Here is a 114,165-nt window from a genome sequence, read left to right as displayed (position 1 = left end):
GCACCCAGCGGGCGGCGCTGCGTCACCAAAAAGCAGAAGTCCTCGGCGGAGCCGGTAACGCGCTGGGCGGCATCCGTCGGCCCCCACGACCAGGTGTCGCCTTCGGGCCCGCGCAGCTCGACACGGAACGGCTCGACCGGCGGGGTCAGATCATTGACGAAAAAGGCGTAGTCGCGCGCGCGCACACCGATGTGCGCGATCGATCGCAGCCGCGCGGTGGCGACCCGCTCGGCGCCGAGGGCGTCGGCGACGTCGAGGCCGTGCGCCCACGTCTCCATCAACCGGGCCGTCGCCATCGACGCCGCGCTCATCGGCGGCCCGAACCACGGCAGTTTGCGTCCGTCGGGCACGGCCAGCAGGGCGTCGTGCAGCCGCGTGCGGGTGGTGCGCCAATCGGCGAGCAGGTCCGCCGGCGGCACGGCCGCCAGCTCCTCGGCGCCCGCGTCGACGAATCCGGTCGGATCGGCCTGGGCGGCCTGCAGCGCCTGGGCAAACCCTGCCTCGTCGGTGACCGCGGTCAAAGCCACCCGGTCCGTCCACAGCAGGTGCCCGATCTGGTGGGCGATGGTCCAGCCGGGCGCGGGAGTCGGAACCGCCCAGCGGTCCGCCGCAAGCGGCGCCACCAACGCGTCGAGGTCGTCGCTTTCGGCACGCAGGTCGGCCACCATCGGTGCGGCGGCGGAAATCACATATGCACCTTAGCGATTGCCCGCGGGCCGGCCGCGGCGGCCGAGAATCGCGTGGACCGCCAACCCGATCAGGTACAGCACCGAGCCGAACAGCACGAACACCGGCGCGCGCCCGTCGTCGGGAATCAGGGCCGCCGCCACGGTGATCGAGACGATGAACGCGACCCAGAACAGCGCGTCCTGGACCGCGAACACGTGGCCGCGCAACGCGTCGTCGACATCCATCTGCATCGCCGAGTCGGCGCAGAGCTTGACCATCTGGCCGGCCACCCCGAGCAGGAAGCCACACGCGACCATCACCGGAATCCGCAGCCCGGCCCCGGGAACCTGGACGATCGCGGCCACCAGCAGCGCGCCGTTTGCCGTGGCGTAGCGCCCCCAGCGGCGCACCGCCGACGGCGTCAGCACGTTGGACAGGAAAGCCCCGAGACCCGAAACGCCGAAGAACACCAAGGCGATTCCCAGCCCTCCCCCGCCGGACTCGGGCAGGTGGTGCACCAGGACCAGCATCACCAACGAGTTGATCCCGACCACCATCCGATGCGCGGCCAGCCCGGACAAGGTGGCGGCGACCGTCGGGCGCTGGGCTACCGTGCGCGCGCCGTGCAGCCAGCCGGTGATCACCGCGTAGACGGCCGATCCGTGGATGGCGCGCTTGGTGTCGTCCGGCCCCAACGCACCGGGGCGAAACCGCAGCGCCAGCACCAGCGCGAGCGCCACCGGTATGGCGGTCAGGAAGATGATCGCCGAGGCGCCCTCGTCGCCGGCGCCGACCAGGATGCGCGGCACCAGCATGAAATTGGCGCCGACGAACGCCGCGGCGGCGCCGCACGCGGTGGCCACCGAGTTCATCGTCACGACCTGCTCGCGCGGCACCACATGCGGCAGTGCGGCCGAGAGGCCCGATCCGACAAACCGGGCCAGGCCGTTCGCGAACAGCGCGGCGATCAACAGGGGTATGTCGCCGGCGCCGACGGCCAGGATGGTGCCGATACCGGCGATGAAAATCAGGCGGCCGACGTTGGCGCCGACGAGCACCAGCCGCCGATCCCAGCGGTCCATCAACGCGCCGGCGAACGGTCCCAACAGGGAGTACGGCAAGAACAGCACCGCAAACGCCCGCGCGATGGCCATCGGATCCGCGGCGCGATCCGGGTTGAACAGCAGCGCGCCGGCCAGCCCCGCCTGGAAAAGGCCATCTCCGAATTGACTCGCCATGCGCACCTGCAGCAGTTGCCAGAAATCCGGCAAGCCGCGCACCGACCGCCACAACTCGACCGGTGCGCGGGATTGCATCCGGGCTGGAATCACAGGACCGACTTCCACGATTGGGGTGGGCACGATCGCCGCGGGTCGGCGCGCTGCACCAACAGTACAAATATTCGCCGCCCACGCTCGATTGACCCGGCTGACGAGGCGAAGGTGCGATGATGGTTTGGTGCCGCCACCCGAAGATCCAGAGGACTACATCGCACCCGCTGCACAGCGGGTGCGCGCCGGCACGCTGCTGCTTGCCAACACTGATCTTCTCGAACCGACCTTCCGGCGCAGCGTCATCTACATCGTGGAGCACAACGACGGCGGCACATTGGGTGTCGTGCTCAACCGGTCCAGCGAAACGGCGGTGTACAACGTGTTGCCGCAGTGGGCCAAGGTGTCGGCCAAACCCAAGACCATGTTCATCGGCGGACCCGTCAAGCGCGACGCGGCCCTGTGCCTTGCGGCGCTGCGGGTCGGCGCCGATCCCCAAGGCGTGCCTGGACTGCGGCACGTGGACGGCCGGATCGTGATGGTCGACCTGGACGCCGAGCCCGACCTGATCGCCCCGCTGGTCGAGGGGGTGCGGATCTTCGCCGGATATTCCGGCTGGACCATCGGCCAGCTCGAGGGCGAGATCGAGCGCGACGACTGGATTGTCTTGTCCGCGTTGCCATCTGATGTGCTGACCGGACCGAGGTCCGATCTGTGGGGGCAGGTGCTGCGCCGGCAGCCGCTGCCGCTTTCGCTGCTCGCGACCCACCCCATCGACATCAGCCGCAACTAGGGCCGCTCCCCCGATCCCGGGGTATCACGCGAAAGCCCTGGGCTCACAGTCGATAGCGACGGCGCACCCGGACTAGTGGCAGGACTGCGTGCAGGCCGCGCAACTTCCGGCGCATGCGGGTGCCGCGGCTTCCTGCCGGATCGCGAAGCGGGCGCTTTGCCAGGACCCCGTGGCCAGCGTCCCCAGGGCACCGGCGACGCAGACGATCAGCACGACCAAAGCGGTGTCGGGGGAGGCGGCCAGGGCCACCACCCCGCCGGCGGCCAGCATCACTGCGGCGGCCAGCTGGGTCGGCGCCATGGCGCGCAGCGCCAGCTGAGTGGAGTCGACGGCCTGGCCTTGGGACAGCGACCACGTCCCGAACCCGGCGGAGGCGACCGCCGCACACATGCACACCACGCCCGCGATCAGCATGGCCTCACAATACGAGGCCGTCCTCGGCCCCCGAGTCAGCGCCCCTGCAGGAAGGCGAAGTTCGGCAGCGGCGGCAGCCCGGGCACCATCGTCAACAGGTTGGGCACGGGCCGCGGCGCCATCTGGTTGGGCGTGACCGGCTGCGCGGGAAGCCCGACGGGCGCGGCGGGGACGGTCTGTGCGGGGACGCCGAGGGGAGCCACCGGCTGCGCGGGGACGGCGACCGGCGCCGTCTGCGCGGGAACGGCGACGGGCGCAGCGGGGGCCGCCGGTGCCGGGAGACCCACGGGTGACGCACCGGGTCCCAGCTGGGCCGGGGCGGGGGACGCGGCCGCGGGGGCGGTCACCCGGAAGCCGTTGACGATCGCATCCGTGGCCGGCGCATCCGAGACCGCCACCGAACGATCGGTGGTCACCGACAGCGTCACCAGGTACTTGTCGCGCCCGGACGTCGCGATGACGTGGCGGTGCGACGTGTTGAGCATCATGTCGCCGTCGCGGTAGGTGCCCTCGATGACCGAGGAGGGAAAGCCGCCGAAGTCGGCCATCGTGGCGTTAGTGGTCTGCCAGGCGGGCAACTGCTGGCTGTCGACGAAGCCGTGGGTGATGGCCTCTTTCGGGTCGAAGTTACCGACCAGCTTGTACACCACCACCTGCGCGTTTGACGTGTAGATGGAGGCTCCGCGCCGGTCGGCGATCACCGCGAACGCGTCGGGCACGTTGGGATCGGGCACCTGGGTCCACCGCGGGGGCACCGGCAGCGTGATGTCGAGCGCCTTGAATCCCTGCGGCTTCTGCGCCTCGAGCTTGACGCCCTTGGACTGCAGGTAGTCGCGCACAGTGCCAGAGACGGCGGGTGCGACGGCGGCGGGCGCGACGGCGGCGGGCGCGGGCGCGGGCGCCGCAGGGGTGGGCGCGGCGGGCGCCACTGCAGCTGGATTCGGCGCCACAAACGGGTTGGCGGTCGGGGGAGTGGCCAGCACCCTGTTCGTGGGGAGCTGCCCGGGGGCCGCGGCGACGTTCTGCGGCGCCGTGGCCGGGACGGCGGGGGCGGGTGCCGGCGCGGGCGGCGCGGGATCGGCCGATGCGGTGGCGCCCGCGAACGCCGTGACACCGATCGCGCCGGCGGCCAGACCCCCTGCGAATACCCGCAACGTACGGGCGATCTGAATCATCTGCGTCGATCCTTCCCACTGCCACGGGCCTGCGCGCCCGTCTTAGAGGCTGACTGTAACCAGTGGTCAGGCGCGTGGGCGGCCCCGAAACCGAGCTGGGATGAAGCCCTGATCGGTGCGCAACGGAACCGAGACCAACCTGTGGCCGACGGGCGCACGGAGCGGGCCCTTATACCCTGTTCGGGTGACCCGACCCCCGACCACCGGGGCTGGGAGCGGCCCCGGCGCCGCCCAGCCCGACCCCGATGCGCCGCCACACCGCTACACCGCGGCGCTGGCGGGCCGCATCGAAAGCGCGTGGCAGGAGAAGTGGGCGAGGCTCGGGACGTTCCACGTGGCCAACCCGGTCGGCGATCTGGCCCCGACCGATGGCGAGCCGTTGCCCGCCGACAAATTGTTCGTGCAGGACATGTTCCCCTATCCTTCGGGCGACGGACTGCACGTCGGGCACCCGCTCGGTTACATCGCCACCGACGTCTACGCCCGCTATTTCCGGATGACGGGCCGTAATGTCCTGCACGCGTTGGGCTTCGATGCCTTCGGTCTGCCCGCCGAACAATACGCCGTGCAAACCGGCACGCACCCGCGCGTCAAGACCGAGGCCAACATCGTCAACTTCCGGCGCCAGCTGGGCCGGCTGGGCCTGGGCCACGACAGCCGGCGCAGCTTCTCGACCACCGACGCCGAGTTCTACAAGTGGACGCAGTGGATCTTCCTGCAGATCTACAACGCCTGGTTCGACCCCGCGGTCAACAAGGCGCGGCCGATCGCCGAACTGATCGCCGAGTTCGATTCCGGCGCGCGCCGTCTCGGCGACGGCCGGGACTGGGCGACGCTGGCGGCGGGGGAGCGGGCCGACGTGATCGACGGCCACCGACTGGTCTACCGGGCCGACTCCATGGTGAATTGGTGCCCGGGCCTGGGCACCGTGCTGGCCAACGAGGAGGTCACCGCCGACGGGCGCAGCGACCGGGGAAACTTCCCGGTGTTCCGGAAACGGCTGCGGCAGTGGATGATGCGCATCACCGCCTACGCCGACCGGCTGCTGGACGACCTCGAGGTCCTGGATTGGCCCGATCAGGTAAAGACCATGCAGCGCAACTGGATTGGTCGCTCGACCGGCGCACAGGCGCTGTTTGCGGCGACCGCGGGCGACGGCGCAGCGGTCGACATCGAGGTGTTCACCACCCGGCCCGACACCTTGTTCGGCGCCACGTATCTGGTGCTGGCCCCCGAGCATGACCTGGTCGACGGCCTGGTCGCCGCCGCCTGGCCCGGCGGCACGGACGCCCGTTGGACGTACGGCTCCGCCGCCCCGGCCGAGGCCGTCGCCGCCTACCGCCGCGCCGTCGGCGCGAAGTCGGACCTCGAACGCCAGGAGAGCAAAGAGAAGACGGGCGTGTTCCTGGGCAGCTACGCCACCAACCCGGCCAACGGCAAGCCGGTGCCGATCTTCGTCGCCGACTACGTGCTGGCCGGCTACGGCACCGGCGCGATCATGGCGGTCCCGGGCCACGACCAGCGCGACTGGGACTTCGCCCACGCGTTGGGGCTGCCGATCGTGGAAGTGATTGCCGGTGGCGACCTTTCGCAGGCCGCGCACACCGGCGACGGTGCGCTGGTCAACTCCGGCTACCTCGACGGCCTGGACGTGGCGGCGGCCAAGGAAGCGATCACCGACCGCCTGGAGGCCGAGGGCCGGGGGCGCGTGCGCGTCGAATTCAAGCTGCACGACTGGCTTTTCGCGCGACAGCGGTACTGGGGTGAGCCGTTTCCGATCGTCTACGACAGCGACGGCCGCGCGCACGCGCTTGACGAGGCCGCGCTGCCCGTCGAGTTGCCCGACGTGCCGGACTATGCGCCGGTGTCGTTCGACCCCGACGACGCGGGCAGCGAACCATCGCCGCCGCTGGCCAAGGCCACCGACTGGGTGCACGTGGAGCTGGATCTCGGCGACGGCCTGAAGGCTTACACCCGCGACACCAACGTGATGCCGCAATGGGCCGGCAGCTCTTGGTACGAGCTGCGCTATACCGACCCACACAACCGAGAGCGGTTCTGCGCCAAGGAAAACGAGGCCTACTGGATGGGCCCGCGACCGGACGAGCACGGCCCGGCGGACCCGGGCGGGGTCGACCTGTATGTCGGCGGCGCCGAACACGCGGTGCTGCACCTGCTGTACGCGAGGTTTTGGCACAAGGTGCTCTACGACCTGGGCCACGTCAGCTCGCGCGAGCCGTTCCGGCGGCTGGTCAACCAGGGCTATATCCAGGCGTTCGCCTACACCGATGCGCGCGGGTCCTACGTGCCGGCCGAGCAGGTAGTCGAACGCGACGGCGGCTTCTACTACCCGGGGCCCGACGGGGAGATCGAGGTCTTCCAGGAGTTCGGGAAAATCGGTAAGAGCCTGAAGAATTCGATATCGCCCGACGAAATCTGCGACGAGTACGGCGCGGACACGCTGCGGGTGTACGAGATGTCGATGGGCCCGCTGGAAGCGTCCCGGCCCTGGGCCACCAAGGACGTCGTTGGCGCGCACCGGTTTTTGCAGCGGGTGTGGCGGCTGGTGATCGACGAGCAGACCGACGCGACCCGGGTACCCGATGAAACCGGCCAGGAACAGCTGGACACCGCGACCCTGCGGGCGCTACACCGCACCATTGCGGGAGTCTCCGACGACTATGCGGCGTTGCGCAACAACACCGCGGCGGCCAAGCTGATCGAGTACACCAACCACCTCACCAAGGCGCACCGCGACGCGGTGCCCCGCGCGGCGGTCGAGCCGCTGGTGCTCATGCTGGCGCCGCTGGCCCCGCATATGGCCGAAGAGCTGTGGTCGCGGTTGGGCCACGCCACCCCGCTGGCGCACGGGCCCTTCCCGCAGGCGGATCCGGCCCACCTTGTCGAAGACTCAATGGAGTATCCGGTGCAGGTGAACGGCAAGGTGCGGGGCCGAGTGGTGGTGCCCGCCGACACCGACGACGACGCGCTGAAAGCCGCGGCCCTGGGTGACGAAAAGGTCCAGGCGTTCCTGGCCGGCGCCACCCCGCGCAAAGTGATCGTCGTACCCGGCCGGCTGGTCAACCTGGTCGTCTAGCGGACGCGCGCGTCATCGCCGTCCGGGGCGAAGCACCACCTCGTGCACATGACCGTCGCGCGGCGTGGCCACCGCATAGGCGACAGCGGCCGCGACCGTTTCCGGCCGCAGGAAGTTCGCGGCGTCGTACTGGCCGCCTTCGAACGCGACGAGTTCGCGTTGCATCGCGGTGTCGGTCCGGCCGGGATAGATCGTCGTCACGCGCACGCTCGGCTCGTCGTCGCGCAGCGAGTCCGCGAAGGCCCGCACCGCGAACTTGCTCGCGGAATAGGACGCCATGCCCGGTGAAACCTTGCGCCCCGAACCGGAGTTGATGAACACCACCTGGCCGCGGGCCTGCCGCAATGCCGGCAACAGCGCCAACGTAAGCTCCACAGCCCCAAAGACATTCACCGCGAACGTGGCCCGCCACTCGTCGACGTCGGACTCGGCGACATGGCCCGCGAAGAACGCCCCCGCGTTGTGCACCAGCACGTCGAGTTCGTCCACGATTTCGCAGCTGGCCTCGATCTCACCGGGATCGGTCAGCTCCAGCGGAAAGGTGGTGGCGCCGAGCCGCTGGGCGACGGCGTCGAGTCGATCCGAGGGCCGCCCCGCCAACAGCAGGGTATGCGTTGCCGAGAGCGCTTCGGCGATCGCGGAACCGATACCGCCGCTCGCTCCGGTGATCAGTGCGGTGGGCATGACCACAGCTTACGGAAGTCTACGGAAAACGGCAGATAGCTTGTGGCTAAGGCGCTTTCACGCCTGCTTCCGGGCCGCGGGCTCCCCCGTGGGGCCCGACTCGCCGCAGCCAAGTCGTTGCAGCGGCGCCAGCGCCTGCGTCAGGGTGTCCAGGTCGGACGCGGGGAGCTGACCGAGCATCGCGGCCAGGGCCGCGTGCCGATTGGCCAGCGACTCGGCGTGAACCGCCCGTCCGCGCGGCGTGATGTCGACCAGCACCGCGCGCAGATCCGACGGGTCGCGCGAGCGCTTCACCAGCCCGATCTTCTCCAGCCGGCGGATCGCTACGGTCGTCGTCGGGGTCCGCACCCGTTCGTGCGCGGCCAGATCGGTCATCCGGATGGGACCCTGATCGAGCAAGGTGACCAGGATCGACAGCTGCGCCAGCGTTAGCTCGCCGGCCACCGCCCCACTGGGGTCGCCGCGGCGCAGAATCGAAAACAGCTTGGACAGCGCGCGGTGCAGGCCTTCCGCAAGCTCGGCCACCTCGGGCGCGGTGGATTCGCTGTCCGCCATAAGTCGGCAGTCTAACCCGATATGGGTAGGTAACAAGGGAGCTACCCTAACTAAGTGGCGATCGCAAGCGCGGCGTTGCCGGGCGCTGCGGGTCGCCACCATCGAACGCAAGTGGCGATCGCAAGCGCGGCGTTGCCGGGCGCTGCGGGTCGCCACCATCGAACCCAAGTGGCGATCGCAAGCGCGGCGTTGCCGGGCGCTGCGGGTCGCCACCATCGAACGCAGTAAGAACCGTTCAGAGCACCTGGGACAAAAACCGCTGCAGCCGCTCGGTCCGAGCGGCCTCGAATATCTGCTCGGGAGGCCCGGATTCCACCACCTTGCCGTGGTCCATGAACACGACGGTGTCGGAGGCCGAGCGGGCAAAACCCATCTCGTGCGTGACGACGATCATCGTCATGCCGTCCGCGCCGAGGTCGGCGATCAATTGCAGGATGCCCTTGACCATTTCGGGATCCAGCGCCGAGGTCGCCTCGTCGAAGAACATCACCTGCGGGGCCATCGCCAGGGCACGGGCGATGGCTACCCGCTGCTGTTGGCCACCGGACAGCGTGCCGGGACGGGCACCGGCCTTGTGTTTCAAACCAACTCGGTCCAGCTGGGTCAGCGCGAGCTCGCGGGCCGCGTCCGCCGACAGCCGACGCAGCTTGCGCGGTGCCAGTGCGACATTGTCCAGCACGCTGCGATGGGGGAACAGGTTGAACTGCTGGAACACCATTCCGATGCGCTGGCGAAGTTGGTCGGGATCGTCGCGCAATACCGACCGGCCGTCCAGCAGGATGTCGCCACTGTCGGGCTCGTACAGTCGGTTCAGGGTGCGCAGCAGCGTCGACTTACCAGAGCCGGACGGTCCGACCACGGCCACTGTGCTGCCGGCCGCGGCCTCCAGGTCGACGCCGCGGAGCACCGCCGTACCGCCGAGGGTTTGATGAATTGCCTTGGCTTGCAAGGATACTGATGGACGCTGGGGGACGGCGGCGGTCACGTCATCTCCTGGCCGAACGTCGTGCCCAGCGCGTCGAGATCCTCTTTGGGCTCAACCGGCGCGCGGCCGCGGCGAAGCCGCGCGTCGATGTAGTTCACCAGATGCGTCAACGGGACGGTCAGCATCAAGTAGAAGACGCCGGCGGCCACCAACGGCGACAGGTTGCCGGTCTGCGCGTTGAGGTCTCGGCCCACCTGAAACAGCTCGCGCTGCTGGGCGATCAGCCCCAGGAAGTACACCAACGCCGAGGCCTTCAACAGCGCGATGAATTGATTCACCAACGCGGGCAACACCCGGCGAACGCCCTGGGGCACGACCACCAGACGCATCGCTTCGGGATAGCTGAACCCAAGGGCGCGGGAGGCTTCCAGCTGGCCGCTGTCCACGCTCTGGATTCCCGCGCGGAGAATTTCGCCGATGTAGGCGGCGGCCATCAATCCCAGGGCCGCAATGCCCAGCGGGTAGGGGTTGCCGTTGGTCAGGCCGCCGACCAACGGGCCGACGCCCAGCCCGATGATGAGGATGATCACCACCTCGGGCAGGCCGCGGAAGACATCGGTGTACACCCGGGCCGGCCAGCGCAGCCAGCGCGACCGCGAAATGCCCGCGATGGCCAGCACCATGCCGAGCGCCAGGCCGATGACGGCCGCGCTGCCGGTCAGGATCAGCGTGTTGGGCAACCCGGTGGTGAACAGCGTGGGGATGGCCTGGCGGTACATGTCCCAGTCGAAAAAGGAATCACGCAACTGCGCCAGCGTCGATCTCGGCGCGGCGGGGCCGACCGGCTTGTGGTGTTGGCGCGCAGCGATCTTGGCGAAGTCCGGCAGCGTTGGAACGGGCGCGGCCCGCGACCCCGGCTTCCATCCCGGCGGCAGCGACCGCGGCACCCACTGGGAGTACAGCGCCGCCCACGTGCCGTCGGCGATGACCGCGTCCAGCCCGGCGTTCAGGGCGTCGACCAGCGGCTGGTTGTCCTGCGCGACGGCGAAGGCCACGAATTCGCCCGCGCTGAACGTGTTCGCGACGACCACGGCCGGGTCGCCCGGTCGCATGGCGTTGGCCGCCTGACCCGCCGGGGCCACCCACGCGTCGATCTGGCGGGTTTTGAGGCTGGCGTACACGGTGGCGAAGTCGGGATATTTGACCGGTTGCAGGTGCAGGGTCTCGACGACGTACGACTCCTCCACGGTGCCCTGGACCACGCCGATGCGCTGGCCGGCGGCGAGCTCGCGAAAGTTGTGGATCGCCGAGCCCGGCGGCACGACGAGCGAGTAGTAGCCGAAGTCATAGCCGTTGGTGAACGCGACCGTGTGCCGGCGCGCGTCGGTCGCCTTCACCGACGCCGAGCCGACGTCGAAGCGCCGCGACGCCACCTGGGCGAGCAGCCCGGAGAAGTCGGTGCCGACGAAGCGGACCTGCAGGCCCAGCTTGTCGGCGATGGCGCGCAACAACTGGTTGTCGAAGCCGCTGAACTTGCCGGTGGGGTTGATGCATACGTTGGGTGGGGCGTCGGACAGGGTGCCGACGGTCAAGACGCCCGGCATCCCCAGCCCCAGGGCGCCGGGGTCAATCGCGCTCAGCGGCTCGACGGTGGGTGTGGTGTGCCGGTCGTCCTGGCCAACCCCGCTGTCTGCGGTCAGGCCGCTCGGCAGCGCGTAGGCGCTGTCCAATCCGGCTGGGGCGCATTGGTTCCGGTCGGCGCGCGCCGGCGCGGCCGGCGACGCGGACGCCGCGGCGCACGCCACGAGCACGGCCGCGGTCAGCCCGAGCAGTCGTCCGCGGCGCTGGGCGCGCCGGACCAGATGCCAACCCATCGCCGCCACCGTATCGACCGAGCGGCGGCCCGGCCGGTTCAGCGCCGCTTCACAGGGCGACCGACGGCTCGTCGCGGATCGCATCCGCTTCGGCGACTACCCGGAGCGGGCCCGAAACGACCTGGCCGATGTCGTCGGGCGCGGCGAACACTCGGCGCCGAAACAGTTCGGCCAGCATGGTCTGGGCCATGAGGTGGGACCGGCCGACGCACGCGGCCCGCGCGGCCTCGGGGTCGCGCCGGTGGATCGCGGCGGTTTCGTCTTCGTAGAACGGCAGGATGTCCTCGCGGCTGCCCTGGTAGGTCGTCCAGAACACCCGGGGGATGAGGTTTTGCGAAGCGCGAATCGTGGCGTGCAGCCGCGGTCCCGCGTACTCGTCGTTGATCGTGCGCCGATAGTCGCCGGCTATTTCCGAAAAGGCGCGAGACTCCTTCGCGGCGCGCAACGACCGCATGAGCGCGTCGAGCTGTCCCAGGATCCGCGGCGTGGGATTGCTGGCCGCGCGCGCCGAGGCGATGCCGTTGAGCAGGCCGTCGACCTCGTGATGTTCTAGGACGGTGTCCTCGTCGAATCGTTCGACAAACGCGCCGCGGTGGTAGCGCGTCGACACGATCCCGTCGTGTTCGAGTTGGACGAGCGCCTCTTGGATCGGGACGCGGCTAACCCCGAGGCCAACGGCGATCTCGTTGCGGTCCACGCGGTCACCGCTGCGCAATTTCCCCGTCAGCACCAGGTTGAGAATGTGCGATACAACCTGGTCTTTTTCTTTGACCCCGTATTTCTTCGGCATCCGTTTCTTGAGTGCCTTTCAAACGGTAGGGCAAATCCGGCGGTGAGAGTTTCTCACGAGTTGGCGCGCGCGTTGCCGTGTTTGGCGCATGAATCGCGGGGAATCGCGCGGAAAGGTGGGCCGGAGGGGTCAGCCGCTATCGCGCCACTTGCACAGCGCCTCGGCGTCGCTCAGGTCGTAGTCCGGACCGTCGCAACCGACGGTCAACAGCGTGACACCGAGGTTCACGAGGGTTTCGGCGTTGGCGATCAGGGCACCGTCGTTCTTGACCGCCGCCGAGCATTCGATGCCGGCCCGGTCGCGGCCGACGTCGGCGCAGTGCCGGTCCAGGACGGCCGACTTCGCAGGGAACTCGTCGGCGGAGGTGAAGCTGTGCCAGATGTCGGCGTGCTCGGCGACCAGCCGCAGGGTCTTGCGTTCGCCGCCGCCACCGATCAGGACGGGGATCTGGCGGGTGGGCGCCGGGTTGAGCTTGGCCAGCCGCGCCTTGATGCGCGGCAGCGCGGCCGCCAGGTCGTCGAGGCGGCTGCCGACGGTGCCGAATTCGTAGCCGTACTCGTCGTAATCCTTGTACTTCCAGCCCGATCCGATGCCCAGCACCAGCCGGCCGCCGGAGATGTGGTCGACGGTACGGGCCATGTCGGCGAGCAGCTCCGGGTTGCGGTAGGAGTTGCACGTCACCAGCGCGCCGATCTCGATGCGCGACGTCTGCTCGGCCCAGGCCCCGAGCATGGTCCAGCATTCGAAATGCGCGCCGTCGGGATCGCCGTAGAGCGGGAAGAAGTGATCCCAATTGAAGGTGATGTCGACGCCGATGTCCTCACAGCGGCGAACCGCGTCGCGAATCTGGCTGTACTGCGGGGCGTGCTGCGGCTGCAGTTGGACGCCGATCCGAATGGGGTGAGTCATAGGCCCACCGTAGGCCCCGTCAGCCCGCCGGTGCCGCCTCGACCTGCGTGCGCACCACGCACTGCGTCCCGGTGTAGACGGTCGGCATGCATTTCATGCAGTGGATGCACCGGCCCTCGGTCGCGGCGCCTTCCTGAAAACGGTTGACCAGGTTGGGTTCTCGCAGCAACGCACGGGCCATCGCGACGAACTCGAAACCCTCGCCGAGCGCGGTTTCGACAGTGTCGAGGCGGTTCAGCCCGCCGAGCACCATCAGCGGCAGCGACAGGGCCGCGCGGAACTGGCGGGCAAGCGGCAAAAAGAAGGCCTCCTCGAAGGGATAGGCGCGGAACATCCGCCGCCCGAGAACACGCAGACCGAGGCCCACCAGCCGGGGCTGGGAGGCGATGAATTCGTCGAGGGGGACGTCGCCGCGGAAGTAGTACATCGGGTTGAGCAGCGAGCTGCCTCCGGTGAGCTGCAGCCCGTCGAGGTGGCCGTCGGACTCGAGCAGGCGCGCGGTGGGCAGGCTGTCGGTCAACCAGAAGCCGCCGCGCACGCCGTCGTCCATGTTGAACTTCGCTGTGACGGCGGCGGATTGACCGACGGTAAGCCGCACCCGTTCGGCGACGCGGCGGGCCAGTTCGGCGCGGCGCGCGGTGTCGCCGCCGTAGCGGTCGGTGCGCTTGTTCAGGTTCGGGCTGAAGAACGAGCTGAGCAGGTAGCCGTGGCCCATGTGGATTTCGACCGCGTCGAAGCCCGCCTCCACTGCGTTCGCGGCCGCGGCGCCGAAGGCGTCGACCACCCCGTCGAGTTGGTCGGTGGTGGCGCCGCGGACCAGCCCCATGGCCGGTGGGCTGAGCCGCGTCGACGGCGCCAGCGTGGGCGTCTTGGTCGACAGCGTGTTGGCGACCAGGCCCGCGTGCCCGATCTGCGCGCAGACCAGGGCGCCCTCGGCGTGGACGGCGTCGGTCAGGCGGCGCAACTGCGGGATGCGATCGCGGTCCAGCACGATGGTGTCGCGGTGCACGCGGCCGCCGGGGGAGATGGCGCAGTAGGCGACCGTGGTCATGGCCGCCCCGCCCCGCGCGACCTCGGTGTGGAAGTCGACGAGGGCATCGGTGACCTGCCCGCGGGGCATCACGCCCTCGAAGGTCGCCGCCTTGACGAAGCGGTTCTTCAGCGTCAGTGGACCCAGCCGCGCCGGCGTGAAAGCCTGTTTCGATACCATTGGCATCGAAATATAGCACCAAAGGAGGCGGGCCAGTGCAGATCGCGGTGACGGGTGGAACGGGCTACCTGGGCGCGCATACGGTGCGGGCGTTGCTGGGCGCGGGTCATCGGGTGCGGCTGCTGGTGGCCCCGGACGATCCCGGCTCCGTGATCGAGCGGCTAAAGGCGCTCGGGCCCGCGACGGTGCTCGTCGGCGACGTACGCGCCGCCCCGACCATCGAGGCGCTCCTCGACGGCGCCGACGCCGTCGTGCACGCGGCCGGCATCGTCGGCACCGATGAGCGCCGGGCGCAGGCCATGTGGGACGTCAATGCCTATGCGACGGAGGCGATTCTGGCCTGCGCGGCCGCCTCCCGGCTCGACCCGATCGTCTTGGTCAGCAGCTACAGCGCGCTGTTCCCGCCGCCGAACGGGATCATTTCACCCGACTCCCCGACGGCGTCCGGGCGCAGCGCGTACGCGAAGACCAAGGGCTACGCGGATCGCGTCGCCCGCCGGCTGCAGGCGGACGGTGCGCCCGTCGTGGTGACGTATCCGTCCAGCGTCGTGGGGCCGGCGTTCGGCACCGCGGCGGGCGTCACCGAGCGGGGGTGGGCGCCGATCGTCCGGTGGGCGGCGGCTCCCAGCGTGCGCGGCGGCATGCAGATGGTCGACGTGCGCGACGTGGCCGAGGTGCACGCGCGCATCATGGTGGCCGGTCGCGGCCCGCGCCGCTACGTGTGCGGCGGGGTGTTGCTGACCTTTGACGAGATGATCGACGCGCTCGAGGACGGCTTGGGGCGGCGGATACGGCGCGTCCCGCTGTCGCCGAAAGCGTTGCGCGCCATGGGCCGTCTCGCCGATGTTGCCGGCCGCTACGTTCCGCTCGGCGATGGGCTCAGTTACGAGGCGGCCATGCTGCTCACCGCCGCCACACCGACCGACGACAGCAACACGTTGCGCGATCTCGGAATGACCTGGCGGTGCCCGAAAGCCGCGATCGCCGAGTCACTGCGGGTGGGACGCGGCGATGGCGGCGGTCAACAATTGAGCGATCCGGCTCTGTAGCTTCTCGGAGTGGTCCTCGACGGCGACGGTCGTGACGAACAACGCGGCACCCGCCGCCATCGCCAGGGTCGCCCGGGCGTCGGCGTCGGCACGCCGTCGCTGGGCGGCCGTCGTCGCGTGCACGTCCTCGGCGAAAAGCCGTACCGCCGGCCCGCTGAACCTCGCCCACAAATCCCTGCGGAGGTTGTCGTTTTCACGCAGGGCCAGCAGCAACCCCGGTACCGCGGCCCGCACGTCGGGCCTGCTGAACAGTTCGTGGCTGCCCCGCACCACCCATTCGATCCAGCCCGCCAAGTCGGTGCCGAAAAACGGTGCCAGGTCCGGGGTTTCGCCGAGGATCGCAGCGAGTACCAGCTCCGCCTTCGACGACCAGCGCCGGTTCAGGCTGGAGCGGCCGACCCCCGCCCGCGCGGCGACGAGCCGCATGCTCAGCTCGTCCCAGCCGGACTCGGCCAGCAGCTCGCGGGTCACCGACAGCACCCGCTCGTCGATCGAGGTGTCGCGCGGGCGTCCGGCGGGCCTGGCGCGGCGATCGGCAGCGGTCATGGTGCTCAGCGCGCGTCGAGTACCCCGCGCAGCAGGTCGATCAGCGCGAGGGGCTGGTCGCTCTGCACGGAATGCCCCGAGTTCTCGACGACGTGCGCGGCGCGGAAATCGCTTGCGCGCCGGGCGAGTTCGTCGGCGTCCTCGTCGGTGACGAAGCCCGACGAGCCACCGCGGATGAGTGTGATGGGCGCGGTCAGCCTGTCCACGTCGTCCCACAGTCCGGCGAAGTCCGGGAATTTGCGGATGGCGTCGTAGCGCCATGTCCAGTTGCCGTTGTCCAGCCGGCGGGAATTGTGAAAGACCCCGCGGCGCAGTGCCTTCGGCTCGCGGTGGGGCGCGGCGGCGATGGTGAGGTCCACCATGGCCTGGAAGCTGGGGAACTCCCGCTCGCCGTGCATCAGCGCCACGGTGCCCTGCTGGTCCTTGGTCAGCTCGGAATGCCGTTGCAGCGCCGAGGGGGTGACGTCGATGAGGACGAGTTCGCGCACCAGCTCTGGGGCCACGGCGGCCAGCCGGATGGCGGTCAACCCGCCCAGGGACATGCCCACGACGAGGTCGGCGTCGGGCGCCAGGTCGCGCAGTGCGGGCGCCAGCGCGTCGGCGTTGTGGTGGGGCGAGTAGTCACCGTCTTCGCGCCAGCCAGAATGTCCGTGGCCGGGCAGGTCTACGGCCAGCGCGGGCTGACCGAGGCCCACGAGGACGGTGTCCCAGGTATGGGCGTTCTGGCCGCCGCCGTGGAAGAACACGATCCGCGGGGCGGTGCGGCCCCAGCGCAGGGCGCTGATCGCGGCCTCCCCGGCGCCCCGGTCCACCCGCTCGACGTCCGGCAGGGGTCCCGCGACGCCGGCCTGCTCGGCGTTCTCGGATAACAGCGCGAATTCCGATAGTTCGGTCAGGCCGTCCTCAGATATCTCGGTCACGATCTTCGACACTAGAACACCCCTACAAGACGTAGCGACGCCGAATGCACTGGAACCGCTCCCACATCGCGGCGGTGCGCTCTTCGGGGCTGACCGTGGCGGTGTCGGGGGGCAGTACCCCGGGCAGGTCGTCATGCTTGACGACTCTCGTGTTCAGGACGGCGGGCTCGCCTTCGAGCATGTGCCGGTAGGTCAGGTTCCCGCGGGTGAAGCCCTGGGTGTCGAGCCAGTTGTGCACGTTCGGATCACGGTGCGCCATGACGAGCCGCACCCGCCCGTCGCGGTCGGTCTTGGTGCGGCTCGGCGTGTAGCTCACCGGGCGGTACAGGTAGTCCATGCTGTTGAAGAAGATGCCCATGTTGGTGAACATCCACAGCCCGTCGTGGGCGTCGAACTCCACGATCAACGCCTCGTCGGGCCGCAGTTCCCAGTACATGTTGGCCGCGGCGCGGCCGCGCTTGCCGTCGGCGTCGGTCGCGGCGGCGCTCGGGAAGGTGTTCGGGTGGTCGGCGTCGACGCCCCCGTAGGTGAACGGGAACTCGGGCCAGTCCGACATCAGACCGGTGACGAAGTCGCCGGCCCAGCCCATCGCCTCGACCATGGCGGCAGGGGTGGGAAGAGGCTTGGGGGAGGCCATGTCGGTTCGCTCGATCCGCATTTGCGCGGGCACTTCGTCCCACCGGTCAAACCCCTGGCGGATGAACAACTTGCGTGACTCGGCGGTGGTGGGCAGCCAGTTGGGGCCGCGTTCGGGGCCGCCGATGTAGATTTCGAACGTCCCGTCGTCGTCGTCGACGAGTTGGTGTCCGAGCAGGTTGGCCTGCGGTGTGTCACCGAACGGCTCGTGCAGCACACCGGGGCCGGGGACGCGGGCGCCCTGGACGGTGACGTTGAAGAATCGGGCGCTGCCGCGGTTGCCGGTCAGCCGGTAGGTCGACTGCCCGTCGATCCACGCCTGCTGGTAGGTGAAGTCGGCGCAGTCTCCACCGAGCTTGCGGGTGGGCCCGCAGAAGGTGTGCAGTGCCGGGTAGCGGGTGGCGCGGGTCTCCAGCGCCAAATCGAAGGCCTGGCCGAGGTTTTGGGTGAGGAAGCGGAAAGCGTCGGCGCGCTGCACGCCCGATGCGGCGTTGGCCTCCTTGAAGACCTGTTCGCCGGCTCGCCGCAGCTGCTCGCAAAATTCGTTCCACGCCGATTGCAGGCCCGCGTCGTCGGTGCCGTCGCCGAAAGCCATTGTCATACGCCCAGTCTGGTCAGCATTGCCCCGACGGCGTCACACGCGCGCCGGGCGGATTGCAGGCGGCCCTCGGCGTCGATCCGGGGACCGATGAGTTCGAGGTCGAAGCCGTGCGCGTAGCCGCCGGCGAGGGCCTGCGTGACGAACGCCTCGACCGGGATGACGCCGTCGCCGGGCACCGCGCGGCCCGGCAGGGCCCGGTCGCCGAGGACGTAGTCGCTCAACTGGATGAGCGCGGTGCGGGGCAGGGCGCGTTGCACCATCGACTCGAAATCGCCTTCGGCCCAGCAGTGGAACACGTCGATGCAGACGTCCAGCCCGCACATCTCGGCCAGGGTTACGGTGTCGCGCAGCGTGTGGGCGAGGTGCATGTCGGCGTAGAGGCTGGACGCGTTCTCGACCGCCAGCGCCACCCCCGTCTGCCGGGCCCGCTCCACGCAGGGGGTGACCATGGCGCGGAATCGGTCGGCGGCGCTCTCCCAGCTCATGTCGCCGCGGCCGCCGGTGAGCAGGTAGACGGTGCGCGCGCCTACGCCGGCCGCGCCGTCGATCACGCGGCACAGCGCGTCGCGCGCGGCGCGGGGGTCGGTGGACAACCGGCCGTCGGCGAACAGGTGGTAGACCGCTTCTACGGTGTAGCCGCTGCGCCCCAAGAACGTCGGGAACTCGGGGTCGAGGAGCTGACTGTCCAGGATGCTCAGCCGCGATACGCCGAGCGCCGCCCAGTGTTCCCGCAGCGCGGCCGGCGAGTCGCCGTAGAAGGTGACGTTGTGCACCGACAACCGGTTGTGAGCCACGTCAGCCCCGATTTTCGATCGGGACATCGAATCGCTCACGGAACGGCCGGAATTCGGCGTGCAGGGCGTCGAGGTCTTCGCCGATGTCGATCAGCAGTTGGGTGGAATAGTGGAACTTGCCGTAGCGGTCGCCGCGGTTGTCGGCGAGGTAGGCGCGCATGGCCGACTCGGCCTCCGGCGTGACCGAGCGGCCGGCGAACGTGTAGTAGCGCCGCACCGTCGCCACCTGGTCGGCGATGAAGTCGGTGTAGCGGACGTGCAGGATGCGTGGGTCGTCGACCAGGGGATTGCTCATGGTGTTGGCGACGCCGGCACGCGTGAGCTCCAAATGCATCTTCGCCAAGGCGTGGAGGTCGACGGGACCGACCATGCCTTCGGCGATGTCGGCCATCATCATGGTGCGCGACGCGGCGACCTGCACCGGGTCGCGGTGCAGCCAGACCAGCGAGGCGTCGGGGTAGGCGTCGAACATCTCCTTGAGCCGGAAGCCGTGAAACCCCTTCAGCGCCCAGTACTTTCGCGGCCGGTTGTACTGCAACTGCTGCAGCATGGCCTTGTGCAGCCGGTATTGCGCGGCCGCGTCGGTCGCCAGGCCGCCGACCAGCGACTGCATCGGCACCCGCCACCAGGCCGTCGGCGTCATGACCCGGAAGTCGAACGCCCAGGTGCGTTCGTCCTCGGGCAGCCCCTCGCCGAGCATGTCGTTGTAGGGGTGGCTGTGCAGCCACTTGGGCATCTTGGCGTTGATCTCGCGCCAGTCCGCGTCGGCCCGCTCACGCCGGTCGTCGTCGGGCGTGGCGAGGCCCGGCGGCGGCGAGGGATACATCACCTCCCAGAAGCGCAGCGCCCGCGCGTGCGGATCCACCGACATCAGCGCGTGCATGAGCGTTGTGCCCGAACGGGGTTCGCCGGTGACGAACATCGGCGCGTCGACGACTTCGTCGCCGATCGGATACCGGCTGCGGTCCTCGATGAACTCCAGGCGCGAGGTCAAAAGCCACCGGCACACCCGCGCGGCCTGCTCGTTGCCGTCGCTGTCCATGCCCAGGCCGTTGAGGTGCTCGACGGCGACGGCGAACCGCTGCGGAAAGGTGGGATCGCCGTAGTCGCGCAGCCCGGTCTCGGTCTCGGCGGCGCGCAGCAACTCGGCCGCGTCCAGCTGTGCGCTCACGCCGGCTCCCCGCAGAGCCGCAGCAATTCGTCTTCGGCCGCACGCACATTCGTCGCCGACGCGGCGGCGTAGTCCAGTCCCGCCATCGCGCCGTAATCGAGGATCTTGGGCACGCGCAAGCCCGCGTCGACATAGGTCTTGATGATCTTGGCGACCTCTGTCGGGGTCCCGTGCGGCACGACGGCCAGCAGCATGTCGGGGCGCACGTCGTCCAGGAACGCGATGATGCGTTCGCGGGTGAGCACCGCGGGGTCGATGTCCTGGAACCCGCGCCACCCGTCGCCCATGGGATGCTCAAAACCCAAGCCGCGCAACGTCTCCGCCGACACCTGCAGCAAAAACGCCTTGACCAGCGGCGCCTGCAGGACCTCGGCCAGGGCGTCGTCGTCCTTGCCGAGCAGGCACACCTGGATGAAACACGGTGTGATCGCCAGCGGATCCCGGGCGGCGCGCTCGGCCGAAGCCCTTACGGCGGACAGCATCTCGGCGTAGTGCTCCGGGGACCAGGCCCCGGCGGGCCACCACCCGTCGGCGTGGCGGCCGGCGACGTCGAGCATCCGCGGGCCGCTGGCGCCGATCCAGATTCGCGGCGGGGTTCCCGCGTACGGCTCGGTGTCCAGGCGGGCGTGGTGCAGCGTGTAGAACCGCCCCTCGAAGTCGACGGGTCCGTCGCTTTCCCAGAGCAGCCGGATCACCGCCAGGGCTTCCTCGAATCGGCTGACCGGCCGGGCGAAGTCGAACCCGTAGGGCAGGGTGTTCTCGCTTTCGCCGCTGCCCAGGCCGAGGATGAACCGCCCCTTGGCCAGGTGGCCGATGGTCAGCGCGGTCTGCGCGAGCATGCAGGGATGCCGCCGCACGGTGTCGACGACGGCGCTGACGAGCGGCACCCGCTCGGTGAGGACGGCCGCGGCCGCGGCGACCGCCAGCCCGTCGAGGTGGCGATGCGGCGACGGGGATGCGGTGGCGAGGTCGGTGAACTCGGGAGTCCAGATCGAGTCCGGCCAGAAGCTGACCATGTGATCCGGCAGCCAGATCGAGTGATAGCGCCCGCCGTCGAGTTCTGCCAGCTGCGACAAGTCGAGGGGCAGGGTCGTGCGGAGGAACGCGGCGGGCTGAACTCTCATCAGCTAGCTATGCTAAGCACCTGCACAGCGTTCTGTCGATGAGTTGGCTTCCGCGGGCCGAGAACGGTTAGCCCGAGATGATGAACTCTTCGAGCTGGGTGCGCGCGACGTCGTCGGGCAGCTGCTTCGGCGGGCTCTTCATCAGGTAGGCCGACGCGGGGACGACCGGTCCGCCGATGCCGCGGTCCTTGGCGATCTTCGCGGCGCGCACCGCGTCGATGATGACGCCGGCGGAGTTCGGCGAGTCCCACACCTCGAGCTTGTACTCCAGGTTCAGCGGCACGTCACCGAAGGCGCGGCCCTCCAGCCGGACGTAGGCCCACTTGCGGTCGTCGAGCCAGCCGACGTGGTCGGACGGGCCGATGTGGACGTCTTTGGTCTTGAACTCGCGCTGCAGGTTGGAGGTGACGGCCTGGGTCTTGGAGATCTTCTTCGACTCCAGCCGCTCCCGCTCGAGCATGTTGAGGAAGTCCATGTTGCCGCCGACGTTGAGCTGCATGGTGCGGTCGAGCTGCACGCCGCGGTCCTCGAAGAGCTTCGCCATCACGCGGTGGGTGATGGTGGCGCCGACCTGGCTCTTGATGTCGTCGCCGACGATCGGCACGCCCGCGTCGGCGAACTTCTTGGCCCACACCGGGTCCGAGGCGATGAACACCGGCAGCGCGTTGACGAACGCCACGCCCGCGTCGATCGCGCACTGGGCGTAGAACTTGTCGGCCTCCTCCGAGCCCACCGGCAGGTAGGACACCAGCACGTCGACGTTGTTCTCCCGGAGGACTTTCACCACGTCGACCGGCTCGGCGTCGGACACCTCGATGGTGTCGGCATAGTACTTGCCGATGCCGTCGAGCGTCGGGCCGCGCTGCACGGTCACGTTGGTGGGCGGCACGTCGGCGATCTTGATGGTGTTGTTCTCCGACGCGAAGATCGCCTCCGACAGGTCGAACCCGACCTTCTTGGCGTCCACGTCGAACGCGGCCACGAACTTCACGTCGCGAACGTGGTACTGGCCGAACTTCACGTGCATCAGGCCGGGCACCGTGCTGTTCTCGTCGGCGTCGTAGTAATACTGAACGCCCTGAACCAAGGAGGACGCGCAGTTACCGACGCCGACAATCGCGACTCGTACCTCGGACTGCGCCGCTTCCGCCTGCGGCGGCTGCTGCTCACTCATAGGGCGTTCTCCTAACTCCATAACTTTGTCGGCTGTTCGGATTCGTGCAGGGGATTTAGGTCTGCTCGGTGAGGCCGGGCATCGCGCGCTCCGCGGCGATGAGCTCGTTGAGCCACTTGACCTCGCGCTCGCTGGACTCGAGCCCGAGCTGATGCAGTTGGCGGGTGTAACGGTCGAACGAGCTGCTGGCCCGCGTCACCGCCTCGCGAAGGCCTTCGCGGCGCTCCTCGACCTGACGGCGGCGGCCTTCCAGGATGCGCATCCGCGCCTCGGCCGGCGTGCGGTTGAAGAACGCCAGGTGGACGCCGAACCCGTCGTCGGTGTAGTTGTGCGGGCCGGTGTCGGCGACCAGCTCACCGAAGCGCCGGCGGCCGGCGTCGGTCAGTTGGTAAACCCGCCGGGCCCGCCGCACGGGGGTGCCCGCCGGCGCGGCGTTTTCGGCGAGCAACCCTTCGGCCTGCATCCGGCGCAGGGCCGGGTACAGCGACCCGTACGAAAACGCCCGGAACGCACCCAGCAGGCCGGTCAACCGTTTGCGCAGTTCGTAGCCGTGCATGGGCGATTCGATCAGGAGGCCCAGGATGGCGAGCTCCAGCAATCGATACACCCCCTTGAACTGGCTGGCCACGGCTGCGGATTTGCAGATTAGCGGTTCGACGTCTCGCGTCATCGTATCGTTTCGATATATTCGTCACAACACTACCCGGCGTTGGTGCGCTGTTCGTCACCGCCGCTGCCTGTGAAAACGGGTGCCCAACCAGGCGCTACGGCAGATTGATCCGCTTGATGGTGCCGTCGCCGGCGAAGAGGATGTAGCCGCCACCGTAGTCGCTCGACACATACACCGACAGCGACAGCGCCCCCGGGGCGGTGGGATCGGTCGCGGGATCGATCACCAGGTACATGCCTTTGACCTCGGACGGCTTCATATGCAGGGTCTCGGGGGCGCCGCGCATGATGCCGACGGCGGTCGCGATGTCGAATTTGCCGAGGTCGACCGCGGCGGCGCCGTCGGCGGAGCTCTTGGCCGAACTCGTCGGGTCGTCCCAGCCGCCGCGGTAGGTGTAGGCCAGCACGCGGCGGTCGTCGGACGAGTCGGGCCGGTCGAGCACGGCATAGGCCGGGTAGATCACCAACCGGAATCCGACGGTGTCGCCGAACCTTTTGCGGGTCTGCTCCATCAGCCCGCTGAGCCCGCCGAGCGAATGCAGTTGGGTCGGTGGGGTCAGCACCACCGGGGCGACGCCGTCGGGCTTGGCTCCGGGGTCGGTGGTGAAATCCAGCGGCGAGCGGGTGTTGCCGTAGAGCCCCCAGCCGATACCGACGCCCAGGAGCACCGCCACGAGCAAAGCGGCGACCCTGCCGCGCCACCCGCCCAACTTCGGCAGCCTCGCCGCCCGGGCGGTCGTCGGCAGCGGCGCGAGTTCAGTCTGCAGGTCGTCCACCAACGCCTGCAGATCGCCGAGGGTGACCGCGTTGGTGGCGGCGCTGACGCGTTCCCGGTGTTCTTGCTCGGAGAGCTCACCATCGCTGAGCGCGCCGTCGAGAATCCCGCAGGTGTTTTGGCGGTCGCTGTCCTTGGCGCGGGTCGTTGTCGTCGCCCCGACGCGGCCCCCGATCCGGTGCGGTGTCCCGAGGAATTTCGCCACGCCGATGATCGTAGGGGCGGGCGCGCTCTCGGGCGCGGCGGTTGACGGGTGATCGCCGCGGGGCGCGCCCGCAACGGCCTCGGTTGCGTGTCGTGGATGCCGACAGCCACGTACTCTGGTCAGCGTGCGACTGCAGCGACAAGTGGTGGACTACGCGCTCCGGCGGCGCTCCCTGCTTTCCGAGGTGTACTCGGGCCGCACCGGGGTGTCCGAGGTGTGCGACGCCAACCCGTATCTGCTGCGCGCCGCGAAGTTTCATGGCAAACAGAGCCAGGTGATGTGCCCGATCTGCCGCAAGGAGCAGCTGACCCTGGTGTCGTGGGTGTTCGGCGACCGTCTGGGCGCGGTGTCGGGCTCGGCGCGCACCGCCGAAGAGCTGGTGCTGCTGGCGACCCGCTTCGAGGAATTCTCCGTCCACGTGGTGGAGGTGTGCCGGACCTGCAGCTGGAACCACCTCGTGAAGTCGTACGTGATGGGTGCGGTGCGCACGGCGCCGCCGCCGCGGGGCAGGCGTACGACGACGCGGGACGGCGCCCGCACGGCCATTGAGTAACGAAGGGCGCCACGACCAGTCGCCCGCCGACCTCAACGAATCAGCGACTGAGCGCGTGGGCAAGCACAGCAGCGCCGACCGGCCGGACGACCCCGCCCGCCCGGGCGGCCGCGACGCGCCGGGAGGCCCCGGCCACCGTCGTCCCGTTCCCCCCGACGACCGGATGACGACGATCCTGCCGCCTGTCGTCGACGACCGCGCGCCGCGGCGGCCCGATCCCATTGACGAGGTCAAGGCCGCATTGGACGCGCCCCCGCAACGGGACGCGCTCGACGAGGTCAAAGCGGCCCTGGAGGCACGCGCGGACCGCGCGGGCCGCGCGGGGCCGGCGACTTCAGCGTCCTCGCGCGGCGACGGGCCGATGCACGGCCGCCGGCCACCCGACGGTCCCCCGCCCCCGCCGCCGCCGCGCGGGCCAGGCGGACCGGGCGACCGAGGACCCCGGCCGGGGGCCGACTGGAGCTGGACCCAGCAGATCAACTGGCTGTGGGTGCGTCGCGCCGCGTACCTCACCGCGGCGGCGCTGGTGCTGTTGCCGATCGTCACGTTCGCCATGGCGTACTTCATCGTCGACGTCCCCAAACCGGGCAACATCCGCACCAACCAGGTGTCGACGATCCTGGCCGGCGACGGTTCGGAGATCGCCAAAATCGTTCCGCCCGAAGGTAATCGGGTCGACGTCAACATCAACCAGGTGCCGGTGCACGTGCGCCAGGCGGTGATCGCCGCGGAAGACCGCAATTTCTATTCCAACCCGGGCTTCTCGTTCAGCGGCTTCGCCCGCGCGGTGAACAACAACCTCTTCGGCGGCGGCGACCTGCAGGGCGGGTCGACGATCACCCAGCAGTACGTGAAGAACGCGCTCGTCGGTTCGGCGCAACACGGGTTCAGCGGTCTGATGCGCAAAGCCAAGGAATTGGTCATCGCCACCAAGATGTCGGGGGAGTGGTCCAAAGACGATGTCCTGCAGGCCTATCTGAACATCATCTACTTCGGCCGGGGCGCCTACGGGATCTCGGCCGCCGCCAAGGCGTATTTCGACAAGCCGGTCGAGCAACTGACGGTGTCGGAGGGCGCGCTGTTGGCGGCGCTGATCCGGCGCCCGTCCACCCTGGACCCGGCCGTCGATCCCAAGGGCGCCGCGGAGCGGTGGAACTGGGTGCTCGACGGCATGGTCGAAACCAAGGCGCTGTCACCGAGCGACCGTGCCGCACAGGTGTTTCCGGTGACCGTGCCGCCCGATCAGGCCCGCGCCCAGAACCAGACGACCGGCCCCGACGGATTGATCGAGCGCCAGGTGACCAAAGAGCTCATGGACCTGTTCAACATCGACGAGCAGACGCTGAACACCCAGGGACTGCAGGTCACCACGACGATCGACCCGAAGGCCCAGCGGGCCGCCGAGAAGGCGGTGTCGAAATACCTCGACGGGCAGGACCCCGACATGCGCTCCGCCGTGGTGTCGATCGACCCGCACACCGGCGCCATCCGCGCCTACTACGGCGGCGCCGACGCCAACGGTTTCGACTTCGCCCAGGCCGGCCTGCAGACCGGGTCGTCGTTCAAGGTGTTCGCTCTTGTCGCGGCGCTGCAGCAGGGCATCGGCCTGGGCTACCAGGTGGACAGTTCCCCGCTCACCGTCGACGGCATCAAGATCACCAACGTCGACGGCGAGAGCTGCGGGACCTGCAACATCGCCGAGGCGCTCAAGCTGTCGCTCAACACCGCCTACTACCGGCTGATGCTCAAGCTGAAGGGCGGGCCGCAGGCCGTGGCGGACGCCGCGCACCAGGCCGGCGTCGCGACCAGCTTCCCCGGCGTCGCGCACACGCTGTCGGAGGACGGCAAGGGCGGGCCGCCCAACAACGGGATTGTGCTGGGCCAGTACCAAACCCGGCCGGTCGACATGGCCTCGGCGTACGCCACGCTGGCCGCGTCCGGCGTGTACCACCGGCCGCACCTGGTGCAGCGGGTCGTCAACGCCGAAGGCCAGGTGCTCTTCGATGCGGGCGATAAAGACAACAACGGCGAGCAGCGCCTCGACAAGGGTGTGGCCGATAACGTCAGCGCCGCGATGCAGCCGATCGCCGGCTACTCCCGGGGCCACAACCTGGCGGGTGGCCGCCCCTCGGCGGCCAAGACCGGCACCGCGCAGTTGGGTGACACCAAGGCCAACAAGGACGCCTGGATGGTCGGATACACGCCGTCGCTGTCGACGGCCGTGTGGGTGGGCACCGCGCAAGACAACAAGCCGTTGGTAACCGCCTCGGGCGCCGAGGTTTACGGGTCCGGGCTGCCATCGGACATCTGGAAGTCGACCATGGACGGCGCGCTGAAGGGCACCTCCAACGAGAGCTTCCCCAAGCCCAGCGAGATCGGCGGCTACGCCGGCGTGCCCGCCCCCCCGCCGCCGCCCGCCCCGTCGGTGACCGTGATCCAGCCCACCATCGAGGTGGCGCCGGGCATCACCATTCCCGTCGGTCCGCCCACCACGGTCACCAATGCGCCGCCGGCGCCCGGCGGCCTGCAACCGGGCGGCGGCCTACCGGGCGGCACCGAGCCGGGCGCGCCGCAGCCACCAGGTGTGCCGCCGGGCGGCCCGCAAGCTCCCGCACCTCCGCCGTGAGTGGCGCCGGGCAGCAGAGCGCCATCATCTCGCCGATCTCACCGCGGCCCCTGGCGCTCGATCGGCGCAGCGCCGACAACCGCGATTGCCCGAGCCGCACAGACACTTTGGGTGCCGCGCTGACGGATGTCGCCGGGGGGCCGGTGGGCCGGCACGCGCTCATCGGCCGGGCCCGGGTGATGACGCCGGTGCGGGTCATGTTCGTGGTCGCGCTGGTGTTCCTGGCGCTCGGCTGGTCGACCAAGGCGGCCTGCCTGCAGAGCAGCGGCACCGGCCCCGGCGATCAGCGGGTGGCCAATTGGGAAAACCAGCGCGCCTACTACGAGTTGTGTTACTCCGACACGGTGCCCCTCTACGGCGCGGAATTGTTGAGCCAGGGAAAGTTTCCGTACAAGTCGAGTTGGATCGAGACCGACGCCACGGGAGCCCCGCAGACCCGCTACGACGGGCTGCCCGCGGTGCGATACATGGAGTATCCGGTGCTCACCGGTGTGTATCAGTACGCCTCGATGGCGGTGGCAAAGACGTACACGGCGCTGAGCAAGGTCGCCCCGCTGCCGGTGGTCGCCGAGGTGGTGATGTTTTTCGACGTCGCGGCATTCGGGCTGGCGCTGGCCTGGCTGGCGACGGTCTGGGCGACCGCGGGCCTGTCGGGCCGCCGCATCTGGGACGCGACGCTGGTGGCCGCCTCGCCGGTGGTGATCTTCCAGATCTTCACCAACTTCGATGCGCTGGCAACGGCTTTCGCGATGGGCGGCCTGCTGGCGTGGGCCCGACGCAAGCCGGTGTTGGCCGGGGCGCTGATCGGATTGGGCGCCGCGGCCAAGCTGTATCCGCTGCTGTTTTTGGGCCCGATGTTGGTGCTGGGGGTCCGGACCGGTCGCCTGCGCGCCGTGGCGCGCACCGCGGCGACGGCCGCGGCGACCTGGCTGTTGGTGAATCTTCCGGTGCTGGTGCTCTTCCCGCGCGGCTGGTCCGAATTCTTCCGCCTCAACACCCGCCGCGGCGACGACATGGACTCGCTCTACAACGTGGTGAAGTCGTTCACCGGGTGGCGCGGTTTCGATCCGCGGCTTGGCTTCTGGGAGCCGCCGACGGTGCTGAACGCGGTTGTCGCGGTGGCGTTCATTCTCTGTTGCGCGGCGATCGCCTACGTCGCGCTCACCGCCCCGCGCCGGCCCCGGGTGGCGCAGGTGGTGTTCTTGGTGGTCGCCGCCTTCCTGTTGACCAACAAGGTGTGGAGTCCCCAGTTCTCGCTGTGGCTGGTGCCGCTGGCGGTGCTGGCGTTGCCGCATCGCCGAATCCTGTTGGCCTGGATGACGATTGACGCGCTGGTCTGGGTGCCGCGCATGTATTTCCTGTACGGCAACCCCAACCGCGGGCTGCCGGAGCAGTTCTTCACCACGACGGTGCTACTGCGCGACATCGCGGTCGCGGCGCTGTGCGCGTTGGTAGTGCGGCAGATCTACCGGCCCGAGGAGGACCTGGTGCGCTGGGACGGGCGCGTGGACGATCCGGGGGGCGGCGTATTCGACCGTGCCTCCGATGCCCCGCCCGGTTGGTTGCCCGACCGGCTGCGTCCGCCCGGCCTGCGGCGCCCGGCGACCGTCGCCAGCCAACCGTGACGCTGGTCGCCATCCCACTGTTTCCGCGGTTCACCGCGCTCGACGCCGTGGGCCCTTACGAAGTGCTGCAACGCACCCGCGTCGTCGAACACCCGCCCGGGCGCATCATCACGGCGGCGGGCGTGTCCAGCGGCATCGACATGGCCTCGCGGCTCGTCGAGCTGCTCGTCGATCGGGAGGCCGCGCAGGCCGCCCAGTTACTCATCGAATACGACCCGCAGCCGCCGTTCGACACCGGCGCGCTCGCGAAGGCCGACGCGGCCACTGTGGCCAGAGCCAAGGAATACTCCCAGCGTCGGCAGTGACCGATTTTCACGTGACGCCCAGGTCCGGTACCCTGATGCGGTTGCCGACGCAGGCGACCCTCCTGCCACGGATCGACCGTGGCCGCTCGAGACCAGAGGAGGTGGTGAGGTTTCCATGCGTCCATACGAAATCATGGTCATTCTTGACCCCACGCTCGACGAACGCACCGTCGCTCCGTCCCTGGAGACGTTTCTCAACGTCGTCCGCAAGGACGGCGGTTCCGTCGAGAAGGTCGACATCTGGGGTAAGCGCCGGTTGGCCTACGAGATCGCCAAGCACGCCGAGGGCATCTACGTCGTCGTCGACCTCAAGGCCGAGCCGGCGACGGTGTCCGAGCTCAACCGCCAGCTGAGCCTCAACGAGTCGGTGCTGCGCACCAAGGTGATGCGCACCGACAAGCACTGACTGCCGAGTGTCGTGGGACCTGCGTAGGCTCAGCGAGGACATGCCCATGACGATCCGGCTTCTCGCGGCGGCGAACAGGCAGGAACGAGGAGGAAACTGTGGCTGGTGACACCACTATCACCGTTGTCGGCAACCTGACTGCCGACCCCGAACTGCGGTTCACTCCTTCGGGTGCCGCCGTGGCCAACTTCACCGTGGCGTCCACGCCGCGGATCTATGACCGCCAAAGCGGTGAATGGAAGGACGGCGAGGCCCTCTTCCTGCGGTGCAACATCTGGCGGGAGGCCGCCGAGAACGTCGCGGAAAGCCTCACGCGTGGCGCCCGGGTGGTCGTGACGGGGCGGCTCAAGCAGCGTTCCTTCGAAACCCGTGAGGGCGAGAAGCGCACCGTCGTCGAGGTCGAGGTCGACGAGATCGGCCCCTCGCTGCGGTATGCCACCGCCAAGGTCAACAAGGCCAGCCGCAGCGGCGGTGGGGGCGGCGGCTTCGGCGCAGGCGGCGGCGGTGGCGGTGGCTCTCGCCAGGCGCCGGCCGCGCAGCCGAGCGGCGGGTCCGGGGACGACCCGTGGGGCAGCGCCCCGGCCTCGGGATCCTTCGGCGGCGGCGACGACGAACCACCGTTCTGACGCAACTTCAGACCACTTCAGACCAGTAGTAAACGAAAAGAAAGACAGACATGCCCAAGTCCAACAAGCGGCGCCCGGCTCCGGAAAAGCCGGTCAAGGCGCGCAAATGCGTCTTTTGCGCGAAAAAAGACCAAGCGATCGACTACAAGGACACCGCGTTGCTGCGCACCTATATCAGTGAGCGCGGCAAGATCCGGGCGCGCCGGGTCACCGGCAACTGCGTGCAGCACCAGCGTGACGTCGCGATCGCGGTTAAGAATGCCCGCGAGGTGGCCCTGCTGCCCTTCACCTCCTCGGCGCGCTGACGGCCGCGATCTTTTAGGCCCCAACGGAAAGTATGTAAACGATGAAGCTGATCCTGACGGCTGACGTCGACCACCTCGGGACCGTCGGCGACGCGGTCGAAGTGAAGGACGGGTACGGCCGCAATTTCCTGCTCCCGCGCGGGCTGGCGATCCTGGCCTCGCGCGGCGCGCAGAAACAGGCCGACGAGATTCGGCGGGCCCGCGAAACCAAGATGGTGCGCGACCTCGAGCACGCCAACGAAATCAAGTCGGCGATCGACACGCTGGGCCCCGTCGCGCTGCCGGTGAACGCCGCCGGCGACACCGGCAAGCTGTTCGGCTCGGTGACCGCCGGGGACATCGTGGCGGCCATCAAGAAGGCCGGCGGACCCAACCTCGACAAGCGGGTCGTCCGGCTGCCCAAGGCCCACATCAAGGCGCTCGGTGCCCACCGGGTCTCGGTGCACCTGCACCCGGAGGTCGACGTCGAGGTCGCGCTCGACGTCGTCGCGGGCGGCTAACCACCTAGCGTTCGCTCTCTGCAGGCGGCGGCCGTTCTTGGGCTGCCGCCTGTTTTTCGGGTACTTGCACGCGCCGGCCGCGGTCACCGACGCCGGGCGCGACGGGCGGCTGGCGAACTATTTCGGCGCTCCGGCCGGGCGATGCTCTTAACCGTCCCTTAACGCGGCGAAAATGCGGCCGAAAGCCAACACGCCCGGCGCGGTAACCTCGCGCGACACGCCGGGCGACTTCCTGTCCACACCAACTTCGGCGGGTTGTACTGCTCGTATCAGCAGTGATGCCGCGGTGCCCCGAAGTAATCCACAGGTTCTCCACATCCGCTTTAACACACGTGTCGAAGGATATGCACACACGATGCACAGTGTTATGAACAGCGCCCCCTTTAAGTACTTGCCAGCAACGTTTACCGTCGTCCCGGCGCGATGGGAAATGGGCGCGACGGGTGGCGAGGTGTCGGTACCTTGACCTACCCTCCGATTAGCGGTTATCGAATGTATGTTCGGAAGCTCGTGTCCGGGCGTCCGTGACAGGGGAGGAGGGAGTCCATGGCGGTCGTCGATGACCTCGCGCCGGGCATGGGCTCCGCGCCGCCCAACGAAGAGTTCGGTCGCCAGCCCCCGCAGGATCTCGCCGCCGAGCAGTCGGTGCTGGGCGGGATGCTGCTGAGCAAGGACGCGATCGCCGACGTGCTGGAGCGGCTGCGGCCCGGCGACTTCTATCGCCCGGCGCATCAGAACGTCTACGACGCGATCCTGGACCTGTACGGGCGCGGCGAGCCGGCCGACGCCGTGACGGTGGCCGCGGAACTCGACCGCCGCGGGCTGCTGCGCCGCATCGGCGGGGCGCCGTATCTGCACACCCTGATCTCGACGGTGCCGACCGCCGCCAACGCCGGCTACTACGCGGGCATCGTCGCCGAGAAGGCGCTGCTGCGCCGGCTGGTGGAGGCCGGGACCCGGGTCGTGCAATACGGCTACGCGGGCGCCGAGGGCGCCGACGTGGCCGAGATCGTCGACCGCGCGCAGGCCGAGATCTATGACGTCGCCGACCGTCGGCTCTCCGAGGACTTCGTACCGCTCGAGGATCTGCTGCAGCCGACGATGGACGAGATCGACGCCATCGCGTCCAGCGGCGGTGTGTCGCGCGGGGTGCTGACCGGGTTCACCGAACTCGACGAAGTCACCAACGGCCTGCACCCGGGACAGATGATCATCGTGGCGGCGCGGCCGGGCGTGGGGAAGGCGCTGGCGTTGGATACGCCGCTGCCCACGCCGGCCGGCTGGACGACGATGGGCGACGTGGCCGTGGGCGACGAGTTGCTCGATGCCGACGGGCTGCCGACGCGGGTGGTTGCCGCGACTGAGGTGATGCTGGGGCGCCCCTGCTACGAGATCGAATTCTCCGACGGCACAACCATTGTCGCCGACGGGTCGCACCAGTGGCCCACCACCCGCGGCATCCGGACCTCGGCTCAGCTGCGCGCCGGATGGGACACCATCGCCGCGGCCGGCGCGACCCCGCGCTACGGCACGCGCAGGACGGCCTTGCTGGCGCCGGTGCTGCAAATCGAGTCAGTACGCCGGATGGACAGCCTCCCGGTGCGCTGCGTCCAGGTCGACAACGGCGCGCACTTGTATCTGGCCGGCCCGGGGATGGTGCCGACGCACAACTCCACGCTGGGGCTGGATTTCATGCGGTCGTGCTCGATCAAGCACCGGTTGGCCAGCGTCATCTTTTCGCTGGAGATGAGCAAGTCCGAGATCGTGATGCGACTGTTGTCCGCGGAGGCGAAGATCAAGCTCGCCGATATGCGTTCGGGCCGGATGAGCGACGACGACTGGACCCGGCTCGCGCGGCGGATGAGCGAAATCAGCGAAGCGCCACTGTATATCGATGACTCGCCCAACCTGACGATGATGGAGATCCGCGCCAAGGCCCGCCGGTTGCGGCAGAAGTCCGACCTGAGGCTGGTCGTCATCGACTACATGCAGCTGATGACGTCGGGCAAGAAGCACGAGTCGCGGCAGGTGGAAGTCTCCGAATTCTCGCGCCATCTCAAGCTTTTGGCGAAAGAGCTCGAGGTGCCGGTGGTCGCGATCAGTCAGCTCAACCGCGGTCCCGAGCAGCGCACCGACAAGAAGCCAATGCTGTCCGACCTTCGCGAGTCGGGATGCCTCACCGCGTCGACGCGGATCCTGCGCGCCGACACGGGTGCCGAGGTGACCTTCGGTGAGCTGATGCGCACAGGCGAGCGCCCCCTGGTGTGGTCGCTGGACGAGCGACTGCGCATGGTCGCCCGGCCGATGACCAACGTGTTCCCCAGTGGGCGCAAAGAGGTGTTCCGGCTGCGGCTGGCTTCGGGCCGCGAGGTCGAGGCCACCGGCAACCATCCCTTCATGAAGCTGGACGGCTGGACTCCGTTGGAGGAGCTCAAGGTTGGCGATCGCATCGCGACCCCGCGGCACGTTCCGGAACCCGTCGAGACCCAACGGATGGCCGACTCTGAGGTTGTTCTGCTTGCCCACATGATCGGCGACGGGTCGTGTGTGAAGCGCCAACCGATCCGCTACGCGTCGGTGGACGAGGCGAGCCTGGCCGCAGTGACGATTTCGGCCGCGCACTTCGGTGTGACCGCGATTCGGGACGACTACCCGGCCGCCCGGGTGACCACGCTGCGGCTACCGGCGCCGGAGCGGCTGGCGCGCGGCCGGCGCAACCCGATCGCGGCCTGGCTCGACGGCCTGGGGCTGTTCGGCAAGCGTAGTTACGAAAAGTTCGTGCCGGAGCCCGTCTTTCGCCTGCCTTACGACCAGGTCGCGTTGTTCCTGCGCCACCTGTGGGCCACCGACGGCTCCGTTCGGTGGGACGCCACGGTGGGACAGGGACGCATCTACTACGCGTCAACCAGCCGGCGCCTCATCGACGACGTGACTCAATTGCTGCTGCGGGTAGGCGTGTATGGGCGGATCAAGCTGGCCCGAAAGCCCGGATACCGCGACTCGTGGCACCTGCACATCTACGGGGCGGAGAACCAGCTCAGGTTCCTCCGGCATGTCGGGGTGCACGGCGCGAAAGCGGCCGCTGTGCAGCAAGTCATCGCTCAGCTGGAAGGGTTGGTGCGCAATCCCAACCTGGACACCGTGCCCGTCGAGGTCTGGGCGCGGGTGCGAAGCATCCTGTCCGCCAAGCAGATAACCCACCGCCAGTTCGCTGCGGCGATGGGCACTCAGTTCTGCGGGTCGACGATGTGGAAGCACTCGCCGAGTCGGTCCAGGCTCCATCGCGCGGCAATGGTGCTCGATGATCCCGACATCCACGCGCTCGCGACGACTGACGTTTATTGGGACACCGTTGTTGAGATCACCAGCCTTGGCGAACAAGACGTGTACGATGGAACCGTAAGTGGCACACACAATTTCGTGGCAAACGGCATTGCAGTTCACAACTCGCTAGAACAGGATGCGGACGTCGTGATTCTGCTGCACCGGCCGGACGCGTTCGAGCGCGACGATCCGCGTGGGGGAGAGGCGGATTTCATTCTCGCCAAACACCGCAACGGCCCGACCAAGACGGTGACCGTCGCGCACCAGCTTCATTTGTCGCGGTTCGCCAACATGGCGCGGTGAATGTAGGCAGTTGTTTAGGGTCTCACACCCCGTGTCGTTTTCTTAGCGGTGATGTCACGCCGTTTTATGTGCCTCACGAACGTGTCAGGCAAATATACGCAGGTTTGAGATTTGGCCCTGACAGGTAAGTACGCCCGCGCCGCCCGGGGGGACATGCATCTTGGCGGAAACGCTTCCCGCTCTCGCTGGCACGCGGCATCCTGTGCGACGCTTACGCTCATGCCGCAGGCCGCCAATCCGTACCGTGAGGAGGTCGTGGGTTACCTCCGCCGCGCTCGCTGCCATTACGGCGCGACGTTGCTCCTCGAGGAGGCTGGACTGACCGTCGAGGAAGCCGCCCGTGAACTCGACGTGAAACCCGCCCAAGTGAATTACTGCCGCCGGGGCATCCACAACGTACTGGACGGGGAGTTTGCCGCCACTAAGAAGCAGGCCACCTACGACGAGGCCGTGCTGCGGGCACTGTTGCACTTCCGGACCGAGATGACTGAGGGGCTGCGCCAGCACGTCGATGCTCGTCTGACCGGACTGCGGACGACGTTCAGCCTCACCACCGGGGTCGAGCCGCTGCGGTGTCCTTACGGCTTCGACACTCTGACGAAGTCGGCCGCTCCGCCGCACCGGCCGCTTGTCCCCGCAGGGGACAACGAAAAGTTCCACGATCCCGGTCCGGAATCCCCCGCGGCGATCGATGAGACGAGTCCGGGGGCATCGGCATACGCCGATGCCGCACATATCCAGCGCGTCGACGACCTGGCGATGAAGCTCGCCATCGAGACGGCAACTCGCCGGTGGCCGGAGGCGACGATCCAGAGGATGCCCCACAACAATCCCGGGTTCGACATCACGATCCGTCGCCCAAACGGTGGCAGCCACTTCATTGAGGTCAAGGGAACGTGTTCTCTCGAACCCAGCTTCTTCATCAGTGCCGGCGAGGTGGCGTACTCACACGCATACCCCGAGTGCTACTCGATCTGGATCTATCACTCGATGGACCTCGATTCCGGCACAGCGGAATTGGTTGAACACGACGGCGCGGTCACCGCGGAGCACTTCGCGCTTCACCCGGTCCAGTACCACGGCCAGTACACGGGATCCCGGTGACCCGATCATCGAAGACCTGTCGGAACCCCTTCATATGCTGATCCGATCAGATGCAGAGGAGGAACCGGGATGAACAAGGCTGAGCGCCTCTGGAGTCTAAGGGACGGCGCGCTGGCTTGGCTGTACGGCCTACGAGTCGACGGGGCCACCATCGCCAAGGCAGAGCCCGCGGCCTTCATGGCTGCGACATCCTGGTCCGACGAGGCGGTGACCTCACGTGAGTTGAACGAGGCGATTAAGTGGCTGAAAGACGAGGGATACGTCGACGGCACCGGCACCTGGCAGGGGGACGTTCTCCGGCCGCACTTGAGCACCTACGGTGAGAAGTACGCAGCATCCGGTAAGTCCGTCCGAGATCTCCCCGGCGTCATAGAGGTGCAGAGCCCCTACCTCCACATCGAGGGCAGCAGCGGTGTTGCTGTCGCGCTCCACAGCCCCAATGCGACACAGAACGTGAACGTCCATCAGAAAAAGGAACAGGCACAGGCGCTGACTGAGGCGATCGAACGAGCGCTGCCCGCGATCACAGACGATCAAGTCCGCGCGAGCGCCGAGGAATTGGTGTTGGAGATCCACGCCGAATCGAGCTCGGAGGCCCCGACGCCGGGTCGGTTGAAGCGTCTGGCCATGACAGCCATGACCACGATCGCCACCGGCGCTGGCACAGAGCTGGGGAAAGCGATCATCGAGGCGGCACTTCCGCTGCTGTGAACCAGGACGGCTACTTCCGCGGGGTTGCAGCGTCACGGGCGCGGGGGAGAGCTGCCTGGCGGTTCCGCGCGGATCGTGAACGGCGGAAATCACCCCCAACGTACGTGGAACCCTCTCGCGAGGGGGCTGGCGCCGGCCTTCCCGGGCAACGCCAGATCTTCACGACGAGGCAGGCGGTCCGCGCGATCATTCGCCTACGTGGGACGGATCGAGAACAGTGCGTCCGGTATCGACACGGCCGTGCTCAATAAGCGCTCTACTAGGTGCAGCTTCCACTATCTGGTACTTCTGTCAGTGCTACCGGCCAGATTGGTGGCCAAATGCTCGAGGAGGACTGTTGACGGCTGACCCCATCACCCTGTCCAACCTGGAGCAGTACCTCGCGAAGGCGGCGGACCTGCTGCGCGGCAGCATCGACCAGGCCGATTTCAAGGCGTACATCTTCCCGCTGATGTTCTTCAAGCGGATCAGTGACGTCTACGCAGAGGAGTTCGCGCAGGCGCTGACCGAATCCGACGGCGACCACGAATTCGCGGCATTTGCCGAGAACCATCGCTTCGCCATCCCCGACGGCAACCTGTGGTCCGACGTACGCAACCACACCGAGAACATCGGCGGCGCGCTGCAGACCGCGTTCCGCGAGATCGAGCAGGCCAACCCCGAGACGCTGTACGGCATCTTCGGCAACGCGAACTGGACCAACAAGGATAAGCTGCCCGACCGAAAGCTCGCCGACCTGATCGAACACTTCTCCACCAAGACGCTGTCCAACACGAACGTCGCGCCCGACGTGTTCGGCAACGCCTACGAGTACCTCATCAAGCGGTTCGCCGACCAGTCGAACAAGAAGGCCGGTGAGTACTACACGCCGCGCTCGGTGGTCGGTCTGCTGATCAACATCCTCGACCCGCAAGAGGGTGAGAGCGTCTACGACCCGGCGTGTGGTACGGGCGGCATGCTGATCGAGGTCATCGAGCATGTGAAGTCCGCCGGCGGCAGCCCGAAGACGTTGTGGGGCAAGCTCTACGGACAGGAGAAGGTACTCGCGACTTCCGCGATCGCCCGCATGAACCTGCTGTTGCACGGTGTCGAGGACTTCAAGATCGTTCGTGAGGACACCCTGCGCAACCCGGCGTTCTACACCGGAAATCACCTGGCCCAGTTCGACTGCGTCGTCGCCAATCCGCCGTTCTCACTGAAGAACTGGGGAGAGGCCGAGTGGGCGAGCGACAAGTGGGGCCGCAACCAGCTCGGCGGCGTCCCGCCGAAGGGATACGCGGACTGGGCCTGGGTCCAGCATATGCTCACCTCCGCCAACCCCAATACCGGCCGGGTCGCGGTCGTCCTCCCGCAGGGCGCACTGTTCCGCCAGGGCGCCGAGGCACGCATTCGCACCCACGTGCTCAAGGCCGACAGTATCGAGGCTGTCATCGGGCTTGCCCCGAACCTGTTCTACGGCACCGGTCTTGCGGCGTGTGTGCTGATCCTTCGCCACGACAAGCCCACGGACCGTACGGGCAAGGTGCTCTTCATCAACGGCGAGGACCTGATGAAGAAGGGCCGCACCCAGAACACCCTGGAACCCGAGCACTCCCGCGAGCTGCTTGAGGCGTACCGCGGCTTCGCGAACATCGCCGGCCGCGCCCGCGTCGTCGGCCTCGATGAGATAGCGGCCAATGGCTTCAACCTGAATATCCCGCTGTATGTCGCCCCGGCGGACACCGGCGAGAAGCTCACTCTCGCCGAAGCGCTCGCCAACCTCGAAGCCGCCCATGCCCGGGCGGCCGAGACTCGCGCCGCTCTGGAAGCCGAGCTGGCCAAGTGGGGGTTGGGCGCATGACCAGGCAGATCAGCCAACGGGAGTTGGAGTCCTACCTGTGGGGCGCGGCCATCGTGCTGCGCGGGCTCATCGACGCCGGCGACTACAAGCAATACATCTTCCCCCTCGTGTTCCTGAAACGGATCTCCGACGTCTACGACGAGGAGCACGCCGCCGCGATACAGACCTACGGCGACGAGGAACTCGCCGACCTGCCGGAGAACCATCGCTTCGCCATCCCCGACGGCTGCCACTGGGACGACATCCGCTCCGTCACCGAGAACATCGGCGCGACCGTCCTCCAGGCGATGCGGGCCATCGAATCCGCCAACCCCGACACCCTGCCCGGTGTCTTCGGCGACGGGGACTGGGGCAACAAGAACCTCCTACCCGACTCCACCCTGGCGGACCTGGTCGAGCACTTCTCCACGAAAACGTTGTCGATCGCAAACCTGCCCGAGGACGAACTCGGCAACGGCTACGAATATCTGATCAAGAAGTTCGCCGACGACTCCGGACATACCGCCCAGGAGTTCTACACCAACCGGACGCTCGTGCACCTGATGACTCTCATGCTCGAACCCCAGCCCGGCGAGTCGGTTTACGACCCGACCTGCGGCACCGGCGGCATGCTCATCTCCACGGTCGCCGAGCTCAAGCGCCACGGAGAAGAGTGGCGCAGCGTGCGGCTGTACGGCCAGGAACTCAACTACGGGACCTCGGCGATTGCGCGGATGAACCTGTTCTTGCACGGCATCACCGACGGCCACATTGCCCACGGCGACACCCTGGCCCGTCCCGCGTTCCTCAACACGAAAGGCGGCCTGGAGACCTTCGACGTAGTGCTCGCCAACCCTCCCTACTCCATCAAGTCCTGGAACCGCGACGCCTTCGCCAAGGACTCCTACGGTCGCAACATGTGGGGCATCCCGCCACAGGGCCGCGCCGACTACGCCTTCTTCCAGCACATCGCTAAGAGCCTCGACCCCAAGACCGGGCGCGCCGCCATCCTCTTTCCGCACGGCGTGCTGTTCCGACGCGAGGAGGCGGCGATGCGCGAGGCGCTGGTGAAGTCCGACCTCATTGAGTGCGTCCTGGGCCTCGGCGAGGGGCTGTTCTACAACTCGCCGATGCCGGCGACCATCGTGATTCTCCGTAGCGTGAAGCCGGTTGAACGGCGAGGCAAGATTCTCCTCATCAACGCGGCGAATGAGGTCGCGCGCGAGCAGGCGCAGTCCTTCCTGCGGGAATCGCACCAGCAGAAGATCGTCGACGCCTACCACGCCTTCACCGACATCGACCGGTTTGCCACGGTCGCCACCATCGACCAAATCGCTGGCAAGCACTACAGTCTCGCCATCTCGCTGCACGTCGCAGGTTCCAAAGCAGCCGGTGCTGGCGAGAGGATTGACGTCAGTGACGCCGTGACCGCCTGGCGCGCAGCGACGGCGAATTCCGACGCAGCCATCGCCGACGTCCTGGTCCTGCTGCGGTCGGAGGTGACGGCGTGAGCTTGAACCTCGACAGGCCCGCCTGGAAACGAGTCTCCCTCGGGGAAGTGGCAACGGCATCCAAGGAAAAGGTTGATCCATCCGACGGCGCCGTCGAGAGATTCGTCGCCGGGGAGCACATGGACACGGACGACCTGAAGATTCACCGATGGGGCGACCCGACGGAGGTCGATCTCGGGCCAGCCTTCCATCGCCGGTTCAGGCCGGGACAGGTCCTCTACGGGTCGCGCCGCACATACCTGCGGAAGGTCGCTGTCGCCGACTTCGACGGGGTTTGTGCCAACACGACCTTCGTCGTTGAGACACGAGACAATGCTGTTCTGCTGCAAGTGTTCCTGCCATTCGTCATGAGCTCTGAGCCCTTTCACGCATTTGCGATCGCAGAGTCCAAGGGATCCGTCAATCCTTATGTGAACTGGTCTGACATCGAGCGCTACGAGTTCGACCTTCCACCCCTTGAGGAGCAGAAGCGCGTCGCCGACCTCCTCTGGGCCGTCGAACGGCATCGACTTCAGATCGTCGGCATGGCCGCCTCCGTCGCGGAAGGGGGCGATGCGCGCCTCGCCGCGCTTTGGGAGGCGGACGCTGACAAGAAGCCGATCAGTGAGATCGCGGACTGTGTCACGGGTTCCACCCCCCCGAAGGCACATGCTAAGTACTGGAACAGCGAGGAAGTGCCTTTCTATACACCGTCGGAAATCGACGGCGACACAATGCTCGAGGCGCGTCAGCACGTTAGCGAGGAGGGTGCCAAAACTGGCCGACCGCTGCCGGAGTTCGCCGTGGCCGTGGCGTGCATCGGTGGCGACATGGGCAAGTCCGCTGTCATCCGGGAACCCGGGATCTCAAACCAGCAAATCACTTCGGTCATTGGGCTTTCGGAAGTTGATGCGTACTTGATGCAGTCCCTCCTGGCCCATCCTCGTGGTCGCCAGGCCCTGGAAGCCCGCGAAACAACCACTATCGTGAGGAAGCTCAACAAGGGGGACCTCATGAAGGTGGAGGTTCCATGGCCTACAGACCGGTCTCCCCTGTGGCGGCTGGTGGCTGAGAGACGGGCCGCGCTGTCTGGAATCGCCGCAGAGTGCGACTCTCTCCGTCAGATCAATTCGACGGTCCTCGCCGAGATCTTCGGAGGTAACTGATGGCTCAGTTCAACGAAGCCAATACGGTCCGTGACTTCGTCCGCGATCTGGTGAAGTCCATCGACGTCCAATTCGTGCCAGGCAACGAGCTGCCGCGGCGCACTGACGAGGTGCTGTTGGAGGGGGCGGTCAGGGCTGCACTGATCCGATTGAACCCCGAGATCGAGGCCGACCCGCGCAAGGCAGACGAGGTCATCCACACGCTGCGGGCGATCCTGATCTCGGCGCGCACGACCCCGCATCCGGTGGTGGCCAACGAGGAGTTCATGGCGTGGTTGACCGGGCAGAAGTCGATGCCGTTCGGCCCCAACGGTGAGCACACCACGGTCCGGCTGGTCGATTTCGATCATCCCGAGGACGACTCGTCGAACCAGTGGATCATCTCGACCGAGGTGACCTACCAGATCGGCCGGGTGAGCAAGCGCTTCGACCTGGTGTTGTGGTGCAACGGGTTTCCGTTGGTAGTCGGTGAAGCGAAGACTCCGACCCGGGCGGCGTACTCGTGGATCGACGGCGCCGCGCAGGTGCACGACGACTACGAAGCCAGCGTGCCGCAGTTCTTCGTGCCGAACGTGTTCTCGTTCGCCACTGAGGGCAAGGATTTTCGCTATGGCACAGTCGGGATGCCGGTCGAGCTGTGGGGTCCGTGGCGCGAGGAGGAGATCGATCCCGACGCGCCGGCGAAGGTCGGATTGGAGGTCGTCAAGGACGCCGTCAACGGCGTGCTCAAGCCCGCCGCGGTGCTGGACTTCCTGCGGTTCTTCACCATCTACGCGACCGATTCAAAGCATAGCAAGATCAAGGTGATCGCCCGGTTCCAGCAGTTCCAGGCGTCCAACCTGATCGTGCAGCGCGTGCTGCGCGGCAAGATCAAGCAGGGGCTGATCTGGCACTTTCAGGGCTCGGGCAAGTCGCTGCTGATGGTGTTCACCGCGTTGAAGCTGCGCGCGATGACCGAGCTGGCCAATCCAACCATCCTGATCATCGTCGACCGCATCGACCTCGACACCCAAATCACCGGGACTTTCAACGCCTCCGACGTACCCGGGCTGGTGTCTACCGACTCCCGCAAGGAGTTGCAGACGCTGCTGAGCCACGGTGCGCGCAAGGTCATCATCACGACGATCCACAAGTTCGGTGAAGCCGACGGTGTGCTCGATGACCGCCACAACATCATCGCGATGGTGGACGAGGCGCACCGGTCCCAAGAGGGCGACTACGGGCAGAAGATGCGCGAGGCGCTGCCAAACGCGTTCTTGTTCGGGCTGACCGGGACGCCGATCAACAAGCGTGACCGCAACACCTTCATGTGGTTCGGCTCCCCGGAGGACGAGGGCGGCTACCTGTCGCGGTATACCTTCCAAGACTCGATCCGCGACGGTGCAACGCTGCCACTGCATTTCGAGCCGCGCCTGTCCGAGATCCACCTCGACCAAGAGAAGATCGACGCCGCCTTCGAGGAGCTCGCCACCGACCGGAACCTGACCGAAGACGAGAAGACCACCTTGTCGAAGAAGGCGGCCTCTATCGAGGTGCTCATCAAGGCGCCTGACCGCATCCACCACGTTGCGGCCGACGTGGTCGAACACTTCACCACCAAGGTCGCACCCGAAGGCTTCAAGGCGCAGCTCGTCGCCTACGACAAAGCGTCATGCGTGGCATACAAGGAAGCCCTCGACACCATGCTTCCGGCCGAGGCTTCGAGCATCGTGATGTCGAAGTCGCGTACGGATCCCGCGGAATGGGCGAAGTGGACGCCCGGCGCTGACGAACTGGAGCAGGTCGTCGCTCGGTTCAACGACCCGGCCGATCCCTTGAAGATCATTATCGTCACCGCAAAACTGCTCACGGGGTTCGACGCGCCGATTTTGCAAACGCAGTACCTGGACAAGCCGCTTACGGAACATACGCTCCTGCAAGCGATCACCCGCACCAACCGCGTCTACCCGCCCAAGAAGACCCACGGCTTGATCGTCGACTACCTCGGCATCTTCGATGACGTAGCCAAGTCGCTCGCTTTCGACGAGGCCGCCGTCCAGAAGTTCATCACCAACATCGAGGCGCTCAAAATGCAGCTCGCCCCGGCGATGGCGACTGCGCTTGAATTTTTTCCTGGGGTCGACCGGTCCGTCGGTGGGTACGAGGGGTTGGTTCAGGCGCAGGCCGCGATCGCGGACGACACCACCAAGGATGCTTTCGGGCTGGCGTACAGCGTGGTTTCGCAGTTGTGGGAGGCGCTCAGCCCCGACCCGATGCTCAAAGTGTTTCGCGAGGACTACAAGTGGCTCACCGATGTGTATGAGTCCGTGCGTCCAGCCGACATCACCGGCCGGCTCGTCTGGCATGCGCTCGGCGCCAAGACCATCGAGCTGATCAACGAGAACATTCAGGTCGAGGTCCCCCAGGGCGCTGAGACCATCGTGCTCGACGCGCAGACGATCGAGGACCTGATGACCGGCAAACGCAAGGACGTGCCGATCGAGGAAATCGAGAAGCAGATCACTGCCCGCATCGCCCGCCACCTGAACAACCCCGTCTTCATCGAGCTGGGCCAGCGCCTCAATGCCCTGCGCGAAAAATACTCGGATATCCAGCAATCCAGCCTCGACTTCCTTCGTGAGCTCCTGGAACTGGCCAGGGACACCGTCGCTGCCGAGAAGGCGGAGAACGAGATCCCCCGCGAGGAAAAGGGCAAAGCGGCACTCACCGAACTCTTCGAAGCGCTCAAGGGTGACGAGACGCCGATCATCGTGTCCAACGTCGTCGACCGTATCGACGAGGTGGTCCGCGGTGTCCGCTTCGAGGGCTGGCAGTCCACCATTCGTGGCGACCAGGAGGTTCGTCAGGCACTACGTCGAACCCTCTACGTGCAGTTCAAAATTCGCGACAGTGACGTGTTCGAGAAGGCTGTCGGCTATGTCCGCGAGTATTACTGAGATCAGGATAGGGATGACGAAATCAGAGCCCGGACTGGCAGCGAACGCTGTGCCGACGCCGGCGTGCCCTAGGCGTGCAGCCTGACCTAAGCGGTGTGGCTTGGCTTGCGCCAATGCCGGCGAACCGATCGGCCAGGCATCTCAACTCATCCTAATTTGTTAACCAGTAGGCAAAGATGTCACTGAGTCGCCCGATGTCGTCGGCTGTAAGGCCGATTAGCTGCAACCTGTGATGCGCCGCTAGCTCAATCTTTTCGTGCATCTTCCGCGCGTATACGGGATCGTTGGGCATACCCCACATCTCGACGAAGGTACCGTCCTCCAGTAGCCAATCGGCTCGACGGCGGGTGTACGGGTTAAGCTCCGGGTCAAAGGGATACCTCGGCTCGGGCGTGTGGCCAATCCCGTATTGGGTGAAGAAATCATCGACCGCCTTCTCTTGCAGCGACAGACACCGGTGTCCATCGGCAGCTTTGAGTACAGTGCCGCGCGACAGCCGTACGCCGTCGTCGGCCAGCCCGGCCTCGATGAGGATGTGCGTCCATGGAAGCTGTCCGCGCGTGATGGCAATACGCAGAAGCAGCCGGTGATCGATGTCGGCCGGCGACAGTTGATCCTGCGGATTTGCGCGGATCCTGGTCAGCTGGGACTCGACGAATGCCGCCCCGCCGAACTCGGCCTCGGCCAAGGCGCGGACCGCCACTATTGCGCGATCAGTTGCCCGGGCGAGCGTCGACGCCATGTTCGGCAGTCCCTCGACTGCCACGGCGAGGCACCGGTGACAGTACGCCAGCGTCTGCGCGCACAGGCTCGCGCGGAACTCACCGGCCGGCCGCTCGCAGATCCGGCACCTGCCGATCCTGTCGAGATAACTGTGGCTGGGAAAGAGAGTGCCGCGGTGGGTGGTGAGTCGCTCCAGCAGCGCGGTGGGTTCGGCGCCCTGCTTGTGAGCTGGCTGGGCGATCCGCGCCAATTCTGACGCCTGGAACAGTGTGTCCGGCACCTCGCCCGCCGCGGCGGGGTTCAGCGGCCGGAAGGTGGGTCCGATGCTCATCTATTCGTAGGACAGGTCACGCAGGTGACCGCGCCACACCCGCTCGCGCAGCGTCCATCTCAGCGGCGGCAGCCCGATGTCGTCGACCGGGATACCAAGGCGAGCAGCGAACGCACACGCCGGCGCGATCAGCCGCTCGTCTTCGACCCACAGTTTCTCGGTTGTCGGGTTGTACTGGGCGAAGGTCGTTCGTGATGACGGTCCGTCCGGCTCGGCCCACCGCAGCTTCAGCCCACCCGGGCGCCAGTCCACACGCACGTTGGGGACGGCGCCGGGTTGCCATTCGGTGCTTACGGCTTCGCGGCGGGGATGCGCGGGCGCAGCCGCAGGGACACCCAGCTCCCGCAGCCCGTCGAGCACGTCGGGGCGAAGGCGCTCGTCGTCGAGGAATAGGTAGCCGAGAGCGACAGATCCGATCACGGTATCCCGGGCGCGCACGACCAACGAACTGGGCTGTCCCGCCTTGCCTTCGCGGACTGCAACCGACAGCGGACCGAGAGGAGCGTTCTGCGCGGGGAATGTGCGTAACCGTTCGAGGACATGACTCGTGCGCTCTCGCCCTTCGCAGTCGGGGTCAATTCCGCGCGAGATCAAAAAGCTGTGCATCGCGTATGCCAGCTCGGCGAATGAGGGTAAGGCGAGTGCGGCCTCACCGTAGGCGCAACGCAGGTCGTCCGGGTCGTCGAAGTCCAGACCGTAATAACTCGCGTCATCGCGCTCGATGATGACGGTGCAGTTGACCTCCCCGCCAGACATTTCAGCAAGGAGTGGGATCGCGTTGTCCGGCAGGTAGTCCAGCAGCCGGCGGTACAGGAAACCCATGTGACGGTCGTCGATGTCGCCGCCGGTGGATCGCGGCCTCGCGACCGACACGGCATGCGGGTCGTGTTCGTTGTCCGGGCGAGGTATGAGGACCACCGGGGCCAGCGTCAGGGTCTCGCCTTCGGGGCCTGCGTTGAACGTGTCCGCTGCGTAGCGCGCGAACCGCAGGTCTGCGTCATCCCACGTGGTGAACGAGAGCCCGTCATCGATCGAATCGCCCACCGGCGGCAGCGTGACCGTGTGGCCGTCCCACTCGATCTCGTAACCCAACATGGCCTCCATTCGTAGATCCGACCCGCCCGCACTATACGGATACGCATTGTGGAGGCTGTTGGTCTCGATCCTGTCGACCTGCTGCCGCCGCTGGTACGACGCCCCTGATGCATGTCAACTGCCACAAGCCCAATGAACGGTGCCGTGCCGCCGCGTCGGCCGCGCGCTAGCTCGGTGACATGCACGTGACGGCGGACCGTCGAGGGCGGCTGGTCATCCCTAAAGCGCTGTGCGTGGCGCTGCGTATCGCACCGGACACACCGCTCGAACTGGTCCCGGACGGAGCCGGCTTGCGGATCCAACCCATCCCGCGGCGACCACGTTCGATCGAATTGCAAGACGGACTACCGATACTCGGCAGCGTCGAAGGCGCCGTGCTAACCGATGGCGACGTGCGCCGGCTTCGCGCTGAAGCCCGACGGCGAGCTTTGGGTCTGACGCGCACGTCGGCCAGGCCGCGTTGACCAATCGCCGAACGCTGCTCACCCGCGATCGCCGCGCGGAGAGCATGAACCGCGCACTCGGTGTCGACTACCGGATCGTCGACTGATCAACAACGCCCGCGGCGCGTCCGCGGCGAGGTGTCACACCCCTCCGCAAGAATCCGGTGCATGAGCAGACGCAACCGCGAGAAGCGGGCCGCCAAACAAAAGAACCGGCGCCGGGCGGCCACTGATCGAGAACGCACTGGGTCCGACCCCGGGCCGGACCGGGCGCTGCTGCTGGAACGCCTCGTGGTGGCGCTGAGTACGGCCGCTTCGTATTCGCCCGATGACGCGCCGCGGCACGCGGCGCAACTGTTCGAGGGGTTCCGGTCCTTCCCGCGCGACCTCGACGTTGCGGCCGACCTCACCATGAACGAGGCCATCAGAGCGGCATGGGAGCACGGCTGGTTGCCGTCCGACCTGCACGAGGTGGCGCGCCGCAGGCTGCCGGCAACCGAGGTCCGCTACCTCGACGAGGCCATCGTCCGGGAGTCTGCGGGGTACGCGGTCGCGACGCTGCATCCGAATTGGCGGGCCGAAATCAAAGCGCTCGCAGCCACCGTCGACGTCGATGCGCAGACGCCGCAGATGTGGCGCTGGGCGGCGTCCAACGCCGTCGACCGGCGTATGGCACTGACCGTTGTCGTGAAGCTGCTGAACCTCCTCGGCAGAATTCCCGTGCTGCAAGCGATCCTGCCGCCGCCCGGCGCGCATCGTCACGCGCCGACGACGGTGAACGACGTCGACGAGAAGGCCCTCGCGAAGGTGCGCGCGCTGCTGGCGAAGGCGGAAGCCACCGAGTTTCCCGACGAGGCCGAGGCCCTGTCGGCCAAGGCCCAAGACCTGATGAGCCGGTACTCGTTGCAGGAGGCGCTGACCCACCACGACCGCGGCCAGGCGCCGGTGGCGGTCGCGCGACGGATCTGGATCGAGAATCCTTACGCCGCGGCAAAGTCGATGCTGGTGCAGGCGGTGAGCCAGGCCAATCGTTGCCGGGCGGTGTGGGCGCAGGGCCTCGGCTTCGTCACCGTCGTCGGCTGCGAAACCGATCTCACCCTCGTCGAGGTGCTCACCACCTCGCTGCTCGTCCAAGCCAACCGGGCCATGCTCAGCGCCGGGCGCCGCCAAAGCAATAGGCACACCCGAAGCAGGTCATTTCGCCAATCGTTCCTCCTCGCGTATGCCCAGCGGATCGGCGAACGCCTCGATAACGCCAGCGCATCCGTCACGGCAGAGGCCAAGCAGGACGGTCGACTACTCCCGGTGCTGGCCGCCAACAGCCGGGCGGCCGATGAGCTCGCTGACCGACTGTTCCCCGCGACGGTCCGGCGCTCGGTAGCGGCGTCCGACATCGCCGGCTGGGGCGCCGGGCGCGCGGCCGCGGATATGGCCGTGCTCGACACCCGGGAGGCGATCGCGGGTTAGAACACCGCGATAGGCTCAGGCGGAAACTGCGCTCGTCCGCCGGCACGGCAGGGGAAGTCTATGGACCTTCGGTGGTCAGCGGCCGACCGTGCGTTCCAGGACGAGGTCCGGACCTTTCTCGACCAGAAGCTGACCCCCGAACTGCGGCGCGCCGGGCGGTTGATGACCAGTGTTTACGCCGAGCACGAGGCGAGCATGGCCTGGCAGGCGATTCTGTACGAGCGGGGATGGGCGGCGCCCGGCTGGCCGGTCGAGTACGGCGGCTGCGACTGGAGCCTCACGCAGCACTACATTTTCAGCCGCGAAACGACGCTGGCCGGCGCGCCGGCGTTGTCGCCGATGGGGATTCGGATGGTCGCGCACGCGATCATCAAGTACGGCACCGACGCGCAGAAGGACTACTTCCTGCCCCGGATCCTGACCGGCGAGGTGTTTTTCTGTCAGGGATATTCCGAGCCCGAGGCCGGGTCGGACCTGGCGGCGCTGTCGATGGCCGCCGTGGCCGACGGCGACGATCTGGTTTGCACCGGCAGCAAGATCTGGACCACCCACGCCGCCGAGGCGAATTGGATGTTCGCGCTGGTGCGCACCTCCCGTCGGGAAAAGAAGCAGCAGGGCATCACGTTCGTCCTGATCGAGATGACCTCGCCCGGCATCGCGATCAGGCCGCTGGTGATGACCTCCGGCGAACAGATCCAGAACCAGGTGTTCTTCGACGTGGTGCGGGTGCCCAAGGCCAACGTCATCGGCGAGATCGATAGCGGCTGGACGGTTGCGAAGTATCTGCTGGAGTTCGAGCGCGGCGGCGGTGCGGTGGCGCCGGCGCTGCAGGTGGCGGCCGAGGAGATCGGCCAGGCGGCCAAGGGCCAGCCCGGCCCCGGCGGCGGACGCCTGGCCGACGACCCCGCCTTCATGCGCAAGCTGGCGGACGCGCGCATCCGCGCCGAGGTGTTGGAGGTCCTGGAATACCGGGTGCTCGCCGCGGCGGCTGGGGGCCGCAACCCCGGCGCGGCGTCGTCGATGCTCAAGGTCTTGGGCACCGAACTCAGCCAGGCGCTCACCGAGCTCGCGCTGGAGGCGGCCGGTCCGCGGGGCCGGGCCTACCAGCCGCACGTGACCGCACCCGGCGGCCCCATCGCCGAGTTCGAACCGCCCGCCGACGGCTACCTGACCGGCGAGCCGTGGCAGGCGGTCGCACCGCTGCGATATTTCAACGACCGGGCCGGCTCAATCTACGCGGGCAGCAACGAAATTCAGCGGAACATCCTCGCCAAAGCCGCGCTGGGACTGTAGATGGACTTCAACCTGACCAGCGAGCAGCAACTGTTGCGTGACGAGCTCGCGAAGTTCCTGGCCGCGAGATACAACCTCGAGGCCAGCCGGGCGGCCGCCAAGACCGGTGCCGGTTGGCAGCCCGACATCTGGCGCGGTTTTGCCACCGAGCTGGGTATCCTTGGCGCCACCCTGCCCGAGGACGTCGGTGGAATCGGGGGTGGCCCAGTAGAACTCATGGTCATCACCGAGGCGCTCGGCCACGCCCTGGTGATCGAACCCTACGTCGACGCCGTCGTCGTGGCGGGCGGGCTGCTGCACCGCGCCGGCGGACCCGCGGCGACGACCGTGCTGAAGGAGGTCATCGCCGGCACCGCGGTGGTGGCGCTGGCCGCCGGGGAGCCGGACTCGACCGACAGCTGGCACGACGCAACGACCCTCGCCCAACCCGACGGCGATAGCTGGGTGCTGAACGGCGCGAAGGCCGTGGCCGTGGCGGCACCGTTGGCGACGCACCTGTTGGTCACCGCGCGCACCCCGGGTGTCGACGGAATCTCATTGTTTATCACCGACATTGACGCGCCCGGCATCGAGCTCCACCCGTATCGAACCATCGACGACCGGCGCGCCGCCGACATCACGTTCCATGACGTGCGGCTGCCGGCACAGGCGCTGCTCGGCGAACAGGGCAAAGCATGGCCCTCGTTGAGCAGGGCGCGCGACGAGGGCGCCGCGGCGATCTGCTCCGAGGCCGTCGGCTGCATGCGAAAAGTGTTGGCGGACAGCGTCGAATACTGCAAGCAGCGCAAGCAGTTCGGCCAACCGATCGGCAGCTTCCAGGTGCTCCAGCACCGCATGGTCGACATGTATATGGAACTCGAACAGTCCGTCGCCGCCGTCTATCTGGCGATCCTCAATCTCGAGGCCGATGAGGAGATGCGCGCCCGCGCGGTATCGGTCGGCAAGGCCACCGTCGGCCGCGCGGCGCGCTTCATCGGCCAGCAGGCCGTGCAGCTGCACGGCGGGATGGGCATGACCGAGGAACTGGCTATCGGCCATTACTTCAAGCGGCTCACCGCCATTCAGTACGAGTTCGGCACCACCGACCAACACCTCGCGCGGTACGCCGAGCTGACGAAGGCCTAGCGGCAGAACGGAGGCCACCATGGCATGGGACTTCTCGACCGATCCCGAATTCCAGGAGAAGCTCGAGTGGGTCGACAAATTCTGCAAAGAGGAGATCGAGCCGCTCGACTTCGTGTTCCCGTACGCCGTTCGCACGCCGGACCCCCGGGTGAAGGCCTACGTGCGCGGCCTGCAGCAGCAGATCAAAGACCAGGGGCTGTGGGCTCTATTCCTCGACGAGGAGTTGGGCGGCCCCGGTTTCGGCCAGCTCAAGCTGGCGCTGCTGAACGAGGTCATCGGCCGCTACTCGCAGGCCCCGCAGATGTTCGGCGCCGCGGCCCCCGACACCGGCAACATGGAGATGCTGGCCGCGTTCGGCACCGAGGACCAGAAGAAGCGGTGGCTGCAGCCGCTGCTCAACCAGGACATCTTCTCGGCGTATTCGATGACCGAGCCGCAGGGCGGCTCGGACCCCAGCCTGTTTACGACCCACGCCGCGCGCGACGGCGACGAATGGGTCATCAACGGCGAGAAGTGGTTCACGTCGGCGGGCCGGGTCGCCGACATCCTCTTCGTGATGTGCACCAACGGCATGTTCGTGGTACCGCGCCAGACCCCGGGCGTCGAGATCCAGCCGGAGCCGCGCAACCACAACCACATCATCTACAAGGATGTGCGCGTTCCGCTCGACCACCTGCTCGGTCCCGAGGACGGCGCCAAGACGCTCGCCCAGCGCCGCCTCGGTGGAGGCCGCATCCACCATGCGATGCGCACCATCGCCCAGTGCCGGCTCGCGTTCGACATGATGTGCGAGCGCGCGCTGTCGCGCGAATCGCACGGCAAGGTCATCGCCGAGCACCAGATGGTGCAGGAAAAGATCGCCGACTCCTATGCCGCCATCCGCATGCTGCGGCTGCTCGTGCTCGAAACCGCTTGGAAGATCGACAATTCCAGCACCAAGGAGGCCCGAACCGACATCGCGACGGTCAAATTCACGATGGCCAAGGTGCTGCGCGACGTGTCGTACAACGCCCTGCACATCCTGGGGTCGCTAGGGACGACGGACCTGACGCCGCTGCAGGCGATGTATGCGGGCGCGCCGACGATGGGGCTCGCCGACGGCGCCGACGAGGTGCACAAGGCCACCGTGGCCCGCCGGGTGCTGCGCGACTACCGCCCGCAGGAGCATCCGTACTGGCCGACGGAGTACTTCCCCGCCAAGCGGGAGGCCGCATGGGCGAAATTCGAGCCCAAGTTCGAAGCCGACCCCGAACTGCGCGCCGCCGCCGAGGACTACAAGAAGTACTTCGCCCGCCGGCGCTGACGTCAGCTGAAACGGACGTTCAACGTCGCCATCCCGAAGATCTTCCGGCCACCGGACTTCGCGCCGACGATGACGACGCCGCTGCGGGTCTCCGGATCCAGCGACTTGATCCGGCCGCTGTACAGGATGTCCGCGCCCTCGGCGGCCGACACGATCGCGGGCTGGGACAGCCGCACCGCGTAGCGGGTGACCGCGCCCGGGTCGCCCGACCACGCGGAGGCGTATCCGGCGCCCAGCCCCATGGTGAGCATGCCGTGGGCGATCACGCCGGGCAGCCCCGCCAGCTTCGCGATGTCCTCGTCCCAGTGGATCGGGTTCGCGTCGCCGGCCACGCCGGCATAGTTCACCAGGTCGCCGCGGGACAGCCGGGCGTGCTGCTCCGGCAGCTCGTCGCCGACCTTGACGGTATCGAAGGGCGGCGTCCCCGGCGTGCGGACCGAGCCTGCCTCGGCGATCCGGACCTCGTCATCGGGGCGCACCGTCTTTTGGTAAGCCACATCGGATTTGCCGATGTCGAGGATGTTGACGTCGTGCATCATCGCGGTCTGCACGGCCTCCGCGATCGACGGATCGACGTCCTCGCCGGTGAGCCCGATGACGGTGGTGTGCAGGGTGTGCACCCGCTCGCCGGCAGTGTCGGTGAAGGTGTTGGTGACGGTGATGAAGTCTCTGCCGGCGGCCCTGCGCACCGACGACAGTTCGACGTCGATGGCCAGCTCGTCGCCGACCACGATCGGGCGGTGCTGCTCGAAGACTTCTTCGGTCTGCAAGTAGGTGGCGTAGCCGACGACCACCGACTCGAACATGAGTCGATTGGCCGCCATGGCCGGGGTCGACGTGAACGTCAGCGGCGCCACCAGCCCGGAATAGCCCAGTTCCGCGGCGGCGGCGTCATCCCAGTGTGCGGGGTGATAGTCCTGCACGGCCCGGGCGTATTCGCGGACCTTCTCGCGGCCGACCTGGTAGGTGTCGTCCGCCCGGTAGTAGTGCCCGACCCGCGATTCGATCGCCGACCCCGCTGCTGCGGTCATGAATGTGCAACCGTTCTATCGGCTGGTTCGCTGTGGCCGACCTAAGCACACTAGCGTGAGGTCACGGGGACAGGCGCGTCAGCAGTTGCCGCGCGCTGCGGGACAGCGATCGCGGGACGTGGTCGGGATCCATCAGGTCGTTCTCGGCCAGCGGGCTGTCCTCTCCGGTCACGGTCCGGCTGGTGAACCGCCGCAACGTTTTCCCTTGTCCGCGAAGCGCCTCGACGGACCGCAAGAACGAGTTGCCGTGCTGCGCAGCTCGCTCGAACTCGTCGACCGGCACGCCCAGGTGCTCACACACCAACTGTTGCCGCACCGACGTGATCGCCCGCCGGATGTGTTCGTGCGCTTCGGCATTCGGGTCCGCCTCGACAACGACATCGCATTCGCTGTCGAATCCCATCGACCTGTTGTTGAAGTTCGACGAGCCGACGCGCAAAAGCCGGTCGTCGACGATCAAGACCTTCGAGTGGATGTAGATCGACGCGCCGCCGTCGGTTTCCGCCCAGTAGACGCCCAAGCGGCGGTGGTTGTCCGCCGCCCACAGCTCCTGGATCAGGCGGTGGCGCGCGCCGTCCATGGTTTCGCGCTCCAGGCGATTCAGGCCTCTGCGGGGAAGGACGACGACGATCTCCGGCCCGTCGGGCTCTTTGAGCCGAGCCGCGAGGGCTTCGACGATCTGATGGGCCGCCAGGTATTGGTTCTCCATATAGATGACGTGGCGCGCCGCCGCGATGGCCGCGAGGTTGAGCTCCTCGACCTCGCGAACCTCCGGGCGGTCATCGAAGCCGGGCAAGGTGCGCGCGATGCCGACGTCGACGTCACGCAGGGTCGCCGGCAAGCCGGAAGGCCAGACGGGGTCGACGGCGTCGACCGAGCCGACCGGGTCCAGCGACCGGCCCGTCGCCGTCCGCCACCTTTCCCTGGTGCCCTCGGCGAGGGCCGCCGCCGCCGCCCCGTCGACCGCCGCGGTGACCTCATGCCGGGGACCGTACCTGCGGCCAAGCGCGCGACGAAACCGGTTGTGGTGGAGGTGTTCCGGGGTGTCCCAGCGATCCAGGGTCAGGTCGATGCCCCCGCAGAACGCCAGGACGTCGTCGACGATCGCGATCTTCTGGTGATGCACCGAGCCGGTGGGGCGGGCGCCGTCGATGGCGAAGCGCAACCGCCTGCTGCTCAGCCGATTCAGCACCGACACGGGGGTGATGCCGTACCAAATGCCGTCGAAGATCGGCAGGAGCCGCAAGTTGGACTTCAACACATAGATCTCGAGCCTCGGCCGCCGCCAGAGCAGCCAATAGAGGAAGGCGCCCAGCTGGTTGGGCCCCGGCAATGTCTTACGGCCGCGCTCGAATGTCGTCCTGGCGTCGAAGTCCCAGCCCACCAGCATGATTCGGCGCTCGGCGCGCAACATCGCCGCCTTGACGTGCCGAAAATAGTCGGCGGCGTCGATGATGCAGGCGAACTGGCCGGCGCGCTCGACGCGCCAGCAGGTCTGCTCGGCGATCAACAAGAGCCCGGGCTCTACCGCGTGCTCTCGTCGGGAAGGTCGTGCCGGGACTGGTGCAGGCCCGGACCGTCCGGGTCGTCGCCCCGGTGCTCGAGTTTCTCCTGCAGTTCGCGTTGCTCCGCGGTCGCCTTCGTGGCGTCTTCCGGCGCCGGCGGCGGGTCGATGTTGACTTGCTGATCCACGCGAATCTCCTCCGAGCTTCGACGAATGCTTCCCAAGCAGGGTCGCCCAAATCGCCGGATCCGAAACCGGAGGCCGTGCACCCGCCGCTCACCGCCGAAAGGAATCCAGCAACGCCGCTGTCCTGCGGCGGGTCGAGGCGGCGTCCTCGCGGGCGCTTTGCGCCCGGCGGCGCAGTTGCCGGGCGCGTCGCACCAGATCGACAGATTCACGCTGGTCGTGGCCGCCGGTGCGCGCCCGATAGGCCTTCTGCCGGCATGCCCCGCCGCAGTATGTCGCGTCGGACCGACCGTAAAACCCCGATCCGCACACGCTGCAGCACAACTTCGTGGCCGGCATTTCGCAAACGTTACGGATAGACGTAACGCTCCGGCAAGGTTCCGGCCCGCTGGGCCCGACCCGAAATGCCACGCCCACAAGGGAGTAGCATTCGCACTCGCAGTTTGTCGGTGCCGCGGCGGCTCGAAAAGACGGGTGGAAGACGGGGCCGAGGTGGCTCACGGAGGGGTGCCGATCCGGTGGCGGGTAAGCGCAGCGAATCGACGTTCGCCCAAGTACGTGAGCGGGAGTGGGGGCCCGTCGCGCCCACCGGACGCCGACCACCACCGCACCGGAGGTTCGCCGACTGATGTCGCGGCTGAGGGCGTGGCTGAGTCAGCCCGACCAGTACGAGTGGATCACGACGTTCCTGCGCCAACGGGGCATGCTCCGTTCGGCCCAGATCATCATGGCCATCGTCGCCGGATCGTCGGCGCTGGTGCCGTTGACCGTGTTGCCGAGTCAGAGCCACGCCGGTGCGACGCAAATGGTCACCGCCGTGCTCAGCGCGACGTTCATCCTCGGGGTGACGCTGTTGTGGCTGACGCGCTGGCCCACCCGCCGCCAGTCGCAGGCCATCGTGTCGTTCGGCACGCTGTGTGTCGGCGCCTGGAGTCTCGTACAGCCCACCGCCACCCTCGCCGCGCTGGCGGCCACGGCGCTGGCGGTCACCGGTGGCTACATCGCGTTTTTCCACAGCCCAAAGCTCCTGCTCTGCAGCGGTGTCTGGGCCGTCGCGGTCACCACGGTGGCGGTGCTGCGGCTGGTCCGCGAGGTCAACATCCCCACTGCGGCCTCCGCGTTCTGGTTGGACAACTTTCTCAACCTGACGGTGCCCCTTGGTATCTGGGGCATTTCGCGCGCCATGGGAGTCTATGCTCTGCGCTCCGAAGAGGATGCCCTCACCGGATTGCTGAACCGGCGCGCGTTCACCGATGCGGTCAGCAACCGCCTGGCCAACCCGCCGCCGTCGCACACGCACCTGGCCGTGGTGATGCTCGATCTCGACAATTTCAAACGCATCAACGACACCCACGGTCACCCGGTCGGCGACCGCGCCCTGCAGGCGGTGGCCGACTTGCTGCGCGAGCACGCTCCCGACGACGCGGTCATCTGCCGCGCCGGCGGCGAGGAGTTCCTGGTTGCGTTGACCTCCGCGACGTCCGACGTCCGACCGCTGACCGCGCGGTTTTGCGACGCCCTCGCCGGGGTGCTCCCGAAGATCACCGCCAGCATCGGCACCGCCAGTGCCGAGCTGCAAGTCGTGGCCGGTGCCGTCGTCGCGGGCGTCGTCGAGGAGCTCATCATGATCGCCGACAGCGCCATGTACGCGGCCAAACGCCGCGGCGGGAACCAGGTCCACCACGGCTTGAGGGCCTAGGCCGCGGCGATCTGCCAGTTACATCGCCATCTGGTTCGCGGTCTTCTAGAACAGGTCGGCGGCGACCCGCTGTAGCGCGGCGAGGTGATCGTCGACGGTCGCCAGGCCGGCCTTCATGGTGTTCACCGACAGGTGGGTCGCCCCGGCGGCCCGCCACGCGTCGATGTCGGCGGCGGCCTTGTCGGGGTCGCGCGTCCAGCTGACCCGGCCCTCCATCCCGAGGCTGTCGGGATCCCGGCCCGCCGCCGTCGCCGCGCTCCGCACTTGCTCGCGCGCGCGATCGAGTGCGGGACCCGGCCCCATCATCGGAAACCAGCCGTCGCCGAGCCGCCCGGCGCGTTCGTAGGCGCGGTCGGACGCCGCCCCGAACCAGACCGGGATCGGTCGCTGGACGGGCAGCGGCGCCAACCCCGCCGCGGTCACCGTGTGGTACCTGCCGTTGAAGGTGACCGACCGCTCGGTCCACAGTCTGCGCATGACCTCGACCTGTTCCTCGGAGCGCCGGCCCCGGTTGGTGAACTCCTCGCCGAGCGCCTCGTACTCCACGGCGTTCCATCCCAGCCCGATGCCGAGGCGGAACCGCCCGTTGGTGAGCAGGTCGACCTCGGCGGCCTGCTTGGCCACCAACGTCGACTGTCGCTGCGGCAAGATGATGACGCCCGTCACGAGTTCGAGTGAGGTGACCGCCGCCAGGTAGCCGAACATGACGAACGGCTCGTGGAATGTCGAGTCGATGTCGTAGGGCCCCTGCCAGCGCTGGTGCACAGTCGTGTCGGCGCCGACGACGTGGTCGTAGGCGAGGATGTGCGTGAAGCCGAGATCCTCGACGCCCTGGCCGTAGGCACGGACGGCTCCGGGGTCTCCACCCAGCTCGGTCTGCGGGAACACGACACCAATGCGCATTGACTGTGCAACCGAACCGCGGCGTGATTACTTCCGCGCCTGATTACGCGAGTAAACAGTCGTTCACTTCAAATTGGCGGGCAAGCCGGTACCGCTGGGACGCATGACTCACGGAGCAGCTGGGTACCCGGCCGGGTGGACGGTCTCCAAGCGGCACCCGCGTCCCGACCTTGGAACGACCGTTCCCTCAAAAGACCTCAGCAGACTAGGGGAGGGAGCATCCAGATGCCCGAGGTCCAACTTCACCACGAGGGCCACCCGAGGTATCGCCGGATGGTCCGTTTCGACTGGTCGGACACCCCGTTGCACTGGGTGCCCGACGACCCGTTCTCGACGCACATGATCAACGTCCTGCACCTCTTGCTGCCCGAAGGCGAGCGCCACTTCATCAAGGCCGTCCTCGAGGCGTCGTCGCTGGTCGACGACCCGGAGTTGGAGGCGGCGATCAAGCCGTTCATCCAGCAGGAGTCCTGGCACGCCTGGGCGCACCAGGTGGTGCTGGACCATTTGGCCGAGCAGGGCATCGATACCGCGCCGTACACCGATCGGCTCGGGAGAGTGTTGTCGATAACGCTGGGCGATCCGCCCAAGTGGTTCCCCCCGCCGCTGAAACGGTGGTGGCTGTACCGGCGGCTGGCCGATGTGGCCGCGCTGGAGCATTACACCGCGATGTTGGGCCAGTGGGTCCTGACGAACCGGGGCCTGGACTACGCGAAGGCCGACCCGATGATGCTCGACCTGCTGCGCTGGCACGGTGCCGAGGAGGTCGAGCACCGCTCGCTGGTGTTCGACGTGTTCCAGCACGTCAGCGGCAACTATTGGATCAGGGCGTTTTCGATGTTCTTCACTACGCCATTGTTCATCGCCTGGTGGGTCGCGGGGGCCCGCTACCTGATGGCCCACGACCCGACCATCGACCAGAAGTGGCGTTGGCGGGACTGGCTGTGGGCCGCCCGCGAGTACCGATTGCCGGGCCCGTGGAAGCTCATGGTGACGACGCCGGTCCGGTATCTGCGGCCCAGCCACCATCCCAACGACGAGGCGTCCACCCAGATGGCGGTCGACTACCTGAACTACTCGCCGGTGGCGAAAGCCGCCAGAGAGCGAGCGCGCGTTCAGGGGAAGCCCTCCGGTGGACCCGACAGCTCCCGGGGCACCACGTCTGTCGAGGAAACGGGAAAGGTCCAGGTGCGATGAAGGTTTCGGTGGATCTCGATACCTGCGATGGCAACGGCGTGTGCATGAGCATCTGCCACGAGGTGTTCGACGTGCAAGAAGACGGCCTGCACCTGCTCCAGGAGCAGCCGTCGGAGGAGCTGCGCCAGCAGTTGATAGGCGCCGAAGTGTCCTGCCCCACCCGCGCGATCACGGTGAAGGACTGACCGATGCCGGCTCGCCAACTCAACGAGGTCGTCGTCGTCGGCGCCGGTGTGGCCGGCACGCGCGCGGCGGAGGCGCTGCGACAGGACGGCTACGACGGCGCACTGACGATCGTGGGTGCCGAGCGACAGGCGCCGTACCATCGGCCGCCGCTCTCGAAGAAACTGCTGACCGGCGAGGTGCACCGGGCGGGCGTCGACCTTGCGCCCCAATTCGAGATGGAGGCGCGCGTGCTGCGGGGCGCCACGGCCACCAAGCTGGACCTGTCCTCCCGCACTGTCCACGTGCGCGACGAAAACCGCGATCAGGCAATGCCTTTCGATGGGCTGGTGATCGCCAGCGGTGCGGTCCCGCGGGAATGGCCGGGTGGACCCGTTCCGGACGGGGTGCTGATGCTGCGCACGGTTGAGGACTGCCTGGCCATCCGCGATCGGCTGGGCTCACGGCCGCGGGTGGTCGTAGTCGGTGGGGGATTCATCGGCGCCGAGGTCGCCGCGAGTTGCCGATCGGTGGGCCTGGACGTGGTGCTCGTCGAGAAGGCGACCAGCCCGTTGCTGGCCGCGCTGGGCGGGGAGCTGGCGCCGCGCTGGGCCGAACTACACCGTCAGCACGGCGTGGACCTGCGCGTCGGCGTGGGCGTCGACGCATTCGTCGGCAACGGCCGGGTGCAGGCGGTTCGGCTCACCGACGGTTCGCAGCTGCCCGCCGACCTCGTGATCGTCGGCCTGGGCGTGACGCCCGCGACCGGCTGGCTCGACGGCTCCGGTTTGCGGATCGACGACGGGGTGGTCTGCGACGCCACGGGAGCGGCCGAGGGTGGTCCGGCGGACGCCACCGTCGTCGCCGCCGGTGATGTCGCGCGCTGGTGGCACCCGCTGTACGAGCGCCACCTGCGCACCGAGCACTGGGACGACGCCGGACGTCAGGGTGCGGCCGCGGCCCGGACACTCTTGGTGGGACCGGACGGCGCGGAGGCCTACGACGAGGTGCCGTATTTCTGGTCCGACCAGTACGACGTCAAGGTCCAGATGATCGGTGTCCCAACCGATTACGATGCGATGGAGGTCATCGAAGGCGATCCCGACGGGTGGGAGTTCGTGGCCGCGTACGGCCGGGGCGGCCGCACCACCGCCGTGCTGGGGACGATCCCGAATCGGGTGTATGCCTATCGCGACGCTGTCGCCAAGCGTACGGAGTTTCCGCCCGCGCCACCGGGTTGACGGTGCCGAGCCCCCGGCTGTCCACCTCGCCGGGATGATGGACGCGTGAGCGTGACGAAGACCAACGCCGTGCTGCGGGTCGGCGAGTTCGAGCCGACGTTCGCCGAAGAGCTGGCCGTGCGATACGAAATCCCGGCGCTGCCCGACGGCCCGGCGCGTGCCCGGTTTCTCGCCGAGCACGGGGCCGAGATCCGTGTGGTGGTGACCTCGGGCCACCCCGGCATCGACGCCGGCATCATCGCGGCGCTGCCCAACCTGGCGGCCATCGTCAACAACGGCGCCGGGGTGGACGCGATCGACCTGGATGCGGCGAAGCTCCGCGGCATCGGCGTGAGCAACACCCCCGACGTGTTGTCGGACACGGTCGCCGATACGGCGCTGGGACTGATCCTGATGACGCTGCGCCGCTTTGGCGCCGCCGACCGTTACGTGCGCGCCGGGCGCTGGGCACGTGAGGGCGCGTTCCCGTACGGGCGGGACGTCAGCGGCCTGCGTGTCGGCATCCTCGGCATGGGCCGCATCGGTTCGGCGATCGCGACCAGGCTGCTCGGATTCGACTGTGCCGTCGCCTATCACAACCGCCATCCGGTCGACGGGTCGCCGTACCGCTACGCGGAGTCACCGGTGCGATTGGCCGAGTCGGTCGACGTTCTCGTCGTCGCCACGACGGGCGACCACGGCGCCCGCAACCTCGTCGACCGCGCCGTCCTCGAAGCGCTGGGCCCCGAGGGTTACCTGATCAACATCGCGCGCGGCAGCGTGGTGGACCAGCAGGCGTTGGTGGAGTTACTCGTCGGCGGCGCCCTGGCCGGCGCGGGGCTGGACGTCTTCGCCGACGAACCCCGCGTGCCCGCCGAGCTGCTGGGGCTGGACAACGTGGTGCTGTTCCCGCACATCGGCAGCGCCACGGCCCGCACCCGTAGGGCGATGGCGCTGCTGGCGATCCGCAACCTCGACAGCTACCTCACCAACGGGGAGCTGGTGACACCGGTGTTGCGTCCCCGCAGCTGACGGCAGGGCCGCTCCTATGACGGACGTCACACGCGGCCAACGGCGTGGCCGGTCCGGTTAGCGGGTAGTCAGCGCTTCTCGTGACGCGTCTACGAAGGCGCCGGATCGGTGACCGAAGCGAGACGTGCACGGGGTTATCGCCAGGACCAGAACTGGGTATGCCTTCGCCATGACTGCAGACGCTCACCAGACCCAGGCGCGATTCACTCGCGCCGGGTCGGCCGACGCCGTCACCGCAGCACAGTTACGCCGGGCCCTGCGCCGCTGGCTGCAGGAAGCGACCGAAATATCCGCGGACGTCCGCGACGACGTCGTCCTGGGCGCCAGCGAGGCGCTCGCGAATTGCGTCGAGCATGCCTACCGCACCCACCGCGCCGTCGGCACCATGGAGCTTCGGGCCCGCCACGATCCCGCCGCGCGGTCCATCAGCGTGTGGGTCAGTGACCGCGGGAGCTGGCATCGCCACCTGCCGGTGAAACCCACCGACCCGGAGGCGTCGCGCGGCATCATGTTGATGCATGCGCTCGCCGATCACTGCACCATCAACGCCCGCCCCGGCGGCACCACGGTATGCCTGGACTACACGACCACGCCGGCACCGATGGTGACCGCGAACGCATAACGCTCGCAGCCGGTTTCAGGTGCCGAAGGCGCGCTCCAAATCCTTCAGCGACGTCTCCAGATGACCCAGCAGCCGCTGCAGGTGCGGGACGCTGCGCCGACAACCCACGAGACCGAAGTCGACGTTGTCGGCGTTGTTGGTCACGGTGATGTTGACCGCCTGCCCGTCCAGGGGGATCGACAGCGGATAGTTCCCGTCCAGGCGGGCGCCCCGCCAATACAGCGGCTCGGAGGGACCGACCGAGACGTTCGAAATGACGATGTTGAACGGGGGCGAGGCCGCCGACAGATATCCGGGGATGAGCCCGAAGAACAGCCCGCCGATGTTGAACGCCGACAGGGCCAACTGCTGGACCGCGGACAGCTGCTGAAATACCTCCTTGGTGTCGCGGATCGACGAGCTGATGACCTCGAGCCGCCGTGCCGGGTCGTCGAGATGCGTGGCCAGGTTGCACAGGAAGGTGCCGACCAGGTTGCCGCCGCGGTCGTCGTCGTCCTTGCGGAGGTTGACCGGCACCATGGCGGTCAGCGGGTCGTCCGGCAGCGCGTTCTGATCCAGCAGATAGGCCCGAAGCGCCCCCGCGGACATCGCGAGCACCACGTCGTTGACCGTCACGCCGGCGGCCGACTTGACGGCCTTGATGCGCTCCAGCGACCACGATTGCGCGGCCACCCGTCGAGCACCGCCGATACGAACGTTGAACATGGTGCGCGGCGCCCGGAACGGCAGCGTCAGTTGTTGTTCGAGCAGCGCGGCCCGTGCGAGTTTCAGCGTGGACGGCGCCAGCCCCAGCGCCGACCCGGCGGTGCGGCCGGCCCGCTCGAGCCGCGACGGCCGCGGGTGTCGCTGCCGCTTCTTGCGCGGGGCCAGGTTCCACGGAACCCGCACCTCGTCGTCGCCGGGATCGGGGGTGAAGGCGCGTTGCATCAGCCGCAGCGCCGAGACGCCATCCATCAGCGAGTGGTGGTACTTCGTGTAGACCGCATACCGCCCGTCCTCGAGGCCCTCGACGAGGTGTGCTTCCCACAGCGGGCGGTGCCGGTCGAGCAGGCTGCCGTGCAGCCGGGAAGTCAATTCCAACAGGTCGCGGACGCGCCCGGGCTCCGGTAACGCCGAGCGGCGCAGGTGGTAGTCGAGCTCGACGTCCCGGTCCACTGACCACGCGACGTTGGTGATACCGCCGAAGAAGGCCGGGTGCTTGCGGAACGTCGGCTGTACGTCGGTGCATTCGAGCATGGCCTGGTAGGACTCGCGGACGAAGTGCGGCCCGGCATCCCGCGGCGGCTCGAACAGCTGCAGCGAGCCCACGTGCATCGGATGTTCGCGCGACTCGCCGATGAGGAACAGCGCATCCGTCGGCGATATCGGTTCCATGGTGTCGACCTCGTTTCGTGTGGCTGTGCCGCCCCCTCGAAGCGGCCCTACCTCCCTTTAGCCACCGCGGGGGCCGCCCACACCCGAACGGACGCACGAATCGCGATTTCGGCGCGCCGCCACGCGGCCGGTAGACTGGCCGGCCAGCCAGTCGAGCGGCTTCGATCAGCGCAGCTGAGTCCACTGAAGAGCCGCGAAAATCCACGTCGAAGGTTGTGCCGTGCAAGTTCGTAAGTCCGAAGATCACGACGAAGCCGCCGGCTTGCAGCCGCACTTCGAGGACGTCCAGGCGCACTACGACCTGTCCGACGAGTTCTTCGCGCTATTCCTGGATCCGACGCGCACCTACAGCTGCGCCTATTTCGAGCGCGACGACATGACGCTCGAGGAGGCACAGCTCGCCAAGGTCGACCTCTCGCTGGGCAAGCTCGGTCTCCAGCCGGGCATGACGCTGCTCGACATCGGGTGCGGCTGGGGCACGACCATCGTTCGCGCGCTCGAACGCTACGACGTCAACGTTGTCGGGCTGACGCTGAGCCGCAACCAGCAGGCGCACGTGCAGCACCGGCTCGACACGCATCCGAGCGGACGAAGCAAGCGGGTGCGGCTGCAGGGCTGGGAGCAATTCGGCGACGAGGTGGATCGCATCGTGTCGATCGGCGCCTTCGAGCATTTCGGGCGCGACCGCTACACCGACTTCTTCAACATGGCCTACCAGGCGCTGCCCGCCGACGGCGTGATGCTCCTGCACAGCATCATCAAGCCGAGCGATGAGGAGTTCGCCGAGCGCGGCCTGCCCATCACCATGACCAAGCTGCGGTTCATGAAGTTCATCATGGACGAGATCTTCCCGGGTGGGGACCTTCCCAACGCCAAGACCGTCGTCGAGCACGCCGAGCGCGCCGGCTTCGAAGTCAGACTCGTCCAGCCGTTGCGGCTGCACTACGCCCGCACGCTGGATACCTGGGCCGCCGCCCTCCAGGGGCGCCGCGACGACGCCATCGCGATTCAGTCCCAGGAGGTCTACGACCGGTACATGAAGTACCTGACCGGCTGCGCCGACCTGTTCCGCGAGGGCTACACCGACGTCGCGCAATTCACGCTCGCCAAGCGCTGACCGACGCGCTGTTTACCCGTCCGGTGGCGGGGGTAACACCACGAGCAACGACCTGATGCGGTGGGTGCCGAGGCTGTTTCGGCGCGAAACCGCCGGAAGGACCGACCGTGGGCGCCAAGCACCGCATGACCGAACCGTCACAGCAAAGACGGCCGGCGACCGATCGTAGTGTGCGGCGCACCATCTCCGGTGCCGCGGCGGCGTGTGACGCCGTCTTCGCCGCGCTGCTGTGCACGGCCGCTCTGACAGCGCTGCTGATCAATGCCGTCCCCGAAAAGCCAACGGTGGTAGGGGCCCTGGAGCCGACGCCGGCCTCGCACCCGGTGCACCAGCAGGGCACGATCGTCGCCGTGTCGGAGAATTCCGTGACCGCGCGCAGCGCCAACGGATACACCCAGACCTATCTGGTGACCCCTAAAACCGCCCTGATCTCTCGTGGTGGTAGCCAACACGTCACCGCCACTTCGCATTTCGCGATCAACGACCGCGTCGACATCGTCGGGACGATCCGCAACGGCACCGCGCTGGCCACCGCCGTGGCCGACCGCGGCTTGTCGAACGGCGCCGGGCCACCGATGGATTATTCTGCGCCACAACCGGTTACCGCCGAACCCGCCGGCGCACAGCGCTAATTGCCGATCAGATGCGCGCTGCCGTCGCCTAAGTCGTCCCGGCGCAAACCCATCGGCGTCGCGGCGGGGACATCGCCGCCGGCGACCACGGCCCGGGTGATCGGGGTGAGCGCCTGGAACAGCCTCTCCACCTCGTCGTCACCGAGCGCGTCGAGCGCCGACAGGGCGAGCGCATCGGTGCGCGACTCGATGTGGTCCTTCAGTTCCCGGCCTTCCGCGGTCAGCGATCCCTCGTGGTCGAGTAGCCCGCGCTCGGCCAGACGTTGCTCATGGTGGCGCCATGCCGCCTCGTCGTAGTCGCGCGTGCGGGCGATGTAGTCGCGCGCGATCCGCCCGGCCGCGGCGTGCAGCACGTTGGACTCCCGGCCCGAGATTCCGGCGGCGGTCAGTACGGCCACGTGCGCGTCGCCGCGCTGCTCGCGCAACAGCGTGGTGGCGTGCCACAGCGCGGCCAGCGGATCCTGCGGCCACGGCAGCGCCAGGTTCGCGGCGAACAACGGCCTACCGTCGAGCGGCGCTCGGCGCGCCGCCTTGCCCGCCAATTCGGCTGCGACGGCGACGTTCTCAGCCGAGGTGATGCCATAGCGGCGTAGTGCGGCCACCGTGGACTCCTGTCGGGCGCGCAGCGCGGCTTCGGGGCGGGCGATCTCCCATGCCGCGGGCAGAGCTTTGGCGACGCGCTCGGCGGCGAAGTTGTAGAAGATCGCGGTCACGAGCTCGCGTGGCACGGTGCCCAGCGGTGCCGACCGCGCGGCGAAGTAGCCCATCCAGAAGCCTCGGTAGCCCAGGCCGTCCAACGCCGCCCGGGCTTCCGGCGCGAAATACGTCACGGCGTGCACCGGCTCGAAACGATCGAAGAAGCGCCGCGCCAACGCCGGTTCTCTGTCCACGGTCGAAGTCAACCACTCGTGCGGCGCGCGCAGTCAGCCGGATCGGGCGGGGCCGAGGACACCGATCTGGGTGTCCACCGCGAGGCCGTTCAGGTTCATCAGCTGGGTGATCGCCACGATGTCGGCGCCGGCCACGGTGTTCACTTGCCCTTGAGGCTGCCGATGCGCAGCGAAAAGTCCGTGCGCCGCGGTGGCGGATTGCTCTCGACGCTCTCGACGTAACCCTCCGGGTCGCGATCGACGATCGGCAATCCCGCGGTGGTGGGATGCGCGGTCATGAACTCGCTGTATTGCCGCCCCAGCGCCTCGCGCAGCCCGACCGGGGCGCTGCGGCGAAAGTCGGTCAGGCCGTCGCGTTCCTCTTCGACCATGTGCTCGTCGTTGGCCGATCGGGTTCGCTCGACCGCGGCCCACCACTGGTCGGACCCCACGGGTGCCGCGTCGGTGTCGCGCACCCCGTCCCGAATGTCGTTGTGATCACCGATGGCATCCAGTGTCTCGCCTTCGGGATCGTCGGTGCCGCGCTTGAGCAGTTGCGGGTAGAAGAGCATCTCCTCGATGTAGGCGTGTACGTCGAGCTTCTCGGCCAGTGGGCGCCACAGCCGCGAGAGGGCCCTGCTGTCGACCGGCGCCTCCGCACGCAGCGAGTCCAGCCTGGCGAATTGTTCGCGGAACCAGTCGTGGTCGGCCCGGATCAAGACGGTGATGTCAGCCATCCGAACTCCCGCCTCGCCGGCCGTGGTGCCCCGGCCATCGTGTCCGTGCCGGCAGAATCAGTCAAGCCGGGCCCGCTGCTGTGTCAGCGTTCCGGGCGCGGTGTGGGGCTTTGCGCGGACTCCCATTTCGACGCGAGCGACCGCTTGACCGTACTGCCGGGCGCGAGGTCGAGCTGGAAGGTTTCACCCTCGTCAGTTTCGAGCGTGACGAGGTAGCGGTCGTCGCTGAAGTCCTTGAACACCACCTTGCACGCCCGCTCGCCGGCGCCGCGGTCGACGGCCATGATGTCGCCGGGGGTGACATCGTCGATCCGGTCGTTACCGGAAACTGCGCTCATGCCTCGACGGTATCAATCGCGTTGCGGCGCCGTTTATTTGGTCAGCTGCACCAGCAGCTCATGGCAGCGATGCGCGCGCTTGGAGTCCTCCGCCATGACCTCCTCGAAGAATGAGGCGACGTCATCGAGCCCCGCGTTCTTGGCGTCGCGCACATACTGTCCGTAGTCGTGCCCGGCCTTCAGCGAGTGGTACTGCACCGAAACAAGGTCGTAAGTCACGTCGTCGAAGCCGGTTTCCCCCGTCGCCATTGCCGTCTTTCCTCTCTCCATACGATGTGCGTCCGGAGGGCCTACCCGTAGGCGCCGGGGCTAAACGGGCGGCGCCGCGAGGCGTCGTTCGATGATCGCCAGCGTCCGCTCGGCCCACCGAATGTTCTCTTCCTCGAAGGAGATTCCGCGCAGCAGCGTCAGGTAAGGGCCCACGCGCCGCGCCTGCGCCAGATACTCGTCTTCGCCGCGGCCGCCGAGCATGCGGGTCCGCATCCGCTGGTAGCGCTGCAGCTTGGCCTCCGCCCATTGCAGGCGCTCGACCACGAAGTCGCGAACGGCGTGGGCGTCGCCGGCGTCGGCGGCCAGCACCTTGACCGCGAGCTCGTCGCGGATCACCGACGGTTTGGGCGTCGTGGCGGTGAACTGGCGGATCGCCTCATAGCCCGCCTCGGTCAGCGAGAACATGCGCTTATTGGGCCGGCGTTCCTGGTGAACCACCCGGGCCCGGATCAGGCCCTCGTCGGCGAGCCGGTCGAGTTCGCGGTACAACTGCTGCGGGGTGGCCATCCAGAAGTTCGCCACCGACGCGTCGAAGCTCTTGGCCAGGTCGTATCCGGACGCCTCGCCGTCGAGGAGGGCGGCCAACACCGCGTCACGCAGCGACACGACCGCCAGTATAACTTTGCGAATACTCAACAAAGTGACTAATCGCATATCGACATACCGACGGGCAGACCCTAGCGTCTGTCCGATGAGTACAAAGCATCCGTTCCGCGCGGCGGTCGAGGCACGCGACGAGGCGGCCATCCAGGCGATGCTGGCCGACACCGTGGCGTTCACCAGCCCGGTGGCGTTCAAGCCCTATGTCGGTAAGCCGATCACCGCGGCGATCCTGCGCGGCGTGATGCGGGTGTTCGAGGATTTTCGCTACGTCCGTGAGATCGCCGACGCCGACGGGCGCGACCACGCGCTCGTCTTCGAGACCGGGATAGCCGGGGCGCCCGGCGTGACGGTCACCGGCTGCGATTTTTTGCACTTCGACGACGACGGCCTGATCGACGAATTCATGGTGATGGTGCGGCCGTTGTCGGGCGCGAAGGCGCTGGCGGACGCGATGGGCGCCCAGTTCGACCGGATCCAGCAAGAGGCTGTCGAGTTGGCCGACCAGTTCGGCGCCGCGCGGGGGGCATGACATGCGGATCGGACTGGGGATCAACTACGCGGGCGGGTTCAAGGAGGTGGCCGCCGAAGTCGCCGACCTGGAACGCGCAGGGTTGGACATTGTCTTTGTCCCCGAGGCGTATTCGTTCGACGCGGTGAGCGCGTTGGGGTACCTGGCGGCCAGCACACAACGGGTTCGGCTGGCGTCGGGCATCCTGCAGCTCTACACCCGCACGCCCACCCTGACCGCGATGACCGCCGCCGGCCTCGACTACGTCTCCGACGGCCGGTTCACTCTCGGTCTTGGTGCCTCCGGTCCCCAGGTCATCGAGGGATTCCACGGGGTGGCCTACGACGCGCCGATCGCGCGGACCCGCGAGATCATCGACATCTGCCGGCGCGTGTGGCGGCGCGAGACCCTGCAGCACGAGGGCAAGCACTACACGATCCCGCTGCCCGCCGGGCACGGCACGGGGCTGGGAAAGCCGCTCAAGCTCATCAATCGGCCGGTGCGGGAACGCATCCCGATCCTGGTGGCCGCGCTGGGGCCCAAGAACGTCGAGCTGGCCGCCGAGGTCGCCGAGGGCTGGCAGCCGATCTTCTATCTGCCAGAGAAGGCCCGCGACGTGTGGGGACAGGCGCTGGCCGCCGGTGAGGCGAAGCGCGACCCGGCGCTGGGAAAGCTCGACGTGTTCGCCGGGCCGGTCCTGGCCATCGGCGAAAACGTCGAGCCCCTACGGGAATTCGTCAAGCCGCACCTGGCGCTCTACATCGGCGGTATGGGCGCCAAGGGCAAGAACTTCTATCACACCCTGGCCACCAAATACGGGTACGGCCCCCAGGCCGACCGTATCCAGGAGCTCTATCTGGCCGGCGACAAAGACGGCGCGGCCAAGGTCGTGCCCGACGAACTCGTGCGGGACGTCAACCTGATCGGCACGCGCGGGTTCGTCAAGGAGCGCCTGGCGGCGTTCCGGGAGGCGGGGGTGACCACCCTGAACGTGGCGCCCATCGCGGGCACGGCGGCCGAGCGGATCAAGCTGATCGAGGCGCTGCGCGGACTGCTCTAGCCGCGACACCTCTGCAAACACACCACTTGTCCGTCCCGAATTGCATTAGGTTTGACGAGCGGCTCTTTGGTGTACAAGCACCACTACTGCGACCCAGGAGGGCAAATGATGAAGCGAATCGCCGCGGCCACGATTGCGACCGCCGCGCTGTTGTCCGGCGCGTGTTCGGCCTCCCAGATCGTCAACACCGGCGGCGACACCAAATGCAAGGACTTCACCACGCAGGACGAAAAGAAGCAGAACGACGAGATCAGCAAAATGCTCAAGGACAAGAGCGGCGCCGACCCGAGCAACGTGGAGATCGCGGCCACCCGGCTGTCGGCCATGACTTACTGCCAAACGGTGGGCAAGCCGGACACCAAGATTTCCGAGGCTCCGCACGGCTGACAACGGCGCCTGAATCGCGAATAGCGAGCCACGGCAACTAGTTTGACGCCAGCTCCGCCGGCGGCTCGTCATTCAGCGCGGCGTCGGCGAGCAACTCGCCCAGCAGGGGCCCGAACTTCATGAGGTTGCTGCCGACGAACGCGACGACGCGGCCGCGGCGCGCCACCGTCCAGCCGTCGCCGCCGGAGTCCAGCCACGGCGCGCGGACCGTCCAGCAGTCGATCCGGTCCACGGGCGTCAGCGAGGGGAACAGCGCCCGCACGGCCGTGGGGTCGGGCACCTGCTGCCCGAACGCCCAGCGGCCGGTGCTGCCGAGCGGCAACCCGTAGCCCTCCGGCGCGGACAGGCAGGCGGCGCCGGTCGCGGTGTCATGCGCGGCGCCCTCGTAGGTGAAGCGGGTGTGCGGGGCGAAACCGACGCCGAGCGGGCCGAACAGGTCGGGCGTCTGGACACCCGCGCAGATGAGCACGCGGTCAGCGCGCATCACCGTGCCGTCGGCGAGCGTGGTCGCCCCGTCGTCGGCGACCGACACAACTTCGCTCCGCACGATGTCGGCACGCCGCGCCAGGGCTTGCAGGGCGCGACGGATGCGCAGGCTGCCGCCGAGGGGGTCGAATACGCCTCTCTCCCACGGGACCGCGGCGAAGGGGATGCGTGCCGCGATGCCTGACCGGTCGAGCCACCAGAATTCGGCGCCGGCGGCGGCCATTGCCGCGGCGGTGTCGTCGGGCGCGCCGGCGGCGACGAAGCCCTCCGAGCCGAGCAGCCGCCCGGCGCCGAGTTCGTCCTCCCATCGCCGCCAGCCGGCGCGGGCCCGCAGCGCCAACCGGCAGAGCGCCGGGCGCCGGTGCGCGATGCGGAAGATGCGTGCCAGGCCGGCGGATTGCTCGGCGAATGGCCGGCCGCGCTCGAGCACGATGGGGCTTTGTCCGCGCCGCGACAGCTCGTAGGCGGCCGCCAGGCCGCATATCCCCGCCCCGACGATCGCGATCATCAGAAGAAGAACCCCGCGTGCGGCGCGTAGGGCACCGCAAACAGGCGGTCGGCGCGCGCGATCACTTCCCGGTCGTCGGCCCGGGCCAACCCGGCGGCGACGAGGTTGTGCCACGTCGCGCCGCCGAGCAGGACGGTGCCCAATCCTTCGATCCCGGTGTGCAAATGGGCCGCCCGGTCCGTCGGCTCCGCGCCGTCGGCGCTGATGGTGAAGTGGCCCGAACTGCCCGGGACGAGCGGGTCGTCGACGGCGATGGTCACCGCACCGTCCCCGCCGTAGCTACGTGCCGCCAGGGTCTTTCGCGTGTCGACAATGCGGAGCCACGTCTCGTCGTGCACCGTGGTGACCCGCGCGGCCCGCCGGTCGACGAGCAGCCAGGGCAGCGGATCGTCGACGGGCAGCATCCAGAACACCACGCGGTCAATGAGATCGAGCCCGAGCAAAAACCGCAGCAGCCCGAGGTACGCGTCGGGGGTGGGGGCGAAGAAGTCCTCGACCGCGATGGTGCGCCGATCGCTGACGAACCATCTTTCGGTGTCGATCGGGCGGTAACGCGCGAATCCCGACTCGGATCCCGGCTCGCCGTGCACCGCGACATACGAAGGGCCGGGCTGGGATTCGGTGCGCAGGCGCAGGCTCTGCCACCAGGCCTCGGGGCGGTCGATGGTTCCCGGCCGGCTCGGGCGATTCTCCGCGTAGATCCGCGGCAGCACGTCCCACGCCTCGCCCACGTCGAGCAGGCGCACCGGGCCACCGGCCCCGACGCCGGGGCGCAGCACCGCCCGCGCCGTCTGGACCTCGACGGTTTGCGATGTGCTCGCCACGCCGTAGCCGTACCGTCCGTAGATGGTCGCCTCCGAGGCCCGCAACGTCGCGACCAGCTCACCGCGCGCGGCGATGTCACACAGCTGGTGACGGATCAGGTCGGTGGCGATGCCTTTTCGGGTGAACGACGGCAGCACTCCGATGTGTGTGACGGCGGCGTGGCCGACGATCGCGCCGCCGGGCAGCGTCAGCCCGCTCGACACGGCGTCGGCGGTGCCCACGAGTTGCCCGTCGACGAACGCCCCGACGGTGCGGCCGGGTTCGAGCAGCGTGGTGATCTGGCCGGGCGCCAGGTTCGACAGCGGCGGAAACCCGATCATGGCCGCGCGAAACACGTTCGCCGCCGCGATGAGATCGTCTTCGCTCTCGAGGAGACGGATGTCGGTCATGCCGCCATCATGTCTGGTGCGCTAGACGGCAGCCCAGCCGCCGTCCACGCTCAGGATCGTGCCGTGGATGTTCGCGGCGTCGTCACTGGCCAGAAACGCCCAGCACCGGCGCGAGGTGGCCGGCAAATTCGTGTTGCCGTTGCCCGTACCCGTCCGCCCAGGATTTGTGAACGAATGCAGGGCGGCCTTGCTGGCGCTGTAGACCGCCGAACCGGCGGACCCGCGAAGCCCGGTGATCGAGCCGATGTTGACGACGGTTCCCCGGCCACCGCGCGCCATCTGCGGCGCGACCACGCCGGTCAGCAGGAACGGCGCGAAGACGTTTACGCCAAACGCTTCCCGCAACGACTGTCCGCAGACCTCGGCGGTCGGCGCCGGCGTCAGGATGGTGGCCGCGTTGTTGACCAGGATGTCGAGGCGCCCGCCCGCGGCATCGGTGGCCGCCTCGACGATCCGCCGAATCTCCTCGTCTCCTGCACCCAAGTCACCCGCCACGAATGCCGCGTCACCCCCGGCCGCTGGGATGCCGGCGACGACCGTGTCCCCACGGGACTTGTCGCGCCCGCTGACGATCACCGAGGCGCCCCAGGCCCGCGGTCGAACCGGTGACCAGTGCTGTGCGGCCGGACAGCCGCGAGTCGGCATCATGCTGGCGACCGGTGACCTGCCCTACCTGGAGGCAGCCCTCGACGAGGCGATCGCGGCCCTGCGCTACGGCTGACGTTCTACCGGATCGGCAGCCCGGTCAGCGCCCGCGAAATCACCAGGCGCTGAATCTCGCTCGTGCCCTCGAAAATGGTGAAGATCTTGGCGTCGCGGTGCATCCGCTCCACGGGGTAGTCGCGGGTGTACCCGTTGCCACCCAGGATCTGGATCGCCTCGTCGGTCACGTAGACCGCGGTCTCGCTGGCCACCAGCTTGGCCATCGAGCCCTCCGCCGAGTCGAAGTTGACGTTGTTGTGCGCCATCCATCCGGCCCGCCACACCAGCAAGCGCGCGGCGTCGATGCGGCTCTTCATGTCCGCCAGCTTGAACGCCACCGCCTGGAACTCGCCGATCTTGCGTCCGAATTGTTCGCGCTGGCAGGCGTATTCGAGTGCGTACTCGTAGGCGGCGCGCGCGACGCCGACGGCCATCGCGCCGACACCGGGCCGGGTGCGCTCGAACGTCTTCATCGCCGCCTGCCCGCCCGCGGACCCACCCGACTTGACCCGGGCGATCCGCGCCTCGAACTTCTCCCGGCCGCCGAGAATCAGGTCCTCGGACAGCCGGACGTTGTCGAGCACCACCTCGGCGGTGTGTGAGGCGCGGATCCCGTGCTTCTTGAACTTCTGCCCCTGGGACAGCCCCTTGGTGCCCGGGGGGAGCAGGAAGGTGGCCTGCCCGCGGGTGCCGAGCTCGGGATAGACCGACGCCACCACGATGTGCACGTTGGCGATGCCGCCGTTGGTCGCCCAGGTCTTCGTGCCGTTGAGGACCCACTCGCGGGCCGCCTCGTCGTAGCGGGCGCGGGCGCGGATGGCCCCGACGTCAGAGCCGGCGTCGGGCTCCGACGAGCAGAACGCGCCGAGCTTGGGGTCGTCGGGCGTGCCGAACATCTCCGGGAGCCAGCGGCCCAGCTGTTCGGGAGTTCCGTTGCCCGCCAACGCCGCCGCGGCGAGCGCGGTGCCCATGATGGACAGGGCGATACCCGCGTCGCCCCAGAACATCTCCTCGAACGCGGTGAGCAGTCCCAGGCCGGTCGGCTCGGCCGCCTGCTGGGCGAAGAAATCCGGCGAGTACAGGCCCACCTTCGCGGCCTCCTGAATCACCGGCCACGGAGTTTCCTCGCGCTCGTCCCATTCGGCCGCGGCCGGGCGAACCACCTCGGCCGCAAACTTGTGCACCCAATCGCGCACCTCGATCACATCGTCGCTCAGTTGCAGTGAAAACGACATGGCTATGCTCCTGAAATAGGTTGGGGATCAGTGTTTTTGGTATTGGTGTGCCGCGCGAGGGCGCCGAGCGTCTGCTGCACCCACGCCTCGAAGTAGCGGCCTTCGTCGATGTTGCCGGGCAGGCGCCCGGTCAGCGCCTGCAGCGTCGCGGCGTAGGACAGCGATCCGATCGCGACGGCCGCGCTCGCCTCGGGATCCGGGATGCTGGTGCGACCGGACCGATTGGACGCCGCCAATTCGTCGGCGAACCGCTGGTAGGCGTTGTCGGTGATGACCTGCCACGTCTTTTCGTCGAGGTCGCCGAGCTCGTCGGGTTCGCGCAACATGACCTTGAGCAGATCCTCGCTCTGGGTCAGGTTGTTCCAGATCAGCTGGCCAGCGGTGCGCACCGCCTGCTCGACACTGCCCGGCGCGCCCGCGTCGTACTGCTCTCGCGCGGCCACGATGCTGTCGGTGCGGTGCGCGACGGCGGCCTCCAGCAGCTCCCGCTTGGAGCCGAAGTGCTTGTAGAGCGCGCCGGAACCGGGCGCCAGCCCGGATGCCCGCTGGATGTCGGCGACCGACGTGGACGCGTACCCCTTGTCGGCAAACAGCTTCAGCGCCGCGGCCAGCAGCCGGTCACGTCCCGAAGGTGGCATGGTGAGAGAGTACTCACTCACTTGGCCCGTGACCAAGCGGGTGTTGCGCAGTTCACAGCCGCATCCGTCGCTGCATGGTGTCTCGCCTCCCACGCGGCGCCGAGCGTGAAGCTGGTGCGAGAAATCGTGCTGGATTTCGCCGTGGCTGGACGCTCGGCGAGAGGGGCCATCGCGGCTATGTATCCTTCGGCGCATCGCGGCTGTGTATCCTTCGGCGCATCGCGGCTATATATCCTTCGGCGCATCGCGGCTGTGTATCCTTCGGCGCATCGCGGCTGTGTATCCTTCGGCGCATCGCGCCTATATATCCTGAGTCCGATGTTCAAGCCGGGGGCGAGCACGGAAGGCGAAATGTCACTGGTTCGGCAGGCGCCGCGGACGGTGAGAACGGGATAACCAGTGGCCCTCGATAACCCCCTGTCCCGGCATGTGCAGCTCCCAATGCGGGTGCTGTCGCTGCGCACCATCGTCATCGTCGCCGCCCTGTCCGTGATCGTCCTCGTCGTCCTGCTGGGCGCCTGGGTATGGATCGGCGTCACCAACGACCAGTACAGCCAGCTCGACCGCCGGCTGGACTCGGTCAGCAGCCTGGGCGACATCAACACGCTGATCAACAGCGCTCAGCTCACCAGCCCGGATCGGCCCATGCCGGACGGCAACCTGGTGCGCACCGCCCGCATCGGGGATGTGGCCGTGTCCCTTCCCGGCAGTATCGTGCTGCCCAAACTTCCCAACGGGTACGCGAACACGACCATCGACGGCGTGCAGTACCGCGTCCGGACCTTCACCGCGGGTCCCGCCTCGATTGCTCTCGCGGCGCCGTTGGCCGAAGCGCAACACCGGATCAATCAGCTGCACCTGCGGGTGTTGCTGATCTGCGGCAGCGTGATCGGCGGCACGGTCATCGTCGGCTGGTTCATCTCGTTGATCATGGTCAACCCGTTCTTGCTGCTGGCCCAGCAGGCCCGCGCCATCAACGCGCAGTCCAGCCCCGACGAGGTCCAGGTACGGGGCGTGCGTGAGGCGGTCGAGATCGCCGAGGCGGTCGAGGGCATGCTGGCCCGTATCGGCAACGAGCAGCAGCGCACAAAGGCGGCCCTCGAGTCGGCGCGCGACTTCGCCGCCGTCGCCTCTCATGAGCTGCGCACCCCGCTGACGGCCATGCGGACCAACCTGGAAGTGTTGTCCACCTTGGAAATTCCCGCGGAGCAACGTAAGGAGGTCATCGGCGACGTCATCCGCACCCAGAGCAGGATCGAGGCCACACTCACCGCGCTCGAACGGCTGGCGCAGGGCGAATTGACCACGGTCGACGACTTCGTCCCGTTCGACATCACCGAACTGCTGGACCGCGCCGCCCACGACGCACTTCGCGTCTACCCCGACGTGCAGGTGTCGCTGGTGCCGTCGCCGACCGTGCTGATGGTGGGGATGCCCACCGGACTGCGGCTGGTCATCGACAACGCCATCGCCAACGCCGTCAAGCACGGCAGCGCCACCGAAATCAGGCTCACCGTAAGCAGTTCCGGCGAAGGCGTGGAAGTGGCGATCGACGACGACGGCACCGGGGTCCCCGAAGACGAACGCACCGCGGTCTTCGAACGCTTCTCGCGCGGCTCGACCGCCGCGCGTTCGGGATCGGGGTTGGGGCTGGCGCTGGTCGCCCAACAGGCCGAATTGCACGGCGGGACGGCGTCCCTGCACTCCAGCCCGCTCGGCGGCACGCGCCTGCTGCTGCGGCTGGCGGGCGACGGCCGGGGCCCGGCGTCGACGTGACGCCGGCCGCCGTCCGATTGAAGGCCTGGGGATTCGATTGTGCGCATGTGGCTTTGAGTGTGAGCGCAGGGGGTCACCTGAGCGACATCTCCGCCCACGATTCACACCGAAAGCCCTGGATTCACACTGCAATCCAATCGCAGCGACGATTCAGGTAAAGGAGGGCGACGTTGATGGAACGACGAATTCGGCCGACGCGATGCTAGGCCACCTGGGTGTCAACGTGCCCGACCTTAGAGCCGCGAAGCGCTACTACGACGCGCTGATGCCGCTCGTCGGCTTCGAGCCGTTCATTCAGGCCGCCGACGAATTCGCCTACAAGCCGGCCGAAAACAAGCCCGGCACCTACCTGTTCTTCTACCCGGCAACACAGCCTGGCGAGTATTCGTCGGAGCGCGCCGGTCTGCAGCACCTGGCGTTCATCGTGCGGCGCCGGTCCGCCGTGCACGCGGTGCACGACCATGTCCTGCGCATCGGCGGCACGATCATCCACGCCCCGCAGCACTTCCCGCAGTACCCGGGTCACTACTACGCCACCTTCTGGTACGACCCGTTCGGGATCAAGCTCGAGGCCGTCTGCCACCACGACCGCGACTAAGCGGGCGTTCCGGCCAGGCCCGCCGGAACCGGTTGACGCTCGGGCTCTTTCGTTTTCGGCGAAACACGGCGCGGCCGGCCACCGGGCCAGAAGAACCAACTGCCCAGCAACGCCGCGATGGACGGCACTACGAAGGCTCGCACAACCAGGGTGTCGATCAGCAGCCCGACCGCGATGGTGGTCCCGATCTGGGCGATGCTGAGCACACTGCTGCCCAACAAAGCCAGCATTGTGAGCCCGAAGACGATGCCGGCGGTGGTGACCACGCCGCCGGTGGCGCCGACGGCGCGCACGACACCCGTTTTGATGCCCGCGGTCGCCTCCTGCTTGATCCGCAGCGCCAGCAGCAGGTTGTAGTCCGCGCCGACGGCGATCAGCGCGATGAACGCGATGGGCGCGACTGCCCAGTGCAGGTTGTGATGCAGCAGCTCCTGCCAGATGAGCGCGCTCGCCCCCAGCGCCGACGCGTAGGAAGCGACGACGGTCCCGACGACGACCAGTCCGGCCACCGGGCTGCGTAGCATCGCCGTGACGATCAGGAAGATCAGGACCAGCGCGGCCCCCACGAGCAACGAGGTGTCGCGCGCAACAAACCGCTGCAGGTCGGCTGTCACGGGCCCGACGCCGGCCAGATCGACTCCGATCGGTGTCAGCGTTCCCTCCTTGGTGGCTTCCCGGACCGCGGTGCGCACCTGCGCCGTTCGCGCGGCGCCGTCAGCGCCCCACTCCTGGCCGTCGCCGTAGACCAGCAGGTAGGTGGCGCGACCGTCCGCAGAGGTCAGCTGGTGCAGCACTTCGTTGTAGCGGGGGTCGGTGAACGCCCGCTGCGGCAGGTAGAAACCGGCCGCGGCGCTGCCCTGGAACCCGGTGGCGATCTCGTTCAGGTAGTCGGTCAACTGGTGCAGCTGCGGCCCCAGGGAATCGCCGAGGTCCAGCAGGTAGCGGGTGGCCGAACGCGCCTGTCCCAGTGCATCGTTCATCGACGCCACGGATTGCGGTAGTCCGGCCAGCGCCCTGGCTGCCGTGCCGGACCCGTTGGTCAGCCTCGCGGCGCCGTCGCCGAGCCGCGTCGAGGTCTGCACGAGGCTGTCGACGGGTTGCAGCACGCGCTCGACCGTCGAACACACCGGGTTGGTGGCACAGTCCGGGGTGCGCGCGACGAAGCCCCGCAGCGGGTCGAGATAGCCCGACACCGTCGTGACCGAGCGCTGCACGCCGTCCATGCCGGCGCGCATGTCGTCGGCGGCCGCGGACATGTCCGCGAGTCCCGAACTGCCGCTGCGCAATCCACCACCGAGCCCGTCCACGGCCGCTTGCGCCTGGGCGAGCGCGCCGTCGAGTTCGGAGATGCGGCCCAGGCGCTGGGTCAGCGAGTCGATCGTGTCACCGAGCCGACGGCCGAGCACGCCACTCTGATACGTCAGCGTCGCCTGGTCGGGCACCGTGCCGTCGGGGCGACTTGCGGACTGCACCTTGCGCACTCCCGGTATCGCCATGATCTGGCGCGTGATCCGCTCGACGGCGATCAGCCCTGCCGGGTTGCGCAGGTCGTGGTCGGCCTGGACGGTGACGACGTCGGGTAGCAGCGAATTGGGCGCGAAGTGCCGGTCGCCGGCCGCGTAGCCGCGGCTGGACTCGGCGCCCGACGGCGTGGCGGCGGGTTCGTTCCAGCCCACCCGCATTCCGGCCAGCGGCAGCGCCGCCAGCACGGTCAACCCGCCGGCGGTGACGAGGACGGGCCCGGGCCACCGCGCCACCGTGGCCCCGGCGCGCCGCCAGCGCCGCGACGTCGCCGATGTCCGCGGCTCGAGAAACCCGCGGCGCAGCGCCAGGGCCATCAGCGCCGGCGTCAACGTCAGCGCCGCGGCCATGGTCACCAGAATCGCAATGGCACAGGGGATCCCGGCGCTGCGGAACATCCCGACCTCGGCGAAGCCCAGGCACGCCAGCGCCGCAGAGATCGTCAACGCCGATCCGATCACCACCGGGGCGACGGCACGGTAGGCCTCGCTCAGCGCCTGGCCGGGTGCGACGCCGCGCCGGCGGCCCTCGTGGTAGCGGCCGATGAGGAATATTGCATAGTCGGTTCCCGCGCCCAACGTCATCGCGGCCATCAGCGCCACCGAGAACAGCGACACCTCAACAACATTGGCCTGTCCGAGCGCGGCGGTGACGGCCCGGCCCAGGGCCAGCGCGACGCCCACCGACGTCAGCGGGATCGCCGCGGCGACCGGCGACCGGTACACCAACAGCAGTAGCACCAGGATGAGGCCGACGGTGACGGCGGTGATCGTCATCATCTGCCGGTCGATGGCGGCGAATTCGTCGACGATCGTCGCGCCGGGGCCTGTGACGAGGACGCGCAGCCCCGATGGGGGCGCAAGCTTGGACACGGTGTCGCGCAACGCGTCCACCGAATGGCGGGCTTGCGAGGTGCCGAGCATTCCGGCGAGCCGCACCATGACGCTCACCGCCCGCCCGTCCGAGCTCTGGGCACCCGCGGCCGTGGCGGGTTGCGACCACAGGTCGGTCACGGCGTACACGTGCCGGCCGTCCGAGCGCAGCGCGGCGGTCAACGCGTCGTAGAACCGGCGGTCGGCGGGGGAGAGTCGCTGATCACGCTCCAGCACCACGTAAACGAAATTGTTGCTGGGTTTCTGGCCGAACAACTGGGCGGCGCGCGACGCCGCGATCGAACTGGCCGCGTCGGCCGGCATGAACGTGCGGGCGTGGGAGTCCACGACCCGTTCCAGTTGCGGCACGGCGACATTGGCGACAGCAGCGGCCAGGATCCACAGGCCCGCGACGAGGACCGCATAGCGACCGGTCAGGCGCGCGAGGGCCCCCGGCCGGTCAGGCAACGGTCTGCCGGCCGCCGGCGGGCCCGCCGAACAGGCCCACGGCGACGTGCTCCCCGCGAATCAGCGACCGCACCCGCAGCGACCGGCGCGAGCCGGCCTTCACCAACGCGTGCAGCCCCGGCTCGGCGGCCTCGAGATCGGCGAGCACCTGCTCGGCGGGCAGGCCCTCGTGGGCCGCCTGGTCCAGCTTGGCCACCAGCATGGTGATCCAGCGCTGTCCGAGCGAAAGCAGCACTCCTTCCTCGTCGCCGAACAAGCGGGAAACCTCGGAGGAGTTGTCGAGCAACGCGAGTGCGGCGTCGGGGTCGGTGTCGGCTTTCCTGATCACTTCGGCCATGAAGGCCATGCGGTCGTGCAGCAGTGTCCATGTCATGACTCGACGGTAGGAACGCGCACCCTGTGCGCGCGTCGTGCCGGAGTTCGGTTTTCGTCTCCTACCACGGGCGGAGACCGGTGCCGACCGCAGCACGATGTGAGCGGGCCGGCAACTCTTCTAGGATTGGGCGATGTCGGGTGCCGCTATGGGCTACGTGAGGAAACGGCTTCGTCAACGGGGTGAGCTGATTCCGCTGGAGATGCCATGGTCGTTCGTGATCACGACCGATCTGCTCGTGGTCATCGGCGGGGTGCTCTCGACTCTGCAGCGGCCCGCCGCCGACCTGCCCGCCGCGCTGGCGGCGTCCCTGATCGCGGTCTCGCCGCTGATCCTGTTTTTCCTGTTCAACATGAAGTTCAGCCCCGCGTTGATTTGGGGCTGCTGGTGGGCGGCCACCGCGGTGATGTTGTTCGCGACGTCGACTCCCATTCCCGCCGATTGCGCGCCGATGCTCCTGGTGCTGATGATCGGGGTAGTCGGCGCCCAGACCAATGCCATGGCAGGGTTTTTCGCGACCGTGTCGGCGGCCGCGCTCATGCTTGCGGCCGCTTCGCTGCACCGCCTGGACGCGGTCGCGCTATATGTCGGCATGGCGGCGGTCGGCTGGCTGGTCGGCTACCTGCTGAACACCCAGCAGGTGTTGCTGGTCGAACAACGGCGAGCGCAGGAAGCGCTGGCCGAGCACGCCGCCGCCGACGAGCGGCGACGCATCGCCCGCGAAGTGCACGACGTCATCGCCCACTCGCTGAGCATCACGCTGCTGCACCTTACCGGCGCCCGGCGGGCGCTGCAGCAGGACCGCGACGTCGACGACGCGGTCGAGGCGCTCGAACAGGCCGAGCGGCTGGGCCGTCAGGCGATGGCCGACATCCGTCGTACGGTCGGGCTCCTCGACAATGCGCAGCCAACGGCCGCGCACCTCGCACCCGAACCGGGTATCGACGACATCGGCGTTCTGGTAGCAGATTTCGACCGCGCCGGGCTGGACGTCTCCCTGCGCAGCGACGGACCCGCCGAACGCGTCTCGGCTGCGGTCGGCCTTGCGCTGTATCGCATCACTCAAGAGTCGCTGGCGAATGTCGCCAAGCACGCGCCGGATTCCACATCGACTGTGGCGGTGGAGATCTACGCCGCGACGGTGCGGCTGGCCATCCGCAGTCGGCTGCCGGCCGCGGTGGCCGCGGCGCCAACTGCGGAGGGCCGGGGCGTGCGCGGCATGCGGCAACGGGTGGAGTTGCTGGGCGGGATCATCGACGTGGGGCCGAGTCCCGACGGATGGTCGGTGCGGGTGGAGATCCCCCTCGGCGAGGGGGACCCGGGCCGCCGGCTGCCGTGGTGCAAGCCGTGATCGACCAAGCCGCCGAGATCGCCGTGCTGCTGGTCGACGACCAGGACCTGGTGCGGTCCGGGCTGCGCCGGATCCTGCGCCGCAAGGACGGTTTCGTCGTCGTCGCCGAGTGCGCCGACGGCGACGAGGTACCCGCGGCGGTGGCGGCGCACCGACCCGACGTGGTCGTGATGGACCTGCGGATGCGGCGGGTCGACGGGATCGAGGCGACGCGCAGGCTGACCGGGGGACCGCCGGTGCTGGCGCTGACGACGTTCAACGAGGACGAGCTGCTCTCGGGCGCCTTGCGGGCCGGCGCCGCCGGATTCGTGCTCAAGGACTCCTCGGCCGAGGAGTTGATCCGCGCGGTGCGGGCGGTCGCCCGGGGCGACAGCTATCTGGACCCCGCGGTCACCGCGCGCGTGCTGACCACCTATCGCAAGGCCGCCGACGGTTCCCGGGACAAGCGCGGCAACGAGACCGCCCACCTCACCACCCGCGAACTCGACGTGCTGACGCTGATCGGAAAGGGCTTGTCCAACAGCGAAATCGCCGACGAGCTCTGCATCTCCGGCGTCACCGTCAAAAGTCACATCGGCCGGATATTCGGCAAGCTCGACCTGCGGGACCGGGCCGCGGCGATTGTCTACGCCTACGACACCGGGATCGTCGCCCCCCGCTGAGCGTTACTGTGTCGCCGCCCCGGAGATCGACTTGAGGACCGTGTAGCCGTCGATCCCCTCGGCGCCGAGCTCGCGCCCGTAGCCGCTGCCCTTCACCCCACCGAACGGGGCGAAGGGGTCCATGGTGTAGCCCTGGTTGACCCCGAAGGTCCCGGTGCGCACCCGGCCCGCGATGCCGACCCCGCGGCCGTGATCGGCGGTGAACACCGATCCGGCCAGCCCGTAGTCGGAGTCGTTGGCGATCGCGACGGCCTCGTCCTCGTCGCGGTAGGCGATGGCGGTCAGCACCGGGCCGAAGATCTCCTCGCGGGCGATGCGCATGGTGTTGTCGGCATCGGCGAACAGTGTCGGTTTCACATACCAGCCGCTGTCCATGCCGGCGGGTTGTTCGGCGCCTCCGGTGACGAGGCGAGCGCCTTCCCGCTGTCCCTCGGTGATGTAGTTGCGGACGCGCTCCTGCTGGCGGCGCGCGACCAGCGGCCCCAGCTGTGTCTCCGGGTCGGCCGGATCGCCGATGCGCAGCGCCTGCATCTCGGCCGCCAACGCGTCGACGAACTCCCCGCTTCGGTTGGCGGGCAGCAGGATTCGGGTCAGTGCGTTGCAGATCTGGCCGCAGTTGGACAGGCTCGCCGACCGGATGGCGGTCGCGACCGCGGCGGGATCGGCGTCGTCGAGCACGATCGCCGCGGACTTGCCCCCGAGTTCCAGGCTGACCCGCTTGAGGTCGGCCGCACACGCCGCGGCGACGGCCTTGCCGGCGTTGGTCGAGCCGGTGAACGACACCTTGTCCACGCCACGGTGGCGGATCAACTGCTCACCGACGGCCGCGTCGCCGGGCAGCACGCTCACCACACCGGCGGGCAGCTGGGCCTCTTCGAGCAGCTCGGCGAGCAACAGCGCGTCGAGTGGGGATTCCGGGGCGGGCTTGACGACGACGCAGCATCCGGCCAGCAGCGCCGGGATCAGCTTGGTGACGATGAGGAACTGCGGCATGTTCCACGGGACGATCGCCGCGACGACGCCGACGGGTTCGCGGCGGATGTCGAGGTCGGATCCGTAGAAACCCGGCCGCGTCTCCCGCCACGGGAAACCTTCGGCGAGGTCACAGAACGCGCCCATCATCATGGCCGGCAGGCCGACTTGAGCGCGCTGGGCAAAGGCGGTGGGGGCGCCGATTTCGGCGGTGATCAGCTCGGCCATCTGGGTGCGTTGCGCCCCATAGAGTTTCGCGAGCCGGCGCACGGCCGCGATGCGCTCGGCGGGGTCCAGGCGCGGCCACGGTCCCTCGTCGAACGCGGTGCGCGCGCTCGCGACGGCGGCGTCCACGTCGGCGGGGCCGGCCGCGGCCACCCGGGCGATGGGCGATTCGGTATGCGGCGAAATTATCTCGATGGTGTCGCCGGTGCCGGGTGAGGACCATGTCCCACCGATGAATAGGGCGTCGTGTCGGCGCACTGCAGGTCCTCCTCGGACGTGGGTCGAACTGGCAATATCAACTACTTGCGATTGTGATGTCGAGCATATACGGTCGGCAGATATGGCCCGCTTCCCTAAGCCGCCCGAAGGCAGCTGGACACAGCATTACCCCGAGCTGGGCACCGGACCGGTGTCGTATCAGGATTCGATCAGCCCTGGGGTCTACGAGTTGGAGCGCGCGGCGATCTTCAAGCGCGCGTGGCTGAATGTCGGCCGCGTGGAAAGCATTCCACGCAAGGGCAGCTATTTCACCAAGGAACTCAAGGTCGTCAACACGTCGATCATCGTGGTGCGCAACGCACAGGGCAAGGTCAACGCGTTCCACAACATCTGCCGGCACCGCGGCAACAAGCTGGTGTGGAACGACATGCCGCTCGAGGAGACCAGCGGCGTGTGCCGCCAGTTCACCTGCAAATACCACGCCTGGCGCTACGACCTGGACGGCAAGCTGACCCACGTGCAGCAGGAGAGCGAGTTCTTCGATCTCGACAAGAGCCGCTACGGCCTGGTGCCGGTGCATTGTGACGTGTGGGAGGGGTTTATCTTCGTCAACTTCGCCCCCCAACCCGAGCAGTCGCTGCGGGAATTCCTCGGGCCGATGATCACGGACTTGGAGGGCTATCCCTTCGACCGGCTGACATCCCGCTGGTATTACCGGTCAGAGGTGAACGCCAATTGGAAGCTCTACATGGACGCGTTCCAGGAGTTCTACCACGCACCGGTGTTGCACGCGAACCAGTCGCCGACCACCTATTCCAAGGCCGCGGCCGAAGCCGGCTTCGAGGCGCCGCACTATCGCATCGAGGGCCCGCACCGCCTGGTCAGTACCTCGGGGATCCGGGCCTGGGAAATGGACGCCGAGATGCGCAAGCCCATGGAGGACATCTGCCAGAGCGGATTGTTCGGGCCTTGGGACAAGCAGGATCTCGGCGAGATGCCTTCGGGGTTGAACCCGGCCAAGTGTGACCCGTGGGGCCTGGACTCGTTTCAGCTGTTCCCCAACTTCGTCATCCTGTTCTGGGGCCAGGGCTGGTACCTGACCTACCACTACTGGCCGACGTCGTACAACACCCACGTGTTCGAGGGAACGCTGTATTTCCCGCAGCCGCGCACCCCGCGTGAACGGATTGCCCAGGAACTGGCCGCGGTGACGTTCAAGGAATACGGACTGCAGGACGCCAACACCCTGGAGGCGACCCAGGGCATGGTCGAGTCCGGCGTGGTGCGCGAATTCCTGCTCAACGACCAGGAAGTACTGATCCGCCACCTGCACAAGGAGACCGCCGGCTGGATCGCCGACTACCAGAGCCAGACGGCGGGGGTGTAGCCGTGACCGCCAAGCTGCCAACCGAATTCGCGGACTTGGAACCGTTTTCGGCCTGGTGTCTGGACAGCGAACCGCAGCGCTACGAGAAGCGGCTGAACAGCTCGGTGGCCGAGATGCAGGCGTTCTACGACGCCATCACCCCGCGGGCCGAGGAAGCCATCGCCTACTGCGACAAGTTCCCGCTGGATGACCTGCCCGACGACGTCACCAACCTGATGCACCTGCTGTATTCGATGATCATGGTGTCCTTCCCGGTGGAATGCTGGAAACAGCCGCGGGTGCCCGACTCGGGCGCCTCCAGCATCGACTGCCTCTCCGAACCCGTCCCGTGACCGTTGTCCTGAAGGCCTCGCGGTGGGCCGACGTCGACGCCGGCGAGGTCCGCTCGCCGGCCGTCCTGGTCGTCGAGGGCGACCGGATCAGCGCCGTCAATCCCGTTGAGCCACAACCGGATTCGGCAACGGAGATCGACCTCGGCGACGTGACGCTGCTGCCGGGTCTGATGGACATGGAACTCAACCTGCTCATCGGCGGCCCCGGCGGGCCGGAGGGTCTGCCCAGCCCGATGCACGGTGTGCAGGACGATCCGGCATACCGCACGCTGCGCGGCGCCGTCAACGCCCGCACCACCCTCGACGCCGGCTTCACCACGGTGCGCAACCTCGGCCTGATGGTCAAGACCGGCGGCTACCTGTTGGACGTGGCACTGCAGCGCGCGATCGACCAGGGCTGGCACGCCGGGCCGCGGATCGTGCCCGCCGGGCACGCCGTCACGCCCTACGGCGGGCACCTGGATCCGACGGTCTTCCAAAGGCTGGCCCCGGGCATCATGCCGCTGAGTGTGGCCGAGGGCATCGCCAACGGCGTTCCCGACGTCCGCGCGTGCGTGCGCTACCAGATTCGCCATGGCGCCAAGCTGATCAAGGTGTCGGCGTCGGGCGGCGTGATGTCACACAGCACGGCGCCGGGCGCCCAGCAGTACTCCGACGAGGAGTTCGCCGCCATCGCCGACGAGGCGCACCGCGCGGGCGTCCGTGTCGCCGCGCACGCCGTCGGCGACACCGCCATCCGCGCCTGCATCAGGGCGGGCATCGACTGCATCGAACACGGCTTTCTGGCCACCGACGAGACGATCCAGATGATGGTCGACCACGGCACCTTCCTGGTGTCGACGACCTATCTGACCGAGGCGATGGCGGTCGACCGGATCGCACCCGAATTGCGCAAGAAGGCCAACGAGGTGTTCCCGCGGGCAAAGTCGATGTTGCCCAAGGCGATTGCCGCGGGCGTGCGCATCGCCTGCGGCACCGACGCGCCGGCCATCCCGCACGGGCAGAACGCCAAGGAGTTGTGCGCGCTGGTGGATCGCGGCATGACGCCGATGCAGGCGATCCGCGCGGCGACGGTGACCAGCGCCGAGCTGATCGAAGCCGAACACGAGCTGGGACGCCTGGCCCCCGGCTACCTTGCCGACATCATCGCGGTGCCGGGGGATCCCTCCCGGGACATCGCGACCACCCTTGACGTGCGGTTCGTGATGAAAGACGGCCTGGTGCAACGGATCCCGAAGCAGGGCCTGTGACGGCCGCGGGGGGCACAGCGCTCAGCGACAAAATTCTGTGGCTGCTCAAGCAGGCCTTCCACTTTTCGCTGACCACGGTGAACGAGGCCATCAGCGGCCATGGTGTCACGACCGCACAGATCGGCCTGATGCGTCAGCTCGCCGACGACCCCGGCCTGTCGGGCGCCGAACTGGCCCGGCGGCTGTTGATCAGCCCGCAAGGCGTGCAGCTGGCGCTGTCCGCGCTCGAGGGCCGCGGTCTGGTGGAGCGCAAGCAGAACCCGCAGCACGGCCGGATCATGCAGGCGTACCTCACCGACGAGGGCCGTGCTGTGACTGCGGCGGTTCTGGCCGACGCGATCGCCGCGCACGAGAGCGTGTTCGGGGTGCTGACCGGCGATGAACAGCAGCTGCTGCACGACCTGCTCGCCCGCGTCGTCGAGAAAGGCACCGGGCACACGTTGCTCAGCGAGCGCACCGAATCCTGATTGGCGCCAAGTATGTCCGAAACGGTATTGGTCACCGGCGCGTTCGGCCTGGTGGGGTCGGCGATGGTGAAGCGCTTGGCGGCCGACGGCCGGCGGGTGATCGCGACCGGGCGCGACAGCCCGGCGAATCGCAAAGCCGCGCAACGGCTCCCGGCCGGCGTGGACCGTCGCTGGGCCGATCTCGCCGATCCCGCCGACATTCAGCGGGTGGTCGCCGAGGTGGCGCCTACCGCGATCATTCACCTCGCGGCCGTCATCCCGCCCGGGATATATCGCGACGCCGCCTTCGCCCGCAGGGTCAACGTCGACGCGACCGCGGTCCTGGTGAGCTGCGCCGCATCCCTGCCGGATCCGCCGCGGTTCGTGCACGCGTCGAGTTCGGCTGTGTACGGCGCGCCCAACCCGCACCGGTACCCGGCGCTTTGCCGCCCCGACACGCCGACCCGGCCGTGCGACCTGTACGGCGGGCACAAGCTCGAAGCCGAGCGGGCGGTGCGGGCGTCGGGCCTGGACTGGGTGATCCTGCGGCTCGGTGCGGTGTTCACCGTCGACCCGGCTGAAGAGCACTTCGACGCCGACATCGCGTTTTTCGGAAGCCTGCTGCCGATGGATGAACGGGTGCACTCCGTCGACTCCCGCGACGTCGCGGTCGCGCTGGCGGCCGCCACGACCGCGGACGTCGTCGGGGAAACCCTGCTGATCGCCGGCGACGAATCACACCTGTTGACGCAGCGAGACACGACAGAGGGTCCGGGGGACGCGCGCGGGCTCCGGGGACTGAGCAAGGCGACGTGCGCGCGGCCCGGGAACCCCGACAGCGACGACGACTGGTTCCTCAACTGCTGGATGGACGTCACCCGGGCCCAGGAGGCCCTGTCGTTTCAGCGCCATTCGTGGCCGGACATGCTCGAGGAGATGCGCGTGCACGCGGGGTGGAAGCGCTATCCGATGCGGCTCGCCGCCCCGCTGGTACGAACTGCTCTCAACCGCCGCTCCGCCTATCGCGATCGGCCCGGCGAGTACGCCGACCCGTGGGCAGAGCTGCGCGCGCGATACGGCGAACCCAGTCTGGACACCGCCGCGCACTAGCATATGTCAAGTACTTGATAATCATGACAAGTGCTTGATACTCTGGCCCGGATGGGACAGCCAGGTGGAGGTCCAGACTCCCAAGACGCTTCGGCGGTCAACGGTTTCGCGGCCCTGCGCATCAAGCAGGTGGTGCGGGAAACCGGCGACGCCGTGTCGCTGGTGTTCGACGTGCCCGTCTCGGACGAGCCCCGGTTCTGCTACCAGGCCGGCCAATTCCTCACGCTGCGGGTTCAGGTGAATGGTCGGGAACATCGGCGCTGCTACTCCATGTCGTCGACGCCGGTGTCCGGGGAGGATCTGCGCATCACGGTCAAACGTGACGCCGGCGGGGTGGTGTCGAACTGGATCAACGACACGGCATCGGCCGGCGACGAAATTCACGTGGAGCCGCCCGCCGGGCGGTTCGTCCTGCAGGACGGCGATCGCGACCTGGTGGCCTTCGCCGGCGGCAGCGGCATCACCCCGGTCTTTTCGCTCCTCCGCTGGGCGTTGGCGAACACGACCCGTACCGTCCGGCTGTTCTATGCCAATCGCAGCCGGGATTCGGTCATCTTCGCCGACGCGCTGGCCCGGCTGGCCGACCGACACCCCGACCGGCTGGTGGTCGAGCATCACGTCGACGACGACAACGGCGTGGTCCAAGCGGCCCAGATCGACGACTTCCTGGGGCGGCCCGACCACACCGACGTCTACATCTGCGGCCCCGCGGCGTTCATGAACGTCGCTGAAGCGGCCGTGCTGGGCGGCGGCGTGCCCCACGACCGAGTGCACTTGGAGCGCTTCGACATTCCGCAGCCACCCCCGGCCCCGGCCGGGGGGTCGGTCACCGAACAGGTGACCATCCACTTGGACCGGCAGAAGACCACGGTCAAGTACCGCGACGGCGAGACCTTGCTGCAGACCGCACGCTCGGCGGCCCTGCGGGCACCGTCGTCGTGCGAAACCGGCTCCTGCGGAACGTGTATGGCCCGGCTGACCGAGGGCAGCGCGCGAATGATCAACAATGACGCACTGACCGAGGACGAGGTCGCCGACGGCTGGGTGCTGACCTGCCAGTCGTTGCCGACCAGCCGCTCGGTCACGGTGGTCTACGAGTGATGGGATGGACAGCGATGGGACAACGGCGATGACACGGGTCGCGGTGGTGACCGGCGGTGCGTCGGGCATGGGCGAGGCCACGTGCCACGAGCTGGGCCGGCGCGGGCTTAAGGTTGCGGTGCTCGACCTCAACGGCGAAGCGGCGCAGCGGGTTTCCGAGGACCTGCGCGCGGCGGGGGTCACTGCGCTCGCGGTGGCGGCCGACGTCAGCGACCGGCACGCGGTAGAGGAGGCCTTCGCCAAGGTCCGCAGCGAGCTGGGGCCGGTGAGCGTCCTGGTGACCAGCGCCGGGATGGTCGGCTTCGACGATTTCATCGACATCACACCGGAGTCGTGGTCGCGGATCGTCGATGTCAACCTGACCGGCACCTTCCATTGCTGCCAGGTGGCGCTGCCCGACATGATCGCCGCCAAATGGGGCCGCGTCGTGATGATTTCGTCGTCCAGCGCGCAACGCGGATCACCGAGGATGGCGCACTACGCGGCCTCCAAGGGCGCGGTCATCGCGCTGACCAAATCGCTGGCGCGCGAATACGCCCCGCTGGGAATCACGGTGAACAACATCCCCCCGTCGGGAATCGAGACGCCGATGCAGCGCGAGTCGCAGGCGCAAGGGCACCTGAGGTCCAACGAGGAGATGGCGAGCCTGATTCCGTTGGGTCACCTCGGGACCGGCGACGACATCGCCGCGGCGGTGGGCTTCTTGTGTTCGGAGGAAGCCGGATTCATCACCGGCCAGGTGCTCGGCGTCAACGGCGGGGCCGTGATGTGAACGCGACCAAAATCCTTCAACAGCCGCGGAATACATTCCAGAGAGGCAGGTTCTGATGGGTCGATGGCCTAAGCCGGCGGAGGGCAGCTGGACTGAGCACTACCCGGAGCTGGGTACCGGACCGATCTCCTTCCGGGATTCGACGTCACCGGAGTTCTACGAGCTCGAGCGGGAGGCGATCTTCAAGCGGGCCTGGCTCAACGTGGGCCGGGTCGAGGAGCTGCCGAAGGTCGGCAGCTATTTCACCAAGGAGATCGAGGCCGCGCGCGTCTCGATCATCGTGGTGAAAGGCAAGGACGAGGTGATCCGCGCCTTCTACAACGTCTGCCGCCACCGCGGAAACAAGTTGGTGTGGAACGACTTTCCGCAGGACGAAACCAGGGGGACCTGCCGGCAGTTCACCTGCAAATACCACGGCTGGCGTTACGACCTCAACGGCGCACTGACCTTCGTGCAGCAGCCGTCGGAGTTCTTCGACCTGAACACCGACGAGTACGGCCTGCGCCCGGTGCACTGCGATGTGTGGAACGGGTTCATCTTCGTCAACCTCGACGAGCAACCGCGCCAGAGCCTGCGGGGTTTCCTCGGGCCGATGATCACCGGGCTCGACGACTACCCGTTCGGCAAGCTCACCGAACGCTATGACTTCGTGGCGCAGAACAACAGCAACTGGAAGATCTTCGCCGATGCGTTCCAGGAGTACTACCATGTCCCCTCGCTGCATCCCCAGCAGGTGCCGTCGGAAGTGCGCGACCCCAACGCAGGATTCGAGTGCGCCCACTTCCAGATCGACGGACCGCACCGGGTGGTCTCCACCGCGGGCACCCGCCGTTGGCTGCTCGCGCCGGAATACATGTATCCGATCGAGCGGGCCACCCGCAGCGGGCTCGTCGGGCCATGGCGCACACCGGATCTCGGCCAACTGCCCGCCGGGCTCAACCCCGGCGGCATCGACCCCTGGGGCATCAGCAACTTCCAGATCTTCCCCAACCTGGAGATCCTGATCTACGGCGGCTGGTATCTGCTGTACCGGTACTGGCCGACGTCGCACAACACCCACCGGTTCGAGGCCTACACCGCTTTCCACCCCGCCCGCACCGTGCGGGAGCGCATCGAGCACGAGGTGGCGGCCGTGGTGCTGAAGGAGTTCGCCCTGCAGGACGCCGGCATGCTCGGCGGCACCCAGGCGGCCCTGGAAACCGGCGTCGTCGACGAGTTCCCGCTCAACGACCAGGAGATCCTGGTGCGCCACCTGCACAAGGAGGTCGTCGACTGGGTCGATCGGTATCAGCGGGACCTGCAACCGGCGGGGGTGTGAGCGATGCCCAACTCCCTGCTGCCGAGCGCATTCGCCGAGCTCGAAGGGTTCGCCGAAACATGGTGCCTGGCAACCGAAGCCGAGCGCTGGAACCAACGGATGGCCAGCAGCATGCCCGAGATGCGGGAATTCCACGACGCGTTTTTTCCACGCCTGGAAGAGGCGATCGACTACTGCGACAAGTTCCCGCTGGAGGAGCTGCCCGAGGACGCCTTGCATCTGTTGCACCTGATCTATTCGTTGGTGATGGTCGCGATGGCGGTCGAGATCTTCGCCCAGCCCAAACCCACCGACGCCGCCGACGCCGTCCTCGACCGCGTCGGCGAACCAGTGCCGTGACCCCCATCAGAAAGGACGGGCGATGAGCCTGATCACGATCAACAAACTGACTTCGTCGGTCGGCGCCGAAGTCGTCGGCGTCGACGCCGACCGGTTGGCTTCCGACGACCTCCTCGGCGGCGCGGTGATGGAGGCGTTGGAGGACAACGGCGTATTGGTCTTTCGTGGGCTGGGTCTCGAGCCCGAGGCGCAGGTCGATTTCTGCCGCCGCCTCGGCGAGGTGGACTATTCGTCCGACGGGCACCATCCGGTGGCGGGCATCTACCCGATCACCCTCGACACGTCGAAGAACTCCTCGGCCGCCTACCTTCGGGCCACGTTCGACTGGCACATCGACGGATGCACGCCCGTCAACGACGAGTGCCCGCAGAAGGCCACGCTGCTGTCGGCGGTGGCGGTCGCCGACCGCGGCGGTGAAACGGAATTCGCCAATTCCTACGCGGCCTACGAGGAACTGACCGACGAGGAGAAGCGCCGGTTCGGCGCGCTGCGCGTGGTGCATTCCCTGGAGGCGTCTCAGCGCCGCGTCACCCCCGACCCCACGCCGGAGCAGGTGCAGCGCTGGCGGCAGCGGCGCACGCACGAGCATCCGCTGGTGTGGACGCATCGCAACGGCCGCAAGTCGATGGTTCTGGGCGCGTCCGCGGACTACATACTCGGCATGGACCTCGACGAGGGCCGCGCGCTGCTGGCCGAATTGTTGGACCGCTCAACGAGTCCCGACAAGGTGTACCGTCACAACTGGTCGGTCGGTGACACCGTCATCTGGGACAACCAAGGAGTGCTGCACCGGGCGGCGCCCTATGACCCGGACTCGCCGCGGGAGATGCTGCGCACCACCGTGCTCGGCAACGAGCCGATCGAGTAGAGCCGCCGACGCGAGGAGCGACCTATGCGGCTGCCGCCGCTGCCCGACGAGGAATGGGATGACGACGCCCGCGCCGCGCTCAAGGCCCTACTGCCGCCCGAGCGCGCCAACGCGCGCGACGCCGGCAACGTGCTGGCGACGATGGTGCGCCACCCCGGCCTGACCCGCGCCTACCTGCGATTCAACGCCTACCTGCTGCGGGACTCGACCCTGTCGCCGCGGGTACGTGAGATTGCGCTGCTGCGCATCGTGCACCGGTGCGACTGCGACTACCTGTGGTCGCACCACGTGCCGATCGCGCAGCGCGCGGGGCTGACCGACGCGGAGATCGACGCGATTCGGGACGGCGGGCTGACTCAAGAGCCCGACCGGGCGGTGGCCCGCGCGGCCGACGAACTCGAAGAGCACAGTGCGATTTCGGATGCGACGTGGACCGAACTCGGCCGTCACCTCGACGACCGCCAGCGCATGGACCTGGTGTTCACGGTGGGGGGCTACCGCTTGCTGGCCATGGCGGTCAACACGTTCGGCATCCAGGAGGAAGACCCGCATGGGTGACACGGGCGGGGTCAGCCCGGAAACCGAGTTGTTCGTCTCCACCGCCCGGGCGTTCCTGGACAAGCACGCATCGCTCGGCCACGTCCGAGCCTTGCACGCCGACGGCCTCTCGTTCGATCCCGTGTGGTGGGCACGGGCGGCCGAGCTGGGTTGGGCCAGCCTGCTGGTGCCCGAGGAGTTCGGCGGTGGCAGCGTCTCCGGCGACGGTCTGGGCGACCTGGCACTGATCGCCGAAAGCCTTGGCCGCACCGTGGCACCCGGTCCACTGCATCCGGTCAGCGTCGTGCTGGCCGGCCTGGTCGACGCCGACAACCGCGACCGGCACACCGGGGCGATCGAGTCGCTGATGTCGGGTGCGGCGGTGGGCGCGTGGGCGGTCGACGAGCCCGGCCGCCCATTTTCGCCGCAGCAACCGACCGTCACGGCCACGCCCACGGCCGGCGGGCACCGCCTCGACGGCGTGAAGGACCGGGTGGAGGCGGGGGCGGAGTCCGCGCTGTTGCTGGTGGTGGCGCGCGGTCCCGACGGCCCGCGCCAGTTCCTGGTGCCCACGGACGCGCGCGGCGTGACCGTGGCAACGCAGCGCTCCCTAGATCTCGTGAAGCGTTACGCGCGAGTGCATTTCGACGGCGTGGACATCGACGAGTCGGCGGCGGTCGGCTCGGCGGCACAGGCGCCGGCCCTGATCGAGCGTCAGGCGCAGATCGCCGTGGTGCTGCAGTGCGCCGAACTGGTCGGCATCCTGGACACCGTCTTGGGCATGACCATTCGATGGGCGCTGGACCGGCACAGCTTCGGGCGGCCGCTGGCGTCCTATCAGGCCCTCAAACACCGGCTCGCGGACATGATGATGTGGCTCGAGGCGTGCCGCGGAATCACCTACGGCGCGGTGGCCGACGTCGCCGCGCGCAGGCCGGATGCGCAGCTGACCGTGAGCGCCGCCAAGTCCTACCTCGGCGAGCACGCCGCTCCGCTCGCCCACGAGTGCGTGCAACTCCACGGCGGCATCGGCGTCACCTGGGAGCACGACCTGCACCTGTTCCTGCGCCGAATCACGCTGTACCGCTCGATGTTCGGCACGCCCGCCGAACACCATCGCGCCATCTACGCGCGCCTGCGCGGCGAACGGTCGGTGGCATGAGCGAGTCGGTCGAGGCCTTCGCGGCGCGAGCGCGCGCGTGGCTTGCCGAGAACATGCCGCGCGTCGACCCCGCGCGGCCACTCCTGGGCGACCGCGGCGACGACGCGGCCTGGCAGCGCGCCCGCGAACTGCAAACGCGCCTCCACGCCGGCGGTTTCGCCGGGATCTGCTTTCCCCGCGAGTACGGCGGGCTCGGCCTGGACTCCGCCTACCAGAAGGCCTTCGACGACGAGACCGCAGGCTACGAGATGCCGCTGATCCTCAACGTCCCCACCTTCACCATCTGCTGCGCGGCCCTGCTCGACAGCGGCACGGAAGCCCAGAAACGGCAGCACATCTCGGCGGCACTGCGCGGCGACGAGGTCCTGGTCCAGCTGCTGTCGGAGCCCAGCGGCGGTTCCGACCTGGCCGGGTTGATCACCCGCGCCGACCACGACGGCGACGCGTGGATCATCAACGGCGCCAAGACCTGGAGCACCAGTGCCTTCGCCGCCGACTACGGCCTGCTGCTGGCGCGCACGGACTGGACGGTGCCCAAGCACGAGGGGCTAACGATGTTCCTGGCCCCGATCGACGCCCCGGGGGTGACCCTGCGCCGCATCCGCCAGGTCGACGGGTCGACGGAGTTCTGCGAGGAATTCTTCGACGGGCTGCTGCTGGGCGACGAGGCCGTCGTCGGGGAGGTCAACAAGGGCTGGGAGGTGGCGTCGCGGCTGCTGCATCACGAGCGGCGCGCGGTGGGGCACGGGTCGGAATACGCCAGCGGCCGGGGCCGCGAACGCTCCGAGGACGCGCTGATCGACTTCTTCGCCCTCGCCGAGTGCGCCGGCCGGGCCGACGACCCGGCCACGCAGGACCGGGTGGGCCGGGTCTTCGCGCGCCGGATGGTCCGTGACCGGCTGGTCGACCACGTCTCGACCGCGATGCGCAGCGGCGCACTGCCGCCGGCGGCGGCCTCGATCATCCGGCTGTTCCACTCGGATGTCACCTGCCTGGAAGTGGACACGGCGATGGAGATCACCGGCGGCAGCGCCGTGGTGGACGACGACCACCACCTGCTCAAGGTGGGGGAGCGCTACCTGTCCCGCCAGACCGTCGCGCTGGGCGGCGGCAGCAACGAGATGGCGCGCAACGTGATCGGCGAACGGGTCCTGGGCTTCCCGCGCGAATACGCCGCGGACCGCGGCGTTCCGTTCAACCAGGTCCGGCACAACGAGCGCGCCGGGGACTGACTACAGAGGTGTCGCCTGCTGGGCCAGGTTCAGCAAGACGTAGGCGAGGCAGAACAGGAAGTTGAGCACGACCAGGATCAGTCCCACGAACATCAACGAGCGGGTGCCGCGCCGCTTCAGGCGCTTGAGCCTCGCGCCGCGCGCCTCCCGGTTCAGCTGCATCGCGATCAGCGCGAAGTTCACATCGGTGACTTCGTCGCGTGCGACCGGGACGCCCGCCAACATCGCCCGCAGCCGCTCGGGCGCGGTGTAGACCCCGACACGCGCGAAACGGTGACACAGCCGCCGCGCCCTCCGGCGGCCGAGTGCCTGATAGCGCATCTGGATTTGATGCAGGAGATGACCACGTTCGTCGCCCCAGGCGTTCGACCGGGTGGTCACAAGCCCGGAGTCTAAACCGATTCGGCGTGATTTCGGGAGGTCTGCGCGAATTAATGGAAGTTGATTCTGCGGCCATGGCGACAAAGTCCGAGAAGACTCCGCCATCAACGCAGAATCAACGCGCCATCCGCTCCGCCTCGGGCAGATCCAGGTAGCGCTCGAGGTTGCGGTGCGTGTTGATCACGCGCCGCTCCTCGCCGGACAGCGCCAGGTGGGTGAAGCCGGGCTGGTGCAGGCCGCGCTGCAGGCCGGCCAGCAGCTGGATGTCCTGGGTGAGCACGATGCCGGGCTCGGCTTCCGCGGCCGTCGTGCGCATCGCCGCCGGCTTGTTGCGCGGCGCGCCCGGGGGCATCCGCGTCATCAGGAACATGACCAGCTCGCCGTGATCCGGATCGGGACCGGGGCGCGAGCACATGATGGTCAGGTGGTCGGCGTTGGCCAGAAACGTCATGTTCGGAAACACGTTGTACTGGTGCAGCCGGGTGATCCGGTCGGTGTCGGCCCAGCCGAGGTCCACGCCGCGACTGGCCGCAAACGCCCGGGTGCGTTCGGCGATCAGGTCGGCGACCGTCTGCCCCGGACGGCGGTCGGGGAAGGGCGTGCCCTCGGCCGCACCCATCAGCGCACCCTGCGTGAAGACGTAGGCGTCCCAGACCTCTTCGTCGCTCAGCGCGCCGTCGAAGCGTGGGCTTTGCACCCCGTAGGGCTGGTCCGACTTGCCGGTGTGGCCCCAGATCTGTTGCGGCGCATGGATGTCGTCGACGCAGCGCAGCAGCTCGGGGTGCAGGGTCTGGATGTGGTAGGTCTCGCTGTAGCCGTCGGCGATCGTCTTCCAATTGGCCTCGACGTCGACGGTGAGCGTGGCGTAGCAGCGGAAGTCGCCCAGGCGGCACCAGGCGATGTCGTCGGGCACCGCCTCCAGGTACTCCAGCAACGGCATCGCGCCGGCGTCGAGGTTGACGAAGACCATCCCCTCCCACGCGTCGACCCGGACCGGGATCAGGGGGAAGTCCGACATCTTCAGCGAGCCGAAGCCCTTGCGGTTGGGGACCCGCTTGAGCGTGCCGGCCAGGTCCCACGTCCAGCCGTGGTAGCCGCACTTGAGCTCGCGCAGACCCGAACCCGAGCCCACGCACACCGAGTTGCCGCGGTGGCGGCACGCATTCTGGAACGCGCGCAGCAGGCCGTCGTCCCCGCGCACGATCAGCACCCCGTACGGGCCGCAGCGGTACTCGAAGTAGTCGCCCGGTTCGGCGACGTGGTCGACCATGCAGGCGATCTGCCACACTTTCGGCCACATCCGCTCGACCTCGAGCGCGGCGAACGCCGGGGAGTAGTAGCGCTCGGCCGGCACCAGGGCAGGGCGCTCGGGCGGGGTGCCGATCGCGTCCACGTCCATTGAGGGACCCCTAGCGCGCTCCGCGCACCAGCCGTCCGGGCCGGGCCCCGGTGTCGACGTCCTTGCGGCGTGTCACCGTTCCGCTGACGATCGTGGCCGCGTAGCCGCTGGCGCCCTGCAGGATCCGGTTTCCGCCGGCCGGCAGGTCGAAGGCCATCGCGGCGGGATGCAGCGTCAGCGCGTTCATGTCGATCACGTTGATGTCGGCCTTCTTGCCCGCCTCGATGGTGCCGCGGTCGGTGAGCCCGAAGAGGTGGGCGGTGTCGCGGGATTGCTTGCGGATCACATATTCCAGCGACAGCTTCTCGCCGCGGTGCCGGTCCCTCGCCCAGTGCGTGAGCAGGAACGTCGGGTAGGAGGCGTCGCAGATCATCCCGCAGTGGGCGCCGCCGTCGGAAAGCCCGAGAACGCCGGCCGGGTGCAGCATCATCTCGCGGATCGCCTCGTGGTTGCCGTCGGCGTAGTTGAACAGCGGCAGCATCAGCATGTTGGTCGCGTTCGACTCGAGCATGAGGTCGTAGAGCGTCGCCAGCGGGTCCTCGCCGCGGGCCTCGGCGATCGCCGCGACGGTGCGGTCGGGGGTGGGCTCGTAGTCCGGCGGATTGCCCAGCGCGTAGAGCCGATGCAAGGAGTGCTGGACCAGGGCGAACATGCCGTCGAAGAGCAGCGTCGGGTCGGGCGGCAGGTCGTCCTCGGCGAGGATCGCGGCCTTGACCGCGGGGTCGGCCAGCCGCGCGGTGAGCTCCTCGCGGCTGAGCTCGGCCTTCAGCCGGCGGTAGGTGGGCCGGTGGCTGAACCCGTGATGCCCCTGGAACCCGATCATCATCCCGAACGGGCGCGCCGCGATCTGCGGGTACAGCCGGCTGCCCGCCGCGTGCGCGGCCGCGGAGAGGTCCAGCTGCTCGCGCCACAGGTTCGGGTCGGCGTCCACCTGGATCATCGCGAACGACACCGGCCGGTCGATCTCACCGCTCAGCCGCCGCATCCAGTCCAGTTCCCTCTTCGGGCCGATGATGTCCTCGCCCGCGGCGCCCTGCGGGGCCAGCTCGAATACGGCCTGGCCGCCGGCCGCCATGGCGCGGCCCAGGCCGAACAGCTCCTCTTCGGCGGCAAACGTGCCCGGCACCGGTTCGCCGTCCATCGCGCGGTGGCCCATCGTGCGTGACGTGGAGAAGCCGAGCGCGCCGGCCTCGACGGCCTCGGTGACCAGCCGGGCCATGGCCGCGATGTCGTCGGGCGTGGCGGGCTCGTTGCGCGCGCCCCGCTCGCCCATCGCGTAGGCGCGGATCGCGCCGTGGGCGACCTGGCTGCCGACGTCGATCGCGAAGTTGTGCTTGCCGATCGCGTCGAGGTACTCGGGGTAGCTTTCCCAGCCCCAGGTGATGCCCTCGGTCAGCGCCGTGCCGGGGATATCCTCGACACCCTCCATCAGCTCGATCAGCCACTGTTCGGTGCCCGGCCGCACCGGCGCGAAGCCGACGCCGCAGTTTCCGGTGACCACCGTGGTGACGCCGTGCCCGCTGGACGGCTCCAGCAGGCCGTCCCAGCTGACCTGGCCGTCGTAGTGGGTGTGGATGTCGACGAAGCCCGGTGCCACCACATGCCCTGTCGCGTCGATGGTTTCGGCGGCCTCGGCGTGGTCCAGGCCGGCCGTCCCGGCATCACGGCGGACGACGTCGACGATCTTGCCGTCCCTGATGCCGAGGTCGGCCCGGTAGCGCTCCGCGCCGGTGCCGTCGACGACGGTGCCACCGGTGATCTTCAGATCGAACATGAGGGGTCTCCTTGTCGCCGGGGGCTCTCTCGGAGGGACTGAGCGGAAGGCGCACCGCATTTCGCTACGGTAGGTAGCGTAACTCGTGGCGCGGCGAAGGCAATAGCTTCAGCCGAATTCGCGAGCTACAGAGAACCCTTCAGCGCGGCCACGGTTTCCAGGTCCTCGAGGGCCGCGACGCCGCGCCGCAGGCCCTCCATGGCGATGCCCTCGGCCTGCATTCCGCCCATTCCCGCGGTGATCAGCGGCGCCACATATCCGTACAGCGCGCCCTGGCGGTAGCGCAGCCAGAGATCGTCGCGGTCCAGGTCGGGGCCGCCGGCCGCCGCGAGCGCGCGCCGGTAGTCGTCGAGCAGCTCGCGCTGCGTCTCCCGGCGGTCTTCGGTCGTCAGGCTGGTGATCAACGTGTAGGCCAGTTCGCGGGACGGGTGGCCGCGGCGCACTGCCTGCCAGTCCAAAAGCCCCGCCTTGCCGCCGTGGAAGTACATGTTGCCGGGGTGGGCGTCGCCGTGCATGACGGTGTGCGGGGGAGTGTCGATCAGCGCGGCGACGGCCCGGTAGTTGTCGGCGATGAAGAGCCCGGTGTCGACGGGGCAGTCGGTGCGCTCGGCGAGCCGCTTGATCGACGCGTGCATCAGCGGGCCGGTCAACAACGAGGTGACGTCACCCGACGGGGTGTAGAGCCAGCCCAGCGGGACGCGGCCGTCGCGCGGCAGGCGGTCCCAGAAGGTCGCGTGCAGGCCGGCCAGCAACTCGATGATGAGGCTGGCCTGGTCGGGGGAAAGCGGGTGCAGGGTGTCGGGAAATTCGCAGGACTCGGCCGGCAGGTCCTCGAGGACCAGCAGGTAGCGACCCGTCCAGGGGTCGAACGCGGCGCCGTAGGCCTGAGGGACGCCGTGGACCAGCGGCGCGAGTTGGCTGTAGAACCGCACCTCGGTGTCGCCGAGGCGGCCGAGTTCACCCATCAACCGGGTGGCCGCGGTCTGGGCGGCGACCTTGACGAACACCGACTCCGGCACGTCTTTCCCGGTCAGCACAAGGCGCGCCCGCGACGACGTCCCCGCGTCCCGGCCCAGGATGCGGACCGAGCGCACGGCGGTTCCCATGACTCGGGACAGGACCCGGACGTCGATGTCGTCGACCGCGTGAGGCAATCCCAGACGCGAGCCCACCAAGGCGTCGGCGGCCACCCGGCCGACGCCGCGGCCCAGGTGGGCGGCCAGGCCGGCGAAGGAGAAGGCCTGTCCCACAGCGTGTTTCATGTCCATCCGTCCTGGTTCGGGACCCTGCGCCGGCAAGGGGGGTGTCAACCGGCGCAGCGTCCCGTCAGACAAATATACCTGAACGTCTGGACATCAGACAATACCGCGTTATTGTCTGATCTGTGGCACCAGGGCCCGCACCACGAACTGCTCGACGAATTCGCGCTTGTCGGCCGTCGGGCGGTGCCGCCACGAGGGCGTCAGCAGGAACAACGTCGTGGTGTGCAGCCACTGGACGACCGAGCGGGAGTCGAGATCGCCGTGCAGGCGCCCTGCGGCCTGCCACTGGGTCAGCAGAGGTTCGTAGTGCCGCAGCAGCAGCTCCACCAACGGCTCCGAGCCCTTCTCCAGGGCCGTGGCCACCGCCGTGCTCTCGGCGGCGAACAGCGCCTCGTTCAACGGGTTGCCGTCCACCGACTCGACGCGCGCCAGCACCATCTCGGGCACCGACCGGGCGGGGTCGTCCGGCGCGGGCAACGAGCGCACCAGCTCGCCGAGCGCGTTGTCGACCCGCATCAGCAGCAGGCCCAGCAGGACGTCGTCACGGCCCGGGAAGTAGCGGTACACCGTCGACCGCGACACCCCTGCCTCGTCGGCCACTTCGCCCATCCGGAACTGAGTGTTGCCGCGGCGCACGATGCAGCGGCCCGCGGCGTCGAGGATCCGCCGGCGGGCCTCCTCGTCGTCGAGGATCGCCCGGTCGTCGCCCCACCACCGGCTCGGTTCCATGGCGCCGATGGTACGGGATACGTTGTGCTACTTCGGTATCTGATGTGCGGACCGACCGCGACGGACCTGGTTCGCGACGAAACAGGTTGTGGTGCAAACGGTTAGCGACTCATCACGGGTTCGCCGAGCGTGCGGCCACTGCGAAATTTTCGGCCTCTTCTCGCAACAGCTTCACACTCGGCGAGCGAAAGCTCGTTGATCAACCGGCCGGGCGGCGCTGATGGGGTACTCCGCGGCCGACGAGTCGTTCACCCATCAGGCACCGACGACCTTCGACCGGGTGCACGATCCCGATCCCACGTGGTCGGACCGGTGCTACTTCTTCGCCGCGTCGCCGGACGGCACGATGCTGCTGGCCAGCGGCTACGGCAACAATCCGAACACCGCCAGCGGGCTGGGCTACGTCAAGGTCAGCCTCGCCGACGGGCGGCACTGGGATCTGTTGTCGGGCCGGCCCGTGACGGGCGCCGACCGCGACGACCTGAGCGCCGGGCCGATGCGCTGGACCTGCGTGGAGCCGCTGAAGAAGTGGCGGCTCGACGTCGAACCGAACGAGTCGGGGATCGAGTGGGAGCTCTACTACGAGCCCACCGCCCCGATGTGGGAGCTGCTGCCCATGAAGGTGCGCGATCCGGACGGCCGGCTGCTGGCCGACATGTATCACATGAAAGAACCGGGGCGCTGGAGCGGCTGGGTGCGGATCGACGGGGAGCGCATCAGCGTCGACGGGTTCCACGGCGGCCGCGACCGCACGTTCGGGGTGCGCGTCGCCGACAAGATCGACTTCTGGCTATGGCTCGACGCGGGATTCGACGACCACGCCATCGAGGCCTGGATCATCGAATCCTCCGACGGCACCGTCAATTACGTCGATGGCGGGATCACGTACGCGAACGGCGGCGTGTCGAAACGATTCGTCAAGATCGAGCACGACGTCGAATTCGACGGCGACCGCAAGCGCCCGGCCCGTGCGGTACTGGTGTTCACCGACGAGGACGGGACGGCCCACCGCGTTACCGCCGACGCCGCCCATCAGGACGTCAACGCCTACTACGGGCTGCCGATGGCGCATTGCGAATACGAGGACCTGGGTGGCGGAGCCTACTTCATCCACTTCCGTTGGGACAGCAACGATCCCGGGCAACTCGCCGAGACCGAGGGCAAATCGATGGCGCTCGACCAGCTGATGCGTTTCGAGTGCGACGGCGACACCGGCTGGGGCATCTTCGAACTGCTGCTCGGCGGCCAGGGCTACCGCCGCTATCCCAACTGGACGGCGATGGACATGTCGGCCTTCACCCAGGACAAGACCCCCTCGCAGCGCCTGCCCGCGGAAGGCCGCGCTCAATGACGCTGGGAGACAACACGGAACGACGCCTGGCGGCCTGGCTGCGCACGCAGCTGCCCGATGCCGACGACGTGCGCGTCGAAGGCCTCGACCGGGTGAACTTCGGACACTCGGCCGAGATGATGATGCTGAGCATCGTCACCCGCCGCGGCGAACGCGACGAGCGCCGAGACGCGGTGTTGCGGCTGCGGCCCGCACCGCCCGCGCTGCTGGAGCCCTACGATCTGGCGCGCCAGTTCACGATCCTGCGCGCGCTGGAGGGCACGCCGGTCCGGGTTCCGCGGGCGCTGTGGCTGGAGGAAGCCGGCGACGTCCTCGGCCGGCCGTTCTTCGTGATGGAACGCGCCGGCGGGCAGGTGTACGAAATGGAGCCGCCGACGGGCGTCGCCGAGTCGACCGTGGCGCGGATGTGTCAGAGCCTGGTCGAACAACTCGCGGCGATCCACACCGTCGACCTCGCGCAGACCGGGCTCGACGCGCTCGAGCCGCTCGATAGTGGGCGCGACCATCTCGACCGCGAGCTCGAGCATTGGGCGGCCGAGATGAAACGGGTCAAGCGCGGTCCGCTGCCCGCGCTGGAACGGCTGCAGCGGTCGCTGCGGGACACCAGGCCGGAGCCCTGCCCGCGGGTCACCCTGGTGCACGGCGACGCCAAACCGGGCAACTTCGCCTTCGCCGACGGCGAGGTCAGCGCGGTGTTCGACTGGGAGATGACGACCGTCGGCGACCCGCGGACCGACATCGGCTGGCTGGAGATGCTGTGGGTGCAACCCGTCGGCATCAACAGCCATCCCGCGGCGCCCACCATCGATGCCCTGCTGACGCACTACGAGGCGGCCAGCGGAATCAAGCTCGGCAACCGCGGGTGGTACCGCGCACTGAACGCCTACAAGATGGCCGTCATCTGCCTGATCGGCGCCATGCTCGTCGAGGACGGCCACAGCGACGATCAAAAACTCGTGCTGGCCGCCTATGGCACCTCGCTGCTGACCAGGGCCGGGCTCACCGAACTGGGTGTCGACGAACCCCTCGACGACGGCCCGGTCCTGCCGCGCGACGAACGCATTCAGCAGATCCTGGCGCCGGCCACGTAGCCGTCCTGCTCAGCTCCCGGCGACGCGGTTCAGCGCGCTGTCGAGCGTGCTGAACAGCGACAAAACGCCGTCGAGCCCCGTCAGTTTGATCGGCCTGCTGGTGGCCGGCCCGTTGGCGACCACCGCGAATTGAGTGGGCGGTGCGACCTCCGCCTGGGCCGTCACCAGCACGGTCATTCCGGCCGAGGCCAGAAAATCGACCTTCGACAGGTCGACGATCAAGGCCGCGGGCCCGGCGGCCAGCGCGCTGTGGATCGCCTCGTCCAGCTGCGGCGCGCTCAGCATGTCCACCTCGCCCGCGACGCTGAGCACCACGGCCCCGTCCACCTGGCGCTTTCCTATCTCAAAGGGCGCCGCGTCGGCCGCATCGCTGGATTGTTCGGTCATGGTTCATCACTCACATTCGCCCGCGCGGAACACCAAGAATTAGATAAGCCGTCAAATACCCTTGCCAATCGGGGCTGTCGACTCAACCCGCACCACGCCATATTGGCACGAAACACTACATCGATTCTGCGCAGATAATTCGAGGCGCAGCCCGCGCGTGCTCAGTCAATCGTAGGCCATGGCGGAATCGAGGCCCGCAGCTGTCACGCCGGCCGGTGGCCGGATCCCGTGCGAGCATGGCGACGTGACGTACGACAGCGACCTCACCGGCCTGGTTGTCATCGACCCGTACAACGATTTCATCTCCGAGGGCGGCAAGGTCTGGGACCGGCTCAAGGGCGTCGCCGAGGCCAACCAGTGCGTGCCGCACATGCGCCAGGTCCTCGACGCGGCACGCGGCGCCGGCATCCGCGTTTTCTATGCGCTGCACCGCCGCTACCGGCCGGGTGACTACGAGACCTGGAAGTACCTCGCCCCGATCCAGCGGGCGGCGTGGTCGCGCAAGACGTTCGAATACGGAACCTGGGGCGGTGAGCTGCACCCCGGCTTCGCGCCGCGGCCGGGGGACGTCGTCGCCAGGGAGCACTGGTGTTCCAGCGGGTTCGCCAACACCGACCTGGACCTCCTGCTCAAGAGGCACGGCATTCAACAGCTCATCATGATGGGGCTCATCGCGCACACCTGCCTGGAGGCGACCGTCCGCTTCGGCGCCGAGCTGGGCTACGACGTCACCGTGGTCAAGGATGCGACCGCGAGCTATTCCGACCGGGAGATGCATGCCGCGCTCGAGGTCAATATCCCGAACTACGCCAGCGCGGTGCTCACCGCGGACGAGGTCGTCGACGCTTTGGCCGCCCGCTGAAGCAGGCGTTGCATCCTCGCGAATATGATCGGCACGATTTGAGCTTGACGGTGCGCCGTCACCGACAGTGCCCCGAGGGAGTGGAGAGTGTGATGTCGAATCAGCAGCAAGCCGACCGGATGACGTCGGGCAAGGGCTTCATCGCGGCGCTCGACCAGAGCGGTGGCTCGACGCCGAAGGCGCTTCGCCTGTACGGCATCGAGGAGGACGCCTACTCCTCGGAGAAGGAGATGTTCGACCTCATCCACGAGATGCGCTCACGGATCATCACCTCCCCGGTGTTCACCGGCGACCGGGTGCTGGCCGCGATCCTGTTCGAGCAGACCATGGACCGCGACATCGAGGGCCGGCCGTCACCCACCTACCTGTGGGAGAGCAAGGGCGTGGTGCCCATCCTCAAGATCGACAAGGGCCTGGCCGAGGCGTCCGACGACGTGCAGCTGATGAAGCCGATGCCGGGGCTCGACGAGCTGCTGGAGCGGGCGGTCGGTAAGGGCATATTCGGGACCAAGGAGCGCTCGGTGATCGGCGGCGCCAACGCCGACGGCATCGCCGCGGTGGTCACCCAGCAGTTCGAGGTCGGTCGTCAGGTGCTCTCGCACGGCCTGGTGCCCATCCTCGAGCCCGAGGTCACCATCTCGATCTCGGACAAGGCCCAGGCCGAGGGCATCCTGCGCGAGGAGATCACGAAACACCTCGACGCCGTGCCCGACGGGCAGCGCGTGATGCTCAAGCTGAGCCTGCCCACCGAGGCCAATTTCTACCGCCCGCTGATCGAGCACCCGAAGGTGATGCGGGTGGTGGCGCTCTCCGGCGGATACTCCCGCGAGGAGGCCAACGAGCTGTTGGCCAAGAACGCGGGGTTGATCGCCAGCTTCAGCCGCGCGCTCACCGAGGGGCTGTCGGTCGACCAGCCCGACGAGCAGTTCAACGAGACGCTGGACAAGGCGATCCAGTCGATCTACGAGGCGTCGGTCGCCGGCTGAGCCGGCGCCGCTTCAGTAGCGGTGGTTCGCCATGGGTGGCCTGCCGCGTCCGGTGTCGCCCTCGTCGGAGACCAGCGCGGGCACCATCTCGCTCGTCACCAGTCCCTCGTGCCGGGTGAGCTCGTCGACCACGTCGAAGCAATCGGCGATGTTGGCGGGCGTGTCGATGACGACGGTGACGACGGGAACGCGGCGGCCCAGGGAAAGCAGCTTGTCGCCGTGGGGTGCGTGATCGCCATGGAAGCCCCAGACGCCGCGTAGGACGGTGGCGCCATCCGGCGTTGGCCGGCGCCGCAACTGCTGGATCAACGCGCGGTGAATCGGCGAACCGCCGTGGCGCGCCGTCTCGGAGGTGTAGATCGTCAGCTTCTGCCACAGCGGCAGGCCGTCTTGATCGGCCTCCGGCAAGGCGTGCGGCCGTTCGAGCAGTTCGCCGTCGCGCTTGCACACGCGGACCCGCTCGACGGTGACCATGGGCCGGCGGAGCAGCCCGCCGAGCTCCGGCAGGACCCGGCCGATGTGCTCGCCCGAGCCCACGGCGACGATCATCATCGGAACGTCGGCATTGCGGCCGAGGACGCGCGCGCGCTGCCGCTGCCCGTGCACGGTGCCGTCGACGCCGAGGAAGACCGATGCGCCGGCCAGCCGGCGCCGGTACATCAAATCGCAGATCGCGACGTGGGCGGGCACCCCGTAGACGCGTTCCTTGCGGCCGACGTAGATGGTCAGCTTGACCGCTTCGTTCAACTCGTCGGCGAGCTGCAGCGGCCCGATATCCTCGCGCAGCAGCCGCGCGCGCTCCAGCGTGACCAGGCCGCGTTGCTTGATCGCGAGCACCGGGTCGAGCAGGGCCTCGATCGCCCCGCGGGTGTCCACGGCTACGATCGCCACCGGCGGATCCTCGGACAGCGTCAGGGACTCGTCGGTCCGCAGGTGGCGCCCCGTCCCGAAGCCGCCGATGCCGCGCAGCACGACGCTGCTGGCGATGCGATGGTCCTCGTACAGCCGCAGCAGCACGTCGGAGACGAAGCCCTCGCGGGTCCGTCGGCGCTCGGCCATATAGGTGGTGAGCTTCAGGCAATCTTCGTCCACGGCCGCTCCTCAGGCCTTGCCGGGGGCGCCCAGTGCCCCGACGATGATCCGGGTGGTGCGCTCGGCGCGGCGCCGCGAATACCGTTGCGGCTCAGAAAGAATCGGGTACACGACGCCGCCCACGATGGCGTCGGCCGCCGACTCGGCGGCCGGCCCTTCGATGCCGGCGGCGACGAGGCGCGAGCGGACGCTGTCATGCAGCGGCTCGCTGAACCCGGCGCGCAGTCTGACGGCGGAGTCCTCGTGCTCCATGCCGGCGACGGTCAGGATCCGCAGCATGGCCGAGCCGCGCGCGGTGGTCAGGCTGGCGACGAGCTTGCCCACCCACCGCACCAGGTCGGCGGCCAGGTCGTCGGTGTGGTCCACCGACGCCAGGATCTTGTCGGCGTCCTCGAGCATGACGTCGGCGACCAGGGCCGGGCGGCTGGGCCACCAGCGGTAGATGGTCTGCTTTCCCACCCCGGCCCGCGCGGCGACCGCTTCGATGGTCAGGCCGTCGAATCCGCGCTCGAGAAGCAACTCTCGGGTGGCGGTGACGATCGCGGTGCGCGATTTCTCGCTGCGGCGTCTCGGGGTGAGACCGGTTGGCATCTGGTGTCCTCGTTCGCGGCTCGGGCCCGCTTTACTTATCCGGACCCGACCCGTAGTCTGCCACAAGACGAGACGGTTCGTCTTGTAAGGGAAAGGGTAGCGGTCTTCCATGGCGTGTCGTCTCAGCCGCGCGGGGGCGCCGCTATGACGCTGGGATTGACCCCGGAGCAGCAGGAACTCGGCACGGCCGTCGCCCAGTTCGCCGATCGGCATGCCCCCATCGCCGCGACCCGCGACAGCTTCGACGCGCTGGCGGCGGGCACCCTGCCCGAGTGGTGGGAGGCGCTGGTCGCCAACGGCTTTCACGCGGTGCACCTACCCGAGCGCCTCGGCGGCCAGGGCGGACGGCCGGCCGATGCGGCATGCGTGCTGGAGGCCGCGGGCAAGGCGCTGCTGCCCGGCCCGCTGCTGCCGACGGTGACCGCGGGAGCCGTTGCGTTGCTGGCCGATCCGGCGCCGCCCGCCGAAGCGCTCATCCGTGACCTGGCCGCCGGCGCACCCGCCGCGGTCGTGCTGCCCGGCGACGGGGACTTCCGGGCCCGCCGCGACGGGCAGCGCTGGTTGCTGTCCGGCAGTTCACAGGTCACCGCGGGCGCCTGCGCGGCGCGGGTGATCCTGGTCGGGGCCCGCGCCGACGGCGGCGAGGTCATCTGGGTGCCGGTGGACACCGAACAACCCACCGCCGCAGTCGAATCCGTGCCGGGCACCGACCTGGTGGCCGACGTGGGAATCCTGCGGCTCACCGACTACGGCGCGGACGGCGGAATCACCGGAATAGACCCGGACCGCGCGGCGGCCGTCGTCGTCGGTCTGGTCGCCGCCACGACTGCCGGCATCGCGCAGTGGTGCGTCGACGCGGTCACCGCGCACCTGCGCACGCGCGAACAGTTCGGCAAGGTGATCGGGACCTTCCAAGCACTGCAGCACAGTGCGGCGATGCTCCTGGTCAACAGCGAGCTGGCCACCGCGGCCGCCTGGGATGCGGTGCGCGCGGTGGACGAACCCCTCGACCAGCACCGCCTCGCGGCGGCCGGGGCGGCGACGATCGCGATCTCGCCGATCCCGGACCTGGTCCTCGACGCCCTGACGATGCTCGGCGCCATCGGTTTCACCTGGGAGCACGACGCGCACCTGTACTGGCGGCGGGCCATCAGCCTGGCGGGTTCGATAGGCCCGGCCAATCGCTGGGCGCGCCGCCTGGGGGAGCTCGCCTGCACCCAAACCCGCGACATGTCGGTCAATCTCGGTGACGCCGAGTCGGACTTCCGGTCCTGGGTGGCCGAGACGCTGGATGCCGCGGCGCAGCTGCGGAACGACACGCCCGCGCCGCACGGCGACTACGCGGACCAGGCCTCCGGGCCGCAGCGCACGTTGATCGCCGACGCCGGGCTGATGGCCCCGCACTGGCCGGCGCCGTGGGGCGTCGGCGCGGATCCGTTGAAACAGCTCATCATCGACGAGGAGTTCGCCAAGCGACCCGCCCTGGTACGGCCGTCGCTGAACATCGCCGAGTGGATCCTGCCCTCGGTGCTGGCCGCCGCGCCAAAAGAGTTGCAGGAGCGACTGATTCCGCCGACCCAGCGTGGCGACATCCATTGGTGCCAGCTGTTCAGCGAGCCCGGCGCCGGCTCCGACCTCGCGTCGCTGGCGACCCGGGCGACCAAGGTCGACGGCGGCTGGCGGATCAACGGTCACAAGATCTGGACGTCGCTGGCGCAGTACGCCGACCTGGGCGCGCTGCTGGCGCGCACCGACCCCGAGGCCGGCAAGCACCGCGGCATCGGCTACTTCATCCTCGACATGCGATCCCCCGGCATCGAAATCCAGCCGATCAAGACGGCGACCGGCCAGGCGCATTTCAACGAAGTCTTCCTCAACGACGTCTTCGTTCCCGACGAGATGCTGCTCGGCGGACCCACCGACGGCTGGAGCCTCGCGATCGCCACGATGGCCGAAGAGCGTTCGGCCATCAGCGGATACGTCAAGTTCGACCGGGCCGTCGCGCTGCGCCGGCTCGCCGCTCAACCCGGACCCGACCGCGACGACGCCCTGCGCGCACTGGGCGAACTCGACGCGTACACCAACGCCATCAGGGCGCTCGGGGTGCGGGAAACCATCCGGCTGCTCGACGGGCAGGCGTCCGGCCCGGCGTCCAGCATCGCCAAGGTCGCGATGAACGTGCTGCTGCGGCGCACCTTCCAGGCCACGTTGCAGCTGACGGGGCAGGTCGCGATGGTCGACGACCCCGACGCCGCGGTCGTGGAACCCTACCTGCATCTCCCGGCCGAGCTGATCGGCGGGGGCACCAGGGAGATCCAGCTGAATATCATCGCGCAGATGATTCTCGGATTGCCCCGAAAGTAGGACAGCTCATGGGATTACGTGGAGAAGCCGCGATCGTCGGGTATGTCGAGCTGCCGCCCGAACGCATGACGAAGGCGTCCCCCGCGCCGTTCGCCATCGAACAATGGGCGGAACTCGGCGCCGCCGCGCTCGCCGACGCGGGACTGCCCTTCGAGGTGGTTGACGGCATCGTGGCGTCCCACCTGGCCGAGTCGGAGATCTTCGTCCCCTCCACCATCGCCGAATACCTCGGCGTGGGTGCGCGATTCGCCGAACACGTGGACCTGGGCGGGGCCAGCGCCGCGGCGATGGTGTGGCGGGCCGCCGCCGCCGTCGAACTCGGCATCTGCGAGGCGGTACTGTGCGCGCTACCCGCCCGGTACATCACCCCGATGTCGCCGAAGAAGCCCAGATCACTGGGCGACGCCTTGTATTTCGGGTCCTCGAGCAACCAATACGGCTCTCCGCAGGCCGAATTCGAGATCCCCTACGGCAACCTCGGTCAGAACGGCCCCTACGGCCAGGTGGCCCAGCGCTACGCGGCGATCCACGGCTACGACGAACGGGCGATGGCCAAGATCGTGGTCGACACCCGCGTCAACGCCAACCACACCGACGGCGCGATCTGGAAGGACAAGCCGCTCACCGTCGACGACGTCCTGGCCAGCCCCGTGATCGCCGACCCACTGCACATGCTGGAGATCGTGATGCCGTGCGTGGGCGGCGCCGCCGTGGTCGTCGCCAGCGCCGACCTGGCGCGGCGGTCGCGCAACCGGCCCGTGTGGGTCAAGGGATTCGGCGAGCACGTACCGTTCAAGACGCCGACGTACGCCGAGGACCTGCTGCACACCCCGATCGCCGCGGCCGCCGACACCGCCTTCGCCATGGCCGACCTGACCCGCGCCGACATGGACATGGTCTCGATCTACGACTGCTACACCATCACCGTGCTGCTGTCGCTCGAGGACGCCGGCTTCTGCGAAAAGGGCAAGGGCATGGAGTTCGTCGGCAACCACGACCTGACGTTCCGCGGCGACTTCCCGCTCAACACCGCCGGCGGCCAATTGGGTTTCGGCCAGGCCGGATTGGCGGGCGGCATGCACCACGTGTGCGACGCCACCCGCCAGATCATGGGCCGCGCGGGCGCCGCCCAGGTCGCCGACTGCAACCGCGCGTTCGTGTCCGGCAACGGCGGCATCCTGTCCGAGCAGACGACGCTCATCCTGCAGGGAGACTGACCATGACGACGTTCGAACGCCCGATGCCGGTCAAAACGCCGACCAGCGCGCCGTTTTGGGACGCGTTGGCGCAGCACCGCATCGTCATCCAGTACTCGCCGTCCACCCAGAACTACGTGTTCTATCCGCGGGTGCGCGCCCCGCGCACCCTTGCCGACGACCTGGAATGGCGCGAGATATCCGGCATGGGAACGCTGTACTCGTTCACCGTGGCGCACCGGCCGGTCAGCCCGCACTTCGCCGACGCGGTTCCGCAGCTGCTGGCCATCGTCGAATGGGACGAGGGGCCAAGGTTTTCCACCGAGATGGTCAACGTCGATCCCGGCCTGCTGCGGGTCGGGATGCGCGTGCGCCCGGTGTTCTGCGATTATCCCGAGCACGACGTCACCCTGCTGCGCTACGAGCCCGCCGACTAGTCGGTCCACGCTGTGGGCCGAGGCAGTTCCGCGTGAATCCTGGGCGGTGTCGCAAGCGTGCACTTCCGCTGAGACTGAAGCCACGCACACGCGACACGCCCAGCTTTCGCGGGGGTCTCCCCGGCACTAGCGCAGCTGTTCGGTGGGGACCCCGTAGCGATCCTGATACGCGCCCACCCGTTCGCGGACCTCGGCGGCGTCCAGGCCGGTGTCCGACCAGGTGTAGCGGGTGCCCCCGCCATCGCCGGGGTGCGCGGTCAGAAAGTCGCGCATCTGCTGCGCGGTCCCGGGTTTGAGCTCGCGGCCCAGCTTTCGATAGATGTCGTCGATCGTGGTCCACGGGTCGTTCATGAAATCGGTGAACAGCACGTCGATCACGCGGTCGGCGGGGATCGCGCCGGATGCGCGCAGCGCCATCTCGCGGTCGAGGCCGACCACGATCTCTTCATACGACTGGGCGGCGCACTCGGCGACGTTGGATTCGTCGCTGCCCATCCGCCGCAGGTGATGCGTCAGCGCGGCGATCGACGAGATGACGTTGAGCGGGTCGCGGTGCGTCTGCACGATCAGCGCGTCGGGATATTCGGCCAGCAGGTCGTCGAGGTGCCACAGGTGCGCCGGCGACTTCAGCAGCCACTGTCCCGGTACGCCGGACTGCAGGTGCTGTAGGAAGATTCGATGGAAACGGTAGGCGCCGGCGTGGTCCGCCTCGTACAGCAACCAGCGGTAATAGCTGGGCAGGCGGTACTGCACCGAAAAGATCATGCTGGTGAACTCGCTGGCCGTGATGCGGACGCACTCCTGGCCGACCAGGGCGCCCATCGGGTGGAAAGCCAGGAACCCGGGGATGATCTGCTCGGAGAGTTCGATGCTGGCCTGCGTCTGCGCGATGCGCGGGTCGCTGTGGTAGGTGTCCGGCTGCGGGACCGGGCAGGGCGCATCGACCTCCCAGGTGAGCGGGGCGCGCAGGCCGGGGTCCTGGGCGAGCAGGTCGTAGAGGATCGTGGTGCCGGTGCGGGGCTGCCCGACGATGACGATCGGCGCGGCGACGGGTTCCCCGGCGATCTCGGGATGCCGCTTGCGCCAGGCGATCACGTCGAGCCGGTTCTTCAGGGCGCGCATGATATCGAGGTGGGCGATCTCGACACCGATGGCCGACAGCCGCGCCTCGCTGACCAGCCCGTCGGTCAGGCACTGCAGGCCGGGCTGCCAGCCGTCCGCGCCGAAGTCGTCGGTTCCCGCCTCCTCGCAGGCGGCGGCGACGAGCCGCTCCGGCGCGAACCGCTCCCGCAGCGTCATCCGCGGTCCCCGCGCTCGCGGACCGACACCGAGACGTCGGGCGGGTTGGGGTTGTCCAGCCAGCGCACCACCACGAACCCGCGATGCCGGCCGCCGGTGTCGAGCCAATGGCCAAACCCGAAGTCCTCTGCGGAGATTGCGATCCGCACCCGCCCGTCGGCGTCGGGGCGCACCCCGCGGTTGGTCACCGAGCTGTGCCGCACGCGCGGCTCGAGGCACTCGTGCCAGACGCTTTCCAGGGTCACGTTCCAGTAGCGGGTGTCGGGCGGCGCGATATCGAGCACCAGCGCCTGGTCGGGGTCGAGCCGGAAGGTGCCCATCATGTACAGGTTGTCGGGGGTGGTGTCGGCGGCGCCCAGCTCGGCGGCCTCGGCGGTCAGCAGCGTGTTGGGGGTGTTCAGTAGTTCGGGCTTGATGGTGCGGTGCAGCGTAACGAGTTTCATCAGCGTCCACGCCATCGCGGTGAACTGCTCGGCGAGCTCGTCGTCGGTCAGCGGCGCCACCGGGTCGGGATCGAGGGCCTCGATGCGCATGGTCGCCAGCTTCTCGGCGGCGGGATCGCCGATGTACTCGCGGACCACTACCGACGACGCGTCGCCGGGGATCGGCACCCACTGGGCACCGCCGAGGTCGGCGGGCTGCTCGGCCGAGAGCACCAGGGCGAATTCCCCGCCGCTCAGGGCTAGGTCGGCGTCGCCGACGTAGTTGGCCATCCGGCGCGGCGTCAGGCCGGTGCCGGCGAGGATCTGAAACCCGAGATAGGCGCTGGTGCCCCGGGTCCCGGTGATCCGGTAGGTCCGGTCGCCGCGGATCATCGCCAGGTAGTAGGCGCCGTCGGGGTTGGGCCCGCCGATCATCCTTGTCGGGGAACACATGTCGAAGAACGCGGGCCGGTCCGGGTCGGCCTCGACGGACAGCTGCGAGCACAACGAGGAGACGCGGGCGATGACGCGCAGACCCTCGAGCAGTTCGCGTTCGGTTTCGGCGTCCTCGGTCACGATCTTGGTGACGTCGGCCAGCATCTGCTGGAAGAACTGCCACGCGGGGCGCGCCTTCGGGCCGTGCTGCCCGGACGATTCCGGCGCCTGGGGTTCAGCCATAGTCACATGCATAGACGATGCGCCGGCCTCCGGGCGCCGAATCACCCGAATGTGGTGTGGCGGGTTACATCTGCGTCCAGACGACCTTGGTCTGCAGGTAGGTCTCCAGCCCCGCCTTGCCGGACTCGTAGCCCCACCCGGACTGCTTGTACCCGCCGAAGGGCATCGAGTGGTCGAACTGCATCTGGCAATTCAGCCCGACCGTTCCGGCCTTAAGCCGCTTGGCGATTCGATGCGCGCGGCCCAGGTCCTGGGTCCACGCGGTGGCGGCCAGACCGTAGGTGCTGTCGTTGGCTAGGGTAACCGCTTCGTCCTCGTCGTCGAACGGGATGACCGCGACCACGGGACCGAAGATCTCCTCCTGGAAGAGCCGGCTCGTGGGGGCGACGTTGGTCAGCACGGTCGGGTGCACGAAGTAGCCCTTGCGGTCGAGGCGGTGCCCGCCGGTGACGACCTCGACGCCGTCGGAGCGGCCCTGGTCGAGGTAGCCCAGGACGCGGGTGAGCTGCTTCTGGCTGATCAGCGGGCCGATCAGGCTGCCCTCGTCCTTCGGGCCGCCCTGCGGCAGGCCGTTGGCGACGTTCGCGAGCTGCTCCACGAATTGGTCGTAGACACCGCGCTGGACGAAGATGCGCGACCCGCAGACGCAGGCCTGTCCGGAGTGGATGAAGGTGCCGAACGCCGCCATCGGGACGGCCTTGGTCAGGTCGGCGTCGTCGAAGACCACCACCGGTGACTTCCCGCCGAGCTCCAGCGTGACCTTCTTCAGGTTGCTGTCGCCGGCGGCGTGCACGATGGCTCGGCCGACTTCGGTCGAGCCGGTGAAGGCCACCTTCTCGACGTCGGGGTGGGCGGTGATCGCCGCGCCCGCGGTGTGTCCGTAGCCCAGCAGCAGGTTCGCGACGCCGTCGGGCACGCCGGCCTCGTGCAGGATGTCGTCCAGCACCAGCGCCGAGAGCGGGGTCTCCTCGGCGGGTTTGACGACGCTGCTGCAGCCCGCCGCCAGCGACGGCGCGAGCTTGGCGCAGAAATTGAAGACCGGCCCGTTCCACGGAAAGATCAGGCCCACAACGCCGTAGGGTTCCTTGAGGGTGTAGGCGTGCTGATGCGAATCGATGCCCGTGAGGCCG

The 114,165-nt window shown here is 68.2% G+C and carries 105 protein-coding genes and 4 pseudogenes (2 of these 109 only partly in view); 58 read left to right on the top strand and 51 right to left on the bottom strand.

Annotated elements, in window-relative coordinates:
• Nucleotides 1-668 carry the 5' portion of a TIGR03084 family metal-binding protein gene (locus tag AC5Y43_RS15705; RefSeq protein WP_499974035.1) on the bottom strand. 88 nt of this gene lie to the left of the window's left edge, so 668 of the gene's 756 nt are visible here — the first part of the coding sequence; the start codon lies at nt 666-668; its stop codon lies off the left edge, out of view.
• A gap of 30 nt (nt 669-698) precedes the next feature.
• On the bottom strand, nt 699-1,985 hold the full coding sequence (locus AC5Y43_RS15700; protein ID WP_499973897.1) for an MFS transporter: 1,287 nt from the start codon (nt 1,983-1,985) through the stop codon (nt 699-701).
• 139 nt (nt 1,986-2,124) lie between these two features.
• Here AC5Y43_RS15700 and AC5Y43_RS15695 point away from each other — a divergent pair, with 139 nt between their 5' ends.
• Nucleotides 2,125-2,733: a YqgE/AlgH family protein gene (locus AC5Y43_RS15695; RefSeq protein ID WP_499973896.1), complete on the top strand. Its 609-nt coding sequence runs from the start codon at nt 2,125-2,127 to the stop codon at nt 2,731-2,733.
• Nucleotides 2,734-2,805: 72 nt separating this feature from the next.
• On the opposite strand, the gene AC5Y43_RS15690 is transcribed toward AC5Y43_RS15695, so the two are convergent.
• Nucleotides 2,806-3,147, bottom strand: coding sequence for a hypothetical protein (locus tag AC5Y43_RS15690; RefSeq protein WP_499973893.1), 342 nt, complete (start codon nt 3,145-3,147; stop codon nt 2,806-2,808).
• Between the two features lie 35 nt (nt 3,148-3,182).
• Nucleotides 3,183-4,322, bottom strand: coding sequence for an LpqN/LpqT family lipoprotein (locus AC5Y43_RS15685; protein WP_499973891.1), 1,140 nt, complete (start codon nt 4,320-4,322; stop codon nt 3,183-3,185).
• Between the two features lie 184 nt (nt 4,323-4,506).
• Between AC5Y43_RS15685 and leuS the strand changes: the two genes are divergently transcribed.
• Complete coding sequence (leuS, locus tag AC5Y43_RS15680) at nt 4,507-7,419, top strand: leucine--tRNA ligase (protein ID WP_499973889.1); 2,913 nt, start codon at nt 4,507-4,509, stop codon at nt 7,417-7,419.
• A 12-nt stretch (nt 7,420-7,431) separates the two neighbouring features.
• Here leuS and AC5Y43_RS15675 read toward each other — a convergent pair whose 3' ends face one another.
• The 7 genes and pseudogenes from AC5Y43_RS15675 to AC5Y43_RS15645 all read right to left on the bottom strand — a co-directional run bounded on the left by AC5Y43_RS15675 (nt 7,432) and on the right by AC5Y43_RS15645 (nt 14,366).
• Complete coding sequence (locus tag AC5Y43_RS15675; protein WP_499973887.1) at nt 7,432-8,103, bottom strand: SDR family oxidoreductase; 672 nt, start codon at nt 8,101-8,103, stop codon at nt 7,432-7,434.
• Nucleotides 8,104-8,160: 57 nt separating this feature from the next.
• A complete protein-coding gene (locus AC5Y43_RS15670; protein ID WP_499973885.1) occupies nt 8,161-8,658 on the bottom strand; it encodes a MarR family winged helix-turn-helix transcriptional regulator in 498 nt (165 codons plus the stop codon).
• Between the two features lie 235 nt (nt 8,659-8,893).
• Nucleotides 8,894-9,643 carry an amino acid ABC transporter ATP-binding protein gene (locus AC5Y43_RS15665; RefSeq protein ID WP_499973883.1) on the bottom strand — a complete coding sequence of 250 codons (750 nt, stop codon included), beginning with the start codon at nt 9,641-9,643 and terminating at the stop codon, nt 8,894-8,896.
• Nucleotides 9,640-11,457, bottom strand: a complete 1,818-nt coding sequence (locus AC5Y43_RS15660; RefSeq protein WP_499973881.1) for an ABC transporter substrate-binding protein/permease — start codon at nt 11,455-11,457, stop codon at nt 9,640-9,642. Before AC5Y43_RS15660 ends, AC5Y43_RS15665 begins: the two co-directional genes overlap by 4 nt.
• 38 nt (nt 11,458-11,495) lie before the next feature.
• Nucleotides 11,496-12,247: pseudogene (locus AC5Y43_RS15655) on the bottom strand (GntR family transcriptional regulator).
• Nucleotides 12,248-12,376: 129 nt separating this feature from the next.
• Complete coding sequence (locus AC5Y43_RS15650; protein ID WP_499973880.1) at nt 12,377-13,156, bottom strand: LLM class F420-dependent oxidoreductase; 780 nt, start codon at nt 13,154-13,156, stop codon at nt 12,377-12,379.
• Between the two features lie 19 nt (nt 13,157-13,175).
• Nucleotides 13,176-14,366: an NADH:flavin oxidoreductase gene (locus AC5Y43_RS15645; protein WP_499974034.1), complete on the bottom strand. Its 1,191-nt coding sequence runs from the start codon at nt 14,364-14,366 to the stop codon at nt 13,176-13,178.
• 35 nt (nt 14,367-14,401) lie between these two features.
• Here AC5Y43_RS15645 and AC5Y43_RS15640 point away from each other — a divergent pair, with 35 nt between their 5' ends.
• Nucleotides 14,402-15,415 carry an NAD-dependent epimerase/dehydratase family protein gene (locus AC5Y43_RS15640; RefSeq protein WP_499973878.1) on the top strand — a complete coding sequence of 338 codons (1,014 nt, stop codon included), beginning with the start codon at nt 14,402-14,404 and terminating at the stop codon, nt 15,413-15,415.
• Here the strand turns inward: AC5Y43_RS15640 and AC5Y43_RS15635 are convergent.
• The 9 genes from AC5Y43_RS15635 to AC5Y43_RS15595 form a co-directional block, all read right to left on the bottom strand.
• Nucleotides 15,356-15,961, bottom strand: a complete 606-nt coding sequence (locus tag AC5Y43_RS15635; RefSeq protein WP_499973876.1) for a TetR/AcrR family transcriptional regulator — start codon at nt 15,959-15,961, stop codon at nt 15,356-15,358. The genes AC5Y43_RS15640 and AC5Y43_RS15635 overlap by 60 nt on opposite strands.
• A 5-nt stretch (nt 15,962-15,966) precedes the next feature.
• Complete coding sequence (locus tag AC5Y43_RS15630) at nt 15,967-16,881, bottom strand: Rv0045c family esterase (protein ID WP_499973875.1); 915 nt, start codon at nt 16,879-16,881, stop codon at nt 15,967-15,969.
• 22 nt (nt 16,882-16,903) lie between these two features.
• Nucleotides 16,904-18,112, bottom strand: a complete 1,209-nt coding sequence (locus tag AC5Y43_RS15625; RefSeq protein ID WP_499974033.1) for a DUF1214 domain-containing protein — start codon at nt 18,110-18,112, stop codon at nt 16,904-16,906.
• Nucleotides 18,113-18,114: 2 nt separating this feature from the next.
• Entirely contained in the window at nt 18,115-18,912 is a 798-nt protein-coding gene (locus AC5Y43_RS15620; RefSeq protein WP_499973873.1) for a sugar phosphate isomerase/epimerase family protein, read from the bottom strand.
• Nucleotide 18,913: 1 nt separating this feature from the next.
• Entirely contained in the window at nt 18,914-20,083 is a 1,170-nt protein-coding gene (locus tag AC5Y43_RS15615; RefSeq protein WP_499973872.1) for a sulfotransferase family protein, read from the bottom strand.
• Nucleotides 20,080-21,207, bottom strand: coding sequence for an LLM class flavin-dependent oxidoreductase (locus AC5Y43_RS15610; protein WP_499973870.1), 1,128 nt, complete (start codon nt 21,205-21,207; stop codon nt 20,080-20,082). The genes AC5Y43_RS15615 and AC5Y43_RS15610 overlap by 4 nt, the downstream gene beginning before the upstream one ends.
• A 67-nt stretch (nt 21,208-21,274) precedes the next feature.
• The gene (locus AC5Y43_RS15605) at nt 21,275-22,381 is read right to left on the bottom strand and encodes an inositol-3-phosphate synthase (protein WP_499973869.1); all 1,107 of its coding nucleotides are present in this window, start codon (nt 22,379-22,381) and stop codon (nt 21,275-21,277) included.
• Between the two features lie 55 nt (nt 22,382-22,436).
• Nucleotides 22,437-22,979, bottom strand: a complete 543-nt coding sequence (locus AC5Y43_RS15600; RefSeq protein WP_499974031.1) for a PadR family transcriptional regulator — start codon at nt 22,977-22,979, stop codon at nt 22,437-22,439.
• Between the two features lie 166 nt (nt 22,980-23,145).
• Entirely contained in the window at nt 23,146-24,030 is an 885-nt protein-coding gene (locus AC5Y43_RS15595; protein ID WP_499973867.1) for a DUF1707 SHOCT-like domain-containing protein, read from the bottom strand.
• A gap of 124 nt (nt 24,031-24,154) precedes the next feature.
• Between AC5Y43_RS15595 and AC5Y43_RS15590 the strand changes: the two genes are divergently transcribed.
• The 15 genes and pseudogenes from AC5Y43_RS15590 to AC5Y43_RS15520 all read left to right on the top strand — a co-directional run bounded on the left by AC5Y43_RS15590 (nt 24,155) and on the right by AC5Y43_RS15520 (nt 43,829).
• Nucleotides 24,155-24,583: a DUF5318 family protein gene (locus AC5Y43_RS15590; RefSeq protein WP_499973865.1), complete on the top strand. Its 429-nt coding sequence runs from the start codon at nt 24,155-24,157 to the stop codon at nt 24,581-24,583.
• A 163-nt stretch (nt 24,584-24,746) separates the two neighbouring features.
• Nucleotides 24,747-27,209: a transglycosylase domain-containing protein gene (locus AC5Y43_RS15585; RefSeq protein ID WP_499974030.1), complete on the top strand. Its 2,463-nt coding sequence runs from the start codon at nt 24,747-24,749 to the stop codon at nt 27,207-27,209.
• Nucleotides 27,206-28,874, top strand: a pseudogene (locus AC5Y43_RS15580) (glycosyltransferase family 87 protein); the annotation flags it as partial. The gene AC5Y43_RS15585 and the pseudogene AC5Y43_RS15580, both read left to right, overlap by 4 nt.
• A 37-nt stretch (nt 28,875-28,911) precedes the next feature.
• Nucleotides 28,912-29,139, top strand: a pseudogene (locus tag AC5Y43_RS15575) (DJ-1/PfpI family protein); the annotation flags it as partial.
• A 115-nt stretch (nt 29,140-29,254) separates the two neighbouring features.
• Entirely contained in the window at nt 29,255-29,545 is a 291-nt protein-coding gene (gene rpsF / locus AC5Y43_RS15570) for a 30S ribosomal protein S6 (protein WP_499973864.1), read from the top strand.
• A 98-nt stretch (nt 29,546-29,643) separates the two neighbouring features.
• Nucleotides 29,644-30,171, top strand: coding sequence for a single-stranded DNA-binding protein (locus tag AC5Y43_RS15565; protein WP_499973863.1), 528 nt, complete (start codon nt 29,644-29,646; stop codon nt 30,169-30,171).
• 50 nt (nt 30,172-30,221) lie between these two features.
• Nucleotides 30,222-30,476 (top strand): 30S ribosomal protein S18, encoded by a 255-nt coding sequence (rpsR, locus tag AC5Y43_RS15560; protein ID WP_499973862.1) that lies wholly within the window; start codon nt 30,222-30,224, stop codon nt 30,474-30,476.
• A gap of 41 nt (nt 30,477-30,517) precedes the next feature.
• Entirely contained in the window at nt 30,518-30,976 is a 459-nt protein-coding gene (gene rplI, locus AC5Y43_RS15555; RefSeq protein ID WP_499973860.1) for a 50S ribosomal protein L9, read from the top strand.
• Between the two features lie 546 nt (nt 30,977-31,522).
• On the top strand, nt 31,523-34,603 hold the full coding sequence (locus AC5Y43_RS15550) for a replicative DNA helicase (RefSeq protein ID WP_499973859.1): 3,081 nt from the start codon (nt 31,523-31,525) through the stop codon (nt 34,601-34,603).
• A gap of 219 nt (nt 34,604-34,822) precedes the next feature.
• A complete protein-coding gene (locus AC5Y43_RS15545) occupies nt 34,823-35,707 on the top strand; it encodes a protein NO VEIN domain-containing protein (protein ID WP_499973857.1) in 885 nt (294 codons plus the stop codon).
• A 69-nt stretch (nt 35,708-35,776) separates the two neighbouring features.
• The gene (locus AC5Y43_RS15540; protein WP_499973855.1) at nt 35,777-36,418 is read left to right on the top strand and encodes a hypothetical protein; all 642 of its coding nucleotides are present in this window, start codon (nt 35,777-35,779) and stop codon (nt 36,416-36,418) included.
• Between the two features lie 337 nt (nt 36,419-36,755).
• Nucleotides 36,756-38,258: a type I restriction-modification system subunit M gene (locus AC5Y43_RS15535; RefSeq protein WP_499973854.1), complete on the top strand. Its 1,503-nt coding sequence runs from the start codon at nt 36,756-36,758 to the stop codon at nt 38,256-38,258.
• Nucleotides 38,255-39,748, top strand: a complete 1,494-nt coding sequence (locus tag AC5Y43_RS15530; RefSeq protein WP_499973852.1) for a type I restriction-modification system subunit M — start codon at nt 38,255-38,257, stop codon at nt 39,746-39,748. The genes AC5Y43_RS15535 and AC5Y43_RS15530 overlap by 4 nt, the downstream gene beginning before the upstream one ends.
• Complete coding sequence (locus AC5Y43_RS15525) at nt 39,745-40,893, top strand: restriction endonuclease subunit S (RefSeq protein ID WP_499973850.1); 1,149 nt, start codon at nt 39,745-39,747, stop codon at nt 40,891-40,893. Before AC5Y43_RS15530 ends, AC5Y43_RS15525 begins: the two co-directional genes overlap by 4 nt.
• The gene (locus AC5Y43_RS15520) at nt 40,893-43,829 is read left to right on the top strand and encodes a type I restriction endonuclease subunit R (RefSeq protein ID WP_499973849.1); all 2,937 of its coding nucleotides are present in this window, start codon (nt 40,893-40,895) and stop codon (nt 43,827-43,829) included. Before AC5Y43_RS15525 ends, AC5Y43_RS15520 begins: the two co-directional genes overlap by 1 nt.
• Before the next feature lie 151 nt (nt 43,830-43,980).
• On the opposite strand, the gene AC5Y43_RS15515 is transcribed toward AC5Y43_RS15520, so the two are convergent.
• On the bottom strand, nt 43,981-44,883 hold the full coding sequence (locus tag AC5Y43_RS15515; RefSeq protein WP_499973848.1) for a hypothetical protein: 903 nt from the start codon (nt 44,881-44,883) through the stop codon (nt 43,981-43,983).
• Nucleotides 44,884-45,975, bottom strand: a complete 1,092-nt coding sequence (locus AC5Y43_RS15510) for a hypothetical protein (protein WP_499973846.1) — start codon at nt 45,973-45,975, stop codon at nt 44,884-44,886.
• Nucleotides 45,976-46,589: 614 nt separating this feature from the next.
• On the opposite strand from AC5Y43_RS15510, the gene AC5Y43_RS15505 reads away from it, so the two are divergent.
• From AC5Y43_RS15505 to AC5Y43_RS15490, 4 genes are read left to right on the top strand one after another with little or no spacing between them, the layout of a single operon-like run.
• Nucleotides 46,590-47,888 carry a DUF2786 domain-containing protein gene (locus tag AC5Y43_RS15505; RefSeq protein WP_499973845.1) on the top strand — a complete coding sequence of 433 codons (1,299 nt, stop codon included), beginning with the start codon at nt 46,590-46,592 and terminating at the stop codon, nt 47,886-47,888.
• 60 nt (nt 47,889-47,948) lie between these two features.
• Nucleotides 47,949-49,181, top strand: a complete 1,233-nt coding sequence (locus AC5Y43_RS15500) for an acyl-CoA dehydrogenase family protein (RefSeq protein WP_499973844.1) — start codon at nt 47,949-47,951, stop codon at nt 49,179-49,181.
• Nucleotides 49,182-50,306 (top strand): acyl-CoA dehydrogenase family protein, encoded by a 1,125-nt coding sequence (locus tag AC5Y43_RS15495; protein ID WP_499973842.1) that lies wholly within the window; start codon nt 49,182-49,184, stop codon nt 50,304-50,306.
• A 19-nt stretch (nt 50,307-50,325) separates the two neighbouring features.
• Nucleotides 50,326-51,609, top strand: a complete 1,284-nt coding sequence (locus tag AC5Y43_RS15490; protein WP_499973841.1) for an acyl-CoA dehydrogenase family protein — start codon at nt 50,326-50,328, stop codon at nt 51,607-51,609.
• Nucleotides 51,610-51,611: 2 nt separating this feature from the next.
• Here AC5Y43_RS15490 and AC5Y43_RS15485 read toward each other — a convergent pair whose 3' ends face one another.
• From AC5Y43_RS15485 to AC5Y43_RS15475, 3 genes are all read right to left on the bottom strand, one after another.
• A complete protein-coding gene (locus AC5Y43_RS15485; protein ID WP_499973839.1) occupies nt 51,612-52,640 on the bottom strand; it encodes a fused (3R)-hydroxyacyl-ACP dehydratase subunits HadA/HadB in 1,029 nt (342 codons plus the stop codon).
• 61 nt (nt 52,641-52,701) lie between these two features.
• Complete coding sequence (locus AC5Y43_RS15480; RefSeq protein WP_499973837.1) at nt 52,702-54,153, bottom strand: phospholipase D-like domain-containing protein; 1,452 nt, start codon at nt 54,151-54,153, stop codon at nt 52,702-52,704.
• Nucleotides 54,154-54,164: 11 nt separating this feature from the next.
• Nucleotides 54,165-54,332: a hypothetical protein gene (locus tag AC5Y43_RS15475; protein ID WP_499973834.1), complete on the bottom strand. Its 168-nt coding sequence runs from the start codon at nt 54,330-54,332 to the stop codon at nt 54,165-54,167.
• A gap of 626 nt (nt 54,333-54,958) precedes the next feature.
• Here AC5Y43_RS15475 and AC5Y43_RS15470 point away from each other — a divergent pair.
• On the top strand, nt 54,959-56,029 hold the full coding sequence (locus tag AC5Y43_RS15470) for a GGDEF domain-containing protein (RefSeq protein WP_499973832.1): 1,071 nt from the start codon (nt 54,959-54,961) through the stop codon (nt 56,027-56,029).
• Between the two features lie 45 nt (nt 56,030-56,074).
• Here the strand turns inward: AC5Y43_RS15470 and AC5Y43_RS15465 are convergent, their stop codons facing one another.
• Nucleotides 56,075-56,932: an LLM class F420-dependent oxidoreductase gene (locus tag AC5Y43_RS15465; RefSeq protein ID WP_499973831.1), complete on the bottom strand. Its 858-nt coding sequence runs from the start codon at nt 56,930-56,932 to the stop codon at nt 56,075-56,077.
• Between the two features lie 225 nt (nt 56,933-57,157).
• Here AC5Y43_RS15465 and AC5Y43_RS15460 point away from each other — a divergent pair, with 225 nt between their 5' ends.
• From AC5Y43_RS15460 to AC5Y43_RS15440, 5 genes are all read left to right on the top strand, one after another.
• On the top strand, nt 57,158-58,129 hold the full coding sequence (locus AC5Y43_RS15460; RefSeq protein ID WP_499973829.1) for a metal-dependent hydrolase: 972 nt from the start codon (nt 57,158-57,160) through the stop codon (nt 58,127-58,129).
• Nucleotides 58,126-58,314, top strand: coding sequence for a ferredoxin (locus AC5Y43_RS15455; protein ID WP_499973828.1), 189 nt, complete (start codon nt 58,126-58,128; stop codon nt 58,312-58,314). Before AC5Y43_RS15460 ends, AC5Y43_RS15455 begins: the two co-directional genes overlap by 4 nt.
• Before the next feature lie 3 nt (nt 58,315-58,317).
• Entirely contained in the window at nt 58,318-59,532 is a 1,215-nt protein-coding gene (locus tag AC5Y43_RS15450; RefSeq protein ID WP_499973826.1) for an NAD(P)/FAD-dependent oxidoreductase, read from the top strand.
• A gap of 45 nt (nt 59,533-59,577) precedes the next feature.
• The gene (locus tag AC5Y43_RS15445; RefSeq protein ID WP_499973825.1) at nt 59,578-60,543 is read left to right on the top strand and encodes a 2-hydroxyacid dehydrogenase; all 966 of its coding nucleotides are present in this window, start codon (nt 59,578-59,580) and stop codon (nt 60,541-60,543) included.
• A 169-nt stretch (nt 60,544-60,712) separates the two neighbouring features.
• Entirely contained in the window at nt 60,713-61,165 is a 453-nt protein-coding gene (locus AC5Y43_RS15440; RefSeq protein ID WP_499973823.1) for an ATP-binding protein, read from the top strand.
• A gap of 15 nt (nt 61,166-61,180) precedes the next feature.
• Here the strand turns inward: AC5Y43_RS15440 and AC5Y43_RS15435 are convergent, their stop codons facing one another.
• Entirely contained in the window at nt 61,181-62,539 is a 1,359-nt protein-coding gene (locus tag AC5Y43_RS15435; protein WP_499973821.1) for a WS/DGAT/MGAT family O-acyltransferase, read from the bottom strand.
• 220 nt (nt 62,540-62,759) lie between these two features.
• On the opposite strand from AC5Y43_RS15435, the gene AC5Y43_RS15430 reads away from it, so the two are divergent.
• Nucleotides 62,760-63,656 (top strand): cyclopropane mycolic acid synthase family methyltransferase, encoded by an 897-nt coding sequence (locus tag AC5Y43_RS15430; RefSeq protein WP_499973820.1) that lies wholly within the window; start codon nt 62,760-62,762, stop codon nt 63,654-63,656.
• A 170-nt stretch (nt 63,657-63,826) separates the two neighbouring features.
• Entirely contained in the window at nt 63,827-64,288 is a 462-nt protein-coding gene (locus tag AC5Y43_RS15425; protein ID WP_499973816.1) for a hypothetical protein, read from the top strand.
• Here the strand turns inward: AC5Y43_RS15425 and AC5Y43_RS15420 are convergent.
• The 5 genes from AC5Y43_RS15420 to AC5Y43_RS15400 form a co-directional block, all read right to left on the bottom strand.
• On the bottom strand, nt 64,285-65,178 hold the full coding sequence (locus AC5Y43_RS15420; protein WP_499973815.1) for an SCO6745 family protein: 894 nt from the start codon (nt 65,176-65,178) through the stop codon (nt 64,285-64,287). The genes AC5Y43_RS15425 and AC5Y43_RS15420 overlap by 4 nt on opposite strands.
• A 140-nt stretch (nt 65,179-65,318) precedes the next feature.
• Nucleotides 65,319-65,894 (bottom strand): hemerythrin domain-containing protein, encoded by a 576-nt coding sequence (locus AC5Y43_RS15415; protein ID WP_499973813.1) that lies wholly within the window; start codon nt 65,892-65,894, stop codon nt 65,319-65,321.
• An 83-nt stretch (nt 65,895-65,977) separates the two neighbouring features.
• Nucleotides 65,978-66,232, bottom strand: coding sequence for a hypothetical protein (locus AC5Y43_RS15410; RefSeq protein WP_499973811.1), 255 nt, complete (start codon nt 66,230-66,232; stop codon nt 65,978-65,980).
• Between the two features lie 33 nt (nt 66,233-66,265).
• Nucleotides 66,266-66,481, bottom strand: a complete 216-nt coding sequence (locus AC5Y43_RS15405) for an acyl carrier protein (RefSeq protein WP_499973809.1) — start codon at nt 66,479-66,481, stop codon at nt 66,266-66,268.
• Between the two features lie 60 nt (nt 66,482-66,541).
• A complete protein-coding gene (locus tag AC5Y43_RS15400) occupies nt 66,542-67,108 on the bottom strand; it encodes a PadR family transcriptional regulator (RefSeq protein ID WP_499973808.1) in 567 nt (188 codons plus the stop codon).
• An 85-nt stretch (nt 67,109-67,193) separates the two neighbouring features.
• Between AC5Y43_RS15400 and AC5Y43_RS15395 the strand changes: the two genes are divergently transcribed.
• The 3 genes from AC5Y43_RS15395 (at nt 67,194) to AC5Y43_RS15385 (ending at nt 69,060) form a co-directional block, all read left to right on the top strand.
• Entirely contained in the window at nt 67,194-67,634 is a 441-nt protein-coding gene (locus AC5Y43_RS15395) for a nuclear transport factor 2 family protein (protein ID WP_499973806.1), read from the top strand.
• Between the two features lies 1 nt (nt 67,635).
• Complete coding sequence (locus tag AC5Y43_RS15390) at nt 67,636-68,673, top strand: LLM class F420-dependent oxidoreductase (protein WP_499973805.1); 1,038 nt, start codon at nt 67,636-67,638, stop codon at nt 68,671-68,673.
• Nucleotides 68,674-68,778: 105 nt separating this feature from the next.
• Nucleotides 68,779-69,060: a hypothetical protein gene (locus tag AC5Y43_RS15385; RefSeq protein ID WP_499973804.1), complete on the top strand. Its 282-nt coding sequence runs from the start codon at nt 68,779-68,781 to the stop codon at nt 69,058-69,060.
• A 37-nt stretch (nt 69,061-69,097) separates the two neighbouring features.
• Here the strand turns inward: AC5Y43_RS15385 and AC5Y43_RS15380 are convergent, their stop codons facing one another.
• Genes AC5Y43_RS15380 through AC5Y43_RS15370 form a run of 3 tightly spaced genes read right to left on the bottom strand, consistent with a single transcriptional unit; the run spans nt 69,098 to nt 71,913 of the window.
• Nucleotides 69,098-70,054 carry an NAD(P)/FAD-dependent oxidoreductase gene (locus AC5Y43_RS15380; RefSeq protein ID WP_499973802.1) on the bottom strand — a complete coding sequence of 319 codons (957 nt, stop codon included), beginning with the start codon at nt 70,052-70,054 and terminating at the stop codon, nt 69,098-69,100.
• Entirely contained in the window at nt 70,054-71,268 is a 1,215-nt protein-coding gene (locus tag AC5Y43_RS15375; protein ID WP_499973800.1) for a GNAT family N-acetyltransferase, read from the bottom strand. The genes AC5Y43_RS15380 and AC5Y43_RS15375 overlap by 1 nt, the downstream gene beginning before the upstream one ends.
• A 21-nt stretch (nt 71,269-71,289) precedes the next feature.
• Nucleotides 71,290-71,913, bottom strand: coding sequence for an SDR family NAD(P)-dependent oxidoreductase (locus AC5Y43_RS15370; RefSeq protein ID WP_499973799.1), 624 nt, complete (start codon nt 71,911-71,913; stop codon nt 71,290-71,292).
• Between AC5Y43_RS15370 and AC5Y43_RS15365 the strand changes: the two are divergent.
• A pseudogene (locus AC5Y43_RS15365) lies at nt 71,888-71,989 on the top strand (TetR/AcrR family transcriptional regulator); the annotation flags it as partial. The gene AC5Y43_RS15370 and the pseudogene AC5Y43_RS15365 overlap by 26 nt on opposite strands.
• A 4-nt stretch (nt 71,990-71,993) precedes the next feature.
• Here the strand turns inward: AC5Y43_RS15365 and AC5Y43_RS15360 are convergent.
• Together AC5Y43_RS15360 and AC5Y43_RS15355 are read right to left on the bottom strand one after the other, a co-directional pair.
• The gene (locus AC5Y43_RS15360; RefSeq protein WP_499973797.1) at nt 71,994-73,205 is read right to left on the bottom strand and encodes an acyl-CoA dehydrogenase family protein; all 1,212 of its coding nucleotides are present in this window, start codon (nt 73,203-73,205) and stop codon (nt 71,994-71,996) included.
• A 2-nt stretch (nt 73,206-73,207) separates the two neighbouring features.
• On the bottom strand, nt 73,208-73,843 hold the full coding sequence (locus tag AC5Y43_RS15355) for a TetR/AcrR family transcriptional regulator (protein WP_499973795.1): 636 nt from the start codon (nt 73,841-73,843) through the stop codon (nt 73,208-73,210).
• Between the two features lie 441 nt (nt 73,844-74,284).
• Here AC5Y43_RS15355 and AC5Y43_RS15350 point away from each other — a divergent pair, with 441 nt between their 5' ends.
• Both AC5Y43_RS15350 and AC5Y43_RS15345 read left to right on the top strand, forming a co-directional pair.
• Nucleotides 74,285-75,619: a sensor histidine kinase gene (locus AC5Y43_RS15350; protein WP_499974028.1), complete on the top strand. Its 1,335-nt coding sequence runs from the start codon at nt 74,285-74,287 to the stop codon at nt 75,617-75,619.
• 199 nt (nt 75,620-75,818) lie between these two features.
• Nucleotides 75,819-76,217: a VOC family protein gene (locus tag AC5Y43_RS15345; protein ID WP_499973793.1), complete on the top strand. Its 399-nt coding sequence runs from the start codon at nt 75,819-75,821 to the stop codon at nt 76,215-76,217.
• Here AC5Y43_RS15345 and AC5Y43_RS15340 read toward each other — a convergent pair.
• Together AC5Y43_RS15340 and AC5Y43_RS15335 are read right to left on the bottom strand one after the other, a co-directional pair.
• Nucleotides 76,214-79,078: an MMPL/RND family transporter gene (locus AC5Y43_RS15340; protein ID WP_499973792.1), complete on the bottom strand. Its 2,865-nt coding sequence runs from the start codon at nt 79,076-79,078 to the stop codon at nt 76,214-76,216. The two genes, AC5Y43_RS15345 and AC5Y43_RS15340, sit on opposite strands and share 4 nt — an antisense overlap.
• The gene (locus tag AC5Y43_RS15335) at nt 79,071-79,451 is read right to left on the bottom strand and encodes a hypothetical protein (RefSeq protein WP_499973790.1); all 381 of its coding nucleotides are present in this window, start codon (nt 79,449-79,451) and stop codon (nt 79,071-79,073) included. Before AC5Y43_RS15335 ends, AC5Y43_RS15340 begins: the two co-directional genes overlap by 8 nt.
• Nucleotides 79,452-79,584: 133 nt before the next feature.
• Here AC5Y43_RS15335 and AC5Y43_RS15330 point away from each other — a divergent pair, with 133 nt between their 5' ends.
• Both AC5Y43_RS15330 and AC5Y43_RS15325 read left to right on the top strand, forming a co-directional pair.
• Nucleotides 79,585-80,802: a sensor histidine kinase gene (locus AC5Y43_RS15330; RefSeq protein WP_499973789.1), complete on the top strand. Its 1,218-nt coding sequence runs from the start codon at nt 79,585-79,587 to the stop codon at nt 80,800-80,802.
• Nucleotides 80,799-81,464, top strand: coding sequence for a response regulator transcription factor (locus AC5Y43_RS15325; RefSeq protein WP_499973787.1), 666 nt, complete (start codon nt 80,799-80,801; stop codon nt 81,462-81,464). Before AC5Y43_RS15330 ends, AC5Y43_RS15325 begins: the two co-directional genes overlap by 4 nt.
• Before the next feature lie 3 nt (nt 81,465-81,467).
• Here AC5Y43_RS15325 and AC5Y43_RS15320 read toward each other — a convergent pair whose 3' ends face one another.
• A complete protein-coding gene (locus tag AC5Y43_RS15320) occupies nt 81,468-82,919 on the bottom strand; it encodes an aldehyde dehydrogenase (RefSeq protein ID WP_499973785.1) in 1,452 nt (483 codons plus the stop codon).
• An 82-nt stretch (nt 82,920-83,001) separates the two neighbouring features.
• Between AC5Y43_RS15320 and AC5Y43_RS15315 the strand changes: the two genes are divergently transcribed.
• Genes AC5Y43_RS15315 through AC5Y43_RS15255 form a run of 13 tightly spaced genes read left to right on the top strand, consistent with a single transcriptional unit; the run spans nt 83,002 to nt 94,734 of the window.
• Nucleotides 83,002-84,267 carry an aromatic ring-hydroxylating oxygenase subunit alpha gene (locus tag AC5Y43_RS15315; protein WP_499973783.1) on the top strand — a complete coding sequence of 422 codons (1,266 nt, stop codon included), beginning with the start codon at nt 83,002-83,004 and terminating at the stop codon, nt 84,265-84,267.
• A gap of 2 nt (nt 84,268-84,269) precedes the next feature.
• Nucleotides 84,270-84,599, top strand: coding sequence for a hypothetical protein (locus AC5Y43_RS15310; protein WP_499973781.1), 330 nt, complete (start codon nt 84,270-84,272; stop codon nt 84,597-84,599).
• Nucleotides 84,596-85,849, top strand: coding sequence for a metal-dependent hydrolase family protein (locus tag AC5Y43_RS15305; RefSeq protein ID WP_499973780.1), 1,254 nt, complete (start codon nt 84,596-84,598; stop codon nt 85,847-85,849). The genes AC5Y43_RS15310 and AC5Y43_RS15305 overlap by 4 nt, the downstream gene beginning before the upstream one ends.
• The gene (locus tag AC5Y43_RS15300) at nt 85,846-86,316 is read left to right on the top strand and encodes a MarR family winged helix-turn-helix transcriptional regulator (protein WP_499973778.1); all 471 of its coding nucleotides are present in this window, start codon (nt 85,846-85,848) and stop codon (nt 86,314-86,316) included. Before AC5Y43_RS15305 ends, AC5Y43_RS15300 begins: the two co-directional genes overlap by 4 nt.
• A gap of 12 nt (nt 86,317-86,328) precedes the next feature.
• The gene (locus AC5Y43_RS15295) at nt 86,329-87,405 is read left to right on the top strand and encodes an NAD-dependent epimerase/dehydratase family protein (RefSeq protein ID WP_499973776.1); all 1,077 of its coding nucleotides are present in this window, start codon (nt 86,329-86,331) and stop codon (nt 87,403-87,405) included.
• Between the two features lie 51 nt (nt 87,406-87,456).
• The gene (locus AC5Y43_RS15290; RefSeq protein ID WP_499973774.1) at nt 87,457-88,506 is read left to right on the top strand and encodes a 2Fe-2S iron-sulfur cluster-binding protein; all 1,050 of its coding nucleotides are present in this window, start codon (nt 87,457-87,459) and stop codon (nt 88,504-88,506) included.
• A 28-nt stretch (nt 88,507-88,534) separates the two neighbouring features.
• Entirely contained in the window at nt 88,535-89,278 is a 744-nt protein-coding gene (locus AC5Y43_RS15285) for an SDR family NAD(P)-dependent oxidoreductase (protein WP_499973773.1), read from the top strand.
• 55 nt (nt 89,279-89,333) lie between these two features.
• Nucleotides 89,334-90,596, top strand: coding sequence for an aromatic ring-hydroxylating oxygenase subunit alpha (locus AC5Y43_RS15280; RefSeq protein ID WP_499973771.1), 1,263 nt, complete (start codon nt 89,334-89,336; stop codon nt 90,594-90,596).
• Between the two features lie 3 nt (nt 90,597-90,599).
• On the top strand, nt 90,600-90,935 hold the full coding sequence (locus AC5Y43_RS15275) for a hypothetical protein (protein WP_499973770.1): 336 nt from the start codon (nt 90,600-90,602) through the stop codon (nt 90,933-90,935).
• Between the two features lie 22 nt (nt 90,936-90,957).
• The gene (locus tag AC5Y43_RS15270; RefSeq protein WP_499973768.1) at nt 90,958-91,803 is read left to right on the top strand and encodes a TauD/TfdA dioxygenase family protein; all 846 of its coding nucleotides are present in this window, start codon (nt 90,958-90,960) and stop codon (nt 91,801-91,803) included.
• Between the two features lie 24 nt (nt 91,804-91,827).
• A complete protein-coding gene (locus tag AC5Y43_RS15265) occupies nt 91,828-92,361 on the top strand; it encodes a carboxymuconolactone decarboxylase family protein (RefSeq protein WP_499973767.1) in 534 nt (177 codons plus the stop codon).
• The gene (locus tag AC5Y43_RS15260; RefSeq protein WP_499973766.1) at nt 92,354-93,502 is read left to right on the top strand and encodes an acyl-CoA dehydrogenase family protein; all 1,149 of its coding nucleotides are present in this window, start codon (nt 92,354-92,356) and stop codon (nt 93,500-93,502) included. Before AC5Y43_RS15265 ends, AC5Y43_RS15260 begins: the two co-directional genes overlap by 8 nt.
• The gene (locus AC5Y43_RS15255) at nt 93,499-94,734 is read left to right on the top strand and encodes an acyl-CoA dehydrogenase family protein (protein WP_499973764.1); all 1,236 of its coding nucleotides are present in this window, start codon (nt 93,499-93,501) and stop codon (nt 94,732-94,734) included. Before AC5Y43_RS15260 ends, AC5Y43_RS15255 begins: the two co-directional genes overlap by 4 nt.
• On the opposite strand, the gene AC5Y43_RS15250 is transcribed toward AC5Y43_RS15255, so the two are convergent.
• The 5 genes from AC5Y43_RS15250 to AC5Y43_RS15230 form a co-directional block, all read right to left on the bottom strand.
• The gene (locus AC5Y43_RS15250; protein ID WP_499973763.1) at nt 94,735-95,115 is read right to left on the bottom strand and encodes a hypothetical protein; all 381 of its coding nucleotides are present in this window, start codon (nt 95,113-95,115) and stop codon (nt 94,735-94,737) included.
• 115 nt (nt 95,116-95,230) lie between these two features.
• Nucleotides 95,231-96,514, bottom strand: a complete 1,284-nt coding sequence (locus AC5Y43_RS15245; protein WP_499973761.1) for an aromatic ring-hydroxylating oxygenase subunit alpha — start codon at nt 96,512-96,514, stop codon at nt 95,231-95,233.
• Between the two features lie 10 nt (nt 96,515-96,524).
• On the bottom strand, nt 96,525-98,288 hold the full coding sequence (locus AC5Y43_RS15240; RefSeq protein ID WP_499973760.1) for an N-acyl-D-amino-acid deacylase family protein: 1,764 nt from the start codon (nt 98,286-98,288) through the stop codon (nt 96,525-96,527).
• 125 nt (nt 98,289-98,413) lie between these two features.
• Entirely contained in the window at nt 98,414-99,550 is a 1,137-nt protein-coding gene (locus AC5Y43_RS15235; RefSeq protein WP_499973758.1) for a phosphotransferase, read from the bottom strand.
• 108 nt (nt 99,551-99,658) lie between these two features.
• Nucleotides 99,659-100,279: a TetR/AcrR family transcriptional regulator gene (locus tag AC5Y43_RS15230; protein WP_499973757.1), complete on the bottom strand. Its 621-nt coding sequence runs from the start codon at nt 100,277-100,279 to the stop codon at nt 99,659-99,661.
• Nucleotides 100,280-100,499: 220 nt separating this feature from the next.
• Here AC5Y43_RS15230 and AC5Y43_RS15225 point away from each other — a divergent pair, with 220 nt between their 5' ends.
• A complete protein-coding gene (locus AC5Y43_RS15225; RefSeq protein ID WP_499973755.1) occupies nt 100,500-101,630 on the top strand; it encodes an Rv3169 family protein in 1,131 nt (376 codons plus the stop codon).
• Nucleotides 101,627-102,721 (top strand): phosphotransferase family protein, encoded by a 1,095-nt coding sequence (locus AC5Y43_RS15220; protein WP_499973752.1) that lies wholly within the window; start codon nt 101,627-101,629, stop codon nt 102,719-102,721. The genes AC5Y43_RS15225 and AC5Y43_RS15220 overlap by 4 nt, the downstream gene beginning before the upstream one ends.
• Before the next feature lie 9 nt (nt 102,722-102,730).
• On the opposite strand, the gene AC5Y43_RS15215 is transcribed toward AC5Y43_RS15220, so the two are convergent.
• Nucleotides 102,731-103,108, bottom strand: a complete 378-nt coding sequence (locus AC5Y43_RS15215; protein WP_499973750.1) for an STAS domain-containing protein — start codon at nt 103,106-103,108, stop codon at nt 102,731-102,733.
• Nucleotides 103,109-103,352: 244 nt separating this feature from the next.
• On the opposite strand from AC5Y43_RS15215, the gene AC5Y43_RS15210 reads away from it, so the two are divergent.
• Together AC5Y43_RS15210 and AC5Y43_RS15205 are read left to right on the top strand one after the other, a co-directional pair.
• The gene (locus AC5Y43_RS15210) at nt 103,353-103,970 is read left to right on the top strand and encodes a cysteine hydrolase family protein (RefSeq protein WP_499973748.1); all 618 of its coding nucleotides are present in this window, start codon (nt 103,353-103,355) and stop codon (nt 103,968-103,970) included.
• Nucleotides 103,971-104,062: 92 nt separating this feature from the next.
• On the top strand, nt 104,063-104,956 hold the full coding sequence (locus AC5Y43_RS15205) for a fructose bisphosphate aldolase (RefSeq protein WP_499973746.1): 894 nt from the start codon (nt 104,063-104,065) through the stop codon (nt 104,954-104,956).
• Nucleotides 104,957-104,968: 12 nt separating this feature from the next.
• On the opposite strand, the gene AC5Y43_RS15200 is transcribed toward AC5Y43_RS15205, so the two are convergent.
• Nucleotides 104,969-106,048 (bottom strand): DUF190 domain-containing protein, encoded by a 1,080-nt coding sequence (locus AC5Y43_RS15200; protein ID WP_499973744.1) that lies wholly within the window; start codon nt 106,046-106,048, stop codon nt 104,969-104,971.
• Between the two features lie 9 nt (nt 106,049-106,057).
• The gene (locus AC5Y43_RS15195) at nt 106,058-106,639 is read right to left on the bottom strand and encodes a TetR/AcrR family transcriptional regulator (protein ID WP_499973742.1); all 582 of its coding nucleotides are present in this window, start codon (nt 106,637-106,639) and stop codon (nt 106,058-106,060) included.
• 144 nt (nt 106,640-106,783) lie between these two features.
• Between AC5Y43_RS15195 and AC5Y43_RS15190 the strand changes: the two genes are divergently transcribed.
• The 3 genes from AC5Y43_RS15190 to AC5Y43_RS15180 are packed head-to-tail and all read left to right on the top strand — an operon-like array spanning nt 106,784 to nt 110,636.
• Nucleotides 106,784-109,003, top strand: coding sequence for an acyl-CoA dehydrogenase family protein (locus AC5Y43_RS15190; protein ID WP_499973739.1), 2,220 nt, complete (start codon nt 106,784-106,786; stop codon nt 109,001-109,003).
• 8 nt (nt 109,004-109,011) lie between these two features.
• Nucleotides 109,012-110,220, top strand: coding sequence for a thiolase family protein (locus AC5Y43_RS15185; RefSeq protein ID WP_499973735.1), 1,209 nt, complete (start codon nt 109,012-109,014; stop codon nt 110,218-110,220).
• A gap of 2 nt (nt 110,221-110,222) precedes the next feature.
• Complete coding sequence (locus AC5Y43_RS15180; protein ID WP_499973733.1) at nt 110,223-110,636, top strand: Zn-ribbon domain-containing OB-fold protein; 414 nt, start codon at nt 110,223-110,225, stop codon at nt 110,634-110,636.
• A 126-nt stretch (nt 110,637-110,762) separates the two neighbouring features.
• On the opposite strand, the gene AC5Y43_RS15175 is transcribed toward AC5Y43_RS15180, so the two are convergent.
• The 3 genes from AC5Y43_RS15175 to AC5Y43_RS15165 all read right to left on the bottom strand — a co-directional run.
• Nucleotides 110,763-111,935 carry a sulfotransferase family protein gene (locus AC5Y43_RS15175; RefSeq protein ID WP_499973730.1) on the bottom strand — a complete coding sequence of 391 codons (1,173 nt, stop codon included), beginning with the start codon at nt 111,933-111,935 and terminating at the stop codon, nt 110,763-110,765.
• On the bottom strand, nt 111,932-113,035 hold the full coding sequence (locus tag AC5Y43_RS15170; RefSeq protein WP_499973729.1) for a DUF1214 domain-containing protein: 1,104 nt from the start codon (nt 113,033-113,035) through the stop codon (nt 111,932-111,934). The genes AC5Y43_RS15175 and AC5Y43_RS15170 overlap by 4 nt, the downstream gene beginning before the upstream one ends.
• Nucleotides 113,036-113,099: 64 nt before the next feature.
• Nucleotides 113,100-114,165, bottom strand: the 3' portion of a protein-coding gene (locus tag AC5Y43_RS15165; RefSeq protein ID WP_499973727.1) for an aldehyde dehydrogenase family protein. Its footprint extends 389 nt past the window's final position; the window shows 1,066 of its 1,455 coding nt (coding positions 390-1,455); the start codon falls outside the window, past its right edge; the stop codon is at nt 113,100-113,102.

Source organism: Mycobacterium sp. NGS57, from assembly GCF_059812405.1.
This window is presented reverse-complemented; position numbering and strand designations above follow the sequence as displayed.

Coding starts and splice junctions, on each gene's coding strand:
- AC5Y43_RS15190 (WP_499973739.1), top strand. CDS start 106,784: ATGACGCTGGGATTGACCCCGGAGCAGCAGGAACTCGGCACGGCCGTC.
- AC5Y43_RS15650 (WP_499973880.1), bottom strand. CDS start 13,156: ATGACTCACCCCATTCGGATCGGCGTCCAACTGCAGCCGCAGCACGCC.
- AC5Y43_RS15265 (WP_499973767.1), top strand. CDS start 91,828: ATGCGGCTGCCGCCGCTGCCCGACGAGGAATGGGATGACGACGCCCGC.
- AC5Y43_RS15460 (WP_499973829.1), top strand. CDS start 57,158: ATGCCCGAGGTCCAACTTCACCACGAGGGCCACCCGAGGTATCGCCGG.
- AC5Y43_RS15635 (WP_499973876.1), bottom strand. CDS start 15,961: ATGACCGCTGCCGATCGCCGCGCCAGGCCCGCCGGACGCCCGCGCGAC.
- AC5Y43_RS15185 (WP_499973735.1), top strand. CDS start 109,012: ATGGGATTACGTGGAGAAGCCGCGATCGTCGGGTATGTCGAGCTGCCG.
- AC5Y43_RS15605 (WP_499973869.1), bottom strand. CDS start 22,381: ATGAGTGAGCAGCAGCCGCCGCAGGCGGAAGCGGCGCAGTCCGAGGTA.
- AC5Y43_RS15380 (WP_499973802.1), bottom strand. CDS start 70,054: ATGATCGCGATCGTCGGGGCGGGGATATGCGGCCTGGCGGCCGCCTAC.
- AC5Y43_RS15350 (WP_499974028.1), top strand. CDS start 74,285: ATGCGGGTGCTGTCGCTGCGCACCATCGTCATCGTCGCCGCCCTGTCC.
- AC5Y43_RS15550 (WP_499973859.1), top strand. CDS start 31,523: ATGGCGGTCGTCGATGACCTCGCGCCGGGCATGGGCTCCGCGCCGCCC.
- AC5Y43_RS15455 (WP_499973828.1), top strand. CDS start 58,126: ATGAAGGTTTCGGTGGATCTCGATACCTGCGATGGCAACGGCGTGTGC.
- AC5Y43_RS15440 (WP_499973823.1), top strand. CDS start 60,713: ATGACTGCAGACGCTCACCAGACCCAGGCGCGATTCACTCGCGCCGGG.
- AC5Y43_RS15675 (WP_499973887.1), bottom strand. CDS start 8,103: ATGCCCACCGCACTGATCACCGGAGCGAGCGGCGGTATCGGTTCCGCG.
- AC5Y43_RS15470 (WP_499973832.1), top strand. CDS start 54,959: ATGTCGCGGCTGAGGGCGTGGCTGAGTCAGCCCGACCAGTACGAGTGG.
- AC5Y43_RS15270 (WP_499973768.1), top strand. CDS start 90,958: ATGAGCCTGATCACGATCAACAAACTGACTTCGTCGGTCGGCGCCGAA.
- AC5Y43_RS15225 (WP_499973755.1), top strand. CDS start 100,500: ATGGGGTACTCCGCGGCCGACGAGTCGTTCACCCATCAGGCACCGACG.
- AC5Y43_RS15180 (WP_499973733.1), top strand. CDS start 110,223: ATGACGACGTTCGAACGCCCGATGCCGGTCAAAACGCCGACCAGCGCG.
- AC5Y43_RS15360 (WP_499973797.1), bottom strand. CDS start 73,205: ATGTCGTTTTCACTGCAACTGAGCGACGATGTGATCGAGGTGCGCGAT.
- AC5Y43_RS15625 (WP_499974033.1), bottom strand. CDS start 18,112: ATGGCTTTCGGCGACGGCACCGACGACGCGGGCCTGCAATCGGCGTGG.
- AC5Y43_RS15690 (WP_499973893.1), bottom strand. CDS start 3,147: ATGCTGATCGCGGGCGTGGTGTGCATGTGTGCGGCGGTCGCCTCCGCC.
- AC5Y43_RS15500 (WP_499973844.1), top strand. CDS start 47,949: ATGGACCTTCGGTGGTCAGCGGCCGACCGTGCGTTCCAGGACGAGGTC.
- AC5Y43_RS15585 (WP_499974030.1), top strand. CDS start 24,747: ATGACGACGATCCTGCCGCCTGTCGTCGACGACCGCGCGCCGCGGCGG.
- AC5Y43_RS15435 (WP_499973821.1), bottom strand. CDS start 62,539: ATGGAACCGATATCGCCGACGGATGCGCTGTTCCTCATCGGCGAGTCG.
- AC5Y43_RS15295 (WP_499973776.1), top strand. CDS start 86,329: ATGTCCGAAACGGTATTGGTCACCGGCGCGTTCGGCCTGGTGGGGTCG.
- AC5Y43_RS15220 (WP_499973752.1), top strand. CDS start 101,627: ATGACGCTGGGAGACAACACGGAACGACGCCTGGCGGCCTGGCTGCGC.
- AC5Y43_RS15385 (WP_499973804.1), top strand. CDS start 68,779: ATGATGAAGCGAATCGCCGCGGCCACGATTGCGACCGCCGCGCTGTTG.
- AC5Y43_RS15610 (WP_499973870.1), bottom strand. CDS start 21,207: ATGAGAGTTCAGCCCGCCGCGTTCCTCCGCACGACCCTGCCCCTCGAC.
- AC5Y43_RS15660 (WP_499973881.1), bottom strand. CDS start 11,457: ATGGGTTGGCATCTGGTCCGGCGCGCCCAGCGCCGCGGACGACTGCTC.
- AC5Y43_RS15540 (WP_499973855.1), top strand. CDS start 35,777: ATGAACAAGGCTGAGCGCCTCTGGAGTCTAAGGGACGGCGCGCTGGCT.
- AC5Y43_RS15345 (WP_499973793.1), top strand. CDS start 75,819: ATGCTAGGCCACCTGGGTGTCAACGTGCCCGACCTTAGAGCCGCGAAG.
- AC5Y43_RS15485 (WP_499973839.1), bottom strand. CDS start 52,640: ATGACCGCAGCAGCGGGGTCGGCGATCGAATCGCGGGTCGGGCACTAC.
- AC5Y43_RS15335 (WP_499973790.1), bottom strand. CDS start 79,451: ATGACATGGACACTGCTGCACGACCGCATGGCCTTCATGGCCGAAGTG.
- rplI (WP_499973860.1), top strand. CDS start 30,518: ATGAAGCTGATCCTGACGGCTGACGTCGACCACCTCGGGACCGTCGGC.
- rpsR (WP_499973862.1), top strand. CDS start 30,222: ATGCCCAAGTCCAACAAGCGGCGCCCGGCTCCGGAAAAGCCGGTCAAG.
- AC5Y43_RS15390 (WP_499973805.1), top strand. CDS start 67,636: ATGCGGATCGGACTGGGGATCAACTACGCGGGCGGGTTCAAGGAGGTG.
- AC5Y43_RS15410 (WP_499973811.1), bottom strand. CDS start 66,232: ATGAGCGCAGTTTCCGGTAACGACCGGATCGACGATGTCACCCCCGGC.
- AC5Y43_RS15450 (WP_499973826.1), top strand. CDS start 58,318: ATGCCGGCTCGCCAACTCAACGAGGTCGTCGTCGTCGGCGCCGGTGTG.
- AC5Y43_RS15280 (WP_499973771.1), top strand. CDS start 89,334: ATGGGTCGATGGCCTAAGCCGGCGGAGGGCAGCTGGACTGAGCACTAC.
- AC5Y43_RS15215 (WP_499973750.1), bottom strand. CDS start 103,108: ATGACCGAACAATCCAGCGATGCGGCCGACGCGGCGCCCTTTGAGATA.
- AC5Y43_RS15175 (WP_499973730.1), bottom strand. CDS start 111,935: ATGACGCTGCGGGAGCGGTTCGCGCCGGAGCGGCTCGTCGCCGCCGCC.
- AC5Y43_RS15315 (WP_499973783.1), top strand. CDS start 83,002: ATGGCCCGCTTCCCTAAGCCGCCCGAAGGCAGCTGGACACAGCATTAC.
- AC5Y43_RS15495 (WP_499973842.1), top strand. CDS start 49,182: ATGGACTTCAACCTGACCAGCGAGCAGCAACTGTTGCGTGACGAGCTC.
- AC5Y43_RS15285 (WP_499973773.1), top strand. CDS start 88,535: ATGACACGGGTCGCGGTGGTGACCGGCGGTGCGTCGGGCATGGGCGAG.
- rpsF (WP_499973864.1), top strand. CDS start 29,255: ATGCGTCCATACGAAATCATGGTCATTCTTGACCCCACGCTCGACGAA.
- AC5Y43_RS15275 (WP_499973770.1), top strand. CDS start 90,600: ATGCCCAACTCCCTGCTGCCGAGCGCATTCGCCGAGCTCGAAGGGTTC.
- AC5Y43_RS15645 (WP_499974034.1), bottom strand. CDS start 14,366: ATGGTATCGAAACAGGCTTTCACGCCGGCGCGGCTGGGTCCACTGACG.
- AC5Y43_RS15415 (WP_499973813.1), bottom strand. CDS start 65,894: ATGGCTGACATCACCGTCTTGATCCGGGCCGACCACGACTGGTTCCGC.
- AC5Y43_RS15375 (WP_499973800.1), bottom strand. CDS start 71,268: ATGACCGACATCCGTCTCCTCGAGAGCGAAGACGATCTCATCGCGGCG.
- AC5Y43_RS15330 (WP_499973789.1), top strand. CDS start 79,585: ATGTCGGGTGCCGCTATGGGCTACGTGAGGAAACGGCTTCGTCAACGG.
- AC5Y43_RS15670 (WP_499973885.1), bottom strand. CDS start 8,658: ATGGCGGACAGCGAATCCACCGCGCCCGAGGTGGCCGAGCTTGCGGAA.
- AC5Y43_RS15260 (WP_499973766.1), top strand. CDS start 92,354: ATGGGTGACACGGGCGGGGTCAGCCCGGAAACCGAGTTGTTCGTCTCC.
- AC5Y43_RS15515 (WP_499973848.1), bottom strand. CDS start 44,883: ATGAGCATCGGACCCACCTTCCGGCCGCTGAACCCCGCCGCGGCGGGC.
- AC5Y43_RS15465 (WP_499973831.1), bottom strand. CDS start 56,932: ATGCGCATTGGTGTCGTGTTCCCGCAGACCGAGCTGGGTGGAGACCCC.
- AC5Y43_RS15505 (WP_499973845.1), top strand. CDS start 46,590: ATGAGCAGACGCAACCGCGAGAAGCGGGCCGCCAAACAAAAGAACCGG.
- AC5Y43_RS15235 (WP_499973758.1), bottom strand. CDS start 99,550: ATGAAACACGCTGTGGGACAGGCCTTCTCCTTCGCCGGCCTGGCCGCC.
- AC5Y43_RS15490 (WP_499973841.1), top strand. CDS start 50,326: ATGGCATGGGACTTCTCGACCGATCCCGAATTCCAGGAGAAGCTCGAG.
- AC5Y43_RS15205 (WP_499973746.1), top strand. CDS start 104,063: ATGTCGAATCAGCAGCAAGCCGACCGGATGACGTCGGGCAAGGGCTTC.
- AC5Y43_RS15290 (WP_499973774.1), top strand. CDS start 87,457: ATGGGACAGCCAGGTGGAGGTCCAGACTCCCAAGACGCTTCGGCGGTC.
- AC5Y43_RS15230 (WP_499973757.1), bottom strand. CDS start 100,279: ATGGAACCGAGCCGGTGGTGGGGCGACGACCGGGCGATCCTCGACGAC.
- AC5Y43_RS15240 (WP_499973760.1), bottom strand. CDS start 98,288: ATGTTCGATCTGAAGATCACCGGTGGCACCGTCGTCGACGGCACCGGC.
- AC5Y43_RS15355 (WP_499973795.1), bottom strand. CDS start 73,843: ATGCCACCTTCGGGACGTGACCGGCTGCTGGCCGCGGCGCTGAAGCTG.
- AC5Y43_RS15245 (WP_499973761.1), bottom strand. CDS start 96,514: ATGGACGTGGACGCGATCGGCACCCCGCCCGAGCGCCCTGCCCTGGTG.
- AC5Y43_RS15685 (WP_499973891.1), bottom strand. CDS start 4,322: ATGATTCAGATCGCCCGTACGTTGCGGGTATTCGCAGGGGGTCTGGCC.
- AC5Y43_RS15520 (WP_499973849.1), top strand. CDS start 40,893: ATGGCTCAGTTCAACGAAGCCAATACGGTCCGTGACTTCGTCCGCGAT.
- AC5Y43_RS15530 (WP_499973852.1), top strand. CDS start 38,255: ATGACCAGGCAGATCAGCCAACGGGAGTTGGAGTCCTACCTGTGGGGC.
- AC5Y43_RS15405 (WP_499973809.1), bottom strand. CDS start 66,481: ATGGCGACGGGGGAAACCGGCTTCGACGACGTGACTTACGACCTTGTT.
- AC5Y43_RS15700 (WP_499973897.1), bottom strand. CDS start 1,985: ATGCAATCCCGCGCACCGGTCGAGTTGTGGCGGTCGGTGCGCGGCTTG.
- AC5Y43_RS15545 (WP_499973857.1), top strand. CDS start 34,823: ATGCCGCAGGCCGCCAATCCGTACCGTGAGGAGGTCGTGGGTTACCTC.
- AC5Y43_RS15255 (WP_499973764.1), top strand. CDS start 93,499: ATGAGCGAGTCGGTCGAGGCCTTCGCGGCGCGAGCGCGCGCGTGGCTT.
- AC5Y43_RS15170 (WP_499973729.1), bottom strand. CDS start 113,035: ATGGCTGAACCCCAGGCGCCGGAATCGTCCGGGCAGCACGGCCCGAAG.
- AC5Y43_RS15195 (WP_499973742.1), bottom strand. CDS start 106,639: ATGCCAACCGGTCTCACCCCGAGACGCCGCAGCGAGAAATCGCGCACC.
- AC5Y43_RS15370 (WP_499973799.1), bottom strand. CDS start 71,913: ATGCCGACTCGCGGCTGTCCGGCCGCACAGCACTGGTCACCGGTTCGA.
- AC5Y43_RS15395 (WP_499973806.1), top strand. CDS start 67,194: ATGAGTACAAAGCATCCGTTCCGCGCGGCGGTCGAGGCACGCGACGAG.